Raw genomic sequence first — 115,343 nt, 5'->3', positions numbered from 1 at the left:
GAAAGTCCTATTTGATTCATTTGTTTTTTGTATCTACATGAATTTTCATGAGTGGTATCATAAGGATGTTTTCCTGTTTGTACTGCATATTGTTCTGCAGGAAGTCCAAAAGAATCGAACCCTATAGGATTTAAAACATTATATCCTTCTCCTCGTTTATATCTAGCATAAATATCTGATGCTATATAACCTAAACAATGCCCTACATGAAGCCCTGTTCCAGAAGGATAAGGAAACATATTCAAAATATAGTACTTCCTTTTTTTATTTTCTTTTGTGTGAAAAATATTATGTTCTTTCCAGTATATTTGCCAACGTTTTTCTATTTCACCAAAATTATATTCCATTTTTTTTTCTTTATAATTATGCATATAAAAATTACAATGATTTTATTACGTAATTTTAATTTATTTCTGCAGAACAATATAGAAATTGTTTTTATTTCCTGCGAAAATGAATCCAATCATATAATAAAAATTCAAGAAAAAAGTTCCTACAAAAAAAGAAAAAAATGTTTAATGAGGATCAAGATTATTTAAATAACGGTAAATTTCTAAATAATCAAACAGTAAGTAGATTAATAAAAATCATTCATCATAACCCTAATGATGTTATAAAAATATTTAGTTTATTAAAACTATGTAAAGCCATCTCTATTTTTAGAGTATTAGATTTGCCTATAAAAAAAAAAATTATAAAAGGGTTACCTTCTATTAAAAAAATGGAGTTGCTAAATAATTTATCGGTAGATGATCGTGTTTCTTTTTTCAAAAAGATTCCCAAAAGGATTTTAAAAGATTTAATTAAATATTTAAATTCAGAAGAAAAATGTAAAACTTTAGTTTCTCTAGGATATCCTGAAAATAGTGTAGGTCGTTTAATCATTCCATATTATCTTGCAGTTCAAAAAACTTGGAGTGTACAAGAAGTTTTGGATTATATCCGTAAAGAAGTAAAAAATAGTGATGTTATAGAAATTATCTATATAGTAGACCAAAAAGGAAAATTAATAGATGATATAAAAATACGAGAGTTTTTATTAGTAGACCCAAATACAAAAGTGTATGATTTAATAAATAGTGATAAAAAAAATACTGCCACTTTAAATATTACAAATACAGAAGAAGAAGCTTCTAAAATATTTTCTCTAAGTAATAGAGTTTCACTTCCAGTTATAGACGATAAAAATTTTTTATTGGGAATAGTAACTGTAGATGATATTTTATGGGTTTTAAATGAAAATTATAGAGAGGATTTTCAAAAGATAGGAGGAATGGAAGTTCTAGATCAATCCTATTTAAATGTTCCTTTATATAAACTTATTAAAAAAAGAGCTGGATGGCTTATTTTATTATTTATAGGAGAAATGTTAACAACTACAGTTATGCAAGAATTTTCAAGTGTGATAGAAAAAGCCGTGGTTCTTGCTTTGTTTATTCCTTTAGTTGTTTCAAGTGGGGGAAACAGTGGTTCTCAAGCAGCCAGTTTAATTATACAAGCCATGGCATTAGGAGAAGTTAAGATCAAAGATTGGTGGATTGTTATGCGAAGAGAAATTATTTGTGGTTTTTTTTTAGGTAGCATATTGGGATTAACAGGTTTTATACGTGTAGTAGCTTGGCATAAAATCAATTTATTTAATTATGGAACTCATTGGATATTAGTAGGATTTACAGTTTTTTTATCCTTAATCGGAGTGGTTTTATGGGGAACATTAAGTGGGTCAATGTTACCTTTTATAATTAAAAAATTAAGAGGAGATCCTGCTAGTTCTTCTGCTCCTTTTGTAGCTACACTAGTAGATGTTGTTGGATTAATTATATATTTTTCTATGTCTTACCTTCTTTTGCATGGAACTTTACTATAATTATAAAAACATTTTTTTACATTTTTGTAAAACGATTTTAAAATCTTCAGGAATTGGACAATAAAAATAACATTTCCCATTTTTTGGATGTATAAAAGAAAGAGATATAGCATGTAAAGCTTGTCTTGGTAATATTTTTAAACAAGTTTTCAAAAATTCTATATTTTGATTGGAACATTTTTTTTTCATAAAAATTCTGTTTCCACCATAAATAGAATCATGAAACAATGGATGTCCCAAGTATTTGAAATGAGCTCTTATTTGATGTGTTTTTCCTGTTTTGATATTGCAAGAAATATATGTTAAATATTTGAATCTTTCTAATACTTCGTAACATGTAACAGAATACTTCCCTTTATAAGATTCATTATTTCTAAATATAGTCATTCTTTTTCTATTTTTAGGATCCCTACCAATAAAACCAGTTATAATCCCTTTTTCTTCAAGTAAATCTCCCCATATTAAAGCCCTATATTCTCTTTTAATTGTTCTGGAGTAAAATTGTTGAAATAAATATTTTTGAGAATATTCATTTTTAGCTAAAACTAATAAACCTGATGTATCCTTATCTAATCTATGGACTAATCCACTTCTATATAAATTAAAATTATTTAAATTTGAGTTTTGAAAATGATATTTAATTCCATGAATCAACGTTCCTTTATCATTTCCAAATCCAGGATGAACAACCATTCCTGCTGGTTTATTAACTACAATAACATCTTCATCTTCATGGATAATATCTATATTTATTTTTTCTGCAATAATATTATTGTACTCTAAATGATCCAATATAGAAGGAATATTAGAGATTTCTATATCTATAAAATCTAAAGGTTTTATTTTATAATTTTTTTTTACAATACGTTGATTGACTATAACTTTTCCTGAAATAGTTAATTTTTGAATTTGATTTCTACTAATGTTTTGGATATTACTTTTTAAAAATTTATCAAGACGAACTTCTTTTTGATTTTCATTCGCAATAATTTGAATTTTTTTCATTTAATTCAATTCTATTTTTTCTTCTTTTTTTTCCATATGTTTATTAGAATCTTCTTTTTCTATTTCTATTTGAATTTTTTCTGTTTGTTTGCTTGATTTTTTTTCATCTATTTGAATTAAATGATCCAATAATTCTTTTGAACTTAACCAAAGTTCAACCGATTTATTTTTATCATGAATACTTCCAGGTGTAGGTTTTTGACGGTATACTTTTGCATTTTTATTCGGATTGATTATTGTATGATCATAGTAAAAATTAATTACATGAAATAATTGGTTGTTTAAAGTATGAGTAGCAGCATGTAATGACATTCCGATAACATTAGGAACTACCAAATTATTTTTTTCATATCCTTTTCCAATAATTAAAGTGATACCATCTTGATTAGTAGGAAATCTATATCCAGATTGAATAGATTTTTTTTTATATAAAATTTTTAAAACGGTATCTCTACTCATGTCATGAATATATTTAATTTCTTTGACAGGTATATGATTATCATGAAGCAATTTTATTGCTATTCGTTTATTTTTATTTATAATATTAGGTAAAATAGATTGTGAGGATTTAGAATTAACTTGTATGTATATATGTCTTCCTTCTTTTACATGACCTCCAGCTTCTGGAGAAAAGGAAATAATTTGATTAACTTTAAAATTAGGATCGTAACGCGATGTATCTATATCGTATTTTAGCCCTAATTTTTTTAAAATAGATATAGATTTAGGTAAAGTAAAACCTTTCAAATCAGGAACTACAACATAAGATCCATGTTTTGTATATACATCTACCCATTTCAGTGCCAATTGAGTTATTTTATATAAGATCAATATGGAAATTAAAAAATTTATTATGAATATTACAAAATATTTTGAATAATTCATGAAAAAAGTAAATATTTAAATAAATATATTTTTATACAAAAAAACTAATAAAATTAAAAATAAATAATGAAAAAAATAGCTATTCTCATGGGAGGATTTTCAAAAGAATCCACTATTTCACTAAAAAGCGGAAAAGTTGTTTATGAAAATCTATGCAGAAAAGAATTTAATCCTTATCGGATTTATCTTTTTAAAGATAGATGGTTTATGAAAGATGAAAATGATAAAGAATATTCCATAAATAAGCAAGATTTTACTGTTTATGGTGTGAAGGATCTAAAGTTTGATTGTGTATTTAATGCCATACATGGAACTCCAGGAGAAGACGGTATATTACAAGCTTATTTTGAATTATTAAAAATTCCTTACACAGGATGTAATTTTCATCATGCTAATTTAACTTTTAATAAAAAATATTGTTTAACTTTTTTAAAACATTTTGGAATTAATACAGCTGAATCTTTTTTTTTGAATAAAAATCAAATTTTTTGTAAAAAAAAAATTTTAAATAAAGTAGGACTTCCTTGTTTTATAAAACCTAACAGATCTGGATCTAGTATAGGAATCAGTAAAGTTTATGAAGAAAAAAATTTGTTTGATGCAGTACAAAAAGCCTTTTTAGTGGATGAAGAAATCATTATCGAATCTTTTCTTGAAGGAAAAGAGGTATCAGTGGGTGTTTTTTCATTTAAAAATGAAATTATTGTTTTACCAATAACAGAAATAATTAGTCAAAATGATTTTTTTGATTTTGAGTCTAAATATTCTGGTAAATCTAAAGAAATCACCCCCGCAAAATTATTGCCAAATATTGAAAAAAAAATACAAGAAATAGCAAAAAAAGTGTATGAATATCTTAATTTATCAGGAATATCTAGGTCTGAATATATTATTGTAAATGAAAAACCTTTTTTTTTAGAAATCAATACAATTCCAGGTCTTTCAAAAGAAAGTATTTTTCCAAAACAATTGGAAACAATTGGAATCTCTTTATCCGATGTATTTAAAAACACCATATATTCTTCCATTGAAAGAATGAATACATAAAAATTTTACAGTTTACAACTGCATTTTTTTTTGCAAGAATTTCCTTTGTACAAAAAAAAATTTTGTATTTTTCTGAATAAACAAAAAATTGAATATAAAAAAAACAATCCTATCACAATATATTGCCACATTTTCTTTCCTTTTTTTTATTATTTTTTTAATATTTGGTATGTTAATAACGAAATTGTATAAGCTAATAAAGTCATAAAAAAAAATTGTACAATGGGCCATTTCCAAGATTTTGTTTCTTTCTTTATTATAGATAAGGTACTCATGCATTGCATAGAAAATGCATAAAAAAATAATAAAGAAATTCCTGTTGATAAATTATAAATAGGTTTTTTGGTTTTAGGGGATATTTCTTTTTTCATTTTTTCCTTTAAAAAATTTTCTTTTTCTTCTATACTGTATATAGAAGCCATCGTACTAACAAAAACTTCTCTTGCTACAAGAGAAGATAGTAATCCTATTCCAATTTTCCAATCATATCCTAATGGATGAATTACAGGTTCCATTTTTTTTCCTAATAGTCCCAAATAAGAATGAGGTAATTCTTTTTTCTGTATACTTATGTATGAATTTTCTGAAGGACCAAAAGTTCCTAAAACCCAAATCAATATATTAATCAGGAAAATCATTTTTCCTGCATTTGTAATAAATGATTTTAGATTAATCCATAGAGTAATTAATACATTTTTTAATATAGGTATTTTATAAGTAGGAATTTCTATTATAAGATGACTTTTATAATTTTTTTTCAAAAATTTATGTAAAATCATTGATATACTCAAAGCAGATATAATTCCTAAAATATACATAGCCATGAGTATTATTCCTCTTAGTTGAATAAAATACCATCTTTTATCTGGTATAATTAGAGATATAATTAAAGTATAAACAGGTAATCTTGCAGAACAGGTCATAAAAGGAGTAGCTAAAATAGTAATTAAACGATCTCTTGGATTTTCTATATGTCTAGCTGACATAATTGCGGGAATAGCGCAAGCTATACTAGAAATAAGCGGAACAACACTTTTACCATTTAATCCAAAAGGTCGCATGATTCTATCCATTAAGAATATAACTCTACTTATGTAACCACTTTCTTCCATAATAAGAATGAAAAATAGTAAAATAGAAATTTGGGGAATAAAAGAGACAATAGTACTAATTGCAGGAAATATTCCTTGAAAAAAAAAATTATTTAAAGGACCAGGATGAACATTATCTAGTTTTTTTTGTACAAAAGAAAAAAAAAATTCTATAAATTTTTTGGGTATTTCCGTCCAGAAAAAAATACATTGAAAAATAAAAAATAAAAAAAATATAAAAATGAAATAACCCCAAAAAGGATGTAAAATTAAATAATTATCTATTTTTTTCGAAAATTCTAAATAAGTTTTTTCTTTATCCGAAATTAATTCAGAAACTGTTTTTGAAAATATTTTTCCTATTTCTTCATATCTATCTAATGTTTCCTTTATCTGTAGTCTTTTAGGAATAATATTATATTTTTTTTTTATTTTGTTTAATAAATAGTCTTCTTTTAAAAATTTTTTATTGTGAGCTAAATAATACCAAGCTTGATAAGAGTTTACTTTATAACTATTTTTGACATCATTAATAGCAAGAGAATAACGTAATCCTGGATTGAAAAAATAAGTTTTTTTTATTTTTTTATTTAAATTTTTTATTTTCAACTTGATTTTATCTAACCCTATCCCTCTTCTTGCGTTGATCAATACAATTTCTGTTATGAGAATTTTTTTTAGTTTTTCTATATTAATGGATATCCCTTTCTTTTTCGCTTCATCAAGCATATTTAATACAAAAAGAACAGGAAACCCTAAATCTTGTACTTGTCTAAATAAAAGAAGACTTTTTTTTATGTTTGATGAATCTGCTACTACTATGATTTTATCTGGATAATCTAAATCATTGCTATTGCTTAGTAGTCTACTAACTACTTCTTCATCTTCTGATGAAGAATAAATACTATAAGTTCCAGGAAGATCTATAATTTGATAGTATATATTTTCATGACAAAAATATCCTATTTTTTTTTCAACTGTTACTCCTATATAATTTCCAACTTTTTGATTAAGTCCAGTTAATTTGTTAAACAAAGAAGTTTTTCCTACATTTGGATTCCCAACAAGTGCTAATTTAATTCTTGACATTATCTGAAATAATAGGTTCTATTATGATATTTTCAGCTTCTTCTTTTCGTAAAGCTAAACAAGATTGATCATAACTTATACATAATGGATCGTAAAAAACAGAAACAAAAAGTATCTCAAATTTTACACCAGGCAAAACACCTAATTCTAATAATTTTATAGAAAAATTATCATTTTTATATCCTTTAATTATTCCTTTTTCTCCTTTTTTAAGATTAGATAAATTCAAAATATGTTTTTATTTTGGAATAAAGGTTTAAATTTATCTTTTTTATTTTTTAAATTTTAGAAATGTCATCGATTTTAATTAAATCTATACAATTGCTACTTAGCATTTCTATATTAGTTATTGTTCATGAATTAGGTCATTTTATTCTAGCTCAAATATTTAAAGTAAGAGTTGAGAGATTTTTTTTATTTTTTGATCCTTGGTTCTCTATTTTAAAAAAAAAGATAGGACATACTATTTATGGAATAGGTTGGTTACCTTTAGGAGGATATGTTAAAATATCTGGAATGATAATCGATGATAAAAATGTAGTGTCAGAAAATAAAAATTGGGAATTTTGTTCTAAATCAGCATGGAAAAGACTATTGATAATCTCTGGAGGAATTATTTTCAATATATTGTTATCTATTTCAATTTTTTCTCTTTTATTATTTAAATATGGAGAAACTTATCTTCCTACAAAAAATGTTAAATACGGAATAGAAGTTGATTCTTTAGGAGAAAAAATAGGATTAAAAAATGGAGATAAAATCTTATTCGTTAACGGGAAGTATATCCCTTATTTTAATGATATTCCTAAAGAAATTATTTTTGGACATTCTATGACAGTGGATCGTATGGGAAATATTATAAAATTATCATTGAATGATGATAAGAAAAAATTTCTTTTTGATAGGAAAGAATTTAATTTTTTTATTAAACCTCGTGTCCCTCCTATAATCAATTATGTGGTCAAAAATTCTGAAGCAGAAAAGTATGGATTAAGAAATAATGATGAAATATTAGCTATTAATTCTGAATTTGTTCTTTTTTCTGATCAATTAAAAGATTTATTATTAAAATATAAAAATAGAAATATATTAATATCTATTAACAGAAATGGAAAACTTATTCAAAAAGAAATTTTTTTAGATTCAAAAGGAATTTTAGGGATTTTTTTAAAAAATTTTATGGATTTAGATCAAATTTTTTTATTTGAAAAAAAGAATTATTCTATTTTTCATAGCATTTTGCATGGTACAAAAAAAGCTTGGGATGTTTTAAAAAATCAAATATTTTTTTTTAAAAATGTTTTTCATATAGAAACTAAAGCTTATAAACAAATAGGAAGCTTTTTTTCCATAGCTAAAGAATTTCCGTCTAAATGGAATTGGGATATTTTTTGGACTTTGACAGCTACTTTATCTATTTGGTTGGCTTTTTTAAATTTATTTCCTATTCCATCATTAGATGGTGGTTATATATTATTTATCATGATAGAAATGATAACAAGAAAAAAAGTCAATGAAAATATTATTGAACGTTGTACTATTTACGGATTTGTAATAATTAGTTTAATTATGATGTTGATTATTATTTGGGATATTTTCAAAGTTTTTATTAACTGAATTTTTTAAAGAAAAAAATATGATTAGGAGTAATACCTATATCTATTAATAAGTCTTTTTTATGTATATTTTCAATTCTTTTTATAGGATAAAAAAAACTTAAACCTATTTTAATAGTATTTTCTTTACATAAAGGAATGAATCTATCATAAAAACCTTTTCCGTAACCGATCCTATAACCTTTTAAATCAAATGCTAATAGCGGAATAAATATTACTTCAATAAGAGAGATTGAAATCCTATGTTTATGCATAGGTTCTAAAATTCCATATTTCTTTTTTATTAATATAGTATTCTCATGAAATAAACAATTGTCTATGGATAACTTATAAAAGTTAGTACAGGGTACTGTAACACATTTTTCTATTTTTAGTAAAAAATTGATAATGATAAATGTGTTTACTTCTTTATATTTACGTATAGGTAAAAATATGTGATAATATGTTTTATTCCATATAAATAATATTTTTTTTAATTGAAAAAAAATTTCATAACTCATTTTTATAATCTCATTTTGAGAAATCGACTTTCTCATAGAGAAATATTTTTTCCGCAATTTTTTTTTATTCATTAATATTTTCTATTTCAACAGAAAAATCTATAAAATTTTCTAATATTTTTATTATTTTTTTAGGTTTTTCTATATGACCCATATGACCTGTGGGGATTGCTACAAAATAAGTTTGATTTCCATTTTTAGTTTCTTCATAAATTTTTTGTACATCAAGAATTGAGTCATATAAACCAGATATATATAATTTTGGAAATTTAGTTGTCTGTAACAAAAATTTTCTATTTTTTCGAATTGACATTCCTTTTAAAAAAGCAATAATACTATTAATAGAAGTAGATAAGGCTATTTTTTTCATGAAAAATATTTCTTTTTGTAAAGAAGACAATTTTTCATGATGAAATAATTTATTTATACTTGTGGATATAAATAATGGATAATTATTTATTACCAATGAAATTGATTGAATCCGATTTTTCTTTTTTTCAAGTGTGTCTGATTCTGTTGTTGAATGAAGTAAACAGATCCCTAAAAACATTTCTGGATATTTTTCTGCCATTGCTAAGGCAACATATCCCCCCATAGAATGGCCTATAAAAATAGCTTTTTGGATATTTTTTTTTTCTACAATTTTTTTTACAATTTCTGCAGCTTCTTCCATTGTAAAAATTGTATCATATCCTGATATGAAAGGACTTTTTCCATGACCAGGAAAATCAATTGAAAGAACTCTATATTTACTAGAAATACTATGATATATATAATTCCATATTTCTAAACTTTCCATGAATCCATGCAACAGAACTATAGGAATTCCTTTTCCTTTTATTTTAAAATTTATTTTACAAATATTATTCATATGATATACATTCATACTATGAAATCAAAAATATACTTTTATGAAATTAGATGAATATATATGAAATTGCAAAAAAACAATTATTTGTTTCAAAATACATTTTGAACATTCAAAAATTAGGATAATCATGTTGTTAACAATAAACATCGGAAATTCTAGTCTTCGTTTTGGACTATTTGATAATAATTCTAATTTAGAATGTAATTGTTCGTGGATCATTAATACTAACCCACACAGATCGCTAGATGAATATGTTTTATTGTTTAAAAATATATACCAACAATATGGCATTCTTCATAAATTTATACAAAATATTGTTATTGGATCAGTCGTGCCTTCTCTTACAAATATTGTGGAACAATCATTATACGAAATACATAAAATAAAACCTATTATAGTTGATAGAAATTCGGCTTCTCCTATCAAGCATTATTCTCATCAATTAGGTACAGATTTGTATGCTAACGCTATAGCTGCGTATACATTATACAACAATAGAAATACAACTTTAGTCGTAGATTTTGGAACTGCATTAAGTTTAACTTGTATAGATAAACATGGCAATCTTCAAGGTATTATTATTGCTCCTGGAGTTAATAGTTCTTTATCTGCATTGATTGGAAACACAGCTCAATTATATCAAATTGAATTAAAAAAGCCTACTAGTATATTAGGGCTGTATACAGAAACATGTATTCAAAGTGGAATTATATATGGATATTTGAGTATGGTTGAAGGGTTGATAAATAGAGTCAATCAAGAGTTGAAAACAAATTGTTTTGTTATTGCTACTGGGGGCCTTTCTCATATATATACTCCTTTAACAAAAAAGATTCATATAAAAGATAAATTACATACAATAAAAGGATTAAAAATTTTATTTCATTGGAATCATTAAAAGTTAGAATCTTCGTTTCTATATCTTTATAGATTTCTTTATTTTTTTTGACAAAATTTGAAAATTTTTTGTAGATAAAACCATTCTTTTTTTGGAAAAATTTCCGTCATTTTCTTGATCCATAGGAATTAAATGAATATGAACATGAGGAATTTCGAATCCCATAACAAATATACCTACACGATTGCAAGGAATGATTTTTTCTATACCTATAGCTACTTTTCTAGTAAAAGACATAATAGAGATAAATTCTTTTTCCGATAGAGAAAATATTTTATCTCTATTACTTTTTTTCGGGATTACCAAAGTATGTCCTATTTTAATAGGATAAATGTCCAAAAAAGCTAAATGATCAGAATTTTCTGCTACTTTATAAGCTAAAATTTCATCATTAATTATTTTATGAAATATATTATTTTTATTCACTAAACGCTATTTCTAAAATTTCATAATCAAGTATCATTTTATTAGGTAACTTAATATGTGCTATTTGTCCCACTTGTTTTCCAAGTAATCCTGCTGATATGGGAGTATTAATGGATATTTTACCTGATTTTAAGTCTGCTTCTCCCTCTGGTACTAAAGTATATATTTGTTCTCCTCCATAGGTTAAATTTCTTACTTTTACTGTGGAAAGAATGGAAACTCTAGTCCTATTAATTTGTGATCCATCTATAATACGTGCATTGGATAGTTTTTTTTTTAATTTAGCTATATTCATTTCTAAAAAACCTTGAGCCTCTTTTATTGCGTCATATTCTGCATTTTCTGATAAATCCCCTTTATCTCTAGCTTCCGCTATTTGCATGGATATTTTCGGACGTTCTATATTTTCTAGTCTTTCTATTTCTTTTTGTAATTTTTCTAATCCTTCTTTAGTTATATATTCAAATTTTGCCATAATTTTTCATTATTATTTTTTTCTGATCTTTTTCATTCAATTTATCTATTTAGATGATATGTAAAATTATATGATTGTTGAAATAACATAGATGTTTCATGCAATACAAAAAAATATCATTTTTTTTGTTTTAAAAACATTCAATAAAAGATATATTATATTTTTATCAAATTAAAATTACAAATTTTTGTTTTTTTTCATTTAAAAAAAAATTAATAAATTTTTTGCATAAAAGAATCGTGATTAAAAAAAGTTACAATAAACATTTGATCATTTTATTCTTAAAATATCTGCTCCTAAAATACGTAATCTTTTATCTATATTTTCGTATCCTCTATCTATTTGCTCTATATTTTTAATAATACTCGTTCCTTTAGCAGAAAGAGCTGCTATAAGAAGAGATATTCCTGCTCTTATATCTGGAGAATTTAATATAGCTCCTCTTAAATAAGATTGATGATTAAGTCCTATAACAGTAGCTCTATGAGGATCACATAATATAATTTGTGCCCCCATTTCAATAAGTTTATCTACGAAAAATAATCTACTTTCAAACATTTTTTGATGAATTAAAACACTTCCTTTAGCTTGAGTAGCTACTACAGTTAAAATGCTCAATAAATCTGGAGTTAATCCAGGCCATGGAGCATCCGATATTGTCAATATTGCATTATTTAATAATTTTTTAATTTTATAAGATTTTTGAGATGGAATATAAATGTTATCTTTATTCTTTTCTAATTGAATTCCCATTTTATGAAATGTACTAGGAATAATTCCCAAGTTTTCCCAATTAACATTTTTAATTGTAATTTCAGAACAAGTCATAGCAGCTAGTCCTATCCAACTACCTATCTCTATCATATCAGGTAATATGGTATGGATACATCCTCCTAATTCTTTGACTCCAATTATATGAATTAAATTAGATCCTATTCCTTTAATTTTTGCTCCCATTTTATTTAATAACTTGCATAATTGTTGTATATAGGGTTCACAAGCGGCATTGTAGATAGTAGTTTTCCCTTTAGCTAAAGTTGCAGCCATAATTACATTAGCTGTTCCTGTAATAGAAGCTTCTTCCATTAAAATATATTCACCAATTAAACACTCTTTTTTTGTTCGTAAATCAAAATATTTAAATTCATTATGATAATATATATTGCTTCCCAATAGTTTTAATCCTGTTAGATGAGCATCTAAACGTCTTCTACCTATCCTATCTCCTCCAGGAATTGGAATACAAACTTTTCCAAATCTGGAAAGTAAAGGACCTGCAATCATAATTGATCCTCTAATAGATTTTCCATCTTCACGAAATTTTTTCGTATTTAAGTATTCAATATTTATATTTTTTGCTTGAAAAGTATAATCTCCAATTCCATTTTTTTTTACTGAAACTCCTAAATCTTTAAGAATTTGCATTAAACATTTAACATCTCCTATTTCTGGAACATTTTTAATCCTCAATTGTTCTGAAGTTAATAACACGGCACATAACACCTGCAAAGACTCATTTTTAGCCCCTTGTGGTTTAACTTTACCTTTTAAAGGGAATCCTCCTTTTATTTTGAAAACACCCATTATAATGATTTATAACTTTTTTTTTAGGAATATTTTTCTTTTTTTTTAAATCTTAATATATAAGAGCATTGTAATAATGAATCTGTATTTTTCATTAGACATATTTTTCCTTTTGAAAGTTCTTTTAAATCTTTAAATATAACGTCATCTTCCACCATATTTTTATTCCATCTTAAATAGTTTTTTTTCATTGTATTAGCAATAGCATAAAATAATCCTTCTTTTTTTTGCGTATCTTTGCAACGTATTGCTGCATGAATCATATTTCTTATTATTTTCCCATAATATCTAAAATTAGTTAAATATTCAGGATACACTACTTTCTTATTATAAAAGTTTATTTTTTGGGTTTCTTTGGGATTTGGTTTAGGAAAAGGAGTATCAATATCTAATTGATATTTAGACATAATAAATAGTTGATTCCATAATTTATGTTGAAAATAAGGAATTGACTTTTGAAATTTTTGAAATTTAGGATGAATAGAATACGTCATTAATTTGATAATTCCCCATGCACAACGATTTCTTTTTTTTCTATTTTTTATTTGAATAGCATAATCTATCATTTTATGAATATTTCTCCCATATTCTGGGATCACCAATTTGAAACGATTAGTGTTGTATTCCATAATATCTATTTAAAATTTAGTATTATTTTTGTTATAATAAGATGTTTTATCTAAAGTCAAAAGAATTTTTTTTTGAAAGAGATTTTTTCTTTCTTTACAAGAATGGTTAAAACAAAATGGACAATGATTATTAGAGCAAGCCTCAACGTGCACAGAAAGTTCTACTTTAGATCCAAATTCATTTTTAGTTAATTGAGTTAGTTTTTTTACTTCTTGATTAGCTTCTTTTATATTAAAGTACCATGGAACAGTTAGATGACAATCTATATGCAATGCACTCCCATATTTAATAATTTTTAAATGATGAAGATCTATCCAGTGAATATCTCTTTTTTTGTTGAGATAAAAAGATAGTTTTTTCAAAAGTTTTTTATCCGATTCATCCATAATTCCAGCTGCAGCATTCCTCAACAATTTGAATCCTGTATACAAAATTACAGATGAAAAAATAATAGAAATAATAGGATCTATCCATATACATTTAGTGATATTCAACAAAATTAATCCTGAAACTATGCCAAAAGTAGAATAGGTATCTATTTGAAGATGTTTTCCACTTGCTACTAATGTTAAAGCTCCATTTTTGTGTCCTATTTTACAGGCTAAAAATCCTAAAAAATAATTAATAATTCCAGTAAAGGACATCAAAATAACACCATAATCTAATCTGGATAAAAGAATTCTATGCATATTATATTTAATACGTATAAAAGTATTTATAAAAATAGTAATTCCTACTATAGAAATTAAAACACCTTCAATGGCAGTTGATATAAATTCTATTTTACCATGTCCATATGGATGATTTTGATCTTTAGGTAAAGATGAAATATAAAGGCTACATAATCCAATAAAACCACTAATAATATTTATTAAACTTTCCATAGCATCACTGAATATAGAAAGTGAAGAAGTAATATGCCAAGTAATTAATTTTATGAAAAATAAAATAACTGCTACAAAACAAATTATTTTTTGCAAATAAAAATTTAATTTAATTTTTTTTGAATCATCCATAAATTATTGTTATGAATAAATAACAAGTTTATCAAATTTGAGTAAAATTCTTTTTTCTCCCGATTGTTTAAATTTTATCAAAGCTATTTGATTTTTATTTTGCAATTCTATAACAGTTCCTAACCCAAAATTTTTGTGAAAAACTTTTACTCCTTTTTTAATATATTTAGAACATTCATATTTTTGATTAAAATAATTATGAATCTCATTTTTTTCTGATACATATTTATAATTTTCTATATCAATAAAATTATTATTAAGTTCATTAATGAAACGACTAGGTCTATTTTCTTTTTTTTCACCCCATATAAATCTATATTTTGCATAAGTCAGTACAGCTTTTTTTTGAGCTCTAGTTAAAGCAACATAAAATAAACGACGTTCTTCCTCTATTTTTATCTGGTTTTCAAAACTAGATTTTGATGGAAATAAATTCTCTTCTAATCCCACTATAAAAACAATAGAAAATTCTAATCCTTTAGATAAATGAACTGTCATTAATGAAACTTTGTTATTTTCATTTTCTTCATTACTTGTATTTTCATTTTTTTCCAAATAAAAAAATTGTAGAAAACCAAATAAACTTGTATTTCCACCTTTTTTTAATTTTTTTTGTTCTTTAACGTATTGAAATATATTATCAAGCATATATTTAAAATCTTCATGATTATAATTTTTAGAGTTTTCTTTCAATAAAAAATTGACTACATTTTTTGCTGTTATATATGCGTTATCTTGTTTTGCGTTAATACGTAACTTTTCTATTATAAGAATTAGATATATAAATCTATCTTTTGTTTTATTATTTATTTTTAGTATGCATTGATAATTTTTAATATTTTTTATTATGTTATAAATTATAGTTTCTTTTTTTATAGATAAACTTAAAATGTTTTTTACTACTTTTTTGTTTACTATTTTTATAATACGCAATAAAGATTCTTCATCATTTGGATTTACAATGATTCTAAGAAAAGCTAAAAAATCTCGAATTTCTTTCCGTTTTTCGAACGATATGGATCCATATATATGATATGGTATATTTTTTTTCTTTAGTGAATATTCTATAATATGCGATTGGATATTCGCTCTGTAAAGAATAGCAAAACTTTTATATTTTAAATTGGTTTCCTTTTTTATTGAAAGAATAGAAGAAGCAATATATTGTGCTTCTTCTATTTCAGAAGAAGCACAATATATCTTTATTTTTTCTCCTTTTTCATTATTTGTCCATATTTTTTTTGAAATTTGATTCTTATTAAAAGAAATAATATTGTTAGAGGCTTGCACAATATGGTTGGTAGAACGATAATTTTGTTCAAGACGAAAAATTTTAGCATTATTATAATCAAGATGAAAATTTAAAATATTTGAAATATCAGCTCCACGAAAAGCATAAATACTTTGAGCATCATCTCCTACTACAAAAAGATTTTTATGTTGAGAAACCAATTTCTTTATAAGAATGTATTGAGAAAAATTGGTATCTTGATATTCGTCAATTAATATATATTTAAATTTTTTTTGATACTTTTTAAGTATATTTGAAAAATAAAAAAATAAATGGTTAGTATAAAGTAATATATCATCGAAATCTAACGCATTTGCTTTAAAACAACGTTTTGTATAAATTTCATAAATTTTAGTAAAAAATTCTGATTTTTTATCTTCTGATTTTTTTTTATTGTATAAATAGTACAAATTATTTTTCCGTTCGGATATTTTTTTTCTTATTTCTTTAGGAGTTAGAAATGTATCTATGTTTATATCATTTAATATTTTTTTTATGACATTTTCTGAATCCTTATGATCATAAATAGTATAATTTGACTTAAATCCTAACCAATGAGATTCTTTTCTTAAAATATTGGAAAATATAGAATGAAAAGTTCCTATTGTTATTTGATCAAAATTGTTTTGATTTATCATCATGTTAGAAATACGATTTTTCATTTCTTCAGCAGCTTTTTTGGTAAAAGTCAAGGCCAATATATTATAAGGAGATATTCCTATATTTTGAATCATATGAACTATACGATGTGTAATAACACGTGTTTTTCCTGATCCTGCTCCAGCAATAACTAGTATAGGGCCATTAATAGTTTCTATAATTTTACGTTGATAGCAATTTAAGGAATCCATGATATGATATGGTGTTACTCATTTATTTATAAATATTCCATTTGTTTTTATAGTATTCATAAAAAATATTTTTTGTATCATTTAAAAAATTCGGATTTTTTTTCAAAAAAATTTTAGCAATTGGAAAGACATCTTTTATTAATTTATAATCTTTAATCAGATTTACAATACGAAAATAACTTTTTCCACTTTGTTTAGTTCCTATCAAATCTCCACCCCCACGTAACTTAAGATCTTCTTTGGCTATTTCCAATCCTTCATTTGTTTCACACATTTTTTTTATTCTAAAAGAACCTTCTACACTAATTTTATTATCAGTAACAAGGATACAATAACTTTGATGAATCCCTCTTCCTACTCTTCCTCTTAACTGATGTAATTGAGATAGACCAAAAAAATCTGCATTTTCTATTAAGATGACTGATGCGTTAGGAACATTTACACCTACTTCTATAACTGTAGTTGCTACTAAAATTTTGGTTTTTCCACGTAAAAATCGATTAATCTGTATTTCTTTTTCCTTAAAATTCATCTCTCCATGTAAAATTCCAATTTTATCTTCTATATTTTGAAATCTTTCTTTTATTTCCTGATATCCTTTTATTAAATTTTTATATTTTAAAGAAGTATTTATCGTAGGATATATAATGTAAATTTGCCTACCTATTGAAATTTGATCTTTCACTATTTTAAAAGCTTGATCTCTATTTCTATTACAATAATGAATAGTTTTAACAGGTTTTCTTCCTAAAGGCAATTTTTTTATGATAGAAATATTTAAATCATGGTAAATAATTTTTGCTAAAGTTCTAGGAATAGGTGTTGCTGTCATGATTAAAATATGAGGAGGATTATCATCTTTTTTCCAAATTTTATCTCTTTGTTCTACTCCAAAACGCTGTTCTTCATCTATAATTGCCAATCCAAGATTTTGAAACCTAACTTTTTCTTGAATTAAAGAATGTGTTCCTATTACAATAGATATTTTTCCTGTTAATATTTCATGATAAAGAGATTTTCGTATGGAATCAGAAGTAGAACTTGTTAACAATGTTATTTTAATTCCAATTTTTGAAAACATTTTTTTTATAGAATAATAATGTTGTATCGCTAAAATTTCAGTAGGTGCCATCAAACAGGATTGAAATCCGTTATCTAAAGCTACAAGCATAGATAACATAGCTATAATCGTTTTTCCACATCCCACTTCTCCTTGCAATAATCTATTCATTTGAGTGGGTTTTTTCAAATCATACCATATTTCTTTAAATACTTTTTTTTGTTCTCCTGTTAAAGTAAAAGGTAGAAAATATTTGTAAAAATTATGAAAGTTCTTACCTAATTTTGTAAAAGGATGACTATGTATAACTTTTTTTTTAGATAAAAAAAACAATTTTAATAAAAATAATTCTTCAAACTTTAAAGAATATTGAGCTTGTAATAAAGAATCTAAAGATTCTGGAAAATGAATTTGAATTAAAGCTTTTTTTCTTGACATTAATTTTTTGTTAATAAAATCTTGAAAAAAAAATTCATTTATATCATTTTTTAATTCTTTCATAAGATTTTGTAATAAATTGATCATGAAAAAATTATTTATTCCTTTTTTTTGAAAATTTTTAGGGATAGGATATACAGGAAATATTGAATGTTTTTTTACGGAAGAATGAAATTCTTTAATATTTGGGTGAATGATTTGAACTTTTTTTTGAAAATATTTAATTTTTCCATAAACTATTACTGTAATATTTTTTTTTATATTTTTTATAAAATCATTTTTTCTAAACCAAACTAATTCAATTGATCCCGTTTCATTTTCTAGATGTGCTATTAACATTTTTCCTTTTTTATTTTTATAGTTTATTTCTTCAATTTTAGTTATTTTACCCAATATTTGTATAAAACCATTGTTATTATTGCTATTTGATAATTCTGATATATTATTTATAGTATATAGATGTATATATCCTTTAGGATAAAAAAAAAGTAAGTCTTCATATGTATAAAGGTTTAATTCTGTATTAAATAAAATAGCTTGTCTTAAACTTAATCCTTTTAAATGTTTTATAGACTTTTTTAGAATATTACAGGACATAAAAAATAAATTATAATCCGTTTATATATCCAAAAAATATATAATTTTGTTGATTTTAAAAGGACATTTAGCTCAGTAGGTTTAGAGCGCTACTTTGACAGAGTAGAGGTCATCGGTTCAAATCCGATAGTGTCCACCAAGAATTATTTATTAAGTTTTATGATCTTAATTACTACTGTTAGAGAAGGAGAATCAATTGAAAAAGCTTTAAAAAAATGTAAAAAAAAATTTGATAAAACTCGTATTTTAAAAGAATTTAGAGAAAAACAACAATATATAAAACCTTCTGAAGGAAGAAGAAATGAAATATTGAAAGCAAAATATAGAGAACGGATGAAATTAAAAAAAGAAGAATAGATTTTTATTCAGAAATTCATATTTTTTTGTTTTTATTTATGATACATGAAGATACTTTATGGATTGATAGGAAAAGATATTAAATATTCTTTTTCTAGAAAATTTTTTTTAGAAAAATTTAAAAAGGAATCTATTATCAATACAGATTATAAGATTTTTGATATTCCAAAAATAGAAAATATATGGTTTATCTTTAAAAATACTTGTTTAAAAGGATGTAATGTAACCATCCCTTATAAAACAAGTATTATTCCTTTTTTAACTAAAGTTATGCCTGAAGTAAAATCAATAGGTTCTGTGAATGTAGTAAAAATTAATGATCAACATAGAACAGGATTTAACACAGATATTTTGGGTTTTGAATATTCTTTTAAAAAAGATTTGAATCAATTTATAAATAGAAAAAATTTAAAAGCATTAATTTTAGGAACAGGAGGTGTATCTAAAGCGATTTCTTTTGTTTTAAAACAATTACAAATTCCGTATCAATATGTTTCTAGAAAAAAAAATATGGATTTTTTGGTTTATGAAGATATAAACCAAAATTTATTAAAAGAATACAAAATCATCATTAATTGTACTCCTTTAGGGACATATCCTAATGTTCATGCATGCCCATCTTTACCTTATCAATATGTTTCTAACAAACATTATTTTTATGATTTAGTTTACAATCCTAATAAAACCTTGTTTTTAAAAAAGGCAGAAGAAAAAGGAGCTTTAATCAAAAATGGATTGGAAATGTTACATATCCAAGCTGATGAATCTTGGAAAATATGGCAAAATCATGAAATATAAAGAAATCTTTATGAGAAGAGCTTTACAATTAGCTAAAAATGGATTAGGGATGACATCTCCTAATCCTATGGTGGGATGTGTTATAGAGAGAAATGGAGTAATTTTGTCAGAAGGATGGCATTATAAAAAGAGAATGCTTCATGCTGAAGCATTGACAATTAATAATATAAAAAATAAATACTTATTTTTTGATTGTACTCTATATGTTACATTGGAACCATGTGTTCATTTTGGAGAAACTCCTCCTTGTGTGGATTTAATAATTAGAAATAATATACCAAGAGTAGTAGTGGGAATACAAGATCCTTGTGATAAAGTAAAAGGATTAGGAATACAAAAATTAAGGAAATATGGAATTGAAGTTATAGAAAATGTTTTAATAAATGAATGTCGTTTTTTAAATAAACGTTTTTTTACTTTCTATGAAAAAAAACGTCCTTATATTATATTGAAATGGGCACAAAGTGATGATGGTTTTATATATTCATATTCAGAAAATAAAAAAGATAATTGGATTAGTGGCATACATGCTAGACAACTAAATCATAAATGGAGATCTGAAGAAGACAGTGTTTTGGTAGGGAGAAAAACTGTATTAAATGATAATCCAAAACTAAATGTTAGAAAGTGGTTTGGAATAAATCCTATTAGAATTTTTATTGATAAAAAATTAAGTATATCTAACTCTCATTTTATCTTGGATGGATCACAACATACCATTGTTTTTACAGAAAAATACAAAAAAAACACAGAAAATATAGAATATATTCAAATTTCTTTCGAAAAAAAAATAATAAATCAAATATTGAATTTTTTGTATAAAAAAAAGATACTATCTTTAATAGTAGAAGGAGGAAAAAAAACACTAGAAAGTTTCATAAAAGAAAATGTTTGGGATGAATCTCGTGTTTTTATATGTGATGTTCTATTAAAAAGTGGATTAAAAGCACCCGAAATAGATGGAATTTTTTATAAAAAAATAAATATTGATAAAGATCAACTTAAAGTTTTTAATTTAAGATAAGAATTGAATGGTATCAATTTTATCTGCATAATCTTCCAATTTTGGATATTGTGTTTCTCCAAAAAGAACTTCTTCTTTTAAAAAATTTCTAGAAACTATACATTGTATATGATTTTTTTTTGCCATAATTGTTTTTTTTAATTGATTTAAATTCTTATAAAATTCATAATAAACTACAGATATTGGACTATGGTAATTTTTTTCTTCTTTTAAAAGAAGGAAATGATTTTTTTGAAAAGAAACTTTATTCATTGTGTAAATGGCCAAATAATATCTATAGTTATCTATATACTTATAATTTTTTGTAATATATTCGGATATAAATGATTTTTTTAAAATTAAGTAAACATTATAATTATAAGGTATAAATATTTTTCCTACATTCCTACATCCCCTTCCTGAATAAGTTAATATGTCTTTGTTTAAAGAAATTAAATCTTCTTCTGTTTCAGTTCCTTGCAAGACGGCTACAGAGGTTCTACTTTTTCTTAGTAAAAGAGGATATTTCCTGAAATAATATTCAAAGTAACGAGCTGTATTATGATTTCCAGTAGCTATTACATAATCAAATTTTTCATGAAACATGTTATTTGTAAATTTTATTTTATTTTTTAGTGTGGGTTTTTCATGTATTATTATTTTACATAAAAATGGAAGTAATAAATTATCTTCTTGAGATAATTTAATTATAATCTTATGTCCTGATAAAAGAACACATAATAAATCATGAAACCCTACCATTGGTACATTTCCAGGCATAATAACAAGAATTGTTTTATATTTTTTTTTTTTCTTTTTTATAAAAGAATATTTGTTAATCCAACATTCTAATTTTTCTTTTCTAAGAGTTTCTCCCCATTGGTTAAATGTTATTAATAAATCTTCTATTCTAAACCAGTTATTTGCAATAGTTATTTCCTTCATTATTTTTTGAAAAGAGGGAAAATATATTTTAGAATATTTAGAAAAACATTTTTTATTATATGCATAAAATTTTTTAACTTCTCTAAAGAATAGTCCTAAATTATCAAAAGTTCTAATCATTATTTTTAATCTATAAAATTCAATGTCCATAAAAATTACAGAAAAATGTATAAATTGTGGGGCTTGCGAACCCGAATGTCCTAATCAAGCAATTTATGAGGGAGGAAAAAAATGGAGAATGTCAGATGGTACTTCTTTGAAAAAGAATAAAATGTTGGATCCAACAATATTTCAGAAACCAAAAGATAACAATATATATTTTATTATTCCTGAAAAATGTACAGAGTGCGTAGGTTTTTATGATGAACCACAATGTGTTATAATTTGTCCGGTTAAATGTTGTATTCCAGATCAAAATAATTATGAAACTAAAGAAAAACTTTTTCAAAAAAAAATTTTTTTACATGGAACTCTTCATTCAAGAAATTAAGAGTTAACTAATAAAATGATGCTAAAAAATCAATCAAACATAAATTTTCATTGGAATACCTTTTTAAAGGATGAATATCATAAATCTTATTTTATAAAATTATTAAAATTTCTTAAAGTTGAGTATAATCACTTCATGTGCTTTCCCAAAAAAGAAAATATATTTTCTTGTTTAAGATATTGTTCTTTTCAAAAATTAAAAGTAGTTATTCTAGGACAAGATCCTTATCATGAAAAAAATCAAGCTGATGGTCTTTGTTTTTCTGTTCCTGATGGAATTCCTTTTCCTCCTTCATTAAAGAATATCTTTACAGAAGTTAATAATAGTTTTAATTTTAACAAAAAAAAAATATATATCCTACTAGTGGATCGTTAATTTATTGGGCAAAACAAGGAGTATTATTACTAAATTCAATATTAACAGTTAGAAAAGGTTTTCCTTTGTCTCATAAAAATATAGGATGGGAATTTTTTACGGATCAAATCATACGAACGATTTCTGATCGAAAAAAAAATATTGTTTTTCTTTTGTGGGGAAAATATGCGCAAAAAAAAATATCTTTAATTAACACTTTTCATAATCATTACGTTTTAAAAACTTCACATCCATCTCCATTTTCTGCTCATATGGGTTTTTTTGGATCTAAACATTTTGTAAAAACTAATGATTTTTTAAAAAAAATAGGAAAACAAACTATTTCTTGGTATTATTGGTATTAAAGGTTTTTACATGTGTATAGATCGATTTTCAAAATTCAGTAGGGCTACTTCTTTAAATGCCTCACTAAAAGTAGGATGTGGATGACATATTCTATATATATCCTCTGAAGAGGATTTAAATTCCATAGCGACAGATGCTTCCATAATCATATCTGAAGCATGATCTCCAATTATATGAACTCCTAGTATTTCATCTGTTTTTTTGTGTGAAATCATTTTTAAAAATCCCTCTGTACAGCCACTGGTACGAGCTCTTCCTAAAATTTTCATAGGAAAAATTCCTACATTATATTCTATTTTATTTTTCTTAATTTCATTTTCTGATAGTCCAATACTAGCTACTTCAGGATAAGTATAAATTACAGATGGTACTAAATCATAATTTAATTTATTAGGTTTTTGTCCCACTATATGTTCTACTGCATATAATCCCTCTTCTTCAGCTTTATGTGCTAACATTTTTCCACCTATAACATCTCCAATGGCATATATATTATGAATAGAAGTTTGTAAATCATCATTAACAAGTATAAATCCTTTTTTATCTATTTTTATTTCTACATTTTCTAATCCTAAATTTTTTGTATATGGAGTTCTTCCTATTGATAAAAGACAGTAATTACCTGTAAATTTAACTTTTTTTCCATTAGAATATTTTGCAATAACAGATATTTCTTTATGATTTTCTTGAAATATATTAGACACAGATAAAGAGGTTTCTATTTGAAAGGAAGATTTTTCTAATATTTTTCGCATTTCTTTACTTAAAGAATCATCCATATTTGATATAATTTTATCCATAGTTTCTATTATGATAATTTGACTTCCTAATCTATTAAAAATAGAACCTAATTCTAATCCAATTATTCCTCCTCCAATTATAATTAATTTTTTTGGAATTTCTTCTAAATTAATAGCTTCTGTAGAAGATATAATTCTACTTTTTATATCAAAATTTAAGTTAGATAAACATAAAGGTTTAGATCCTGTGGATATTATGCAATATTTAAATTGTATTTTTTCTTTTTCTTGCAAGGATATTCTATCTATTATAGATAGAATATTTTTATTTTTAAATGACCCTATTCCTTGATATAAATCAACTTTGTTTTTCCTCATTAGATATTTTATTCCATGATTTATATTTTTTACTATTTCATTTTTTCTATCCATCATTTTTATAAAATCAAAGAATAATTTTTCAAAAAAAATTCCATGTGAAGAATAATTATTTTTAGCTAATGAAAAATATTTAGAAGAATCTAAAAGAGATTTAGATGGAATGCATCCTACATTTAAACATGTACCACCTAATTCTTGATATTTTTCTATAATAGCTGTGCGGAGTCCTAATTGACTTGCTCTAATAGCAGATATATATCCTCCTGGACCAGAACCTATAATTACAAGATCATATAAATTATTCATTACAAAAATATTTTATATTTCATAAAGTTACACACATAATTATAATTACATATTTAATACGTATGCAAAAATGAGCGGAGCAACTATAGTAGCATCTGATTCTATGACAAATTTTGGAGTATCCTTATCAAGTTTTCCCCAAGTAATTTTTTCGTTAGGAATAGCCCCAGAATAAGATCCATAACTGGTCGTTGAATCAGAAATTTGACAAAAATAAGACCAAAATGGAGTGGGATGAAATCCTATATCTTGAGATAACATAGGGACCACACAAATAGGAAAATCTCCGGATATTCCACCCCCAATTTGAAAAAAACCTATTTTATGTTTAATGGATTCTTTTTGATACCATTTTGCTAAATACATCATATATTCAATTCCATTCTTTACAAGAAAAGGTTGAAACTGTTTTTTCATACAATATGAAGCAAAAATATTTCCTATTGTACTATCTTCCCATCCTGGAACTATTAGGGGGATATTTTTTTTTGCTGCAGCTAATACCCAACTCTCTTCTGAAGAGATATTATAATAGGGTTCTAAAATATTTTCTAATAACAATTGATAAATGTATTCATGTGGGAAATAACGTTCTGATTTTTCTTGAGCTCTTTTCCACATATTTAAGATATGTTTTTGTAATTCTTTAAAAGCTTGTTCTTCTGGAATACAAGTATCTGTTACTCTGTAATAACCTTTTTCTAAGAAATCCTTTTCCTCATCAGGAGTTAAATCTCTATAATTAGGAATTTTTTTGTAATGAGAATGAGCTATTAAATTTAATATATCTTCTTCTAGATTAGCTCCTGTACAAGAAATAATATGAACTTGATCTTTTCGTATCATTTCAGATAATATTTTTCCTAATTCCGCAGTACTCATTGCTCCTGCTAATGTAATCATCATTTTTCCATCATTTTGAATATGATATCTATATGCTTTAGCAGCTTCTGATAAAGTTAAAGCATTAAAATGAAGAAAATATTTGTTAATAAAAGAAGTCATAGGAGAGTCTTTCATAATTTTTATTATTTTATCTAGCTATTTGTACAGCTCGAGTTTCTCTAATCACTGTCACTTTGATTTGACCAGGATAAGTCATTTCGTTTTTTATCTTTTCTGTAATATCACAAGATAATTGAAAAGCTTTTTTATCATCAATTTTATCACTTTCAACTAATACACGTAATTCTCTTCCTGCTTGTATGGCGAAAGCTTTATTAACTCCATCAAAACTAAATGCTATATCTTCCAAATTTTTTAATCTTTTTGAATAAGATTCGAAAGAGTTTCTTCTTACTCCAGGACGAGCTCCACTAATAGAATCTGAAATTTGTACTATGGGAGATATTAACCCCTTCATCTCTATTTCATCATGATGTGAACCTATAGCATTACAAACTTCCATATTTTCTCCATATTTTTCTGCCCATTGCATCCCTAAAATGGCATGAGGAAGTTCTGATTCATTTTCAGGGACTTTTCCTATATCATGTAATAATCCGGCACGTTTTGCCAATTTAGCATTCAATCCTAATTCAGAAGCTAATATTCCTGATAAATGAGCAACTTCACGAGAATGTTGCAAAAGATTTTGTCCATAAGAAGAACGATATTTCATTCTTCCTACCATTCGGATTAATTCAGTATGTATTCCATGAATACCTAAATCTATAATATTTTTTTTCCCTATTTCTATTATTTCTTCTTCAATTTGTTTTTCTGTTTTTGCTACTATTTCTTCAATTCTAGCTGGATGTATACGTCCATCTATAACTAATTTATGAAGAGCTAATCGAGCTATTTCTCTTCGTATGGGGTTAAAACAAGATAAAAGAATTGCTTCCGGAGTATCATCTACAATAATTTCTACTCCCGTAGCTTTTTCTAAAGCTCTTATATTTCTTCCTTCTCGTCCAATAATACGACCTTTTACATCATCTGATTCTATGCTAAAAACGGATACCGCATTTTCAACTGCTTGTTCTGTTCCAATTCTTTGAATAGCTTGAATAATTATTTTTTTTGCCTCCATTTTTGCGGTTAATTCTGATTCTTCTATAATATTTAGTATATGAGTTTGTGCTTTGGCTTTCGCTTCTCCTTTAAGAATTTCAATTAATTCGTTTTTAGCTTCTTCAGAAGAATAATTAGATATTTTTTCAAGTAATTCCACTTGTTGAATATGTATATTATCAAATTCCTCTTGTTTTTTCTTAAGGATTTTATATTTTTTTTCGTTATCATGTATTTGTGTTTCTAAACGATTATTTCTTTTAAAATAGATTTCTATCTCTTTAGATAATCTATTTTCTTCTTCTCGTATTTTATTTTCTATATCAATTATTTTTTTTTCTCTTAAATGAACATCTGTTTCATGTTTAGATTTAAGTTCTATAAATTTTTCTTTTGCTTGAAGCATTTTCTTTCTTTTTATGGATTCTCCTTCTTTTTCTGCATTTTTTATGATTTTTTTTGCTTGAAAATTAGCTCTTTCTAATAATTGAATATATTTTTTTAATATGGTTTTTTTTCCAAAAAAATAACATGTAATAATTCCAATCACAAACCCCATTAGTACCGAAAATCCAACATTTATTTTCATATTCACTCAATTTAAATAAAAATAAAATAGACATTTTAATAACATTTTTTTAGTAAAAGTTGTAAAGTTTTTTTTAATGAAAACTTTAAAATATTTTAATTGAATCCAATATTAAGTATGTAAGTATGATAAATATACAAAATTAAAGATGAGATTTTTTATTAAAATATATTTTTAACAAACGGAATTTGAATACATTATATATTTGTATTATCTATATAAAAATTTTCATATAAATGAAACGAGCATATTTGGATAACGCTGCTTCCACTCCCATAAGAAACGAAGTTATGCAAGTAATGATAAATACATTAAAATATTCATTAGGAAATCCTTCTTCTATACAACATAGTTATGGAAGAGAAGCTCGTTCGATTCTAGAGGAATCTAGAATTTGTATAGCTAAAAATGTTAAAGTATCTCCTAATGAGATTATTTTTACTTCAGGAGGAACCGAAGCAAATAATCTGATATTAAGATCTTCAGTATTAGATTTAAATATCAGACATATTTTAACATCAAAATTAGAGCATCCTTCTGTATTGCATACTATTTCAGATTTATCTATTAGATACAAAATATCTGTAAATTTTATTTTAAATGATGAAAAAGGAATATTAGATTTTAATAATATGGAAGAAATTTTGAAAAAAAACATATCTAAAAAAACACTGGTAAGTTTAATGTACGTTAATAATGAAATTGGTAATTTATTAGAGGTAGATAAAGTCATTTTTTTATGTAAAAAATATAATGCTTATTTTCATTCAGATACTATACAGGCTATAGGAAACATCCCTATTGATATGGAAAAATTATCTTTTGATTTTGCTACTGCAAGTGCACATAAATTTTATGGACCAAAAGGAATAGGTTTAGCTATTATAAGAAGTCATATTTTAAAAAAAATAAAACCTTTTATTACTGGTGGAGTTCAAGAATATGGAATTCGTTCAGGAACCGAAAATATACATGGAATAGCAGGATTATCAGAAGCTATACGATTATCTTATTGTAACTTTCCAAGTTATATAAAAAAAATACAAAATTTAAAATCTTATTGTATTTCAGAATTAAAAAAAATAATTTCCAATATTATTTTTAATGGATTATCACATCATTCAGAAAAAAGTATTCCTTCTATCCTAAATTTTTTATATCCCACAAAAAAAGATCATTTATTATATTTTCATTTGGATCTTATGGGAGTTGCTGTTTCAAAAGGGAGTTCTTGCAATAGTAGTATCAAAAAAATATCTCATGTTATTCAATCTATAACGGATAAATCTTTACTTAATAAAACTATGCCTATTAGAATCTCTTTCGGAATTTTTAATGAAAAAGAAGATATTGATTCACTTATAAATGCTCTGCAAAAAATTAGAAAATAAGGAAATTTTTTGTAAAATATTTCAAATATCTTATTTATATTTACTTAAAACATGTAAATTAAATTACTATTAGTGAATCATTATAATTTTTTTCAATCCTCTGTTGGAAAGAAAGTGCTCATGGCTACTACGGGAGTTTTTTTAATGATTTTTTTGCTGTTACATTTGAGTGTTAATTTATTTCTTTTTTCAGGAGAAAAAGCTTTTAACGAAGCTGTTTATTTTATGAGAAAAAATATATTTATTCGAACAATGGAATATGTTCTTGCCATAGGTTTTTTAATTCATATTTTATTCGGAATAAAATTACATTTAGTAAATAAAAAAATAAAAGGAGAAGTTGATTATGCTATGAACTATTACTTATCTACTTCATTTAGTAGTCGTACAATGGTGTATACAGGAATTTTAATTTTCTGTTTTTTAGTTTTACATCTTATTAATTTCATGATTCCCATGAAATATTCAAATCATATAACTTCTGATTATAATATAGTAGTTTCTTTATTCAAAAATCCTTTTTATACATTTGTATATATATTTTCATTTTTAATTTTAGGTATTCATTTAAATCATGGATTTAAATCTTCTTTTCAATCTTTAGGACTATCTAACAAAAAAAGATTGATTTGGATACAAAGATTGGCTTCTTTATATCTGTGGTTCATTTGTTCTGGATTTTCTATCATTGCTATTTGGTTTTTTTTTAATAATAATTAAATATTTTTTTTTCGATGAAAAATACCTTTAAGTTCAATTCGAAAATTCCAGCTAGTTCTTTAATTCATAAATGGAAAGATCATAAATCTACTTTAAAATTAGTGTCTCCTAATAACAGATCCAATATAGAAATTATTGTTGTTGGAACAGGGCTTTCCGGAGGTTCAGCTGCTGCTTCTTTATCAGAATTAGGATATCAAGTTAAAGCTTTTTGTTACCAAGATTCTCCAAGAAGAGCTCATTCTGTAGCTGCACAAGGTGGAATTAACGCTTCTAAAAATTATAAAGGAGATAATGATTCGATTTATCAACTTTTTTATGATACAATTAAAGGTGGAGATTATAGATCTAGAGAAGCAAATGTATATCGTTTAGCAGAGATCTCTTCAAACATTATAGATCAATGTGTCGCTCAAGGTGTTCCATTTGCTCGTGATTATGCTGGATATTTGGAAACTAGATCTTTCGGTGGGACAAAAGTTTCTAGAACTTTTTATGCTAAGGGTCAGACAGGACAACAACTTTTATTGGCATGTTATTCTTCTATGTCTAGACAAATAGGAACAGGAAGAATTAAGATGTATAATCGTCATGAAATGTTAGATTTAGTAATTGTGGATGGAGTAGCTAAAGGAATTATTGCGAGAAATCTCATTTCTGGAGAAATAGAAAGACATGCAGCTCATGCTGTGGTAATTGCTTCAGGAGGTTATGGAAATATATTTTTTTTGTCTACCAATGCAATGGGTTCTAACACAAGTGCTATATGGAAAGTTCATAAAAGAGGAGGGTTATTTGCTAATCCTTGTTACACTCAAATACATCCCACTTGTATTCCAGTACATGGAAATTATCAATCTAAATTAACACTTATGTCTGAATCATTGAGAAATGATGGAAGAATATGGGTACCTAAAAAATTAGAAGATGCTATTTCTATACGAAACGGAACTAAAAAACCTGAAAACATAAGTGAAGAAGATAGAGATTACTATCTTGAAAGACGTTATCCTTCATTTGGAAATCTTGTACCAAGAGATGTAGCTTCTAGAGCTGCGAAAGAACGTTGTGATAAAGGATTTGGAATAGAAAATAATGAAACTAAAGAAGGGGTATTTTTAGATTTCAATTTCTCTATAGAGAAATATGGAAAAGAAAAAGCAAATGAACTTGGAATGAAACAACGTAACTCATTGCAAGAATTAGGAAAAGAAATAATGGAATCTAAATATGGAAACTTATTTCATATGTATGAAAAAATAACCAATAATAATCCATATCAAACTCCTATGAAGATTTATCCAGCAGTACATTATACTATGGGAGGATTATGGGTGGATTATAATTTAATGTCATCTATACCAGGCTGTTATGTTATAGGAGAAGCTAATTTTTCTGATCATGGAGCAAATAGACTAGGAGCTTCTGCATTAATGCAGGGATTAGCTGATGGATATTTTATTTTACCATATACCATAGCTGATTATTTATCTTCATGTATCACAGAAAAAATATCTACAAAACATATAGCTTTTCAAGCTTCGGAAAAAAATGTCAAAAATAGAATTAAAAAACTTATTCAAAATAATGGAAATATACCAGTAGATTTTTTTCATAAAAAACTTGGAAATATTATGTGGGAATATGTAGGAATGAGTAGAAATCATTTAGGCTTATCTCAAGCTATAAAAAATATACAAGAACTTCGCGATGAATTTTGGAAAAATGTTTTTATTCCCGGAAATATTGATAATGGATTAAACTCTGAATTAGAAAAAGCCGGACGTGTAGCCGATTTTTTAGAATTAGGAGAATTAATGGCTATGGATGCTTTAAATAGAAAAGAATCTTGTGGAAGTCATTTTCGTGAAGAATTTCAAACAAAAGAAGGAGAAGCTCTTCGTGATGATGTTCATTATAAATATGTTTCTATATGGGAATATAAGGATAATTCTACCATAAGTGATGAGATTATGCATAAAGAAAATTTAAATTTTACTTTTGTAAAAATACAGTCACGTTCTTATAAATAAAAATAATAAAAGATTGTATGATCATGAAAGAACTTATGAATTTTAAGTTAAAAATATGGAGACAAAAAAGTTTTGAAGAAAAAGGTTATTTTAAAACTTATCAAATACATAATATATCTCCTAACAGTTCATTTTTAGAAATGTTAGATCTTTTGAACAACCAGATTATATGTGAAAATCAAGATTCCTCTCCTGTATCATTTGATCATGATTGTCGTGAAGGAATTTGTGGAATGTGTTCTTTATATATTAATGGAAGAGCGCATGGCCCAGATAATTTGGTTACTACTTGTCAACTTCATATGCGTCGTTTCCGTAATGGAGAAACTATATATGTAGAACCTTGGAGAGCGAAACCTTTTCCTATAATTAAAGATCTTATTGTAGATAGATCTTCTTTCGATAGAATCATTATATCAGGTGGTTTTATTTCTGTAAATACATTTGGAAAAACAATAGATGGAAATTTAATTCCAATTCCAAAAGATCAAGCAGATAAAGCTTTTGATGCCGCAACTTGTATTGGTTGTGGTGCATGTGTAGCTGCATGTAAAAATAGATCAGCAATGCTATTTGTTTCAGCAAAAGTTTCTCAGTTTGCTTTATTACCTCAAGGAAAAATAGAGAGAAAAAAAAGAGTGGTGAATATGATAAAAAAAATGGATGAAGAAGGATTTGGAAGCTGTACGAATACCAGAGCATGTGAAGTAGAATGTCCAAAAGGAATATCCACAGAATATATTTCTTTTATGAATCGTGAGTATATTCAATCATTTACTAACTAATTCTAATTCTCTTCTTATTTGAATATGGAATATTTAGATTTTGAAAAACCCATACAAGAAATACAGGATCAATATGTAAACTGTGTACTTATAGAAAAAAAAAGTGGGGTAAATATGAAAGAAGTTTGCACACAATTGCAAATCAAATTGGATAAAACCATTAAAAAATTACACAGTAATCTTACCCCTTGGCAAAGAGTACAATTATCCAGACATCCAAACAGACCCTATACTTTAGATTATATACATTCCATAACAAAAAAAGATTCTTTCATTGAATTACATGGAGATCGTCTTTTTGGTGATGATAAAGCAATGGTAGGAGGTTTTGGAAAAATAGAGGATTATACTTTCATGTTAATTGGAACTCAAAAAGGAAAAAATACCAAGGATAGACAATACAGAAGATTTGGAATGCCTAATCCAGAAGGATATAGAAAAGCCTTACGTCTGATGAAACTAGCAGAAAAATTCGAAAAACCTATTGTAACTTTCATTGATACACCAGGTGCTTTTCCTGGAATTGAAGCGGAAACAAGAGGTCAAGGAGAAGCAATAGGAAAAAATATTTATGAAATGATGTGTTTAAAAGTACCCATTATTGTTTTAATTATAGGAGAGGGAGCTAGTGGAGGAGCTTTAGGTATTGGAATAGGAGATAAGATTTCAATGATGGAAAATTCCTGGTTTTCTGTGATTTCTCCTGAAAGTTGTTCTACAATACTTTGGGGAAATCGTGATAATAAAGAAAAATCAGCAGAAGCATTGAAGCTAACAGCAGAAAATATGCATAAATTAAATTTTATAGATGAAGTAATCAAAGAACCCTTAGGAGGAGCCCATTTTTGTCCTAAAAAAGCTTATAAACTTATAAAAAAACAAATTATTAAACATTATAAACAATTATCTGAAATTAATATAGAATCTCTTATTAAAAACAGAAAAAATAAGTACATTTCTATTGGTTTTTTTGAAAAATAAATTTTAATTATTAACACATTCTATTCTACCTAATAGATCTTCTATTTATGTATTTTATTTAATATGATTTTATGAGTAACATTAAAAAACAGGAAAAAACGAATCCATTTGATTCCATAACAAAAAAAGGAAGAATTCCTCCTCAAGCATTAGATTTAGAAGAAGCAATCATAGGAGCTATTATGATTGATAAAAAAGGTTTAGATGAAGTTATTGATATACTTTTTCCTGAAGTTTTTTATAAAAAAGAACACCAAGAAATATTTTTTACAATACAAAAATTGTATCATAATTCTAATCCTATAGATTTATACACAGTTTTAAATGAACTTCGTAAGATCGGAAAATTGGAATCAATGGGAGGAGAGTTATATTTAATTGGACTAACACAAAAAGTTATTTCTTCTGCACATATAGAGTATCATAGTCGTATAGTATTACAAAAATTTATATTAAGAAAATTAATCAGCATATCTTCCAATATCATACAAAAATGTTATGAGGTCAGCACGGATGTTTTTGATCTTTTAGATCACGCTGAATCAAAACTTTTTGAGATTAATCAAAAATATTTGATAGCCAAAAAATATGAGACTACTCAATGTCTTATCCAAAAAGCTATTGAAAAAATTAAAAAAACAGAAAAAGAAGGATTAAGTGGAATTTCTTCTGGATTTCATAAATTGGATCATATTACTTCTGGATGGCAGAATTCTGATTTAATTATATTGGCTTCTAGACCTGGAATGGGAAAAACAACTTTTATGTTATCCATGGTTAAAAATATAGTTGTATATCAAAAAATACCAACTATAATTTTTTCATTAGAAATGTCTTCTATTCAACTAATTACAAAACTTATTTCATCAGAAACCGGGATTTCTTCAGAAAAAATTAAAAGAGCTAACTTAGATAAGTTAGATTGGGAACGTTTGTTACATAAAACAAAAAATTTAAAAAATGTTCCTTTATTTATAGATGATACCCCTTCTTTATCTATATTTAATTTACGTGCAAAATGTCGTCGTTTAATATCTCAACATGGTATTAAATTGATATTTATAGATTATATGCAATTAATGGGCATTAACGATCATAGTTTAAAATTGCAAAATAGAGAACAAGAAATATCAGTTATTTCTAGAAGTTTAAAATCTATAGCTAAAGAACTTGATATTCCAATCATAGCTTTATCTCAACTATCTAGAGCAGTAGAAACAAGAGGAGGAAGTAAGAGACCCGTATTGTCTGATTTACGAGAATCAGGAGCTATTGAGCAAGATGCAGATATAGTTTTATTTATTTACAGACCTGAGTATTATGGATTTAAAATATGGGATTCAGATGAAGATAATGACTCTTGTACAGGTCAAGCAGAAATTATAATTGCCAAACATAGAAACGGAGGACTAGATAAATTTCGTTTAAAATTTATAAGTGATCAAGCTCAATTTGTAAACTTAGAAGAAAAAAAACATGTTTCATTAGTTTGGGAAGAAGATTATAAAAAAAATGTTCTTAATAAAGAAAAATTTTTTATGTCTCCTCCTTATGAAGATTTTGAAAAAAATACATCATTAGAATCTAGTAATGAAAATGAAATGGATTTCAATAATGAAAATGAAATGGACTTCAATAATGAAAATTATTTAGATGAAAATATTTAATAGAATCAGTAAAATTGAATAATTGAATTTTGAATGGTTTTTTTCCAAAAAAACAGTTTGGGAAGATTGTAGAAAAAATAAAACTCTTCGAACAATAGTTATAATAACACAAATAACAATAATTTTTGGTTTAATTATAGCTTTTTTAACTTTTTCTATAGGATTTGGATTCAAAGAAATTATAAAGGATAAACTATTAAATATTAGAGGTCAAATTATTGTGTATAAAAATCATTCCACAAGTTATCCAAATTTTTCTGTAAAAAAAAAGAAATTTTTCAAATCTAATTTGGTTAAACAAATTCATGGAATTACTGAAAATAATGTACTTATTGCTACAAATAAAAGAATAGATAGATATATATTTAAAGGATTATATGAGGATTATAATCCTATTTTTTTTCAATATTTTTTAATTACGAAAGATTTTTTTAAAACAAAACTTTTATCTAATCACAATGTTATTTTATCTAAAAAAACATCCTTATTACTAGGATTAAATGTTGGATCAAATATTAAAATAGATTTTCTTTCTTTTGATAAAAAAGGTGATCCTACTATTATTTCTAATCAATTTAGAATTTCTGGTTTATATGAAACTGGAATCCCAGAATTTGATGATGTATACATTCTCGGAAATATAAGATCCATTCAAAAAATTAACGGGTGGGAAAAAGATTTAGTAGAAAAATTTGAAATTTTTGTTTCCTATGATAATATAAAGAAAAAAATTTTTGATAAAATGCCTAAAAATTTTTTTTTCAAAACTATTCAGAATAGTCATAATATTATTAAATGGATAAAAATTTTTGATATAAATATTATTGTGATTAGTTTTATTATTTTTGTATCTGTAACTATTAATATGATTGTGTTTATTTTAATACTTATCTTGGAAAGAATTAGAACTATAGGAATTTTGAAAACTTTAGGAGCTGAAAATAAAGTTATACATAAAATATTTTTGTTTTATATCATACAGATATTGATTCCTTCATTAATTATAGGTAATAGCATTGGAATCACTTTATTAATAGTGCAAAAAAAATTTCATTTTATATTATTAAATAAAATGCAATATTTTGTTGATTTTGTTCCTATCTATCTTAATATATATCATATTATCATTATCAATTTATCTATTATTTTCACTTGTTTTATAACAATATTTTTTCCTTCTTTATTTTTTATTAGTAAAACACCTACCATAAAAGTTCTAGAATTTGAATAAATCTCAGAATTTAATTTTGTATTTTTGTTTGTGATAAAAAAAATTTAATTAGTTTTTGACACTTATAAAATCTTCATCTGGAATAAGAGGAACATTGGGGGGAAAAGTTGGATATGGTTTATCTCCCATAGATATAATTCAATTTGCTGCAGGATATGTTTCCTGGATGAAAAGGAAATATAAAAATAAAAAAAAATTTGTTTTAATATTAGGTAGAGATGGAAGAATTTCTTCTGTTTTATTCCAACAATTTTTAATAATAACTTTTCAAAGTCTTGGAGTAGATGTAGTAAACATTGGTTTATCTACAACCCCTACAGTTGGAATTGCTGTGATATGTGAGAAAGCGGATGGGGGTGTAATGTTAACAGCAAGTCATAATCCTAAGAATTGGAATGGATTAAAAATGTTTAATTCTCATGGAGAATTTTTATATGAGGAAGATTTTAAAAAATTGTTTTCTATAGTAGAGAAAAAATATTTTAATTTCTCTTCATACAAAAAATTAGGTAATCTTTTTTATAAAAAGAATTATATTCATCAACATATAGAAAAAATTCTTTCATTACCTATCATAGACAAAAATATAATTCAAAAAGCTAAATTAAGAATAGTAATAGATGGAATTAATTCTACAGGAGGTATCGCAGTTCCTATTTTATTAAAATATTTGGGAGTTCATGTTATTAAAATGTATTGTGATCCTCATGGAAATTTTGTTCATAATCCTGAGCCTATTGAAAAAAACTTAAGAGAAATATGTAAAAAGGTGCCGGATATAAAAGCCGATTTAGGAATTTCCGTTGATCCTGATGTAGATCGAGTGGTATTTATATGCGAAAACGGAGATTTTTTTGGGGAAGAATATACTTTAGTATCCATAGCAGATTATATATTGGAAAATAAATTAGGACCTATTGTTTCTACATTATCTTCTTCTCATGCATTAAAAGATCTTTCTATAGAAAAAGGAGTTCCTTACTATTCAACTCCTGTTGGAGAAATACATGTTGTAAAAAAAATGAAAGAAGTACACGCTGTTGTTGGTGGAGAAGGAAATGGAGGTGTTATTTATCCTGATTTACGTTATGGAAGAGATGCTTTGATTGGAATTGCTTTATTTTTAATGAGAATAGCTAAACTAGCTAATATTCCATTATCTGAATTAAAAAAAAAATATTCCAATTATTTTATGTCGAAAAAAAAAATTCGATTTTCTTCTCATGATAAAATCAGAACATTATTAAAAAAAATAAAAAAAAAATATAAAGGAAAAAAAATGGATTTTAGTGATGGAATCAAAATTTATATTAAATATAATGAATGGATACATATAAGGAAATCAAATACTGAAAATATTATTAGAATATATACAGAAAGTTCTTCAAAGAAAAGAGCAGATTTTTTATCAAAAAAAATTATATACGATATAAAAGAATTATAATATAATTATGTTTCAAAATATTATAAAATATACAGAAGATAAATTTTTATCTAAAAATCATTTTCCATTGTTTCATTCAGGAGATACAATCACTGTTTTTTTTGAAATTAAAGAGGGAGAAAAAAAAAGAATTCAATCTTTTAAAGGAGTGGTTATAAAAAAACAAGGAAAAGGGTTAACTAAAACATTTACTATTCGTAAAATAAGTGCAGGAATAGGTATAGAACGTATATTTATTTTCAATCAACCTAACATACAAAAAATAGAGGTTAATAAGAAAGGAAAAGTACGAAGATCAAAAATTTATTATTTTAGAACTCTAAAAGGAAAAAAAGCAAGAGTAAAAAGCTAAAAAGCGAAAAAAAGAGAATCTATTACTCTTTTTTCGCTTTTACTTTATTTATTATTTTTATCGTTCTCCTCAGTTGTCACTTTTTCTTTTTCAGATGTATTGTTTTCCTCATTCCCATTATTGTTTTTTGAGGAATCCTCACTAGTTGCAGGAGGTGTAGTTGAGTTAGTGGAATCAGTTTGATTTTCATTATTATTAGCTGTCTTTTCCTCTTCTGTTGTAGTAGAGTTGCTTTCATTTTTATTTTTGTTGTTGCAACTGATAGTAAACAAAAATATTGCTAACAAGATCGTAGTGACTGTAATTCTTAATTTTTTCATCATAATCGATAGTATTTCAGTTATTACATATTCTGGGCAAATTTATATAAAAATTTGGAATGAAAAAATATATCATGATTTGTATTTTTTTTTAATAAAATATAAGTTGATTTTATTTTTTCTCTTTAGTTTGAAAATAAGAATATTATGTTTTTATGAACTTATGAACTATTGAAAAAAAATTATATATTTTTAAAATAAAAAATATGTCTTTAAATAAAAAGATTTTAAAAGAAGCTCTTACTTTTGATGATGTTTTACTTGTTCCTTCTTATTCTTCAATTCTTCCATCAGAAGTTTCTCTTAAAACTTCTCTTACTCTTGATATTATTATGAATATACCTATACTAAGTGCTGCTATGGATACAGTAACGGAATCTTCTTTAGCTATCTCTATTGCTAGAGAAGGAGGGATTGGTATCATTCATAAAAATATGAATATAAAAAATCAATCAGAAGAGGTTTATAGAGTTAAAAGAAGTGAAAGTGGAATGATAGATGATCCTATTACTCTTTCCAGAAATTCAACATTAAGATATGCTCAATATCTTATGAAAAAATATAAGATTTCCGGATTACCTGTAATAGAAAAAAATCATTCGTTAGTAGGGATTATTACCAGAAGAGATATAAAATATCGTGTGGATTTGGATACTTTAGTAGAAGAAGTAATGACTAAAGAAAAATTAATTACATCTAGAAAAAATATAACATTAGAAAAAGCTAAAAATATTTTATTGAAAGAAAGAATAGAAAAATTACCTATTGTGGATGATTATAATAAATTAGTAGGATTAATTACTATTAGAGATATTGATAATTTAATTGAGTATCCTAATGCTTGCAAAGATTCTAGAGGACGTTTACGTGTAGGTGCAGCAGTTGGTATAGACAAAAAAACTTTAGAAAGAGTAGAATCTTTAGTAAAAGTAGGAGTAGATATTATAGCTATAGATTCTGCACATGGACATTCTTTTAGAGTATTAGAAACAATAAAATTAATCAGAAATTCTTTTCCGGAAATAACATTGTTAACAGGAAATGTAGTGACTATGGAGGGAGCTAAAGATTTGATAGATGCCGGTTCAACTGTTTTAAAAGTAGGAATTGGATCTGGTTCTATTTGTACAACAAGAGTCATATCTGGAGTAGGTATGCCCCAAATAACAGCTATTAATGATGTATATGAATATGCTAAAAAAAGAAATGTAAACGTTATTTCTGATGGAGGGATCAGATATTCAGGAGATGTAGTAAAAGCTATTGCTGCTGGAGCTAGTTCTGTTATGATTGGAAGTTTATTTGCTGGAACAGATGAAGCCCCAGGAGAGGAAGTTATTTTTCAAGGAAGAAAGTTTAAAACTTATGTAGGAATGGGTTCTTTAATAGCTATGAAAAGAGGAAGTAGAGATCGTTATTTTCAATTTAACGAAAAATCTGTTCCAGAAGGAATAGAAGCTATAGTTCCTTATAAAGGTAAAATGAAAGATGTAATTTATCAAATTTGTGGAGGTCTACGTTCCGGAATGGGATATTGTGGTGTTTCCACTATCAAAGAACTGATAAAATCAGGTAAATTTGTAAGAATAACTAATTCCGGGTTAAAAGAAAATCATCCACATAGTGTAAATATTACTAAAGAATCTCCTAATTATTTTAATTATAGTAAATAAAAAATACCCGGAACGGGATTTGAACCCGTACGATCACAATGATCACAGGATTTTAAGTCCTGTGTGTCTACCAATTCCACCATCCGGGCACATTTAAAAAGCGAGAAACGGGATTTGAACCCGCGACCCCGATCTTGGCAAGATCGTACTCTACCAACTGAGCTATTCTCGCACCCATTTATATATAATGACTAATTTAAATACACTTTTATATATATAGCAAATTTTAATCATCTAATATATTTTTGATTTCGTGAATTTTTATAGTAGCATCTTGTAGAGATAAAGAATCAATATTTTTTATTGTTTTTAAAGAAAAAATTATTTTTTTCAATAAAAAAAAAACTTTTTTTGTATTAATTTCTTTTTTATTTTTTTCTAATGCATTTAATATTTTTTTTGCTCTTTCAATGATTTCTGTTGGCATTCCCGATATTTTTGCTACATAAATTCCGAAACTATGTTCACTTCCTCCAGCTATTAATTTTCGCATAAAAATAATATTATCATTTATTTTTTTTATAGAAATATGATAATTTTTTATTCTTTTAAAAAAAAAACTCATTTCATTTAATTCATGATAATGTGTAGCAAATAAAGTTAGAGGACGTGAATTTTTTTCATGTAAAAATTCTATAATAGATTTGGCTATTGAAATTCCATCATAAGTACTTGTACCTCTTCCTATTTCATCTAAAATGATAAAACTTCTTTCAGAAATATTATTTAATATATTTGCAGTTTCATTCATTTCTACCATAAAAGTAGATTCTCCTAAAGAAATGTTATCAGATGCACCTACTCTACTGAATATTTTATCTATTAATCCTATTTCTGCATATTTAGCAGGAACGAAACTTCCAATATGAGCCATCAATATAATAATAGCAGTTTGACGTAAAATAGCTGATTTTCCTGACATATTAGGACCTGTGATAATTAATATTTGTTGATTTGATTTATTTAAAATCATATCATTAGGAATGTAAGAAGTTTTGGCTATAAATTGTCTTTCAATAACTGGATGTCGTCCTTTTATTATAGATATTTTTAAAGAGTCATTTACTTTTGGTTTTACATAATTATTTTCTAATGCTAAACTAGAAAAAGAATATAATACGTCTAATTTAGCAATTAGTTTTGCATTTTGTTGTAAAGGTTTTATATTTTCTAATATTTTATTGATGAGATTGTTAAATATTTTTTTTTCCAAGTAAAATATTTTTTGTTCTGCATTTAAGATTTTTAACTCGTAATTTTTTAATTCTTCAGTAATATATCGAATAGAATTCGTCAATGTCTGTTTTTGCACCCAGTGAGAAGGGACTTTTCCTTTTTTAGAAATTCTAACTTCAAAAAAATATCCAAATATATTGTTATATCCAATTTTTAAATTATTAATTCCTGTTTTGGATTGTTCTATTGAACAAAGTTTTTCTAAATATTCTTTTTGATAAAAATACATCATGCGAATTTCATCTAGTTCTTTAGAAAATCCTTTAATTATAACATTTCCTTTTCCCTTTTCAATTTGATGTGGAGGATTTTCTTGTATTGTATTAGCAATTTTTTCACATATAAAATTGCAATCTTGAAAAGAATCTCCAATATTTTTAAAAATTTTGGATTTTTGAAATAAAAATTTTTTTTGTATTTCAGTTATATAAATCAAAGATTTATATAACGTATACATTTCACGTGGAGAAATTTTTCCAATGGCTAGTTTAGAAATTATTCTTTCTATATCATAAACATTTTTAAGTTTTGTTTTTATAAAAGCGCGTATAATATTATCAATGTATAATTCTTGCACTATTTGATGACGTTTTTTTATATGAAATAAATTTTTTAAAGGAAAAAGAATCCAATTTTTCAATAACCTACCTCCCATAGGAGTAATTGTATGATCTAGTATATTTATTAAAGAAACACCTTCTTTGTTCAAAGGATGGAATATTTCTAAATTTCGAAAAGTAAAATCATCAATACACATGTGTTCTTCTTTTTTTATTCTTCGTATTTTAGAAATATGTTTTATATTGAAATGTAAAGTGTTATGTAAATAAGATAAAACTACTCCACAAGAAATAATCCCTAATTTTAAATCATTAATACCAAACCCTTTTAAAGAATTGATTTTAAAGTGTGATATTAATTTTTCATATGCAAGTGAATAATTAAATATCCAATCTTCCATTAAAAAAGTATAGTATTTTCCTTTTAATAATTGATCAAAAAATTTTTTTTCTTTTTTTTGAAAAAGTATTTCACTAGGATGAAAATGTTTTAGATATTGCAAAATATTATTTTTTGTATCTTCTGTTACAAAAAATTCTCCAGTAGAAACATCTAAAAAACTTAATCCGAAATTTTTATTTTTTTCTACATGAATTGATGCTAAAAAATTATTTGATTTAGGGGATATAATATTTTCATCAATAGCTATTCCTGGTGTTACAAGTTCTGTTACACCTCTTTTAACAATATTTTTTCCTTTTTTTGGTTCTTCTAACTGATCACAAATAGCTACACGAAATCCTGAACGTATCAATTTTGGTAAATAGGTACTCAAAGAATGATAAGGAAAACCCGCTAAATGTAAATGAGATCGTTTAGTTAAAACAATATTTAACGTTTGAGAACATTTAATGGCATCCTCTCCAAAAGTTTCATAAAAATCTCCAACTTGAAATAATAAAATTGTATCTGGATATTTAGTTTTTATATCGTTATATTGCTTGATTAATGGAGTTTCTTCTTTTTTTTTGCAATAAAGAGTTTCGTTTTTATTCATATCAAAATATAATTTATTAAAATAGAGGATAGTTAATTTATTATTATGTCAAGAATATTTAAAGAATATAAAAAATTGAATCTTAGTCAGATAACCATAGAAATATCTCAATATTGGAAAAAAAATAATATTTTTCAAAGTAATTCTAATTTTTATAATATAAAAAAAGACCTTTGTTATATTTTATATGAAGGCCCTCCATCTTTAAATGGAAATCCTGGAATTCATCATATTTTAACTAGAACCGTAAAGGACATTTTTTGTAGATATCATACCCTGAAAGGTAAAAAAGTATTTAGAAAAGCTGGTTGGGATGCGCATGGTTTACCTGTAGAATTAAATGTAGAAAAAGACATGGGTATTACTAAAAATGATATAGGAAAAAAAATTAGTGTAAATAAATATAATGATTTTTGTAAAAATTTTGTGAATAAATCATTGAAAAAATGGAAATCATTTACAGATAAAATAGGATATTCTATAGATTTAGATCATTCGTTTATTACCTATAATGCCAAGTATATTGAAAGTGTATGGTGGTTAATCAAAAAATTGTATAATAAAAATCTTATTTATCAAGGTTTTACAATACAACCTTATTCTCCTGCAGCAGGAACAGGTTTAAGTTATCATGAATTGAATATGCCGGGAACTTATAAAAAAGTGAAGCAATTATCTCCATTTTTGAAATTTAAGGCAATTAAAAATACTTTACCTGAAAAATTTCAAAAAATTTCAGGTGAAATATATTTTATATCATGGACGACAGCTCCTTGGACAATTCCTTCAAATACAGCATTAGCTATAGGATTCGATATAGATTATGTATTAGTTAGAACCTATAACCAGCATACTTTTTTAAAAGAAAATATTGTTTTTTCTGAAAAATTAATTCATAGAATATTATTATCAAATCAGTTTTATTCTGTTTCAAATTATATTGAATTAGATATTTACGATGATTATAATAACAAGAAGACAAAAAATTATAAAATTCCTTATCTAATAATAGAAAAATTTAAAGGAAAAGAATTAATATTTAGTAAATATGAACAATTATTGCCTTGGTTTAAACCTTATTGTAACGAAAAAAATGCATTTCAAATTATAGTAGGAGATTTTGTTAATGTAAATGAGGGAACAGGAATTGTTCATATTTCACCCACATTTGGAGTAGATGATTTTATAGTAGCTAAAAAATATAATATTCCTCCAATGTTGGTTTTAAATGAAAAAAATATCCCTGTTCCTTTAGTTGATTTTCAAGGAAAATTTATAAAAAATTTTCCTCATGGATTTGCTAATAAATATGTTAAAAACGAATTTAATACAAATGATAAAAAATTTTTTTCAGTAGATCAAGAAATAATTCTTTTTCTGGAAAAAGAACAAAAAATATTTAGAACAGAAAAGTATATCCATTTTTATCCACATTGTTGGAGAACAGAAAAACCAATACTTTATTATCTATTAAATTCATGGTTTATAAAAACAACCGAAATAAAAAATAAAATAATTAGTTTCAATAAAAAAATACGATGGTATCCTGATTCTACAGGAAGAAAACGTTTTGATTCTTGGCTAAAAAATATAAAAGATTGGAATTTTTCACGTTCTAGATATTGGGGGACCCCTCTTCCTATTTGGAAAACGGAAAAAGGAGATGAGGAAATAGTCGTAGGGTCAGTTAAAGAGTTATTTTTAGAGATTCAAAAATCGGTTAAACATGGGTTTATGTCGCATAATGTGTTTGAAAATTTTATCCTAGATGATATGAGTAATGATAATTATGATAAAATAGATTTACACAAACATGTTTTGGATGAAATTATATTGGTTTCTTCTAAAGGAAAACCTATGATAAGAGAATTTGATTTAATTGATGTATGGTTCGATTCTGGAGCTATGCCATATGCTCAGTTTCATTATCCATTTGAAAATAAAGAATACATAGATAAAAATCTCTTATTTCCTGCTGATTTTATTTCAGAAGGAATAGATCAAACAAGAGGATGGTTTTTTACTTTACATACTATTAGTAGTTTGTTATTTGATTCTATAGCATATAAAAATGTTATATCAACAGGACTAATTTTAGATCAGTATGGACGTAAAATGTCAAAAAGTAAAGGAAATACTATAAATCCTTTTGATTTAATAAATAATTATGGACCTGATGCTATACGTTGGTATATTATATTCAATTCTGAACCTTGGGATAATTTGAAATTTAATATAAAAGAAGTTAATACCGTTATAAACAAATTTTTTGGAACACTATATAATATCTATTCTTTTTTTGCTTTATACGCAAATATTGATAATTTTTATTATAAAGAAAAAGAATATTTTAATAATTATACAGAATTAGATTTTTGGATTCTTTCTGAATTGAATTCTCTTATTCAAAAAACAGATATTTATTATACTAACTATAATCCAACTAAAGTCGCACGTTTAATTTCGTCTTTTGTTTTGGATAAATTAAGCAATTGGTATGTAAGATTATGTAGAAGAAGATTCTGGAAAGATAAATATACAAAAAATAAGATATCAGCATATCAAATTCTTTACAAATGTTTAATTGTTGTGTCTAAGTTAATTTCTCCCATTGTTCCATTTTTTTCTGAAAGGTTATATAGGGATTTAAATTCTATTACTAAACAAGAAGATTTTAAAAGTGTTCATTTGACAAATTTTCCTAGTTGTGATTCTAATTTGATTAATAAAGAATTAGAAAATAGGATGCTTTTAGTTCAGAAAATAATTACTATGGTTTTTTCTATAAGAAAAAATAATAAAATAAAAATTCGTCAACCTTTGCAAAAATTACTGATTATTGTTCCTGATAAAAAAATTCGTATTCAATTAGAACAATTTTCTGAAATAATATTTAAAGAAGCTAATGTCAAAGAAATAAAATTTCCTTCCTCTTATAAAAATCTTGAATCTATAAAACATATTAAACCTAATTATAAATCTTTAGGTCCAAAATTTGGAAAAAAAACTCATAAAATATCCGAATTCATAAAAAAATTTAGTCAAGAAAAAATAAAAAATATAGAAAAGAATAAAAAATGCTTTTTTTTTCTGGAAAAAGAAAAAATTTTTATCTCTTTAGAAGATGTAAAAATTAGTACGGAATATATTAAAAATTGGTCCGTTTTTTTTGATACTAAATTTACAATAGCATTAGATTTGCGTATTACAGATTCTCTTTGGGAAGAAGGATTTGTTAGAGAATTAATTAGATATATACAAAAAATAAGGAAAGATCGTAAATATAATGTAATTGAAAAAATACTTGTATATATAAGAGTAAATGAAAATGAAAGTTTTAAGAAAAAACTACAAATTATTTTACAAAAGAATAAAGATTTTCTTTGTAAAGAAACTCTTTCTGTAGATATTTTATTACAAGAAAATGTAATGAAATATGAGTCTGAGGAAGAAAAAATCTCTTTTGAAGAGAAATTCATATTATATGTGCAGATACGAAAAGTGGAAAATATAAAAAAATGATAGGAAACGTAAAACAAAGATATTCTATGGAAGAACGAAAAGAATTTCGTAAACTTATACTTGAAAAATTGAGAAAAGCAAAAAAGAATTTATCAATTTTTAAGAAATCTTTTTCCAATAATAAAAGTAATGGAACGGATGATACTTACCCCACTTTTAAAGCATTTGAGGAAGGATCAGAAACATTGAGTAAAGAACAAAATGCTAAAATTGTAGCACATTTACAAAAATTTATAAATAGTTTAAATGCTGCTTTAATAAGAGTAGAAAATAAAGATTATGGAATATGTCGTATAACCAAAAAATTAATCCCTAAAGAACGTCTAATGGCTGTACCTCACACTACTTTAAGTATTGAAGGAAAAAGATTAATGGAAAAAAATAAATAAATTTCATTTGAAAAAATTTTTTTTAATTATTTTTTTAATTTTATCAATAGATCAAATTTTAAAAATTTATATTAAAACTCATTTTGAATTAGGAGGTGGAATTACTATACTTCCTTTTTTTAGGATTTTTTTTGTAGAAAATCCAGGAATGGCTTATGGTATTAATTTTGGATTAGGATATTATGGAAAAATATTATTGAGTGTTTTACGTTTGCTTTTAGTTTTTTTCATTTTTATTTTTCTTTACAAAAATATAAAAAAAAAGTCTTCTAAATATTTAACTATTCCTATTTCTATGATTTTTTCTGGAGCTATGGGAAATTTTTTGGATAGTGCTTTATATGGTTTGTTATTTGATACAGGAACAATATATAATCAAAAATATCAAAAATGGATTCCTTATTCTGGAATATCAAAAATAAATTTTGATATTATTGAAAAAAATTATGTTGGTGGATACGCTTCTTTAATGGAAGGATGTGTGGTAGATATGTTTTATTTTCCTATAATAGATACTTGTTTCCCTTTCTGGATTCCATTTTTTGGAGGTTATAATTTTCAATTTTTTAAACCGATTTTTAATTTTTCTGATGTTGTTATATTTATTGGAGTGTTTTCACTATTCATATTTAAGCGTAAAATTAAAAATGTAAAAATTTTGTAACGTTTATTATTTTTTTGAGAATTATAAAAATCTCCATAGATTTGTATCGTCCTGATTTTCATCATTACGAATAAAATTTGAATAGCCGGTGTAGCTCAGTTGGTCAGAGCACGTGATTTGTAATCTCGGGGTCGTGGGTTCGAATCCCTCCATCGGCTTTTGGGGAGATACTCAAGTCTGGTTAACGAGGACAGACTGTAAATCTGTTGGCATAGCCTTCGCAGGTTCGAATCCTGCTCTCCCCATATTAAAATAAAGCGGAAGTAGCTCAGTTGGTAGAGCATCAGCCTTCCAAGTTGAATGTCGCGGGTTCGAATCCCGTCTTCCGCTCCATGAGAATAATATTTACATGGCCAATGTAGCTCAGTGGTAGAGCACTTCCTTGGTAAGGAAGAGGTCACGGGTTCAATTCCCGCCGTTGGCTTTTTTTAAACTCATTATATTATAATAATTTTATCATGGCAAAAGAAAAATTTAAACGAAACAAACCGCATGTAAACATAGGAACCACAGGTCATGTAGATCATGGTAAAACGACTCTAACTGCTGCAATAACAAAAGTATTATCAAAAATTGGATTAGCAGAAGAAAAGAGTTTTGATGCAATAGATAATGCTCCTGAAGAAAAAGCTAGAGGAATTACTATTAATACATCTCATGTAGAATATGAAACAGAAAAAAGGCATTATGCACATGTTGATTGTCCTGGACATGCAGATTATGTTAAAAATATGATAACAGGGGCAGCTCAAATGGATGGAGCGATTCTGGTTGTAGCCGCTACAGATGGGCCCATGCCTCAAACTAGAGAACATATATTATTATCTCGTCAGGTAGGTGTTCCAAAAATTGTGGTATTTATGAATAAAGTAGATCAAGTAGATGATCCAGAATTATTAGAATTAGTAGAGATGGAAATTAGAGAGTTACTTTCCAAGTACGAATATGATGGAGAAAATATTCCTATTATACAAGGATCAGCTTTAGGTGCTTTAAATGGAGAAGAAAAATGGATAGAAAAAATAAAAGACTTGATGAAAGTGTTGGATGATTATATTCCCGAACCAGTTCGAGAAATAGATAAACCATTTTTGATGCCTGTAGAAGATGTTTTTACTATAACAGGAAGAGGAACAGTAGCTACAGGACGTATTGAAAGTGGCATTATTAATACAGGGGATTTGGTTGATATTATTGGAATGGGAGAAAATAAATTATCATCCACAGTAACAGGAGTTGAAATGTTTAGAAAGATATTAGATAAAGGTCAAGCAGGAGATAATGTGGGTTTATTATTACGTGGAATAGAAAAAAAAGATATTAGAAGAGGAATGGTAGTCGGAAAACCAGGATCTGTAAAACCTCATAAGAAATTTAAAGCAGAAGTATATATTCTGACAAAAGAAGAGGGAGGAAGACATACTCCTTTTCACAATAAATATCGTCCTCAATTTTATTTGAGAACAACAGATGTAACAGGGGAAATTCATCTACCAAATGGAGTAGAAATGGTAATGCCTGGAGATAATATTTCTATGGAGGTTGAATTGCATCAACCTATAGCATTAAGTGAAAATTTACGTTTTGCTATTCGTGAAGGAGGAAAAACGGTGGGTGCAGGACAAGTTATTCAAATAATAGATTGACTTTATAATTCAAATATAATTTAAAAATTTTAAAACGGATGTAGCTTAGCAGGTAGAGCATCGGTCTCCAAAACCGAAGGTCGTAAGTTCGATCCTTACCATCCGTGCTATGAAAAAGAATAATTTTTTTTTAGAAATTTATAACGAATTTTTTCATTGTATAACATGGCCTAAATGGGAGAATTTACAAATAACAACAATGATTGTATCTTTTTTTTCTATATTTCTATCCATATTTTTATATGGAGTGGATGGTTTTTTTATTTTTTTGATTAAAAAATTGTTTTCTTTATAAAATTATAGAAATGAGTGATTTGGAAAGAAAATGGTATGTAATAAAAACCATGAGTGGACAAGAAAACAAAGTCAAATTATATATAGAAAATGAAATTAGAGATAATGGATTTCAAGAACATATAGGAAAGGTATTAGTCCCTATTGAAAAAGTTATACAAATGAGAAAAGGGAAAAAAATTCATAGAGAAAAAGTTCATTATCCTGGATATGTCATGGTAGAAGCAAATTTGGAAGGAGAAGCTGCTCATGCGATAAAAAATGTTCCAGGTGTTATAAATTTTTTAAGTGAAGGGAAAGGTTCTTCCGCTATCCCTATTCCTATGAGAAAAGAAGAAGTTAATAAAATGTTAGGAAAAATTGATCAACTTTCTGAGAAGTATGAAAATATTAATATCCCTTTTATAGTAGGAGAAACAATTAAAGTTATAGATGGACCTTTTACAGGATTTAATGGAACAATTGAAAAAATAAATGAAGAAAAAAGAAAATTAGAATTAGCTGTTTTAATTTTTGGAAGAAAAACTCCTTTGGAATTGAATTTTACACAGATAGAAAAAATTTAATCATGGTTAAAACAAGAAAAAAAACGATAAAAAAAATTAAAATACATAAAATCAATGGAGGAAAAGCAAGTCCAGCCCCCCCCATTGGGCCTATTTTGGGGAGTGCTGGAGTTAACATAATGGAGTTTTGTAAACAATATAATTTACTTACTCAAAATAAAATAGGAGAGATATGTCCTGTAGTAATAACTGTATATGAAGATAAATCATTTTCTTTTTTAATCAAAAAACCTCCGGTTTCTATTCAGTTATTGAATGCGGTAAAAAAAGAAAAAGGATCTAAAGAATCTAATCGTTCTAAAATAGGAAAAATAGGCTTAAATGAAGTTAAAATGATTGCAAAGAATAAGATAGAAGATTTAAATTGTTTTTCGATTGAGTCTGCTATGTCCATGGTTTCTGGAACAGCTAGATCTATGGGTATAGAAATTGATAGATAGAAAACTTCATTATAGTATGTCAAAAAAATTAACCAAAAATAAAAAGAAAATTATAGAAAAAATTTCTAGTAAAAAGTATTCTTTAGAAGAAGCTTTATTTCTTGTTAAAGAAATTAGTTTTGTTAAATTTGATGCATCTATTGATATTTCTGTACATCTAGGAATAGATATTCGTTTACCTAATCAAATGGTAAAAGGAACGGTTACATTACCTTATGGCACAGGAAAAAATGTTTGTATTTTAGCCTTAGTTCCTAAGGATAAAGAATCGGAAGCTAAAAAAGCAGGAGCTGATTATGTTGGGTTGAGTTATATTGATAAAATTAAATCTGGATGGACAGATATTGATATTATTATAGCAACACCTTCTGTTATGAATCAATTAGGAACTATAGGAAAAATATTAGGGCCTAAAGGATTAATGCCCAATCCTAAAATGGAAACTGTTTCTATAAATCCAGAAAAATCTATAAAAGAAATTAAATCTGGAAAAATAACTTTCAAAGCAGATCGTTATGGAATTGTTCACGCTTCAGTAGGAAGAGTTTCTTTTTCACATCAATATTTATTAGATAATATAAAGGAATTTATGAGAACAATAATCAGAAATAAACCTTCTGCATCTAAAGGATCTTATATAAAAAGTATTTACTTATCTAGTACAATGAGTTATGGTTTACCGTTAGATTTAAAAAGTTTTGTTAAAAAATGAATAAAGAGAATAAAAAAAAAGAATTATCGGAATTAGTTTCTATATTATCCAATAATGAAATGATATATTTAGTTGATGTGTCCTATTTAAATTCTAATCAAATATCTATTCTTAGAAAAAGTTTTTATGAGCATAATATTAAAATGAAAGTGGCTAAAAACACTTTATTAAAAAAAGCTATAAATAAAATAAAGAATAAAAAATTTGATTCATTTTTTTCTATTTTATATGGAAATACTACTATATTATTTTCAAATTTAAATGTTGCAAATATCACTTCAAAAATTATAAAAAATTTTCATGTTCAAGATAAAACGGATAAACCTTATTTAAAAGGAGTTTATGCTCAAGAATCTTTTTATTTTGGTGGAAATGAAGATTTAAATGTATTGCTTAATCTAAAATCTAAGGAAGATCTTATAAGTGAAATTTTAAATATTCTTCAATTTTCAATACAAGACATTATATCATCTATTTTAAATTCAACAAATTACAAAATATCTAAACTTTTAGAAGTTTTATCTTCTGTAAAAGAAAAATGAAAATTTGGATATTTTATTGTTTACTTACTTTACTAAGCTAATACTAATATTAAAAAAAAAATAAATAAAAAACATGATAGAAAAGATAGCAGAACAATTAGTTAATTTAACAGTGAAACAAGTTAATGAATTAGCTACTCTTTTAAAAAAAGAATATGGAATAGAAGCGCCCACTTCAACGAAAGTGGAAAATGTTTTACCTCAAAAAGAAAAAGCTAGTGAAAAAGAGGAAAAAAGTATTTTTAACATAATTTTGAAATCATCTGGAAATTCTAAATTATCTGTTGTGAAATTAGTTAAAGAAATTACTGGAAAAGGTCTTAAAGAATCTAAAGATTTAGTAGATAATGTCCCCAGTGTTCTTAAAGAATCTGTGAATAAAAAAGAAGCAGAAGACTTTAAAAACAAATTTGAAGAAATAGGAGCTGAAGTGGAATTAAAATAAAAATTTTTACATTTCTTTTAAATTAAAATTGGTGAATACAGAAAAAGAAAGAATTACTTTTGCTTCAGTAGCAAAACCAGTAGAATATCCGGATTTTTTGGATATTCAAATTAAATCATTTAAAGAATTTTTTCAATTAGATGCAAAATCAAAAGATAGAAAGAATGAAGGATTATTTAAAGCTTTTACAGAAAATTTTCCTATTTCTGATGCTAGAAATTCTTTTGTTTTAGAATTTAAAGGTTATTCTATAGATTCTCCTAGATATTCAATAGAAGAGTGTATAGAAAGAGGTTTAACTTACAGTGTTCCTTTAAAAGCTAAATTAAAATTGTATTGTACAGATCCTGAACATGAAGATTTTGAAACAGTGTATCAAGATGTTTATTTAGGAACATGTCCTTATATGACTCCATCTGGTTCCTTTATTTTTAATGGATCGGAAAGAGTTATTGTATCTCAGTTACATAGATCCCCCGGAGTTTTCTTTGGTCAATCTCATCATGCTAATGGAACTAAACTCTATTCCGCTAGAATTATTCCATTTAAAGGTTCATGGATAGAGTTTGCTACGGATATTAATAATGTTATGTATGCATATATTGATAGAAAGAAAAAATTACCTATGACAACTTTGTTACGTGCAATAGGATATGAAAGAGATAAAGATATACTAGAAATATTTGATTTAGCTGAAGAAATTAAAGTAAAAAGTAATGAAAAAAATATTTTAAATAGAACTTTAGCAGCTAGAGTATTAAAAATTTGGCATGAAGATTTTGTGGATGAAGATACAGGAGAAGTTTTATCTATAGAAAAAAATGAGATTCTTATAGATAGAAACGTTTTTTTAACAGAAGAACATATTGATCTGATGATTCATCATGAAATAAAAACTATTTTATTGCATAAAGAAGGAGAAAGAAAAAAAGATTATTCTATTATTTACAATACTTTACATAAGGATCCAACTAATTCTGAAAAAGAAGCTGTAGAATATATTTACAGACAACTTAGAAATACTGAACCTCCAGATGAAGAAACTGCTAGAGGGGTTATAGATAAACTTTTTTTTTCTGATGCTAGATACAGTTTAGGGCCTGTGGGAAGATATCGTTTGAATAAACGTCTTGGTTTAAATATAGAACCTAATTATTTAGTTTTAACTAAAAAAGATATTATTGCAATAGTAGAACATTTAAATGCATTGTTTAACTCTAAAAGAGAAGTAGATGATATTGATCATTTATCTAATAGGCGAGTAAGGACTGTAGGAGAACAACTTTATACTCAATTTAGTATTGGATTGGCTAGAATGGCTAGAACTATAAGAGAAAGAATGAATGTTCGCGATAATGAAGTTTTTATGCCGGTAGATCTTATTAATGCTAAAACTTTATCCTCCGTAATAAATACTTTTTTTGGAACAAATCAATTGTCTCAATTTATGGATCAAACAAATCCTTTATCTGAAATCACTCATAAAAGAAGACTTTCAGCATTAGGTCCTGGTGGATTATCCAGAGAAAGGGCAGGGTTTGAAGTTAGAGATGTAAATTATTCTCATTATGGAAGATTATGCCCTATAGAAACTCCAGAAGGACCTAATATAGGATTGATATCTTCTCTTTCTGTATTTGCAAAAATAAATAACATGGGATTTGTTGAAACTCCTTATCGAATTGTTTCTAATAAGAAAATCAATTTAAAATCTGAAGTAAAATATTTAAGTGCGGAAGAAGAAGAAAGAAAAATTATAGCACAAGCTAATGCTATAGATAAATATGGACATTTTTTATCTAATAGAATTATAGCTCGTGAAGATGGAGATTTTCCTATAGTAAAACCTGATCAAATAGACTATATAGATGTGGCTCCGAATCAAATAGCTTCTATTTCCGCTTCTCTAATTCCTTTTTTAGAACATGATGATGCAAATAGAGCTTTAATGGGATCAAATATGATGCGTCAAGCGGTTCCATTGTTAAAACCAGAAGCACCTATTGTGGGAACTGGATTAGAGCAGCAAGTTGCAAGAGATTCTCGTATATTAATTAATGCGGAAAAAAATGGATTTGTAGAATATGTTGACGCAACGAAAATAATTATCCGTTATGATACTACATATAAAGAAGATTTAGTAAGTTTCGATCCTAAAATTAAGGTTTATGATTTAATAAAATTTAGAAAAACAAATCAAAATACATGTATAAATTTAAAACCCATTGTAAAAAAAAGAATGAAAGTTGTTAAAGGACAAATTTTATGTGAAGGTTATGCTACAGAAAATGGAGAATTAGCTTTAGGAAGAAACTTAAAAGTGGCTTTTATTCCATGTAATGGTTATAATTTTGAAGATGCTGTTTTAATTTCCGAAAAAGTGGTAAGTGAAGATTGGTTTACTTCTATACATATAGATGAATATTCTTTAGATGTTCGTGATACAAAATTAGGAATGGAAGAATTAACCAATGATATTCCTAATGTAAGCGAAGAGGCTACTAAAGATTTAGATGAAAATGGAATTATAAGAGTTGGAGCAGAAGTAAAACCTGGTGATATTCTCATTGGAAAAATAACTCCAAAAGGAGAATCTGATCCTACCCCAGAGGAAAAATTATTAAGAGCTATTTTTGGAGATAAAGCAGGAAATGTAAAAGATGCTTCTTTAAGAGCTGAACCTTCATTATTTGGAGTTGTTATAGACACTAAATTATTTACAAGAAGTATAAAAGATAAAACATCTAGAGCTCAGGATAAAGTTAAAATAGGACGTTTAGAAAAAGAATATGAAAAAAAGTTTTCAGATCTTAGAATTTTTTTAATTAAAAAGTTAGAATCTATTTTAGAAGGGAAATTATGTCACAATTCTGTTTTTGATGAAAAAAAACAGGAGATTATAAAAAAAGGGATCAAATTTACTGTAAAAATACTTAATAGTATACAAAATTATATAGAAATTTGTTCTAGTGATTGGACTAATGATATTGAAATTAATAATTTGGTATTAGAAATTTTACATAATTATAAAATAGCGGTAAATGATTTGAATAGTATTTTCAAACATAAAAAATTTTCTATTACTGTTGGGGATGAATTACCTTCAGGAATTGTTAAAATGGCGAAAGTATATATTGCTAAAAAAAGAAAATTAAAAGTAGGAGATAAAATGGCAGGGAGACATGGAAATAAAGGGGTAGTAGCTAGAATATTAAGACAAGAAGACATGCCTTTTTTAGAAGATGGAAGACCTGTAGATATTGTCCTAAATCCTTTAGGAGTTCCTTCTAGAATGAATATAGGTCAAATATATGAAACGGTATTGGGATGGGCTGGATATAAATTAAACATTAAATTTTCCACACCTATATTTGATGGTGCAACTATAGAAGAAATTTGTAAGTATACAGATAAAGCAGAAATTCCTCGTTTTGGAACTACATATTTATTTGATGGAGGAACGGGAGAAAGATTCGATCAACCTGCAACTGTAGGAGTCATATATATGTTAAAATTGGGTCATATGGTAGATGATAAAATGCATGCACGTTCAATAGGGCCTTATTCTTTAATAACTCAACAACCTTTAGGAGGAAAAGCTCAATTTGGTGGTCAACGCTTTGGAGAAATGGAAGTTTGGGCTTTGGAAGCTTTTGGCGCTTCCAATATTTTACGTGAAATTTTAACTGTTAAATCAGATGATGTAGCTGGAAGAGCTAGAACTTATGAATCCATAGTAAAAGGAGATCCAATCCCTGAACCTAATAATCCAGAATCTTTTAATGTGCTTTGTTATGAATTAAAGGGATTAGGATTAGATATTCGTTTAGAAGAGTGAATTTTTTATTATTCCATTGTTTTTATAACATAAAAAATGAATAGAAAAAAAAGTAGTAAATTCAATAAAATAACTATTCGATTAGCTTCTCCAGAGATTATATTAAAGGAATCTCATGGAGAGGTATTAAAACCAGAAACAATTAATTATCGTACTCATAAACCAGAAAGAGATGGGCTTTTTTGTGAACGAATTTTCGGACCAGTAAAAGATTATGAATGTGCATGTGGAAAATATAAAAGAATTCGTTATAAAGGTATAGTTTGTGACAGATGTGGAGTTGAAGTTACTGAAAAAAAAGTTAGAAGAGAACGTATGGGACATATAAGCCTTGTAGTTCCTATTGTTCATATTTGGTGTTTTAGATCTTCTCCTAATAAAATTGGATATTTATTAGGATTATCTTCTAAAAAACTTGAAATGATTATTTATTATGAACGGTATGTTGTTATTCAAGGAGGAATGGGTTTATATTCAGATGGATCATCTTTTCAAAAAGGGGATTTTCTTACTGAAGAAGAATATTTGCAAGTTTTAAATAAACTTCCGAAAGGAAATCAGCAATTAGAAGATTCTGATCCAAATAAATTTATTGCTAAAATGGGTGCAGAATGTGTAGAAAATCTTTTAAATAGAGTAGATTTAGATCTTTTATCTATGGAACTAAGAAACCAAGCACGTGATGAAACTTCTAAGCAAAGACGTGCTGAAGCTTTGAAACGTTTACAAGTTGTTGAATCTTTTAGAGAAGGTAAAAAAAATGGAGGAAATCCATCTTGTATGGTTATTCATGTACTAGCAGTTATACCTCCTGAATTACGACCTTTAGTTCCTTTGGATGGAGGACGTTATGCTGCTTCTGATATGACCGATTTATATAGACGTGTACTTATAAGAAATAATCGTTTAAAAAGACTTATAGAAATTAAAGCTCCTGAAGTAATTTTACGAAATGAAAAAAGAATGCTTCAAGAAGCAGTGGATTCTCTTTTTGATAATTCAAGAAAAATTTCTGCTGTAAAATCAGAAGCTAATCGTCCTTTAAAATCTTTATCTGATGCATTAAAGGGGAAACAAGGTCGTTTTAGACAGAATCTTCTTGGAAAAAGAGTAGATTATTCAGCACGATCTGTTATTGTAGTAGGTCCCTATTTGAAATTGCATGAATGTGGTTTACCTAAAGATATGGCTGCAGAACTTTATAAACCTTTTATTATTCGAAAATTGATTGAAAGAGGAATAGTAAAAACAGTAAAATCTTCAAAAAAAATTATTGATAAAAGAGATCCCATGATATGGGATATTTTAGAAAATGTTTTAAGAGGGCATCCTATATTGTTAAATAGAGCTCCTACGTTACATAGATTGGGAATTCAAGCTTTTCAACCTAAATTAATAGAGGGAAAAGCAATTCAACTACATCCTTTAGTTTGTGCTGCTTTTAATGCAGATTTCGATGGAGATCAAATGGCGGTTCATTTACCATTATCTCATGGAGCTATATTAGAAGCTCAAATTTTGATGTTAGCTTCTCAAAATATATTGAATCCTGCTAATGGATCTCCTATTACGGTTCCTTCTCAAGATATGGTGTTAGGATTATATTATATGACCAAACCTTTATTATCAAATTCAAAAGTAAAAGTAAAAGGAGAAGGTTTTATTTTCTATTCCCCAGAAGAAGTTGAAATAGCATATAATCAAGGTATAGTAAACTTGCACGCTTTGATTAAAGTTAAAGTAAATCTTCGTGAAAAAGAAAGATTTGTTAGTAAAATAATAGAAACTACTGTGGGTAGAGTATTATTTAATCAAGTAGTTCCCAAAAAAGTAGGATTTATTAATGAATCTCTTACAAAAAAATCTCTTAGAGAGATTATAGGAAAAATATTGCATCTTACAGATGTACCTACTACAGCTAATTTTTTAGATGATATTAAAGAATTAGGCTTTTATAACGCGTTTAAAGGAGGTTTATCTTTTGGATTGGGAGATATTATTATTCCTGATAACAAAAAAAATATGGTTAATTATGCAATTAAACAAGTAGATAATGTAAAAATGAATTACAATATGGGATTGATAACAAATAATGAACGTTACAATCAAGTAATTGACATATGGACAAACACTAATGCTATGCTTACAGAAAAAGTAATGAAATATATGCGTGAAGATAGACAAGGATTTAATTCCGTATATATGATGTTAGATTCTGGAGCAAGAGGTTCTAAAGAGCAAATCCGTCAACTTTCAGGAATGCGTGGATTAATGGCCAAACCTCAAAAAACAGGATCTTCTGGAGGTGAGATTATTGAAAATCCTATTTTATCTAATTTTAGAGAAGGTCTATCCATTTTAGAATATTTCATATCTACTCATGGTGCTCGAAAAGGATTAGCAGATACTGCATTAAAAACTGCAGATGCTGGATATCTTACAAGACGTTTAGTAGATGCCGCACAAGATGTAATTATAAAAATAGAAGATTGTAAGACATTACGTGGATTAGAAATTTCTGCTTTAAAAAAAAATGAAGAAATAGTAGAAACTTTATTTGATAGAATTTTAGGACGTATATCTTTGAACGATATTTATAAAGACAATCAATTAATAATTTCTTCAGGAAAAATGATTGATGAAAAAATGGCAGAAATTATTGATAATTCTGGAATTGAAATAGTAGAAGTTAGATCTCCTTTGACTTGTGAAGCAAAAATGGGTATTTGTTCTAAATGTTACGGTCGTAATTTATCTACAGGAGAAATAGTTCAAAAAGGCGAAGCTGTTGGAGTAATTGCAGCGCAATCTATTGGAGAGCCAGGAACTCAGTTGACATTACGGACCTTTCATGTTGGAGGAACAGCAGGAAATATTACAGAATCCTCACAAATAAAAGCAAAATATGATGGAATTGTGGAATTTGAAGATTTAAAATTTGTGACAACAAGTCAAGATTCGAATCAAATAGGAATAGTAGTTTCACGATCTACAGAAATGAAACTTTTCAATATAGAAAAATCATCTGTTTTAATGGTTAATAATATTCCTTATGGAGCTTCTTTATATGTAAAACATGGAGATCGATTGAAAACAGGAGATTTAATCTGCAAATGGGATCTATATAATGCAGTTATTGTTGCAGAATTTTCTGGTATAATATCTTATCAACATTTGGAACAAGGTCTTACTTTTCAAATAGAAATAGATGAACAAACTGGTTTTCAAGAAAAAGTAATAACGGAAGTTAGAAACAAAAATTTAATACCAACATTAAAAATTATTAATGAAAAAAATGAAGAATTAAAAGTATATAATCTACCGGTAGGAGCTCATTTAATGGTAGAAGATGAAGAAAAAATAGATATAGGAAGAATATTAGTTAAAGTTCCAAGAAGAACTGCTAAATCAGGAGATATCACAGGTGGATTACCTCGTTTATCTGAATTGTTTGAAGCTCGTAATCCCTCTAATCCAGCTGTAGTTTCGGAAATAGATGGAATAGTTAGTCATGGAAAAATAAAAAGAGGAAATAGAGAAATTATTGTAGAATCTAAGACAGGAGAAATTAGAAAATATCTAGTAAAACTATCCAATCAAATACTTGTGCAGGAGAATGATTACGTAAAAGCAGGAATGCCTTTATCAGATGGGGCAATTACTCCTAATGATATTTTAAATATAAGAGGACCTAGAGCTGTTCAAGAGTATTTAATAAAAGAAATACAAGAGGTATACCGTTTGCAAGGTGTAAAGATTAATGATAAACATTTCGAAGTAATAGTTTTACAAATGATGAGAAAGGTAGAAGTTATAGATGTAGGAGATACAAAATTTTTGGAGGGGAATATAGAATATAAAGATGATTTTATAGAAGAAAATGATAGAATATCTCAAATGAAAGTGGTTGAAGATTCTGGAAACTCTGAAATATTTAAAAATGGAGATATTATTAGTTATAGGGATTTGAGAAATGAAAATGCAGTTTTGAAATATAAAAATAAAAAATTAATAAAAATAAGAAATGCAATTTTTGCTACAGCAAGACCTATTCTACAAGGAATAACAAGAGCGGCTCTACAAACTAAATCCTTTATATCTGCTGCTTCGTTTCAGGAAACAACAAAAGTTTTAAGTGAAGCAGCTATAAGTAGTAAAACTGATTATTTACACGGGTTAAAGGAAAATGTAATCGTGGGACATAAAATACCAGCAGGAACAGGATTAAGAGAATATGAAAATATATCTCCAGATATTGTATAATCAATTTAAGATTGATATCTATTTTTTATTGATACCGTATTATTAAAAATGACTTGATCATTATTTGTGATTTTACTATCCACATAAAAATAACCAATTCTTTGAAATTGGAAATGATCTCCTTTTTTTGCTTTTTTTAAATAAGGTTCTGCATAACCTATAATTTTATCTTTTGATTTAGGATTGATATGAAAATCTATATCCGGATTTTTTTTTAAAAAAAGAGGATTATATAAACTAATTTCTATAGGAAAAGAATGTTTTATAGACACCCAGTGTAAGGTACTTTTTACTCTTCCTTTTTCTTCAATTTTATTTTTTTTTCCAGATTTACTTTCTGGATCATAAGTACAATGTATTTCCTTTATTTTTCCTTTAGAATTTTTTATTACATAATTTGCTTTTATGATATAAGCATTTTTAAGTCTTACTTCTTTTCCAATACAAAGACGAAAAAAATTTTTTTCTTTTTTTTCCAAAAAATCATTTTTTTCAATATAGATAAATTTAGAAAAAGGAATTTTTCTATTTCCAAAATTAAAATCTTCGGGATTATTTTCTGCTTCCACCCATTCAGTAATATTTGAATAATTATCAATAATTAATTTAATTGGATGTAATACTACCATAACTCTAGTAGCTATTTTATTTAAATGTTTTCTAATCCAAAATTCCAAAAAAGATATATCTATTATATTATTTCTTTTTGTAACTCCTATTTTGTGAACAAAATTTTTTAACGCAACAGAAGTGTATCCTTTACGACGTAATCCAGATATTGTAAAAAGACGTGGATCATCCCAAGATTGAATTACTTTTTTTTCAATTAAATATTGAATTTTTCTTTTACTAGTTATAGTATTACTTAAATTTAATCTTGAAAATTCTATTTGTTTAGGCCTAATATAATCTTCATTATTAATACAAATTTGATCTAAATACCAATTATATAACGGACGTCTATTTTCAAACTCCAAAGAACATAAAGAATGAGATATTTGTTCTATATAATCGCATAAACCATGTGTCCAGTCGTAAGTAGGATAAATACACCATTTATATCCAGTTCTATGATGTTTTTTTTGTAAAATTCTATACATAATTGGATCTCGCATATTCATATTTGAAGAACTCATATTAATTTTAGCTCTTAAAACACAAGATCCTTCTTTAAAAAATCCATCTTTCATTTTCTTAAAAAGAAATAGATTTTCATCTGTAGATCTATTTCTATAATCACTGTCAATACCAATTTCAAAAGGAGTTTTCCTTTGATATTGAATTATATTTTGAGATTGATCATCTACATAAGCTTTATTTTCTTTAATTAATTTTATAGCCCATTCATAAAGTTTAGAAAAATAATCTGAAGCATAACTTTCATTATCCCAATGAAACCCTAAAAAAAGGATGTCCTGTTTTATAGAATCTATAAAATTCTTATTTTCTCCTACAGGATTAGTATCATCAAATCTTAAATTGATTGGAGATTTATATTTATTACTTAATTCAAAGTTTAAACATATCGCTTTAACATGTCCAATATGAAGATAACCATTAGGTTCAGGAGGAAAACGGAATCTAATTTTTTTTATAGGAAATCCATTATTTATATCTTCCTCTATAATTTTTTCAACAAAATGTAGATGTGATTTTATATCAAAAAAAATTAGAAATCAATTCTAGGACGAATATAATCAATTTTTTGGAAAAAAATATATTTTTGTTGTTATGTTATTTTTAATAATTGAGACTTGAATTACGTAGAGACAATTCAATGGATTTTTAAACGTCTTCCTATGTATCAAAAAGTAGGATTAAAATCATATAAACCAGGATTGAATAGAATACAAAATTTTTGTTCTTATTTAGGAAATCCACAAAATTTTTTTAAAAGTATACACGTAGGTGGAACAAATGGAAAAGGATCCACAGTACACATGTTATCTTCTATTTTACAAGAAGAAAAATATAAAATAGGATTATTCACTTCTCCTCATCTAATCGATTTTAGAGAAAGAATAACTTGTAATGGTGTTTTAATAGAAAAAGATTTTATCGTAGATTTTATAAAAAAAAATAAAAAATTTATAGAAAAAGAAAAAATTTCATTTTTTGAAATGAATACAGCTTTAGCTTTTCAATATTTTAAAGATAAAAAGGTAAATATAGCAATTATTGAAGTAGGAATGGGAGGTAGATTAGATTCTACCAATTTGATAATTCCAGAAATATCTGTAATTACAAATATAAGCATAGATCATACAGAAACTCTGGGAAATAAAAAATCCGAAATTGCTTTGGAAAAAGCAGGAATTATAAAAAAAAATGTATCCGTAATAATAGGAAGAAAAATATCTAGAAATATTCAATTTCTTTTTCTTAAAGAAGCTATAAAAAAAAATGCTCCAATTTATTTTTCTGTAAAATCTCAAAAAGATTTTCAATATAAAATGCCATTTAAAGCAGATTATCAAAATTTGAATCGAAGTGTAGTATTAAAAGTTATAAATATTTTACGTTATAGAAAAAATATAATTGTATCCAATAAATCAATAGAAAAAGGATTAAAAAACATTATAAATAATACTAATTTCAAAGGTCGTTGGCATATTTTACAACAAAAAAATCCAAAAATTATTTGTGATATAGCTCATAATGAAGAAGGAGTTCATGTAATTAATAAGCAGTTGAAAAAGGAATCATATGAAGAATTACATTTAGTTTTGGGTTTTGTAAAAGAAAAAAAAGTAGATCAATTATTAAAACATTTTCCTATTGAATCTTTTTATTATTTTTGTCAACCTAATATAGATAGAAAATATTCAATTCATGATTTAACAATATTAATTAATAAAATATTTAAAAATCATGAAAAAATAAATTTTTTCTCTTCTGTAAAGAAGGCTTTCTTATCTGCTAAAAGTAAAGCCAACAAAAACGACTTAATTTTGATAAGTGGAAGTACGTTTGTTGTATCTGAAATTTTGTTATATTATAAGGATTTTTTCTTACATTTGAGTAAATAAGTAAATAGGGCAATTAGCTCAGTTTGGTTTAGAGCATCTGTTTTACAAGCAGGAGGTCACTGGTTCAAATCCAGTATTGCCCACTATTTCTAAAATAAAATTGAAAATTTTATTTTTTTCTTTGATATCAAACCATATAATAGATTTATCTTTTTTATACCAGGTTAATTGTCTTTTTGCATATCTCCTAGTATTTTTTTTTATTTTTTCTATACTTTCATTCAAATTTTTTGTTCCTTTAGAAAAAAATTCAAATATTTCTTGATATCCTATAGTTTGTAAACTATTTAAATTTCTATAATGATAATAGAGTTTAGCTTCATCTAATAGACCTATTTTAATCATATGATCTACTCTATTATTTATTCTAGAATAGATTTCATGTCTAGGCATTTTCAATCCTATTTTTAAAATTAAAAAATTTCTTTTTTTTTTTTATAAAAAAAAGAAGGACTTTTTCCTGTAGATTGAACTATTTCTAAATATCGAATTAAACGTCTAGGATTAAAAATGTCAATTGATTCTCCTGGTTTTTTTAAATTAAAAAATTTTTCTTGCAAAAAAGAAATTCCTTTTTTTTTAAAATGATAAATCAAATTATTTCTAATATCTGAATTGATTTTAGGAAATTCAGATAATCCTTCTGTTATTGCTTTTTCATATAAACTAGATCCTCCTACCATAATTAATAAAGAATATTTAGTAAATAATTTTGAAATTTTTTTTAAGGTATCTATTTCAAATAGTTTTGCATTATAATTTTGATGAATACTTAAATGTCCGATAAAATGATGAGGAATACGAGTTCTTTCTTCCAAAGTTGGCATAGAAGTTCCTATTTTTAATTCTCTGTAAAATTGTCTAGAATCACAAGATAAAATTTCAGTTTTGAATTTTTCAGCTAAAAATAAAGAAAGATGAGTTTTTCCCACACAGGTAGGACCTAGAATAAAAATTATAAATTTTTGATTCAATTTTTTATTGAAGAATATTTAGATAATTTATTATACATCCAATAATCCGCTAAAACTAAAGCTGTCATAGATTCAACAATAGGAACCGCACGAGGTAAAACACAAGGATCATGTCTACCTTTTCCTTCTATTAAGGTAAAATTCCCATGTTTATCTATAGTTTTTTGTTTTTGCATTATTGTAGCTACAGGTTTAAACGCTATTCTAAAATAAATATCCATTCCATTTGAAATACCTCCTTGTATTCCTCCGGATAAATTTGTTTTGGTAGTTCCATCTTTTTGAAATAAATCATTATGTTGAGAACCTGTTAACTGAGTTCCATGAAATCCACTTCCATATTCAAATCCTTTTACAGCGTTAATTGAAAGCATAGCTTTTCCTAGCTCTGCATGTAGTTTTTCAAAAATAGGTTCTCCAATTCCTATTGGAAGATTTTTAATAACACAAGTGATAATCCCACCTATTGTATCCCCTTTATTTTTTATTTCTTTAATTTTATATATCATTTTTTCCGCAGTATATGGGTCAGGACATCTTATAGGATTTTTTTCTATTGATTCTCTAGATAAATCTAGTTCTTGATAAGATTTATTTATAGATATATCTCCTACAGAAGAAACATAAGATGTAATTGTAATATCTTTTATTAATTGTTTAGCAATAGCTCCAGCCACTACTCTACATATTGTTTCTCTTGCAGAAGAACGTCCTCCACCTCTATAATCTCTTATTCCATATTTTTTTTCATATGTTAAATCTGAATGTGATGGACGATAAACTTCTCTAATATGATTATAATCGTCAGATTTATGATCTTTGTTATAAATGACAAAACCTATGGGAGTTCCTGTAGTCTTATTATTAAAAATTCCAGATAAAAAATTAATTTTATCAGGCTCATTTCTTTGGGTTACTATAGATGATTGTCCTGGTTTTCTTCTATTTAATTCATATTGAATTTCTTTAAAATTTAATTCTATTCCTGATGGACATCCATCAATGACACCTCCTAATGCCATTCCATGACTTTCTCCAAAAGTACTAATTCTAAATAAATTACCAAAAGTATTCCCTGCCATAATGAAAGAAGTTTTAGTTTTTAATTTCTATTGAAATAGGTCTTCCAAAATGATTTATTCTGCTCATTCCTATTAATATTTTATTTCTATAACGTTTTTCTACTTCAAATAATGAAAAATTTGATAAAATTTCTATATGTCCAATATTAATATGTGAATTATTAACTACTTGATTGATTAAATTAATTAACCCTAATTTTGTTAAATTATCTTTGGATCCTATATTCATAAAAAGTTTTGAAAAAGATTCTCTTTTTAATTTTTTTGTTTTTAAAAACAGTTTTTTTTTATTAGAATTATAGGTTTTTTTATAAAAAATAGGATTTAAATCTTTAGAATTTTTGTAAAAATTTATAAAATGATTAAATTCAATCCAAGAAAAACGTTTTATTAACTCTTTTTTATCAAAAAATTCTAAATTTTTTTGTATTTCAGGAAGAAATTTTTTCATTAATTTTTCGTCTACAACTACTTTTTTTACCTTTTCTATAAAATAGAATAGTTGTTTTTCACATATTTCTTCTCCAGAGGGAACCATAATACGTTTAAAATTTATTCCAATTTTTTTTTCAAATTCTCTTAAATTTCTGATTTCTTTTGTTTGAATAATACAAACAGAAATCCCTGTATTTCCAGCTCTTCCTGTACGTCCACTTCTATGGACATAAATTTCACTTTCTTTTGGAAGATTATAATTAATAACATGAGTAATATTGTTAACATCTAATCCACGAGCGGCTACATCTGTAGCTACAAGAAATTGTAAATTTCTATTTCTAAATCTATTCATAACAGACTCACGTTGTGATTGTGAAAGATCACCATACAAAGCATCAGCATTATAACCGTCTTTGATTAAATATTCGGCTATTTCTTTAGTCTCTTTTTTAGTACTACAAAATATAATTCCATAAATATTAGGATTAATATCCACAATTCTTTTCAAAGTTAAATATTTTTTATTCAAATTTTCTATTATGTAATAAACATGTTTAACATCATCGGACCCTATATTTTTTTTTCCTGTAACAATTTCTACAGGATCTATTAAATATTTATGTGCTATGACATTCATATATTTAGACATTGTAGCTGAAAATAATAAACTTTGTCTTTTCTTCGGTAATTTTTCTATGATATAATCTAATTCATCTTTAAATCCCATATTGAGCATTTCATCTGCTTCATCAAGTACTAAATATTGAATTTCATTAAAATATAATTTTTTTCTTTTTATTAAATCAATAATCCTTCCTGGAGTTCCTACTATAATATGAGTTTTATTTTTTAAGGATTTTATTTGAGAATTGATATTAGCTCCTCCATATAAAGAAATAATTTTTACAAACATTGTAAATTTTGAAAAACGACAAAGATCACGAGTTATTTGTATACATAATTCTCTTGTAGGACATAAAATTAAAGCTTGAGGATCATTGGATTGTAAATTCATTTTCTGAATAATTGGAAGTCCAAAAGCCGCTGTTTTTCCTGTCCCAGTTTGAGCTAATGCTATAATATCTTTCTTTGAAGATAACAAAAAAGGAATAACTTTTTCTTGGATTGGTGTTGGATACTTAAATCCAATAGCTTCTATAGCTTGAATTATATTATCGTTAAAAAAATCGTATTCTTGAAATGTTTTCATAAAAGAATGGTAAAAATTCTATTAAAATTCTAATCTCATATCAAATATAGATATTTAATATGAACTGTAATATTATATAATTATTTACTTGAATATTAAACGTTTATTACTTTTTTTCTTATAAGTTTTTTAATTATAGTTTCATATCTTATAAAAAGTAACATAGCGGATATAGTTAATCCTAACCCTAATCCAATCCACACACCTATTCCTCCCATATTAATAGATAAAAACCATGCTGTAGGAAGAGCTATAATCCAATAAGAAAAAAAACTAATACACATTGGAATACGAACATCTTGTAATCCTCTTAAAGCTCCGAGAATGATTCCTTGTAATCCATCAGATAATTGAAAAATACTGGCTATGACAATCATTTTTTCTGCAATTTGAATAACTTCATAATCGTTTTTTATATATAAATAAGGAATATAGCTTCTAAAGAAAAAAAAGAAAAAACTACAAATTAACATAAAAATAATGCCCATAAAAAAAATAGATTTTCCTATTCTTCTTAATTCTAAATAATTTTTTAAAGCTAGTTGATTTCCTATTCTTATTGTAGCTGCTACAGAAAAACCTGTACTGAGAAGAAAAGTAGAAGATACTAAGTTAATAACTATTTGATGAGCAGCTAATACTTTGATTCCACATTTTCCTGATATAAAAGAAGAAATAGCAAAAGCACTTATTTCAAATAACATATGTAATCCAGAAGGAATTCCTATCTTTAATATTTTTTTTATATATTTCTTATATAAAAAAAAATATCTTAATTGTTTGTAGTAATTCTGTACTTTTTTGTGTTTATACAATAAAATAAAAATACCTATTAGCATTATTATGCGAGATATTAAAGTAGCATAAGCCACTCCAATAATTCCTAATTTAGGAAAACCATAGATCCCATTAAGAAATATATAATTTAATATAATGTTTATAAAAGCTGATATCCAAGTGACAATAAGACTAGGAAATACTAAAGATAAACCTTCTGAAAATTTTCGAAATACTTCAAATATCATCCAAGGAATAAAAGAAATAGATATTATTTTTAAAAAAGAAATAGTTTCATTTAATATTTCTTTAGGTTGTCCTAAATAAGGAAAAATATAATAAAATATATGTATTAATCCATACATAAATACGGATAAAAAAAAATTTAAAATTAATCCATGATGAAAAATAATAGCTCCTTTTTTATATTCTTGTTTTGCATCTATAGATGCGATTAAAGAAGAAATGGCTGTGGATACCCCTAATCCAAAAATGATCATGATAAAAAAAACAGCATTAGCTAATGAAACTGAAGCTAGAGCTTTTTTTCCTAGAAATCCAACCATTATATTATCAGATAAACCAACACATATTAGGCCTAATTGAGTAAAAAATACGGGAATAGCTAAAAAAAAATTTTTTTTAATATGTTGTAAATATATTATGCTTTTTTTATTGATAAGATTGTGATTTTATTATTATAAGACAAACGAAGATTCAACATTTAATTTTTTATCCTGATAAAAGGTAATTTTACCATTTTATTGTGATTTTATTATTATAAGACAAACGAAGATTCAACATTTAATTTTTTATCCTGATAAAAGGTAATTTTACCATTTTAATGAGTACTTTCTTATTTCTTATCAAAAGAAATACATAATTTGTTTTTTGTTGATTTGTTAAATATCCTATTCCAATACCTTTTTTTAAAACTGGGGAGTATACTCCAGAAGTTACATAACCAATAGGTTTTTCATTTTCATCTACTAATATGTATCCTTGTCTAGGAATATTATTTTTTTCTTCAATAATAAAGGATATAAACCTTTTGTATTTTCCTTCTTTTTTTTGTTTTTGCAATATTTTTTTTGCTATAAATTTTTTTTCGAATTTAATAATCCAAACTAAATTCGCTTCAATAGGTGTTATCTCTTCAGAAAGATCTTGTCCATATAAACGGTACCCCATTTCTAGTCTCAATGAATTTCTACTTGCTATTCCACAAGGAATTATTTTATGATTTTCTATTTCTAGTTCTAGAATATCATTCCATATTTTTTCTGTATTTTCATTAGAAACATAAATTTCTATGCCTTTGGACCCTGTATATCCTGTACGAGAAATTAATACATTTCTTATCCCTGAAAATTTTCCTATTTTAAAGTGATAAAAAGGAATTTCATTTAATGGAATATCTGTTAATTTTTGAACATGAAATAAAGATAATGGACCTTGAATTGCTATAAGCGAATATTTTAAAGAAGTATCTATTAATTTTATATCGCTATATTTATATTTTTTAATATTATCATTTATCCATTTTTTATTTTTATTAATATTAGCAGCATTAACTATAAGTAAAAAATTTTCTTCCGAAATTTTATAAACTACTAAATCATCAATAATCCCTCCTTTATCATTAATGAAACAAGTATATTGAGCTTGTCCAATTTTTATTTTATATAAATCATTTGTGCTTAGATATTGAATTAAATCTATAGAATGTTTTCCTTTCAAAATAAATTTTCCCATATGACTTACATCAAAAATACCAGCATAATTTCTTACAGACATATGTTCTGTTAAGGAAGAGGTATATTGAAGTGGCATATAAAATCCGGAATAATTCACCATTTTAGCTCCTAAATGAATGTGATGATTATATAAAATTGTTTTTTTAATAAAATTTTTATTATTTTCCGTCATATTCAACAAAATTATTTTTCGTTTCGTACAAAGTTATTTTTAAATCCAAGTTGGAAGATATTTTTTTATTTATTTGATTCCACATGAAAACAACAATATTTTCTATAGTGGGATTGATGGATGAAAATTCTTTAATATCTAAGTTAATATTTTTATGATCAAAAAGTTTTTCTATTTCATTATAAAGAATATATTTTAATTTATCTAAATTGAAAACAAATCCTGTTTCCGAATCTATCTCTCCTGTAACACTTACAATATATTCATAATTGTGTCCATGATAATTTAAATGTGCACATTTTCCAAATATTTCGATATTTTTTTGATAATCCCAATGATTATTGTAAAGTCTATGTGCAGCACTAAAATATCCTTTTCGACTTATAGTAGCTATCATATTTTAATAGATTTTAACTGATTTAAATAATTTTTAACAATAATTTTTAACCAAATAGTATAAGAATTTGGATGTATATGAATACTTTTAATTAATTCATTTAATGAAATCCATTTCCAATTGTCTACTTCTTTGAAATTTATAATAGGTGATTTTTCATAAAATCCAACAAAAACATGATCCAATTCATTTTCTATTAAACCATTATTTAAAAATTCATGATAAGTAAAACTAAATTTTTGTTCTAGAAAACAATCAAAACCCATTTCTTCTATTAAACAACGATGTGCAGCTTTTAAAACAGATTCGTTTTTTCTAGGATGACTACAACAAGTGTTAGTCCAAAGCAAAGAAGAATGATATTTTTTTGAAGATCTTTTTTGCAACATTAAATCATTTTCTAAATTAAAAATAAAAACAGAAACTGCACTATGTAGTAATCCCTCTGTATGAATTTTTTCTTTTTTTTCGAATCCTACAATTTGATTTTTTATTCCTATTAAAGGAATAAGATTTTCATGATCTTGTTTTTTCTTTTTAACATTCATATTCACTAATTTTTTGATTTAATATCCTTGAAAAAATAGATAAAATAATATAATGTAAATTGATTATATAATAAATTTTATATTGTTTTGTTTTTTATTTATGGAAAAAAAAACTAAAAAGCTATTAAATGAATTGAATAATTTAAAAAAAAATACATTGATAAACATGATGCAAATTCAATTTATTTTTTTATCTATTCAATTAGATATATTGATAGCAAAAATGCCTGTAAATCATAAAATATTTCAACCTTTTGGTTATATACATGGAGGTGCTACTATAATTTTAGCTGAAAGCGTTGGAAGTTCTATTTCTTTTATAAATATTAAAAATGAAAATAAAGAAGATCTAAATGTTTTTAGTATTGAAATTTCTGCAAATCATATTCGATCTATAAAAAAAAAAGGAATTTTATTTGCTAAAGCTAAAATTTTTCATAAAGGAAATACTTTACATTTTATTCAAGTTAATGTTTACGATGAAAAAAAAAATATTATTAGTTTTTGTAAACTAACTAATATCATAATTCCAAAAAAATAAATATGTCAAAAAAAATTAGTGTTTTCTCTTTATATAAGAAAATTTTAGAAGATTATTCCAACCACAATAATTTTGTTCTTTTTAAAAAACCTTACGATAAAAAAATATTTTTTTATTCTGATTACAATTATATAGGTGAAAAATTTTTTTTAATTAAAAATTTTAATAATGATCATACCATAAAAATATATCCAAAAGAAATTTATTATATAGATATACAAGAATTATATAAATATAAAAAAGAAAACATTTTATTTTCTCTTTGTGAAAAAAATTCTTCTTTTTTAATAGACTCTTGTAAATATAAAAACTTAATAAAAAAAGCTATTGAAAATATAAAAAAAGGTTTTTTTAAAAAAGTAGTTTTATCCAGATCTATAAAAATTCCTTTTCGGAATTTTTACTTTAAAAGTACTTTTATAAAATTAATTTATACTTATCCTAATGCTTTAATTAGTCTTTGGTATGATTTTTATCATGGATTTTGGATAGGATGCACTCCAGAATTGTTAATGAAATGTTATAATAAAAAATTGAAAACTTCAGCATTAGCAGGTACTATTTGGGGATCCAATAAATGGACAAAAAAGGAAGTTGAAGAACATAAAATTGTTATAAAATATATAATTCATTTATTAAAGTCTTATAAAGGAACCATTCATATAAAGAAAACTAAAACTACAAAAATAGGTCATTTAAAACACTTAGAAACTCTAATTTTTTTTTATTTTCTTGATAAACCTGATTATTATGAAATTTTAAATCGTTTACATCCAACTCCTTCTATATGTGGTTTTCCAAAAAATAAATCATTAAATTTTATTCGTAAAAATGAAGAATATGAAAGAAATTTTTACACGGGATATATTGGAACAGTTCATAAAGATCAAATGGAATTATATCTTAATTTAAGATGTGTCAATATAAAAGAAAATAAAAGAGAAATGATTTTATATGCTGGAAGTGGAATTACTATAGATAGCAATATTCATCAAGAATATATAGAAACAGAGAATAAAATAAAAAATATTCTTTCTCAACTTATTTTCAAATGATTTTTTTTTCTATAAAATGGTCTTATAATTAAACGTACACTTTTGTTATAATGAAAATATTGAATAACCCAATTTGTTAAAGCTATTGCTCTATTTCTAAAACCTACTAAACTAACTAAATGAACAAACATCCAAACAATCCATGCTAAAAATCCCTTTAATTTTAAATAAGGAAAATCACATACGGCTTTGTTTCTTCCGATCGTAGCCATAGATCCTAAATTTTTGTAAATAAAAGGTTTCATGTTCGAATTATTTGAAAAAAAACAATTTAAGTTTTTAGCTAAATAATTTCCTTGTTGTATTGCAGGTTGAGCCGTCATGGGATAACCGTTGGGATAATGTTTATTTTCATTTATGTAAGCTACATCTCCAATAGCGAAAATATTTTTGTACCTTACAGCTTTAAGGAAATTATCGACTAGAATTCTATTTCCTTCCATGTCTTCTTTTAAAAAACCTTTTATAATAGCACCTTTTACTCCTGCAGCCCATATTACATTAGAAGATTCTATTTTTTTATTTTTTTCCATAAAAACTATTTCTCCATCATAATCTTTAACTAAACAATTCAACCAAATAATAACACCTAATTCCTTTAAATTTTTGTAAGCTTCTTGAGCCGATTGTTTAGACATTCCATCTAATAATCTAGAAGTAGCTTGTAATAAATGAATATTCATATATTGAATATCTAAATCGGGATAATCATGTGGTAGGACATATTTTTTCATTTCAGCTAAAGCTCCAGCTAATTCCACTCCAGTAGGTCCTCCTCCTACAATAACAAAAGTCATAAGTCTTTTTTTTTCTTTATCATTTTTTGTTAATAAAGCAGATTCAAAATCTTGTAAAATAAGACTTCTTAAATTTAAAGCTTCTGGAATAGATTTCATAGGGAAAGCAAAAGATTCTATATTTTTATTTCCAAAATAATTGGTAACAGATCCTGTTGCCACAATTAAATAATCATAAGGTAAATTCCCTACATTTGTATATATTTTTTGTTCTTTTGTATTGATATAATGAACAAAAGCTAATCTAAAAAAAAAGTTTTTTGTTTTTTTAATGATATTTCTAATAGAATGCGCTATAGAATCTGGTTCTAGACCTGCCGTAGCTACTTGATACAATAAAGGTTGAAAAGTATGATAATTATTTTTATCTATAAGTACCACTTGAAACTTATCTCTTCTTAATTTTTTTGCTACTTGTAATCCTGCAAATCCAGCACCAATAATAACGACTCTTTTTAAGTTGTTTACTTTTGGTATATTCATCGTCAAAAGTTTGACATATAAGCTAATTTATATATATTTTCATTTTAATTGATAAATTAATAATTTTGTTAAAAATAAATAGATTTTTATGACTTACTATTTAATTGTGGGGACTACTTTTTTGGTCAGTATTATTGTCAATACAATATTAAAAAACAAGTTCAGAAATTATTCTAAACTCTACTTACATTCACATATGAGCGGAAAAGAAATAGCAGAAAAAATGTTAACAGATCATGGTATACATGATGTTCATGTTCTTTCTGTAGAAGGGGAATTAACTGATCATTATAATCCAATTAATAAAACAATTAATTTGAGTGAAAAAGTTTACAACGATAGAACCGCTGCTTCAGTTGCAGTAGCAGCACATGAATGTGGGCATGCTTTACAGCATAGATTAGGTTATAATTTATTAAAGTTACGAAATCATTTAGTTCCTATTCTTAATTTTAGTTCTAAATTTATAAATATAGCAATTATGTCTGGACTAACTATTTTTTATAGTTCAGGAGGAAAAGATTCTTTGATCCTTAAACTAGGAATAGGATTATTTTTTTTAGTTGTGATTTTTTCTTTTATTACATTACCTATAGAATTTGATGCAAGTAATAGAGCTTTGACTTGGCTAAGAAATAAAAATGTGGTAAATCAACAAGAATATCACAAAGCTAAAGAATCACTAAATTGGGCCGCTATGACTTATGTAGTTTCTGCTTTGGGTAGTTTAGCTCAATTGATATATTTTTTATCTATTTTTACCGGTAAAAAAGATGAAAATTTTTAATTCTTAATTGTTTTTTTCTTTTTTCTAGCATTTCTCTTCTTTGGACGAAGATTTCCATAAGTTTTGTTTATTATTTTTCCTCTTCTTGTTTTTTTGTCTCCTTTACCCATATTAATGCATAATTAGTTTTTTTATCAATTTATGTATTCTATCTGCTTCTTTTTGTAAGTGATGTGTTGATAAACAATTTTTAATTATAATATTAGATTTTTTTTCTCTTTTTTTATTAGATATTTGATTTTTTAAACGATCTATAATTTCATTTTCATTTAAATTATCTCTTTTCATTATTCTTTTTATCATATTTTCTTTGGATGAAGTTATAGAAATAATCAAATCACATTCCTTATAACTACCACTTTCAAATAATATAGCTGATTCCTTTATTACATATATAGTTTTTTGTTGTATTGACGATCTCCATTGTTTAAAATCAAATGATATCCATGGATGAACAATAGAACATAACAATTTCAATGCTACAGGATTTTTGAACACAATTTTAGATAAATAAAATTTATTTATTTTTTCTTTTTCATAAGAATTTTTACCAAAATATTTGGTTATATTTTGTTTTATAATCCTTATTTTATTCATTAATATTTTTCCTCTTTGATCTGAATAATAAATAGGTATTCCTTTTTTTTTTAAAAAGGAAGAAAATAAACTTTTTCCAGAACCCATTTTACCTGTTATACCTACTAACATTTTTTTATTTTCATTTCTTATTTTCTTTATCATAATCTATAATGTTGTTATTATTATAACGTAATTGGGTTAATTCTTTAGAGATTATATTTCTTTCAAGTTTTATTTTTCCTGTAATAGTTTCTAGTATACAAAAATGATCAGTAATATCTATTATTCTCCCATGTATTCCTGAATTTGTTACTATATGGTTTCCTTTTTTTAAATTTTCCTGAAATTTTTTTTCAATTTTTTGCTTTTTTATTTGAGGACGTATCATAAAGAAATAAAATATAATAAAAATCAATAGAAACATCCAAATTGTGTTTGTAATAGAATTTTGTTGTAATGAAAAAAACATAAAATATAATATTATAATTTTGAATAGACTTACATGAGTCCTTTTCCTATTTTGAATATTTTATTTTTTTTATATAAAAATCTAAATATTTGATCTAATATACCATTAACAAAAGTTTTGCTTTTTTCCATACAAAATATTTTTGTAATTTCTATATATTCATTCATAGTTGCTTTAGGAGGTATATTTGGAAAATATAAAAATTCACAAATAGCCATTTGCAATATAATCAAATCTATAATTGCTATTCTTTTTATATCCCAATTACTTGATATATTATTGATTAAATTATTAAATTCTTCTTTATGAAAAATTGTATTTCGATATAAATCGATAATAAATTTTTTATTTTCATCATTTTTATAAACATTATATAATTTAAAATTTTGAGGAGTAGAATGATTAATAAATTGTAAGGTTTTACATACCATTGTATGAGCTATATACAAGTTTTCTTCTCCATTAATATAATATAGGTCTTCTATATATTCTATTAATTGCTTATTTGGAATGACAAAATTTTTATAATATTTTATTATAAATCTTTTTTCTTCTTCAAAAGAAGAAGGATAAGATTTTACAAAATCTTTTTTGCAAAAATTTGATTTTTGCATTTCTTGCAATAAGATAAAAATATATTCATCTTGTTGATTCCATAAAATTTTTCTAGAATTTTTTGTAGAACGGTATTCTTCTATTAAATATTTATTTTTAGATAGGATTTGGATCACTGAATTGTATACAAATTTATGTATAAAATCTGTTTTATTTTTATTATGTAAATTTTTTTCTAGAGCATTTTCTCTAATTTTTAATATTAAATATAGAAGATAAATATATAGATCATGTAATGTTTCAATACTTTGAAGCATGTTTTCTTCAACTTTATTTGAATCCATTTTAGATAAATGTTGAGCATATAAAAATTGTAAACTTCTTATTCTAAAGTGTCGTCTTATTGACATTTTTTATTATAATAATGTTGATTTTTTATGCACGACAAAATTATTCGTACAATTATATAAATAAAAAATCAAAACTTAAAAAGTTCGTATTTTTGTATTTTATATGAGTGGTTTATTTGCTTTTAGCAAAAGATATTGTCAAAAATATAAATTACGTTTGTGTATAGGATTTCTATTAATTTTAGCATCAAACATTTTAACTTTACTTCCTATTCCTTATATAGGGAAATCTGTTAATACTATAAAAAATCTATTCACAAACTTTTCAAATACATCAAATTCTATATCTTTAAAAAAAGATATTTTCATTTATACTAGCATTATATTGATTGTTCCAATTATAGGTGGATTTGTGAAATATCATATGCGTCAATGTATAATTACTACGTCTAGAATGATAGAATTTGATATAAAAAACGAAATTTTTTCACATTATCAAAAATTAAGTTTATCCTTTTATAAAAATAATTCTACAGGTGACTTAATGAATCGTCTTACAGAGGACGTTTCTTTTATAAGGCAATATATAGGTCCTGGAATAATGTATTTCTTGAATCTTGTAGTTCTTTTTTTTATGGTTTTTATGCAAATGTTGCGAATCGATAAAATATTAACTTTTTACGTTATTTTACCTATTCCCATTCTTTTTATTTCTATTTATTATATTAGTGTTTATATTACTAATAAAAGTGAAGAAGTTCAAAGATTTCAATCTATTATATGTTCTTTTATACAAGAAACTTTTTCTGGAGTTCATATTATTAAATCATTTGTATCAGAATCTTTTTTTCAAGAAAAATATAGAAAAATTATATTGAAATATCATAAAAAAAATATAGAATTAGCTAAAATTGATACTATATTATCTTCTGTTATTATATTTCTTATAGGAATTTGTCATTTATTAATTCTTTTCTTTGGTGGAAAAAAATATTTTAAAGGAGAAATAAAAGAAATTGGAACCATTGCTGAATTTTTAACATATATAAATGTTTTAATTTTTCCTTTTATTATATTAGGATGGGTGGTTTCTATTGTAGAAAGAGCTAAAGTATCGCAAATTCGTATTAGTGAATTTTTGAAAGAAAAACCTGATATATTAAATAATAATCTTATAAAAACAAAAATATTTGGAAAAGTTCAGTTTAAAAATGTTAGTTTTTTCTATTATCACAATAATAGTTATAAAAAAAATATTAAACAAGAGATTCAAAATCATACAATTAGTAGAATATCATTCACCTTAATGAAAGGAAATACTTTGGTTTTAACGGGAGAAACAGGATCTGGAAAAACAACTATAGGTAGATTAATATCTCGTTTGTATGATCCATATCAAGGAGAAATATTAGTAGATAATTTATCTTTGAAAGATCATAATTTATATGATTTTAGAGAAAATATAGGTTATGTTCCTCAAGAGTCTTTTCTTTTTTCTGATTCTATTTATAATAATATAGCTTTAGGATGTGTGAATAAAGTAACTCCATGTGAAGTATACAAAGCTGCTAAAATAGCTATGATAGAAAATGACATTTTAAATTTCAAAAATGGATATGAAACTATTATAGGAGAAAGAGGGATTACTTTATCTGGAGGGCAAAAACAAAGAATATGTATAGCTAGAGCAATAATAAGAAATCCAAAAATTCTTATATTTGATGATAGTTTTTCTGCTATAGATCAAAAGACTAGAAAATTAATCATTCATTCTATTAAAATTAAAAAAGAGTTAAAATATAGTACTATTATTATTATAACTCATGATACTTCTTATATTTCTGATTTTGATTTATTTATTGTTTTGAAAAACGGAAAAATATCAAAAATAGAAACCCATAATATTTTTTTATAAAAATTTAATTTCGAATAATTATAATAAAAATGGGATGTCCCATTTTTTTTGTTTAGATTTGCTTAATTAGGATTATAATATTTTTTGAAATGGACGAAAAAGAAAATATAAAAGAAAGAAATGAAATTTGTTCACGAACTCTAAAAACTGGTAGTCGTACTTATTTCTTTGATGCGAGAGAAACAAGAGCCGGTGATTATTATTTAACTATAACTGAAAGTAAAAAAAATTTTTCCGAAAAAGGAGAAATAACTTATAAAAAACATAAAATTTATTTGTATAAAGAAGATTTTTCAAAATTCCAAAGTATACTTGATGATATGATTCGATTTATTATAAATGAAAAAGGAAGAGAAGTTATTTCGGAACGTCATCAAAAAGATTTTAAGAATCATACTACATACAATCAAGAAATTAAAGATGTACAAAAAAAGACTTCAGAGATAAAAAACTTCACTAATATTAATTTTGAAGATATTTAAATATTAGTATTTAGTATGTTTTTTAATTTCTAGTTTTTTTAAAACTAGTGTTTTTTTTCATAAAAAAAACAATGGTTAGTTATTTTATTATGTTTAATGGAATATATGGAAAATTATATAAGTATAATGAATAATATTAATACTTTCATATTTGATGTAGATGGAGTATTGACAGATTCTACTTTAAATTTATTACCAGATGGTAATTTGGTTAGACAAATGTTCGCTAAAGATGGATATGCAATGCAATTAGCAAAAAAAAAAGGATATAATTTATGTATCATAACAAGAGGATCCGATTTGATGGTTTTTAGACGTTTGAGAGGTTTGAATATTCGTTATATTTATCAAGGAGTAGATAATAAAAAAAAGTATTTAGATGAATATTGCAACATATTGAATATTAAGAAAAAAAAAATTTTATATATGGGTGATGATATTCCTGATATTGAAATTATGAAATCTGTAGCTTTACCTTGTTCTCCAATAGATGCGGTTCAAGAAGTTAAAGATATATCAAAATATATTTCTCCAAAAAAAGGAGGAAGAGGATGTGTAAGAGATGTTATTGAACAAACTTTAAAAATTCAAAAAAACTGGTTCTAGTTAAAAACATCTCTTAATTAAAGATTAAAAATTAAAAAAAAAAATAGTGTCCCTAAATAAGACACTATTTTTTTTTTTAATTTTTACATCATTCCACCCATTCCTCCTCCTCCAGCTCCCGGCATTGGAGGTCCTACATTTGGTTCATCTTTTTTTATTTCTGATACAACACATTCAGTGGTTAGTAACATTCCTGACACAGATGCAGCATTTTCTAACGCCACTCTAGCCACTTTGGTTGGATCTATAATTCCTTCTACTATCATGTTTTTAAATTCTCCAATTTTAGCATCATATCCAAAATCTCCTTTTCCTTCTGCTACTTTAGCTACAACTACAGAGCCTTCTCCCCCTGCATTCGCTACAATCTGACGTAAAGGTTCTTCAAGAGATCTTCTAACTATTTGTATACCAGTATCTTGATCTGAATTATCTCCTTTTGTATTATCTAATGATTTAATAGCACGAACTAAAGCAACACCACCACCTGCTACTATTCCTTCCTCTACCGCAGCTCTAGTAGCATTCAAAGCATCATCTACACGATCTTTTTTTTCTTTCATTTCAACTTCAGAAGCAGCTCCAACATAAAGCACAGCTACACCGCCAGCTAATTTTGCAAGACGTTCTTGTAATTTCTCTTTATCATAATCTGATGTAGTAGATTCTATTTGAGCTTTAATTTGATCCACACGTGCTCTAATATCTTTTTTATTTCCTCCTCCATTTACTATAGTAGTATTATCTTTATCTATAATAACTCTTTCTGCTTTTCCTAACATATGTAATTTTACATCCTCTAATTTACTTCCTGTTTCCTCTGAAATTACAGCTCCTCCAGTTAAAATAGCAATATCTTCTAACATAGCTTTTCTTCTATCTCCGAATCCAGGAGCTTTGATAGCAGCTACTTTTAAAGTCCCTCTAATTTTATTGACTACTAATGTAGCTAATGCTTCACCTTCCACTTCTTCAGAAATAATTAATAAAGGTTTTCCGGATTGAGCTACAGGTTCTAATATAGGCAACAAATCTTTCATTGCTGCTATTTTTTTATCAGATAATAAAATTTGAGGTTGATCAAATTCTGTTATCATTTTTTCAGTATTTGTTACAAAATAAGGTGATTGATAACCTCTATCAAACTGCATTCCTTCAACTATATCTACAGATGTATCTGTACCTTTTGCTTCTTCAACTGTAATAACACCTTCTTTTCCTACTTTTTCAAAAGCATCAGCTATCAACGCTCCAGTTTTTTCATCATTATTTGCGGAAATGGAAGCAACTTGTTTTATTTTTTCTGTATTACCTCCCACTTCTCTAGACTGTCTTCTTAAATCTAAGATAACTACTTCTAAAGCTTTATCTATCCCCCTTTTTAAATCCATTGGATTTGCTCCAGCTGCTACGTTTTTTAATCCTTCTCTAACAATAGCTTGAGCTAATACTGTAGCGGTTGTAGTTCCATCTCCAGCCACATCGTTAGTTTTAGAAGCTACTTCTTTGACCATTTGAGCTCCAAGGTTTTCTATAGGATCTTCTAACTCAATTTCTTTAGCAACTGTTACCCCATCTTTAGTAACTTGAGGTCCTCCAAAAGATTTTTGTAACACAACGTTACGACCTTTTGGTCCTAAAGTAACTTTCACAGCATTTGCTAATGCATCTACTCCTTTTTTTAATTTATCTCTAGCTTCAATATCAAATTTAATATCTTTTGCCATAATCTTTTAAATTTTAATGAATTTACCTTATTAATAAGTTAATATGAATCATATGATAGCTATAATATCGGATTCACGCATAATGAGATATTCTTCTCCTTCCCATTTTAATTCTGTACCGGAATATTTACCATACAAAACTCTATCACCTTCTTTTAAAATCATAGGTTCATCTTTTTTTCCTTTACCTACTGCTATTATAGTCCCTTTCTGTGGTTTTTCTTTCGCTGTATCAGGAATAATAATACCTGAAGATGTTTTTGTTTCAGCAGGATCAGGTTGGACAAGAACACGATCTGCTAAAGGTTTAATCTTTACTTCCACCATATTATAAATAATTTTTAAGGTTAACGATTCTAATCGTTCAAAGCCAAAAACATGCCAAATGAAAAAGAATTGATTTTTTATTCATTTAATAAAAGTTAAATGTCATTATGACATATTTATTCAATGTTTTGATTTCAGTAAAAAATTGAAAAATAGAGTTAAAAAAAATATAATAATAGATAAAAACCAGGTAACATTTTCTAAAAATGTATTTGTCCTTTTAACTCCAAAAAATCTAAAATTTTTTTCCATAAAAGATTGATGAATACTTTCTTTTTTTGGATTTTGTATTAATATTATCAATGTAAGCATTAGACATGTTACAATAATAAAAAAACTGAATATGATTATGGATATATTTTCCATTTATTTTATTTACCAATTATTATTAGGATCATGAAATATTTTTTGATATACTTGAATTGTTAATTTTTCTATAATTTTATCAATAATTTCTTTTGAAAAAAGATTTTTTTTATTGTAAAACTCTTCTGAGACAACAAAATATTCTTCCCAATTTTTTTTTGGTTCAAAATTATCTTTATAAGATATTTTCACAGTAACCTTAATTTTTTTCAATGGATAATTTTCCAATGGAATAATAGCATAATTTAAAAATACACTTTTCAAAACAGCATCTCCATTTTTTAGTACCAAATTGGAAGGATTATGCTTCATTATATAATCTTCAATATTTTTTTTAAAGTCAAAGGAAAAAGATCTCCTAGGTATATTAACTACTTCTGAAAATTCTCCTATCTCTATTGTTTTTTTTATATCAAAAAAGGATGAAATAGAAGGATGATAACAACTAATCATAAAAAAAATGAAAATAAAAACAAAAAAAAACTTTTTATAAACCATATTGTTTAATTTTTCTATATAATGTTCTTTCTGAAATCCCTAATTCTCTTGCAGTTTTTCTCCTTTTTCCATTATTTTTTTTCAAAGCTTTTTGAATAAATTCAATTTCTTTTTTTTGCAATGAAAAAGAAGACAATTCATTTTTAGATAAATCCTCTTCTACTTCTTCATAATCTAAATCATCCTCAGATTTAGAGGAATCTTCTAATTGAAAAATAGAATCGTCTCTATTATAAATCATTTTTCCAAAAACTTTTTCCATAAGTTCTTGATTTTCTTCAATAAATCTAGTATTTGAATTATTTTTAATTAATTGAAAAGTAATATTTTTCAAATCATTAAAATTTTTTTTCATATCAAATAATATTTTATAAAAAAAATCTCTTTCTCTATCATGAAAAGATCTTTCTATATGTACATTTGGATTAGAAAAAGATATTGATGGTATATTTTCTGGTATATATTCTTTTAATTTTTCTATAGAAATTTCACGTTTAGTTTCCACTACAGAAATTTGTTCTGTGAGATTTTTTAATTGTCTGATATTACCAGGCCAAGAATAATCTTCTAAATATTTTAAAGCGTCTTCAGTAAATGTTACTGGAGGCATACGATATTTTTCTGCAAAATCATTCGAAAATTTTTTGAATAAAAATTTAATATCATTTTTACGAAAACGTAAAGGAGGAACATTAATCTGTACTGTATTTAGACGATAGTATAAATCTTCTCTAAATTTTCCATGTTGTATGGATTCTATCATATTTAAATTAGTAGCAGCAACAATACGTATATTAGTTTTTTGAATTTTTGAAGATCCGACTTTAATAAATTCTCCAGACTCCAATATTCTAAGAAGACGTACTTGTGTAGTTAAAGGAAGTTCTCCTACTTCATCTAAAAAAATAGTTCCTCCATTAGAACCTTCAAAATATCCTTTCCGCATGCTTGTGGCTCCTGTAAAAGACCCCTTTTCGTGTCCAAAAAGTTCACTATCAATTGTTCCTTCTGGAATAGCTCCACAATTTACGGCAATATAAGCATGATGTTTTCTAGAAGAATATTGATGAATAATTTTTGGTATAAATTCTTTTCCTACTCCGCTTTCTCCAAGAACTAGCACAGAAATATCAGTAGGAGCAACTTGTATAGCCTTTTCTAAGGCTCTATGCAAAGCATAATCATATCCAATGATCCCAAACTTTTGTTTTATATTTTGGATAGAAACGGATTCCATGTTTTTTTACATTATTTACAAATTCTTCCTATTAAAGTTGCAGATGTGGTATCTATTATTTCTACATTAGCTAAATCTCCTATATTTAGGCTTTTTTTAGGAAAAACTACAATTAGATTTTGTGTATTTCTTCCGTACCAATATTGTTTATTTTTTTTTGATTCACCCTCAATTAATACTTCTTCTACATTTCCCAAATGCTCTTGCATTCTATAAAATGAATGTTTGATTTGTAAATCAATAATTTCTTTTAATCGTCTTTTTTTTATATGTTTAGGAACATTATCTTCTAATTTTCTATATGCATAAGTTCCAGGTCTAGGTGAATAAGAAAACATATATCCATAATTATATTTAATTTCATTCATTAAACTTATAGTTTCTTGATGATCTTTTTCATTTTCATTACAAAATCCAGTCATAATATCATGAGATATAGAACAATTAGGTATAATATTTCTAATTTTTCTAATCAGAAAAAGATATTTTTCTCGTGTATATTTTCTGTTCATTAATTTTAATATTTTGTTGCTACCAGATTGAACAGGTAAATGTATGTGTTTACATATATTTTCATGTTTAGAAATAACTTCTAATACCTTACTGGACATATCATGAGGATTAGATGTAGAAAATCTAATTCTCATCAGGGGAATTTCTTGAGCTAAGAGATCTAAAAGTTTGGAAAAATCTACAATATTTTCTCTATTTTGTATCATACTTTCTTTTTCTTCTTTCCATAGATAAGAATCTACATTTTGTCCTAATAGAGTTATTTCTTTATATCCATTCTGATATAAATGTTTAGATTCCTTAATTATGGAATATGGATCACTACTTCTTTCTCTTCCTCTAGTAAAAGGAACGATACAAAATGTACACATATTATTGCAACCTCTTGTTATGCTTAAAAAAGTTGTTATTTTATTATTATTTTGTTTTGTTTTTGCAAAACTAATATCCGAATAAGTTTCATTTTTGTTAGGAGTATGATAATACTGTTTTCCCTTTATAGAATAATAAATAAAATTAGGTATTTCTCTATAAGAATCAGGATTTACAAAAAAATCTACCATTTTTTCTTGTAAAAAGAAATTTTTGATTATTGTTGAAAAACATCCTATAATTCCAATCAAAATTTTTTTATTTTTTTTTAAAAATTTTAATTGTTCCAATTTTTTTTTTAAAGTTAATTCTGCTTTTTCTCGAATAGAACAAGAATTTAATAAAATTATGTTTGCTTGATCTAAGTTTTCAGATAAAATAAAACCATTATTTAATAAAATAGAAGTAATAAGATCACTATCTGATATGTTCATTTGACAACCATAATTTTCAATATAAAAAATTTTTTTTTTCATATTTGTATTTTTTACATATACATATATATACAATAAAAATATAAAATGTCATTATGTCATGAATAAAATTATCTTTTATATGTGAAGGATTTTTTTTGCTAAAAGAATCATATTTTTTTTTCCAGTAGATTTTTCTTTAACATTAGAAAGTTTTACCACTGATATCCATTTTTTTTTGGGAAAGGCTTTTACCATTTTTATAACTATGTTCATAGAAGGAAAACCTACATCATTAGTGAAATTAGTTCCGATTCCGAAACAAGCATTTATTTTATTTTTACAAAAAGAAGAAATATAAGCGACTTTATATGGATCAAGATTATCAGAAAATATAATTTTTTTTCTTATAGGATTTATTTTAAATTTTTTATAATGTTTTATAGCCTCTTTAGCAAAAAAAATAGGATCTCCACTATCATGTCTTATACCTTTAAAAATATTTGAAAGTTTTTTATTAAAATTTTTTAAAAAGATGGGTGTAGTATATGTATCAGATAAAGCTATTTCTAAATTACCTCGATAAATATTAAGCCAGTTTTCCATAGCTATACGATCTGCTATGTTAAATCCATATTTTGCAGCATGAAACATTATCCATTCATGTCCTTGAGTTCCTATTGGTTTTATAGAAAATATATGAGAAAGATGAACATTACTGCTTCCTATAAAAAAAGGCTCTCCTTCTTCTTTTAATGTTTTTAATACCAGTTTGTGTACTTTATAAGAAAATCTTCTTCTTGTTCCATATTCTCCAATCTTAACATGTAATTTTTTATATTCTTTTAATTTTTCTTTTGTTATACTTGTTATTTTTTTTTCTGATATTTTTTTCGCTCCTGTTAATTTATAATATAATTCGGATATAATAGCCATGAGAGGTACTTCCCATAATATAGTACTACTCCATAATCCTTCTATCTGCATTTGTATATTTTCTCCTTTTTGAAAAATGTTTACTTCTTTTGGATTATATTGGTATTTTTTTAGAAAATCTAAATAAGAAGAATCTAAATAAGGACAATTTTTTTCTAAATAAATTCTTTCTGCACTTGATAGTTTTAAATAAGCCATTTTATTTAAGTTTTCTTTCAAAATGTGAGCAAAGTTTTTAGGAAAAGTGTGTTTACCTCTATTTATAAATTCATATTTAGCTTTTGCTAATGGAAATAATTTAATAATGGCATTTTGCATTGTAAATTTATAAAAATCATTATCCAATAATGATGATATAATAGAAAAATTATTCATTAAAGGTGTTCTTTATGAGAATTAAAAAAATTTTGTAATTTAATACAAAAAATTGGAAAATTTTTCCAAGTTTTTTTTAACTTGTTTACAATAATAAAAGAATTCATTATTTATTTAAACTGCTTTTAGTTTAAGTAATATGTTTTTCTTTTTTAGAAGAAATATTTCTCTAAATTTGCTTTTAAAACAATTTATTTTTAATATGGACAATACGAAACTATACGTAGGTAATTTATCTTATGATATGACAGAACAAGAATTAAGAAAATATTTTGAGTCTATAGGAGAGGTTACTCATGTCAAGATAATTTTTGACGAAACTACATCAAGTAAAAGAAGTAAAGGATTTGGATTCATAGAGATGTCTAATGAAGAAAATGCTAAACAAGCTATAGAAAAATTAAATGGAACAGAGTTCATGGGAAGAAACATTATTGTATCTGCAGCTAGACCAAGAGCAAGAAAAGATTATTAATTATAAATAATTCCGAATTTATGTGCGCTTACATCTGTTTTTTTTTTTGCAAAAATGATGAAATATATATAAACATGAAAAAAAATAATATTTATCATATATAAAATGTAGTAAACGAATTTATGAAAAAATTATATGGAACAGGTGTAGCGTTGGTTACTCCTTTTAAAAGAAATGGATATATTGATTTTAATGGACTTGAAAAACTTGTAAAATATGTTACGGATAATAATGTTGATTATCTAGTTGCATTGGGGACAACAGCGGAAACAGCAACCTTAAAAGAGGAAGAGAAACATGATGTCGTAAAATGCATTCAGAGTGCTAACTATAAACAACTTCCTTTAATATTAGGAATAGGAGGAAATAATACGAAAGATATTGTAAAAAAAATAAATAGCATAAAAAACTTATCGGATTTTTATGCTATTCTTTCAGTATCCCCTTATTATAATAGACCTTCTCAAGAAGGAATATATCAACATTTTAAATCAATTGTAAATTGTACAGAAGCAGATATAATCCTTTATAATGTTCCCAAAAGAACAGGATCTAATATTATGCCGGATACTGTTTTACGTTTAGCTTTTGATTTCAAAAATATAATAGGAATAAAAGAGGCTTCTGGAAATGTTTTACAATCTTATAAAATATTGCAACATAAACCAGAATATTTTAACCTGATATCAGGGGATGATTTTATTACTTTACCCGTTGTATTAGGAGGAGGAGAAGGTGTAATTTCTGTAATAGCTCAAGGTTTTCCTAATCAGATTTCTGATATGATATCCTTAGCAAGAAAAAATAATATAAAAAAAGCTTTTTCTATTTTTTATAATATTATTGAAATAATAGATCTTATTTATGAGGAAGGAAATCCTACAGGAATCAAAACATTTTTAAGTATAATAGGAATATGTGATCCATATGTAAGGTTACCTTTATTAATTGGAACTCCATCTTTAAGAGAAAAGATGTTACATTCACTAAATAAAATTAAATAATCATAATAAAAATATGCTCAGTGAAAAAATACAAACAGAGTTAGTAAAACAGTTAAATAGAGAATCAGAATCTTCTCAATTATATTTATCTATGGCATCTTGGGTTGAAAAAAAAGGTTATGAGGGTATATGTGAGTTTTTATATGATCATTCTAATGAAGAAAGAATACATATGTTAAAGTTAATTAGGTACATTAATAAAAGAGGTGGGAATGTTATTTTAAACAAAATATCAATTCATAATATAACATATATTTCTCTTAAAGAACTATTTAAAAACCTATTTGAACATGAAAAAGAAATCTCTAAGGAGATAAATTTTTTAGTAGAAATCTCTTTGCAAGAGAAAGATTATTTTACATATAATTTTTTGCAGTGGTATATTAAAGAACAAATAGAAGAAGAAGCTTTAAGTAAAATGATTTTAGACAAAATAGATTTAATAGGAGAAGATAAAGGAGGATTGTATTTATTTGATAAAGATATCAAAACTTTTCATAAAAAAAATAAAAATTGTAATTGTGGTTAGGTTACTTTTTATAATAACCGTATTATTTACTAGTTTTCTTTTTGAAGGATGTTTTATATTACCAGAAAAACAATCCGTTTTCTCAGAAGAAGAGGCTTTATTTTATAAGGGAAAACGTCATTCCCTTTCATCTCTAAACTTTGATTTAGATCAAACAAAAACTGACATTGCAATTAATAATTTAAATCAGTTTATTGAAAAATATCCTGATAGTTCAAAAATTAAAGAAGCTTATAGATTGCTTAATAATTTATTGGAAAAAATAGAAAAAAAGAATTATTACATAGCCAATTCATATTTTTTGATGCGTAGATTTCAAGCTTCTTTGATTTACTTTCAAGATCTTATTACTGACTTTCCAGAAAGCCGTTTTAAAGAGAAAATTATGTATAAAATTTGTGTATCTCAATATCAACTTTCTAGAAAAAAAGATTTTGTAAAATCATATAATGAATACATGAAAAATTTTTCGTATTCTTCTAATGCAAAAAAATTAAAAGTTTTATATAAAAAATTATAACTTTTTATGAATTTTTTTAAAAATATAAACGCTCCAATAAACACGGAAACTATAGATCGAGTTCAGTTAGAAAAAAAATCAGGTAAAAATATATATGAAACTATATGCATATTAGAAAAAATATGTAAAAAAATTAACGATAAAATTAAAGAAGATTTAGATGTGAAATTAGAAGAATTTAATATTATAAACAAAAATAATTTGGAAGAAATTTTTGAAAATAAAGAACAAATCGAATTATCAAAATTTTATGAAAAATTGCCAAAATCTACATCTATTTCTATTCAATATTTATTAAACGAAAAAATAAAAATATAATTATTTAATTTTCTTATTAAAATCTTTTATAAATTTTTCTAATCCTATATCAGTTAATGGATGATTTAATAAAGAATAAATAACATTTATAGGAGAAGTGACAGCATACACACCAATTTTAGAACATTCTATGATATGTAAAGAATGTCGTATAGAAGCAGCTAATATTTTCGTCTTAATATCATAATTTTCATATACATTTTTTATTTCTCGTATTAAATTTAATCCATTATAAGATACATCATCTAATCTTCCAATAAATGGAGAAACGTAACTAGCTCCAGCTTTAGCCGCTAAAAGAGCTTGTCCTGTAGAAAAAATAAGGGTGCAATTAGTTTTAATTTTTTTGTTATAAAAATATTTAATAGCTTTGATTCCGTCTTTTATCATAGGGATTTTTACTACAATTTTGGGATGAAGAAAAGCAAGTTCTTCCCCCTCTTGAATCATGTCAGTATAATTAGTACTGATAACTTCAGCACTCACATTTTCATTATTTTTTAACCGTTTGCATATGGATATATAATGTTGATGAATTTCTTTTTTATTAGAAACTGATTCTTTTGATATTAAAGATGGATTTGTTGTTACACCATCCAACACACCTAATGATCTAGCCTCATCAATTTCTTTTAAATTAGCTGTGTCTATAAAAAATTTCATAATTGTTTTTATTATATAAACAAATTTATAATATTTGTACAATAAATAAAAAGAACTTTTGTTTGTTTTTTTCTTTTATAATTAGTATAGAAAAATCTGTAAATTTAAATCTTTTATTTATATTACACTTATGCATTTCGATGTTATTATTTTAGGAAGTGGACCTGGAGGTTATGTGGCTTCCATACGTGCAGCACAACTTGGTATGAAAACAGCTGTAATAGAAAAAGAGTCTATTGGAGGGATATGCTTAAATTGGGGCTGTATTCCTACAAAATCACTTTTAAATAGTGCAAAAATCTTACAGTCTATAAAAAAAAATGGGGAATTATTCGGAATAAAAAATGAAGACATTGAAATAAATTATCCTAAAATTCTTTCTAAAAGTAGAAAAATTGTAGATCAAATAAAAAAAGGAGTTTCATTTTTAATGAAAAAAAATGGAATCCATGTTTTTTATGGAAATGCACAATTAAAAAAAAGAAAAAAAATAGAAATTTTTAAGAATGAAAAAAGCGTAGGAGAATATTCAGCTTCACATATTATTATTGCCACTGGAGCAATTCCTAAAATTGATCCAAAATTTGGACATGATAAAAAAAAAATTATAACATATAAGGAAGCTTTATCATTGTCTTCATTACCGAAAAAAATGGTAATTATAGGCTCTGGTTCTATAGGATTAGAATTTGCTTATTTTTATCATTCTATGGGAATAGAAGTAATCATTATAGAGATATGTTCTAAGTTATTTCCTAGTGGAGATGATGATATATCCGATTATTTAAAATATACTTTTGATAAAATAGGAATTAAAAATTATATATCTTCTAGCATAAATAAAATTACTCGTAATAATGAAAGTAATGAATTTATTGTTGATATTAAAACGCCATTGGAAAATGTTGTATTGAAAGCAGATACTATATTATATGCTATGGGTATTGTTCCCAATACCAAATATATTGGATTAGATGAGATTGGGATTCAAACTGAAAAAGGATTTATAGTTGTAGATGAAAATTATCGTACGAATATAGATGGATATTATGCTATCGGAGACGTAATTAATACACCTTCTTTAGCTCATGTTGCGTCATATGAGGCAATAAATTGCGTTGAAAACATAAAAGGTTTAAATTGCCAAAAAATAGACTACAATAATGTTCCAAAATGTGTTTATTCTCTTCCTGAAATAGCTTCAGTAGGTTATACAGAAAAAGAATCCAAAGAAAAAGGGTTTCAAATAAAAGTTTCCAAATTTCCTTTTAGTGCTCTAGGTCGTGCTATATCTGATGAAAATACTGATGGTTTTGTAAAAGTAATTTTTGATGATAAATATGATGAATGGTTAGGATGTCATATGATAGGAAATCATGTTACAGATTTAATTTCAGAAGTAGTAGTTGCTAGAAAATTAGAAGCAACTAGTTATGAGATTTTAGGGAGTATCCATCCACATCCTTCATTAAGCGAATCTATTATAGAATCTATAGCTAATGCTTATAGTAAAGCAATTCATTTGTAACTTTATATAAGTTAAGAAACATACATCTTCTATATTTCCACACATATATTGTTTTGTGTAATCAGTATGATAAAAACTTCTTTTTTTATATTCTTTTTGCATGAAATTCATAATTTTTATTGTTTAATGATACATATTATATTGTTTGGACCACCGGGTTGTGGAAAAGGAACTCAAGCTAAAATCATATCAAATAAATTTGGCTTCATACACCTATCTACTGGAGTGATATTTAGAGATCATATGAAAAGAAAAACTAATTTAGGAAAATTAGCAAGTTGTTATATTAATAAAGGAATATTAGTTCCTGATTTCATTACTACAAATATGTTAAATACAGAAATTCAAAAACATTTTAAAGCTAGAGGAATTATTTATGATGGATATCCAAGAACTATAAATCAAATTTATTCTTTAGAGGAAGTATTAACAAAATTTTGCTTAGGAAAAATAAACATAATTTTCTATTTTTTTATTCAAAAAAATTTGATAATAAATAGATTGCTAAAAAGAGGAAGAACTAGTCACCGTGATGATGATACGGATATAATTACGGTTCAAAGGAGGATAAAAGAATACGATGAAGAAACTTCTATGATATGGAATAATCATAAATATAAAGATAATATAATAAGATTAAACGCCTCTTTATCTGTAGATAAAATTTCTATTTTTATAGAAAAGAATATTATAAATCTATTATATTAAAATAACATATCATATTAAGTTTATGGAAAACTGTTTTGTTGACTTTATAAAAATTTTTTGTAAAAGTGGAGATGGAGGAACTGGATATATTCATTTTTATAGAGATAGACATATAATTAGAGGAAGACCTGATGGAGGAACAGGAGGAAAGGGTGGAGATATTATTGTTATGGGTAATTCCCATATTCATACTTTTTTACATTTAAGATATCATAAACATTGGATAGCTCAGGCCGGTTTTTCAGGAAAAAAAAATAATCTAACTGGAGCAAATGGAAAAGATTTATTAATAGAGGTCCCCATAGGAACTGTAGTAAAAGATGAAAAAAAAAATATAATAATGGAAATAACCAAAAATCTTGAGAAAAAAATTTTATTTAAAGGAGGGAAAGGAGGGAAAGGAAATGCTTTTTTTAAAAATTCGGTTTATCAATCTCCTAATTATGCACAACCAGGAATTAAAACAAAAGGGATCTGGATTTTTCTAGAATTAAAAATTCTAGCAGATATAGGATTTATAGGTTTTCCTAATACCGGAAAATCTACTTTACTTTCTGTAATTACAAAAGCCAGACCTAAAATAGGAAATTTTGCTTTCACAACTAAAACTCCACATATAGGAGTAGTAAAAATAGAAGATTACAATTCTTTTTTAGTAGCTGATATTCCTGGAATCATAGAAAAAGCATCTGAAGGAAAAGGTTTAGGACATTTTTTTTTAAGACATGTAGAACGAAATTCTGTTTTATTATTTTTAATTTCTTCAGATACGAAAAATAAAAAAAAAGAATATTTCATTCTCTTAAATGAATTGAAAAAATTTAATCCAAATCTTTTAAATAAAAAACGTTTATTAGCGGTTTCTAAATCGGATTTAATAAATAGTGAAAATAAAAAGAAAATAAAAGAACTTTTTTTTAAATTAAAAGAAAATATTATTTTTATTTCTTCTTTTACAAAAGAAGGATTATCAGAATTAATAAAAAAATTGTGGAAACTAATTAAAGAATAATTAAGAATAAAAAAGTTTTTGTTTCACAATATTTTGATCTATATTTAATATGGGTTGAATATTTTCTATATCAAATATGTAATCTAGAAATATTTTTTCACAAAACATTCGTAACCCTCTTGCTCCTAGACCTAATTCAAAGGTTTTATCTACTATAACATCTAACGCTTCATCTGTGATATTTAAAGATATATTATCCATATCAAATAGTTTTTTATATTGTTTTATTAAAGCATTTTTTGGTTCTACTAAAATTTTTTTTAGCATATTTTTATTTAATGGATTTAAATAAGTAATGATAGGAAATCTTCCTATGATTTCAGGAATCAATCCAAATTTTTTTAAATCTTTAGCAAGAAGATTTTTCATATAATCTTTTTCATAATTTTTTTTATTTTTAGTAATAAAACCTATAGACATTTGTTCTATTCTATCGGAAATGATTTTTTCTATACCATCAAAAGTCCCTCCAGCTATAAATAATATATTTTCAGTATTGATTTGTATCATTTTTTGATCTGGATGTTTTCTTCCTCCTTGTGGAGGAACATTAATAACGGATCCTTCTAATATTTTAAGTAATGCTTGTTGTACACCTTCACCAGATACATCTCTGGTAATAGAAGGATTATTGCTTTTTCTAGAAATTTTATCTATTTCATCCAGAAATACAATTCCTTTTTCAGCAGATTCTATATCATAATTTACAGATTGTAACAATTTTGTTAAAATAGATTCTACATCTTCACCCACATATCCTGCTTCAGTTAGAGTAGTTGCATCAGCTATAGTGAAGGGAACTTTTAAAAAGTTGGATATACTTTTTGCTAATAAAGTTTTTCCTGTTCCAGTCTCTCCAATTAATAATACATTGGATTTTTCTATTTCTATATTTTCATTTTTATGTTTATGTTGCTCTTGAATACGTTTGTAATGATTATAAACAGCTACGGATATAATTTTTTTTGCTTCATTTTGTCCTACAACATATTTATCTAAAAAAAATTTTATTTCTTTAGGTTTTTGAATTTTTATAAATTTATTATTGTTTTTTTTGATCAAAAATTTTTTTTGAACTATAGAATAAATTTTTTCTATACAATAATTACAAATGTGTCCGTTGATTCCCGATATGAGAAAAGTAATTTCATTTTTGTTTTTTCCACAGAAATTACATTTTAACAAATCTTCCATAAAATCCCGTTCTTTTTATTTTTTCTATTATATTTAATATAATATAAAAGGAGCAAGCTTGACTACATCACATCGCTACTACCTAATTTCCTTTGCTGTGTTCCCACCCTGGAGGATTTATAGGGAGCTGATTGTGTAGGACTTGCTCCAAGTTTGGTAAATATATAAAAAAAAATTATAAATTTTTATTTTTTATCATTAATTTTTTTTTAAAAAGATTAGAACCTGTTTAATTTTTTCGTTTTATTTTTATTTTAATGGAAACAAAATATATTTTTGTTACAGGAGGAGTTACCTCTTCTTTGGGAAAAGGAATTGTATCTGCTTCATTAGGGATGTTGTTAAAAGCAAGAGGATATAAGATTTCAATATTAAAATTGGATCCTTATTTTAATATAGATCCAGGAACTTTAAATCCTTATGAACATGGAGAATGTTTTGTTACTAAAGATGGAGCTGAGACTGATTTAGATTTAGGACATTATGAACGATTTTTAAATCAACCTACAACCAAAAAAAATAACGTAACATCAGGTTTAATATATAAAACTGTGATAGATAATGAAAGAAAAGGAAACTATTTAGGAAAAACAGTCCAAGTTATTCCTCATATTACTAATGAGATTAAAAGACGAATAAAAGTACTTGGAGAATCCAATAATTATGATATTATCATTACTGAAATAGGAGGAACTGTAGGAGATATAGAAAGTTTACCTTATGTTGAATCAGTCCGTCAGCTAAAATGGGAATTAGGAAAGTTTAATGGATTGGTTATTCATTTGACATTACTTCCACATATTACAGTTACTGGAGAAATTAAAACAAAACCAACACAGCATTCCGTTAGAAATCTAATGGAAAATGGAATACAAGCAGATATTATAGTCTGCAGGACAGAAAAACATATATCCGATAGTATTAGAAAAAAATTAGCCTTGTTTTGTAATGTGAAACAAAAACATGTTATTGAATCAATAGATACTAAAATTATATATGAAATACCTTATTTATTATATTTGCAAAATTTTGATGAAGTGGTCTTAAATCATTTGAATTTATCTACTCTTATTACTCCAGATTTAAAAAAATGGAAAATTTTTATTAAAAAATATAAAAATCCAAAACATGAAACGAAAATAGCGTTAGTTGGAAAATATGTTTCTTTACATGATTCTTACAAATCAATTACAGAGGCTTTAATTCATGCAGGAACAGAAAATGAAACTTATGTTAATATAAAATGGATTTATTCAGAAATGATAAAAGAAAAAAATATAAAAGAATATTTTAAAGGAATTTCAGGAATTTTAGTTGCTCCAGGATTTGGAAATAGAGGGATAGAAGGAAAAATATTAGCAGCAAAATATGCAAGAGAAAATAAAATTCCATATTTTGGAATATGTCTGGGAATGCAAATTGCTGTCATAGAATTTGCTAGAAATGTATTAGGATTAAAAAAGGCAGAAAGCTGTGAAACGAATCCTAATACATCTCATCCAGTAATAAGTTTAATGGAGAAACAAAAAAAATTAACTCACACAGGAGGAACAATGCGTTTAGGAAATTGGAAATGTACTCTTGTAGAAGGATCTAAAATATTTTCTATTTATGGAGGAAAAAAAGAAATTTTTGAAAGACACCGTCATCGATATGAATTTAACAATAATTATTTAGAATATTTTTCCGAAGCTGGTATGAAAATAGTTGGAACCAATCCAGATACAGGTTTAGTAGAAGCATTAGAGTTAGAAGATCATATTTTTTTCCTAGGTGTTCAATATCATCCAGAGTATCAGAGTACAGTAACTAATCCTCATCCTTTATTTACTACTTTTGTACAAGTATCTACAGATTCTCATAATTCTTATGAAGGATAAAAGTTTAGATTACAGCTATATAATAGGATTAATTCTTATATTATTTGTTTTAACAATTTTTACTTATTTTAATAATAATAATGAAAATTCCAAAAAATTAAATTTTAACCATCAAAAATTTATCCTAAAAAAGAATACTTTTTTTACAGAAAAAAGAAAAAAAAATGATTTTTTTTTATTAGAAAATAATGTTTTAAGACTTAAGATATCTAGTTTAGGAGGGGAAATTCATGAAGTTCTTTTAAAGAAATACAAAGCCTATGATTCTTTATCATCATATCATGCTAAAAGTCTTTATTTAATAAAAGATTCTAGTTTTCGATATAAATTATCTTTTTTTAACCAGAAAGGATTAAATATTGATACAAATACTTTACATTTTAAACCTTTTTTATTAGATAAAAATAAAAAATTAGGAATTAATACTCTTATTATGAGAGCTAAAAATCCTTATGGAAAAGGATTTTTAGACTATATATATACAATAGGAGAAAAAAATCAGTATGATGTTGGTTTTTCTATTCAAACTAAAAATTTTTTTCCTTTTCTGAAAGGAACTTATCTAAATTTAGAACATCAAATTTTGTCTTTGGAAAAGGATAGAGATTGGGAAAATTCTTATACTCAAGTGTATTATTCTATTCCTAATGACAATAGAAATAAATCCTTTTATGTAAAATATTTATCTGAGAAAAAAACAGAAGATAAAAATATTTTTGAAACAAATTGGATAGCTCATAAACAACAATTTTTTTCTTTTATATTTATTCCAGAAAAAATATTAAAAAATGTTATCATTAGATCTGAAAATTTTTCTACAGGATCTTCTTTGAAAAGAATTCAATTACAAACATTTATAAATACGGTTCAAAATGAGGAATTTCATTTTTCTTTTCGTTTTTATTTTGGTCCTTTAGACTTAAATTTATTAAAAAAATATAAAAATGGATTTGAAAATATTATTCCATTTGGATGGGGTTTTCTTAAATGGATCAACAAATATTTTTTCTTAATAATTTTTCAATTTTTGGAGAAAACAAATTTAAATTATGGAGTTATTATTATTTTAATGACTGTAGTTGTAAAACTTATATTATCACCAATTACTTACAAACAATATAAATTAAGCGCCATGATGAAATTGATTCGTCCGGAAATAGATAAGTTAAATCAAAAATATAGAGAAAATGTTTTCAAAAAACAAAGAGCTATAATGGAGTTATATCATAATGCGGGGATTAATCCAATGTCTGGATGTATCTCTACATTATTTCAGATTCCTATTTTTTATTCTTTATTTAAATTTTTTCCTACTATAATCAATTTGAGAGGAAAATCTTTTTTATGGGTAGAAGATCTTACCTCATATGATTCAATTTTGAAATTACCTTTTTTTATTCCTTTTTATGGAAATCATGTTAGTTTACTTACTTTATTGTATTCTTTAGCATTGTTAATTTATACAAAATTGAGCAGTAACGGAAGAAAAGATTTTTCTCAAAATGATAGTAGTTCTTCTATTCCCGATATGAACTTTTTATTATATTTAATGCCTATTGTGATGCTTTTATTTATAAATAGTTATGCATCTGCTTTATCGCTATATTATTTTATATCTAATATAATTAATATTGGATTTTTCTTTTTTATCAAAGAATTGATGTTGGATGAAAAAAAAATTTTTATAAAAATTCAAGAAAAAAAAGTTATAAAACGTAATTATTGGAAAAGTATGATAAAAAAAATCACAAATAAAAAGAATAACAATATTATATAATAAGAAATTTTATTTCTTTATTAAAAAGAATAACAATATTATATAATAAGAAATTTTATTTCTTTATGATAAAAAAAATGTAATCTATTATTAAATTCAATTACCAAAAATCCTTGATCTGTTATAGATCGTATTATTCCAACAATATAATTTTTTGTTTTATAAATATAAAAAAGAGAGATTATATCTTTTAAATATAAATGATCTATATAATATTCTCGTATGAATTTTTCTCCATTTTTTGTAAAAATGAGATACTCTTTTTGTATGAAATATATAATATTATGAAGAAGGTAATCTAAATCAAAGTTTATATTAAAAATCTTTTCTAAAGAAGAAGCATTCCATCCTTCTTTTAATTGTTTTTGATAAACATTTAAACCTATACCAACAATAATAGTATGAACTTTTTTTAAAAAAAAACTATTTTCTATTAAAATTCCACTTACTTTTTTATTATTTATGATTATATCATTAGGCCATTTAATCCAAATTTGTTCTTTATTTTTTTTATTATAATATTCAGACAAAAATTTATGCATAGCATTGCTTATAATAATATTTATGATATATATTTTTTTTATATATAAAGTATTAATAGGTCTAAAAACAATACTAAAAGTCAAATCCCTTTTTTTTTCTGTATACCATGAATTTTTATTCATCCCTATTCCTTTAGTTTGATTCATTGTCCAAATGACTATCCAATTATATTTATTGTAATGAATATATTTTTTAGCATACAGATTGGTAGAATCAATTTCATTTAATATAATTAGATTTATAGGCCAAATAAATTTTTTCAAAATGTTTTATAAATATTTTATATTGGAAAATTTAACTTCTTTAAAACGAAAACCTTATTTTTGTTTTTTGAAATAAATTTAATAAAAGAAATATTTACTTATTTTATTAATAAATAATTTTTGTTTTGTTATTAGATCAAATCATAGAAGGGATTCAAATGGTTAAAGGGAAGGATATATCTGTTATAAATTTTAAAAATAGAAAAAACTTTATTTGTGATTATTTTGTTATTTGTAATGGATCTTCTCATAATCAAGTGTATGCTATTTTTCAATCTATAGAAAGAATTACAATTGAAAAATTACAGAAAAAACCTTGGCATGTAGAAGGATTGAAAAATAGAGAATGGATTTTAGTTGATTATATTTCTATTGTTGTTCATATTTTTCAAAAAAAGCTAAGATTATATTATGATATAGAAGATCTTTGGAATTCAAATTTATAAAAATATAATTCAGGTTTTTATTTAATGGATAAACCTATATGATAGATAAAAAAATAAAAAGTAAAAATAACTTTTTTTGGGTATATGCAGTCATATTTGCTATACTTTTAGGAATATTTTTTTTTAAATCTTCTTTTTCTAATCCAAGAAAAATAGATCAGGATACTTTTTTTGATATTTTATCGAGAGGAAAAGTTCAGAAAATTATAGTAAAACATAAAGAAATAGTATATGTTTATCTTAAAAAAGAATTTCTTAATGATGATAATCCTACTCAAAATAGTATTAAAAATAATGAAAATGAAAAAAGGTTTATCTCTCAACCATTGCAATATGAATTTGAAATAGGAGATTTGCAATTTTTTCAAAAAAAATTTGAAGAGTATAAAAAAAAATACGATTTAAATACTATTATTGATTTTAAAAATCAACAAGAATATACCATTACCAAATTTTTCTTTGACTATGGTATATTTTTTATATTATTAATCATTTTTTGGATCTTTTTATTTAGAAGAATAGGATCTACTAGTGGAGGACCTGGAAGTCAAATATTTAATATAGGAAAATCTAGGGCAAAATTATTTGACGAAAACGATAATGTAAAAATAACATTTAAAGATGTGGCTGGTTTAGAAGGTGCTAAAGAAGAAGTTCAAGAAATCGTGGAATTTTTAAAAAGTCCTCAAAAATATACTAAACTTGGAGGAAAAATCCCTAAAGGAGCTTTATTGATAGGGCCACCAGGGACAGGAAAAACTTTACTAGCAAAAGCTGTAGCTGGAGAGGCAAAAGTTCCATTTTTTTCTTTATCAGGATCTGATTTTGTAGAAATGTTTGTAGGTGTGGGGGCATCTAGGGTAAGAGATTTATTTGAAAAAGCTAAAGAAAAATCTCCGTGTATAATATTTATTGATGAAATAGATGCTATAGGAAGAGCTCGTGGAAAAAGTAGTATAGCTGGAGCAAATGATGAAAGAGAAAATACTTTAAATCAACTTTTAACAGAAATGGATGGATTTGGAACTCACACTAATGTAATTGTATTAGCCGCTACCAATAGATCTGATATTTTAGATAAAGCTTTACTTCGTCCTGGACGTTTCGATCGTACTATATTAGTGGATCCACCTGAATTAAATGAAAGAAAAGAGATATTTCGTGTTCATCTCAAAAAATTAATATTATCTAATAATGTAGATATAGATTTTTTATCTAGACAAACTCCAGGATTTAGTGGAGCAGATATCGCCAATGTTTGTAATGAATCTGCACTTATTGCTGCAAGAAAAGATAGATCTCAAATAGAAAATCAAGATTTTCTTGATGCAATAGATCGTATTATTGGAGGTTTAGAAAAAAAGAACAAAATTATAAAACCAAATGAAAAAAAACGAATTGCTTATCATGAAGCTGGACATGCTACAATTAGTTGGTTATTAGAACATGCAGCTCCTTTAGTCAAAGTAACTATAGTTCCAAGAGGAAGATCTTTGGGATCCGCATGGTATTTACCAGAGGAAAGACAATTAACGACACCAGAACAAATGAAAGATGAAATATGTGCATTGTTAGCGGGAAGGTCTGCTGAAGAAATAATTTTTAGTAGTATTTCTACTGGAGCATTGAATGATTTAGAAAGAGTAACTAAACAAGCTCAATCAATGGTAGCTATTTTTGGATTGAATGAAAAAATTGGAAATGTTTCTTATTATGATTCTACAGGACAAAACGAATTTTCTTTTTCCAAACCTTATAGTGAAAAAACAGCTCAAATTATAGATGAAGAAATATCTAAAATTATAACAGAGCAATATCAAAGAGCTAAAAAAATATTAAAAAATAATGAAAAAAAATTATCCATATTAGCCAATGAATTATTAGAAAAAGAGGTTATCTTTAGAGAAGATTTGAAAAAAATTTTTGGAGAAAGACCTTATCCTGATGAAATTGGTGATATGTTAAGTTCTGTTGGAAACATATCTTCTCCTTGAGATTTATTATTTTTATTTATTTCATGTAATGAAAAAAAAGAAAGATTTAGACTTTCTAATAAGATTTTTTACTGGTTTAATTTATGTTATTTCAATCATTTTTTCTATTGAAAAAGGGGAAAAAACTTTTAGAATAGTAATGATGATATTATCTTTTTTTTGTTTATTCGAATTTTTATTAATATTAAAAACAAATACAATTTTAATTAAAATTACTTCTTTATTTTTTTTATTTTCTATTCTTATGGACCTTTTTATAGAAAAAGAAAAAGGATTAATTCCATATATAATTTGTTTTATTCCTTATTCTATAATTTTTCTTGTTATTCAATTATTTTCTAAAAAACATTCTAGAAAAGAAAAAATAGAACAAATTAGTAATCTCATTTTTGGATTAATGTATATTACTCTTCCATTTTATTTAGCATCTTATATATACAGGTATAATGGAAAACAATTAATTTTAGGTGTATTTATCTTAATATGGACAAATGATTCTTTATCCTATTTAATAGGAAAAAAATGGGGAAAAAGAAAAATAGCTACATCTATTTCTCCTAAAAAATCAATAGAAGGAGTTGTTGGAGGTTTATTTTTTTGCTTAATGTTAGGGTTCTTATTGTACAAAATATGGGGAAAAAAATATTGGTTTATTTTATCTCTTACTGTTCCTATTTTTTCTACTATTGGAGATCTTGTAGAATCTAGTATTAAAAGATCTTATAGTGTAAAAAATTCAGGAATTTGGCTTCCTGGACATGGTGGATTTTTAGATAGATTAGATAGTTTTATTTTTGTTATTCCTATTATAGCTACTATAGTTACTAGTCTTATTTTATTTAGAAAATAAAATCATAAAAAATATTCATGATTTATTTATAAAATTTTATAATCATGATTCATAAAGAAGGAATTCCATTTTTAGGGTACTCATTGATAATAATACTATTATTGATAATTATTTTTTTCTTTTTATTATCTAGATTAATTTGTATTTTTTTATCAGTTTGTTTTATTATATTTTATCTTTTTTTAGTTTTCTTTTTTAGAAATCCAAAAAGAAATTTTTATGAAATTTATGAAAACAATTACAATAATAATAAAGAAATAGTCATTTCTCCTGCTGATGGGAAAATTTTAGATATAAAAAAAATTTTTGAAAACGAATTTTTAAATAGAAATTGCATATGTATTTCCATTTTTATGTCTCCTTTTAATGTCCATGTTAATAGATTCCCTGTTTCTGGAAAAATTATTTATGTAAAATATCATACTGGAAAATATATCATAGCTTTTCTTCCTAAATCATCATTACAAAATGAGCATACTACAACAGTAGTAGAAACAAATAAAGGAAAAAAAATATTATTTCGACAAATAGCTGGTTTTTTAGCTAGACGTATTATTATTTATGCAAAAAAAAATTCCATAGTAAAAAAAGGAGATGAATTTGGATTTATTAAATTTGGATCTAGAGTAGATGTATTCTTACCACTAAACTCTATAATTTTAGTGAAAAAGGGAGAAAAAGTTACTGGAGGAGAAACTAAAATTTCTATTATTCCATTATAATAGACTCCCTTTCTCAACTTTTTTATTTTACTTCTTCATAATCTACATCTTGTACATTTTCATTTCCTTTACTACTTTTTTCTTCATTTTCTTTATTATTTGATGGGTTATTTTTGTTTGTATCCCCTGTATAAATTTCTTGAGAAGCATTAGTCCAAGCTTCTTCCAATTTTTTCATATAATTATCAATAGAAGTGAAGTCTTTGTTAGAATGAGCTTTTTTTAATTTATCTAAAGAATCTTCTATATTTTTTTTATTATTTTCAGACAATTTATTTCCGTAATCTTTCAATTGCTTTTCAGATTGGAAAATCTGATTATCTGCAGCATTTAATTTTTCAATTTCTTTTTTTATTTTATCATCTTTTTGAGCATTTTCTTTTGCTTCTTTTTTCATTTTTTCTATTTCTTCTTGATTTAAACCTGAAGAGGTTTCAATACGTATAGATTGTTCTTTTCCTGTTCCTTTATCTTTTGCAGAAACATGAAGAATTCCATTAGCATCTATATCAAAAGTTACTTCTATTTGTGGGATACCTCTAGGTGCTGGAGGTATATCTACTAAATCAAACCTCCCTATTTCTTTATTATCATTGAACATCGGCCTTTCCCCTTGTCCTACACGTATAGTTACAGCCGATTGATTATCAGATGCTGTAGAAAAAGTTTCTGATTTTTTAGTAGGAATTGTTGTATTAGATTCAATAAGTTTGGTAAAAACTCCTCCTAAAGTTTCAATTCCTAAAGATAAAGGAGTAACATCTAATAACAATACATTTTGTACATCTCCTGTTAATACTCCGCCTTGTATCGCTGCTCCAATAGCTACGACTTCATCTGGATTAACTCCTTTAGATGGTTTTTTTCCAAAAAATTTTTCCACTTCTTCTTGCACTTTTGGTATACGAGTAGAGCCTCCTACTAAAATTACCTCATCTATATCTTTAGTTGTTAAATTTGCATCTTCCAATGCTTTAGAACAAGGGTTAATAGAACGTTGTATCAACTTTTCTGACAATTGTTCAAATTTTGACCGAATTAGAGTTAAAACTAAATGTTTTGGACCTGATTCTGTTGCTGTAATATAAGGAAGATTTATTTCTGTTTGATTTGAGGAAGATAGTTCTATTTTAGCTTTTTCAGACGCTTCTTTCAAACGTTGTAAAGCCATAGGATCCTTTCTTAAATCTAATCCTTCTTTGAATTTAAATTCATCTGCTAAATAATTAATAATAACTTGATCAAAATCATCCCCTCCTAAATGGGTATCACCATTAGTGGATAGAACCTCAAAAACACCATCTCCTAATTCCAGGATAGAAACATCAAAAGTTCCTCCTCCCAAATCATACACAACTATTTTTTTGTTTTGATTACTTTTATCTAAACCATAAGCTAAAGCAGCCGCGGTAGGTTCATTTATAATTCTCTCTACTTTCAATCCAGCTATTTCTCCAGCTTCTTTAGTTGCTTGTCTTTGTGCATCATTAAAATAAGCAGGAACTGTAATTACAGCTCTAGTCACTTCTTCTCCCAGATAATCTTCAGCTGTTTTTTTCATTTTTTGTAAAATCATTGCAGATATTTCTTGGGGAGCGTATAATCTTTTTTCTATATCAACACGAGGAGTATTATTCCCTCCTTTTATAACTTTATAAGGAACATGTTTCAATTCTTCAGTTACTTCTGAATACATTCTTCCCATAAATCGTTTGATAGAAAAAATAGTTTTTTGCGGATTAGTTACTGCTTGTCTTTTAGCAGGATCTCCTATTTTTCTTTCTCCTCCTTCTACAAAAGCTACTATAGACGGAGTTGTTCTTTTTCCTTCTGAATTAGGAATAACAACAGGATCATTTATTTCCATAACGGCAACACAAGAATTTGTTGTTCCTAAATCAATACCTATAATTTTACTCATTTTTATTACGTTTTTTCATATATTAATTTCACTCAATAGCACTCCAATCATTATGCCATAATGGAAATAAAACCTTTATAAATAAAGGGAATAGGAAGTATGACAATAAAAAGCTTTTATAAAAAATTTTTTTTATGACAAAAAGTCATTCATTAAAAATTTTAAAATTTCTTATATTGATTCCAAAATCAAATAATATGGACTCTTTGAGTTTAAAAACTATTTCAGCTAAAAAAGATTACGTAGTAAAATCAAAATCATGGATAATAATAGATGCAACTAATCAAATTTTGGGTAGATTATCTACTAAAATTGCTTGTATTATAATGGGAAAACATAAACCTTTTTTTTCTTCACATATAAATTGCGGAGATCATGTCATCGTTATTAATTCTAATAAAATTAAACTTACTGGAAAAAAATGTAATGATAAAAAATATATCCATTATACCGGTTATCCAGGTGGTCAGAAAATAATTTCTATTAAAAATTTATTCAATAAAGATTCAAGAAATATAATATATAAATCAGTCAAAGGAATGCTACCTAAAAATCGTTTGGGGCGTTCAATATTTAAAAATTTACATGTGTATCCAGAATCTGAACACAAACATAAAGCTCAGAACCCTAGTTTATTAAAACTAAACAAATTATGATACATACCATAGGAAGAAGAAAAAGATCTTTAGCTCGGATATATTTAAAATTAGGAAATGGATCAATAACTATTAATTCTAAAAAATTAAATCAATATTTTCCAAAATATATTCATCATAAAATATTGTATCCTATTGATATAATAGAAAAGTTAGATGAATTTGATATCAATATAAAAGTTTTTGGAGGTGGATTTAACGGTCAAGCTGAAGCAATTCGTCTCGCTATATCTCGTGCGCTTTGTAAATATGATATAAAAAACAGAAAAAAGTTAAAAGCTGAAGGATTATTAACTCGTGATTCTAGAGAAGTGGAAAGAAAAAAATTTGGTCAAAAAAAAGCTAGAAAAAAGTATCAATTTTCAAAACGTTAGAAAAATTAAATTAGGAAAATATAATGAAAATCAATACTCAAGATTTATTGAAAGCTGGGGTTCATTTTGGACATATTGCAAGAAAATGGAACCCAAATATGCGTCCTTTTATTTTTATGAAAAAAGGAGGAATTCATATTATAGATTTAGCAAAAACAATTTCAAAATTGGAAGAAGCCTGTAATGAATTAAAAAAAATTGCAATAACTGGAAAAAAAATTCTATTAGTAGGAACAAAGGCTCAAGCTAGAGAAAAAGTTTATCATTATGCAAAAAGTGTAAATATGCCTTGCATAACAGAAAGATGGTTAGGAGGATTACTCACGAATTTTACAACAATTCGTAAGTCCGTAAAAAAAATGAATAATATAGAAAAAATGAAAAAAAATGGGACTTTCGATACTTTATCTAAAAAAGAAAGATTACTAATTGATAGACTATATGCAAAATTATATAAAAATTTAGGAAGTATTTCAAATATGAATCACATACCAAGCGGTATTTTTTTGGTGGATCCAAATAAGGAAAAAATAGCTTTAACTGAAGCTAAAAAACTAAAAATACCTACCTTTGCTATGGTAGATACAAATACAAATCCTAATGATATTCAATATCCTATACCTTCTAATGATGATTCTTCTAAATCCATAGATATTATTTTGAAATTTGTGACAGAAGCAATTCAACATGGAACTTCTATTAATAGAAATGAACGTGAAGATAAAAATAAATAAAAATTTATGAAAATCCCTCTACATAAAATTAATAAACTTAGAAAAATGACAGGAATTGGAATTATGGATTGTAAAGAAGCATTGATGCATTCCAATGGAAATATTGATCAAGCTATTCATATTTTGAGAAAAAAAGGAGAAAAAATAGCAATTAATCGTTCTCATTTTAAAATGAAAGATGGAGCTCTTATTGCTTCTGTTAATTTCAACTATTCTTGTGGAACTATTATAGGAATTAGTTGTGAAACGGATTTTTTATCCAAAGGATCTGAGTTTTTAGGTTTTTTATCTATACTTTCGAAGCAATCTTTACTTTTTAATAATAAAATCGATTTTTTATCTAGTTCATATAATGAATATGATAGTATACAAGAAATGATTGTAAATAAAATGGGAGTTGTAGGAGAAAAATTGGAATTAAAAATTTTTGAAAAAATCAATTCTCCATTTGTAATAAATTATACTCATAATACTAATAAGATTGCAACATTAGTTGGTTTTTCTACTAAAATAAATATGTCTATAGCTAAGGATATAGCAATGCATGTAGCTGCTATGAATCCTATAGCTATTGATGAAAAAGAAATTCCCAGTCTATTAATAAACGAAGAAATTGAAATTATTAAAGATCAAGTTAAAAAGGAAAATAAGCCTGATTCTGTCATAAAAAAAATAATTCAAGGAAAAATTAAAAAGTTTATTTCAGAAAATACTCTTCTTAATCAAAAGTTTATAAAAAATACTAATATAACTATTCAAGAATATTTAGATAAATATGACAAAAATTTGAAAATAAATATTTTTAAAAGAGTAAGTATTTAATTTTTGAAATTAAATGAAAAGATTAATGTTAATAATTTTGGACGGTTGGGGCCTTACTACTTCACAAAATTATTATTTTTCTGCAATAGAACAAGCTAATACTCCATTTATTAATTTTTGCTATAAAAATTATCCTTCTAGTAAATTAGAAGCATCAGGATATCATGTTGGATTACCTAAAGGACAAATGGGAAACTCGGAAGTAGGTCATATTAATTTAGGATCTGGACGTAAAGTACCTCAAAGTTTAGAGAAAATTAATATTTCCATAAAAAATAATTCATTTAGAGAAAAAGTAGATGTTCTTTTTAATGAAGTTTTTATTTCTAAAAAAAGAATTCATTTTATTGGATTATTATCTGATGGTGGAGTTCATTCACATATGAATCATCTTTTTTATTTGCTTAAAATAGCTTATAAAAAAAAAATAAAAGATGTTTTTATACATGTTTTTACAGATGGAAGAGATTCTTCTCCAAAAAGAAGTATTTTTTATATAAAAGAACTTTTAAATGTAACTAAACAATATGTTGGAACATTATGCTCTGTTATTGGAAGATATTATTCTATGGATCGTGATCAAAAATGGGAAAGAACTAAAAAAGCATATGATGTAATGGTTAATTCAAAAGGAATTTATACTAAAAACATAATTTCGTCTATAGAAGAATTTTATAATAAAGGAGTAACAGATGAATTTTTATCTCCTTTAGTAATTGTTGATGAAAATGAAGTTCCTATTTCAAAAATTAAAAATGGAGATGTTGTTTTTTGTTTTAACTTTCGTCCTGATCGTTCGAGGCAGATTACAGAGCTTTTAATAGGATACAATACCCCTTTTTCAGAAATGAAAAAATTAGACTTATCTTATTATATAACTATGACTTGTTTTAATCCTAAATATAAGGGAGTTCATGTTCTTTTTAAAAAAGAATATTTATCAGATACTTTAGGTGAAATTTTAGAAAAAGAAGGAAAACAACAAATACGTATAGCTGAAACAGAAAAATATCCACATGTAACTTTTTTTTTCTCGGGGGGAAGAGAGACACCTTTTAATCGAGAAATAAGAATTTTATGTAAATCTCCTAAAGTTCCTACTTATGATTTAAAACCTGAAATGAGCGCAGAAAATATTGTAAAAAAAATTATTCCTGAACTAAAAAGAAAACAATCAGATTTTATTTGTCTAAATTTTGCAAATCCAGACATGGTTGGACATACTGGTAAAATGAAAGAAACAATAAAAGCATGTGAATTTGTTGATAAATGTGCGAAATATTGTTCTGAAGAAGCTATAAAAAATTCATATACAGTTATTATTGTAGGGGATCATGGAAATGCCGATTGTATGATCAATATAGACGGAACTCCTCATACTGCTCATACTACATCTTTAGTTCCTTTTATTATTTTAAATAGAGATATAAAAAAACAAGATATTTTTTTGAAAAATAAGGGAGTTTTGTCAGATGTAGCTCCCACTATTTTACAATTAATGGGATTACCTATTCCTAAAATTATGAATGGAACTTCTATTATAATAAACAAAAAATAATTGCATTTTGATACAATTGAAGACTATAGAAGAAATAATTTTAATCAAAAAAAGTGCTTTTTTAGCTTCTAAAACATTAGGAATGTTAGCTAAAGAAATAAAACCAGGAATTAATACACTTTATTTAGATAAACTTGCAGAATCTTTTATTCGTGATCATGGAGGTAAACCTGCCTTTTTAGGATTATATGATTTTCCAAATACTTTGTGTGTTTCTCCAAATCACCAAGTTGTACATGGAATTCCTAATCTAGATCCTTTATCTGATGGAGATATATTATCTATAGATTGTGGAGTTTATATGAATGGATTTTATGGAGAACATGCATATACTTTTGAAGTTGGAAGTGTTTCTTATCAAACAAAAGAATTTTTAAATTGTTCTAAAAAATCTCTTTATATTGGAATATCCAATTGTAAATATGGAAATAAGATTGGAGATATCGGATATTCAATTCAATCTTTTATTGAAAAAAATGGTTATAATGTAGTAAAAGACCTTGTGGGTCATGGGCTGGGAAAAAATATGCATGAGGATCCTCAAATACCAAATTTTGGAAAAAAAGGAAAAGGTCTTAAATTAAAAGAAGGGTTGGTTCTTTCTATAGAACCAATGGTAAATATTGGTTCATCTCAAATTTGTTTCCATAAAGATGGATGGACGGTAACCACCCTAGATAAAAAAAATTCAGCTCATTATGAACATAATGTAGCTATTGTAGACGGTTTTCCTTGTTTACTTTCAACTTTTCGTTATATTTATAAAGAACTTAATATTAAATCATTAGAAGAAAATTCTTTTCAAAATAAAAAAATACACCTTGATAATTTTTAATATTGATTAGTTTTTTTTAATTATTAAGTTTTGTAATTTATTATTAAATAGCATAATTTGCATTTTAAATATAGGATATGCCTACTATACAGCAGTTAATTAGAAAAGGTCGTACTTCTGTTTCTAAAAAACGGAAATCTATAGCATTAGAATTTTGTCCTCAAAAAAGAGGAGTATGTACTAGAGTTTATACTACCACACCAAAAAAACCTAATTCCGCTATGCGAAAAGTAGCTCGTGTTCGTTTTACAAACGGAAGAGAAGTAATTAGTTATATTACGGGAGAAGGCCATAATCTTCAAGAACATTCAATAGTATTAGTCAAAGGAGGTAGAGTCAAAGATTTACCAGGTGTGAAATATAAAGTAGTACGAGGAGCTAGAGATACGGCTGGAGTCAATGGAAGAAAAAAAAGTAGAAGTAAGTATGGAGCTAAAATAGTCAAAAAAGATTAAACTATTAATGAGAAAAATTAAAAAGAAAGAAAAAGTATATTTTCCTGATCCTAAATTTCATGATCCTCTTGTCACACGTTTTGTTAATCATTTAATGAAAAATGGAAAGAAAAATATAGCTTATAATATTTTTTATAATGCTATGAAAAAAATTGATACGATCAAGGAAAAAGAAATAAAGTCTGCATTGGAAATATGGAAAGAAGGATTAAAAAACGTCATGCCTCATGTAGAGGTTAGAAGTCGCCGTATGGGTGGATCTAATATTCAAGTTCCTGTACCTATTTCTTCTAATAGTAAAATTACAAAAGCGATGAAATTATTAATTTCCTGTGCTTCTATTAGAAATGAAAAAACAATGGCAAACAAATTAGCATATGAAATTTGGGAAGCTTTTAAAGAACAAGGCGAAGCTGTGAAAAGGAAAGAAAATATTCATAAAATGGCAGAAGCTAATAAAGCATTTTCTCATTTTAGATTTTAGTTATTTTATTTATGGAAAAAGATTTAAAATATACAAGAAACATTGGAATAGCAGCACATATTGATGCAGGAAAAACTACCACTACAGAAAGAATTTTGTTTTATACAGGTATTAATCATAAAATCGGTGAAGTTCATGATGGAGCGGCTACTATGGATTGGATGCAACAAGAACAAGAGCGTGGAATAACTATTACTTCTGCAGCTACATGTTGCGAATGGATATATAATAAGAGTAAATATCAAATTAATATTATAGATACTCCAGGACATGTGGATTTTACTGTTGAAGTAGAAAGATCTATGAGGGTATTGGACGGTATGGTAGTTTTATTTAGTGCTGTAGATGGAGTGGAACCTCAATCTGAAACTGTATGGAGACAAGCAGATAAATATGGGATTCCTAGAATAGCTTTTGTAAATAAAATGGATCGACAAGGTTCAGATTTTTTTAACGTTTGTTCTCAAATACAAAAGATTTTAGGGGCTAATTCTGTTCCTCTGCAAATTCCTATTGGAATTGGGGATGATTTTAAAGGAGTCATAGATTTGATAGAAAATCAAGCGATTATATGGGATGAAAAAAATTATGGAATGACATATAAAAAAATTCCTATTCCAGAAAATATGAGAAATATGGTTTATGATTATAAAAATCAACTTCTTGAAACATTATCCGAATATGATGATATAATAATGGAAAAATTTTTATACGGAAATTATTCTTCTATATCACAAGAGGATATTATTTTTTCTTTACGAGAAAATACAATTAAAATGAAAGTTATTCCTATTTTGTGTGGTTCTTCTTTTAAAAATAAAGGAGTTCAAGCTATTTTAGATGCTATATGTAGATATTTACCTTCTCCTCTCGAGGTAAAGGATATAGTGGGAATTAATCCTATTAATCAAAAAAAAGAAAAAAGAAAACCTAGTGAAAATGAACCTTTTTCTGCACTGGCTTTTAAAATTTCCACTGATCCTTTTGTTGGTCGTTTAGCTTTTTTTAGAGTTTATTCTGGAAAAATAGAATCAGGATCCTATAGTTTTAATGCTAGATCAGGAAATAAAGAACGTATTTCTAGGATATATCAAATGCATGCAAATAAACAAAATCCTGTAAATAAGATTGGAGCTGGAGATATAGCAGCTGTAGTCGGTTTTAAAGATATTAAAACAGGTGATACTTTATGTGATGAAAAATATCCAATTTTATTAGAAAAAATATTATTTCCTGATCCAGTAATTGGTTTAGCTATAGAACCTAAATATAAATCAGATATAGATAAAATGAGTCTAGCTTTGGCAAAGCTAATGGAAGAAGATCCAACTTTTCAAGTTAGGACAGATACTTATACAGGTCAAACCATCATTTCCGGTATGGGAGAACTTCATTTAGAAATTATTGTAGATAGGATGAAACGTGAATTTAAAGTTGAAGTAAATCAAGGAAAACCTCAAGTAGAATATAAAGAAGCTTTAACTGATTTAGTGGAACACAGAGAAATTTACAAAAAACAAACAGGAGGAAGAGGAAAATATGCAGATATATTGTTCAGATTAGAACCCGGAAATATAGGTAAATCCGGTTTAGTTTTTATTAATAAAATAAAAGGTGGAAACATTCCGAAAGAATATATACCTTCTATAGAAAAAGGTTTTAGAGAAATGATGAAAAATGGACCTTTATCTGGATATGAAATAGATAGCGCTAAGGTTACCATTTTAGATGGATCTTATCATTCCGTTGATTCTGATCAACTTTCTTTTGAATTAGCTGGAAAATTAGGGTTCAGAGAAGCAGCAAAAAAAGCAAAACCTGTTTTATTAGAACCGATTATGAAATTGGAAATTTTAATTCCAGAAGAAAATATGGGAGATATAATAGGAGATTTAAATCGTAGAAGAGGAATAGTACAAAATATGAATAATAAAAATAATGTAAAAGTAGTTCAAGCTTTAGTTCCATTGTCAGAAATGTTTGGATATGTTACAGTATTACGAACTCTTTCTTCTGGAAGAGGGACTTCTGTTATGGAATTTTCTCATTATAACACTGTTCCTGAAAATGTAATAGATAATATAATTATGGGCAATCAAAATCGAAATAAAAAAATAAAGAAATAATAGTAGAAAAATTAATATACTATGGGTCATGATATAAAAATTAAATTAAAATCTTATGATTATAATTTATTAGATAAATCGGCCGAAAGAATTGTAAATTCGGTGCTTCCCACTGGAGTGGTATTGAACGGACCAGTTCCTTTGCCTACTGAAAAAAAAATATTTACAGTATTACGTTCTCCTCATGTAAATAAAAAATCAAGAGAACAGTTTTTTCTTCCTACTCATAAAAGACTTTTACAAATTCATAATGCTTCATCTAAAACAGTAGATGCGTTGATGAAATTGGAATTGCCTAGCGGAGTAGAAGCTGAGATAAAAGTATAAAATATGCCTGGATTAATAGGAAAAAATATAGGAATGACTAGTATTTTTCTAGAAAATGGAGAAAACATTCCGTGTACAATTATACAAGTTGGTCCTTGTTACATAGTTCAGATAAAAACAATAAAAAATGATGGTTATTCTTCTATTCAATTAGGTGTAGATGAGAAAAAAATAAAAAAAACTAACAAATCTTTATTCAACCATTTTAAAAAAGCAGGATTATCTCCGAAAAAAAAATTGTTTGAATTTAAAATGAATAAAGTTTCTGATTTAGTTTTAGGAGATTTAATTAAAATAGATCTTTTTAAAGAAGGAGAATTAGTCAATATAAAAGGAATTTCTAAAGGAAAAGGGTTTCAAGGTGTAATAAAAAGACATAATTTTTCAGGAGTAGGAGAAAGAACTCATGGACAACATAATCGTTTAAGAGCTCCAGGATCAATAGGAGCTGGATCTGATCCATCACGTGTATTTAAAGGAAAAAAAATGGCTGGAAAAATGGGAAAAAAAAATGTAACCATTAAAAATTTAAAAATATTGAAAATTGATTTTGATCAAAATCTAATAATCTTAAAAGGATCTGTTCCAGGAAATAAAAATTCATATTTAATGATTCAAAAAAAAGAATGGAATTAAAAATCATAGATATTAAAGGAAATTATACTGATAAAAAAATAGAATTTCATGATAAGACTTTTTACAAAAAATCTTATAATCATTCTGTATATTTAGAAATAAAAAGATATTTATCAGCTCAACGTCAAGGAACTCATAAAACTAAAGAAAGAGGAGAACTTTCTGGAAGTACTAGAAAATTACATAGACAAAAGGGAACAGGTGGTTCTAGAAAAGGCAATATAAAAAATCCTATTTTCAGAGGAGGAGGAAGAGTTTTTGGTCCTAAGCCAAAAAAATATTTTTTTAAATTAAATAAACGTATTAAAAATATAGTCAGAAAATTTCTTATCGAGCAAAAATTAATACAAAACAAAGTTCTAATTATAGAAGATATTAAATTAAATGTTCCAAAAACCAAATTTATTTTAAATTTATTAAAATCATTACAATTGTCGAATCAAAAATCGTTAATGATAACCGGAGAAAAAGATAAAAATTTATATTTATCTTCTAGAAATTTAAAAAAATTTAAACTATTAAGTATTAATGAATTAGATTCTTTTTCGTTAATGAATTTTACATATATTATTTTTTCTGAAAATTCCATAAATCAAATTTATAAATTTTTGTCCATATAATATGATTTTAATAAAACCTTTTATTACAGAAAAATTTTACAAAATAGAAAAATATAATTGTTACATTTTTTCTGTGAATATAAATTGTGATAAAATTCTTCTTAAAAAAAAAATTAAGGAGTTATTTGGTTTTTCTATAAAAAATATAAGAACCATAATTTGTCCTAGAAAAAATAAATCTAAATATACTAAAAAAGGATTTATTTATGGAAAAACTAATAAACTAAAAAAAGTTATTGTTCAATTTTACGAAAATCAAAAAATTGATTTTTTAAATAAAAAAGAAACTTAATGTCAATAAAAAGATTAAAACCCATAACACCTGGTCAACGTTTTAGAATTGTAAATTGTTTTGATCAACTTACAACTTATAACTCTGAAAAAACTTTGGTAAAAGGAAAGTGTAAATCTGGAGGAAGAAATAATGTAGGTCGTATGACCATGCGTTATTTTGGAGGTGGACATAAAAGAAGATATAGAATAATAGATTTTAAAAGAAGAAAATTTGGAATTCCTGCTATTATAAAATCTATAGAATATGATCCTAATCGATCATCTTTTATTTCTTTACTTCATTATAAGGATGGAGAAAAAAGATATATTGTAACAATGGAAGGATTTAAAATAGGACAAGAAGTAATTTCTGGAAAAAATATACCTTTTGATATAGGAAATTCTACTTTTTTAAGTGATATCCCTTTGGGAACCAATATTTCTTGTATAGAAATGAAACCAGGACAGGGGGCTAAAATAGCAAGAAGTGCAGGGTCTTTTGCTCAATTGTTTGCAAAAGATGAAAAATACGCTACGATTAAATTTCCTTCTGGAGAAATTAGAATGATAATCGTTACTTGTATGGCTACAATTGGAATTGTTTCTAATCCTGATCATCAATTAGAGACATATGGAAAAGCAGGAAAAAAAAGACATTTAGGAAGAAGACCTAGAACACGAGGAGTCGCTATGAATCCTGTAGATCACCCTATGGGAGGAGGAGAAGGAAAAGCTTCTGGTGGTATTCCTAGAGATAGAAAAGGAAAACCTTCTAAAGGATTTAGAACTCGTTCTAAAAAGCGACATTCTGATAAATATATTTTGCAAAGAAGAAAAAAGTAAAATTTTATAATCATGGCAAGATCTTTAAAAAAAGGACCATATGTTTCTCAAACATTATATAAAAAAGTATTAAATAATATTAAATCAGATAAAAAAATTGTAATTAAAACCTGGTCTAGACCTTCCACTATTTTACCTGATTTTGTAGGTCAAACTTTTGCTGTTCATAATGGAAAACAATTTATAAATGTA

109 protein-coding genes, 9 tRNA genes, 1 other RNA gene and 2 pseudogenes (2 of these 121 cut by a window edge) are annotated in these 115,343 nt (G+C 25.6%); 74 read left to right on the top strand and 47 right to left on the bottom strand.

The window, feature by feature from the left end; genetic code table 11:
• A protein-coding gene (gene leuS, locus H0H50_RS02550; protein WP_185867439.1) for a leucine--tRNA ligase crosses the window boundary here: on the bottom strand, positions 1-347 show its 5' portion. The gene continues 2,455 nt to the left of window position 1, outside the view; 347 of the gene's 2,802 nt are visible here — the first part of the coding sequence; it begins with the start codon at positions 345-347; the stop codon falls past the left edge of the window.
• A gap of 164 nt (positions 348-511) precedes the next feature.
• Here leuS and mgtE point away from each other — a divergent pair, with 164 nt between their 5' ends.
• Entirely contained in the window at positions 512-1,867 is a 1,356-nt protein-coding gene (gene mgtE, locus H0H50_RS02545) for a magnesium transporter (protein WP_185867058.1), read from the top strand.
• On the opposite strand, the gene H0H50_RS02540 is transcribed toward mgtE, so the two are convergent.
• Both H0H50_RS02540 and H0H50_RS02535 read right to left on the bottom strand, forming a co-directional pair.
• On the bottom strand, positions 1,868-2,872 hold the full coding sequence (locus H0H50_RS02540; RefSeq protein ID WP_185867057.1) for an RluA family pseudouridine synthase: 1,005 nt from the start codon (positions 2,870-2,872) through the stop codon (positions 1,868-1,870). It abuts the gene before it with no gap.
• A complete protein-coding gene (locus H0H50_RS02535) occupies positions 2,873-3,757 on the bottom strand; it encodes a PASTA domain-containing protein (protein ID WP_185867056.1) in 885 nt (294 codons plus the stop codon). It lies immediately after the preceding gene.
• A 66-nt stretch (positions 3,758-3,823) separates the two neighbouring features.
• On the opposite strand from H0H50_RS02535, the gene H0H50_RS02530 reads away from it, so the two are divergent.
• Positions 3,824-4,804 (top strand): D-alanine--D-alanine ligase, encoded by a 981-nt coding sequence (locus H0H50_RS02530; RefSeq protein ID WP_185867055.1) that lies wholly within the window; start codon positions 3,824-3,826, stop codon positions 4,802-4,804.
• Between the two features lie 149 nt (positions 4,805-4,953).
• On the opposite strand, the gene feoB is transcribed toward H0H50_RS02530, so the two are convergent.
• Both feoB and H0H50_RS02520 read right to left on the bottom strand, forming a co-directional pair.
• Positions 4,954-6,984 (bottom strand): ferrous iron transport protein B, encoded by a 2,031-nt coding sequence (gene feoB, locus H0H50_RS02525; RefSeq protein WP_185867054.1) that lies wholly within the window; start codon positions 6,982-6,984, stop codon positions 4,954-4,956.
• Complete coding sequence (locus H0H50_RS02520; RefSeq protein WP_185867053.1) at positions 6,971-7,213, bottom strand: FeoA family protein; 243 nt, start codon at positions 7,211-7,213, stop codon at positions 6,971-6,973. Before H0H50_RS02520 ends, feoB begins: the two co-directional genes overlap by 14 nt.
• A gap of 62 nt (positions 7,214-7,275) precedes the next feature.
• Here H0H50_RS02520 and rseP point away from each other — a divergent pair, with 62 nt between their 5' ends.
• Entirely contained in the window at positions 7,276-8,601 is a 1,326-nt protein-coding gene (rseP, locus tag H0H50_RS02515; RefSeq protein ID WP_185867052.1) for an RIP metalloprotease RseP, read from the top strand.
• On the opposite strand, the gene H0H50_RS02510 is transcribed toward rseP, so the two are convergent.
• Both H0H50_RS02510 and H0H50_RS02505 read right to left on the bottom strand, forming a co-directional pair.
• Positions 8,594-9,172: a 5-formyltetrahydrofolate cyclo-ligase gene (locus H0H50_RS02510; protein WP_185867051.1), complete on the bottom strand. Its 579-nt coding sequence runs from the start codon at positions 9,170-9,172 to the stop codon at positions 8,594-8,596. The two genes, rseP and H0H50_RS02510, sit on opposite strands and share 8 nt — an antisense overlap.
• Positions 9,165-9,986, bottom strand: a complete 822-nt coding sequence (locus H0H50_RS02505) for an alpha/beta fold hydrolase (protein ID WP_238784191.1) — start codon at positions 9,984-9,986, stop codon at positions 9,165-9,167. Before H0H50_RS02505 ends, H0H50_RS02510 begins: the two co-directional genes overlap by 8 nt.
• A 112-nt stretch (positions 9,987-10,098) precedes the next feature.
• Here H0H50_RS02505 and H0H50_RS02500 point away from each other — a divergent pair, with 112 nt between their 5' ends.
• Entirely contained in the window at positions 10,099-10,869 is a 771-nt protein-coding gene (locus tag H0H50_RS02500) for a type III pantothenate kinase (RefSeq protein ID WP_185867050.1), read from the top strand.
• A gap of 18 nt (positions 10,870-10,887) precedes the next feature.
• Here H0H50_RS02500 and H0H50_RS02495 read toward each other — a convergent pair whose 3' ends face one another.
• The 7 genes from H0H50_RS02495 to recG all read right to left on the bottom strand — a co-directional run bounded on the left by H0H50_RS02495 (position 10,888) and on the right by recG (position 19,237).
• Positions 10,888-11,295 (bottom strand): HIT family protein, encoded by a 408-nt coding sequence (locus H0H50_RS02495; protein WP_185867049.1) that lies wholly within the window; start codon positions 11,293-11,295, stop codon positions 10,888-10,890.
• Positions 11,288-11,770, bottom strand: a complete 483-nt coding sequence (greA, locus tag H0H50_RS02490; protein WP_185867048.1) for a transcription elongation factor GreA — start codon at positions 11,768-11,770, stop codon at positions 11,288-11,290. Before greA ends, H0H50_RS02495 begins: the two co-directional genes overlap by 8 nt.
• A 270-nt stretch (positions 11,771-12,040) precedes the next feature.
• Positions 12,041-13,354 carry a UDP-N-acetylglucosamine 1-carboxyvinyltransferase gene (gene murA / locus H0H50_RS02485; RefSeq protein ID WP_185867047.1) on the bottom strand — a complete coding sequence of 438 codons (1,314 nt, stop codon included), beginning with the start codon at positions 13,352-13,354 and terminating at the stop codon, positions 12,041-12,043.
• Between the two features lie 23 nt (positions 13,355-13,377).
• Positions 13,378-13,983 carry a DUF4290 domain-containing protein gene (locus tag H0H50_RS02480; RefSeq protein WP_185867046.1) on the bottom strand — a complete coding sequence of 202 codons (606 nt, stop codon included), beginning with the start codon at positions 13,981-13,983 and terminating at the stop codon, positions 13,378-13,380.
• Positions 13,984-13,992: 9 nt separating this feature from the next.
• On the bottom strand, positions 13,993-15,000 hold the full coding sequence (locus H0H50_RS02475; RefSeq protein ID WP_185867045.1) for a cation diffusion facilitator family transporter: 1,008 nt from the start codon (positions 14,998-15,000) through the stop codon (positions 13,993-13,995).
• Between the two features lie 9 nt (positions 15,001-15,009).
• The gene (locus tag H0H50_RS02470; RefSeq protein WP_185867044.1) at positions 15,010-17,142 is read right to left on the bottom strand and encodes an ATP-dependent helicase; all 2,133 of its coding nucleotides are present in this window, start codon (positions 17,140-17,142) and stop codon (positions 15,010-15,012) included.
• Positions 17,143-17,164: 22 nt separating this feature from the next.
• The gene (recG, locus tag H0H50_RS02465; RefSeq protein WP_185867043.1) at positions 17,165-19,237 is read right to left on the bottom strand and encodes an ATP-dependent DNA helicase RecG; all 2,073 of its coding nucleotides are present in this window, start codon (positions 19,235-19,237) and stop codon (positions 17,165-17,167) included.
• Positions 19,238-19,298: 61 nt separating this feature from the next.
• Between recG and H0H50_RS02460 the strand changes: the two genes are divergently transcribed.
• The 4 genes from H0H50_RS02460 (at position 19,299) to ribD (ending at position 21,416) form a co-directional block, all read left to right on the top strand.
• Positions 19,299-19,376 (top strand) — tRNA-Val (locus H0H50_RS02460).
• Between the two features lie 20 nt (positions 19,377-19,396).
• Complete coding sequence (gene rpsU / locus H0H50_RS02455; protein ID WP_185867042.1) at positions 19,397-19,594, top strand: 30S ribosomal protein S21; 198 nt, start codon at positions 19,397-19,399, stop codon at positions 19,592-19,594.
• A gap of 45 nt (positions 19,595-19,639) precedes the next feature.
• On the top strand, positions 19,640-20,392 hold the full coding sequence (locus H0H50_RS02450) for a shikimate dehydrogenase family protein (protein WP_185867041.1): 753 nt from the start codon (positions 19,640-19,642) through the stop codon (positions 20,390-20,392).
• Positions 20,382-21,416, top strand: coding sequence for a bifunctional diaminohydroxyphosphoribosylaminopyrimidine deaminase/5-amino-6-(5-phosphoribosylamino)uracil reductase RibD (gene ribD / locus H0H50_RS02445; RefSeq protein WP_185867040.1), 1,035 nt, complete (start codon positions 20,382-20,384; stop codon positions 21,414-21,416). The genes H0H50_RS02450 and ribD overlap by 11 nt, the downstream gene beginning before the upstream one ends.
• On the opposite strand, the gene H0H50_RS02440 is transcribed toward ribD, so the two are convergent.
• The gene (locus tag H0H50_RS02440; RefSeq protein WP_185867039.1) at positions 21,408-22,460 is read right to left on the bottom strand and encodes an acyl-CoA reductase; all 1,053 of its coding nucleotides are present in this window, start codon (positions 22,458-22,460) and stop codon (positions 21,408-21,410) included. The two genes, ribD and H0H50_RS02440, sit on opposite strands and share 9 nt — an antisense overlap.
• A 22-nt stretch (positions 22,461-22,482) precedes the next feature.
• Here H0H50_RS02440 and H0H50_RS02435 point away from each other — a divergent pair, with 22 nt between their 5' ends.
• A complete protein-coding gene (locus tag H0H50_RS02435; protein WP_185867038.1) occupies positions 22,483-22,830 on the top strand; it encodes a 4Fe-4S binding protein in 348 nt (115 codons plus the stop codon).
• A gap of 18 nt (positions 22,831-22,848) precedes the next feature.
• Positions 22,849-23,549: pseudogene (locus tag H0H50_RS02430) on the top strand (uracil-DNA glycosylase).
• A gap of 6 nt (positions 23,550-23,555) precedes the next feature.
• Here the strand turns inward: H0H50_RS02430 and lpdA (H0H50_RS02425) are convergent.
• Genes lpdA (H0H50_RS02425) through rny form a run of 3 tightly spaced genes read right to left on the bottom strand, consistent with a single transcriptional unit; the run spans position 23,556 to position 27,582 of the window.
• Positions 23,556-24,977, bottom strand: coding sequence for a dihydrolipoyl dehydrogenase (lpdA, locus tag H0H50_RS02425; RefSeq protein ID WP_185867037.1), 1,422 nt, complete (start codon positions 24,975-24,977; stop codon positions 23,556-23,558).
• Positions 24,978-25,022: 45 nt separating this feature from the next.
• Positions 25,023-25,997 (bottom strand): deoxyhypusine synthase family protein, encoded by a 975-nt coding sequence (locus H0H50_RS02420; RefSeq protein WP_185867036.1) that lies wholly within the window; start codon positions 25,995-25,997, stop codon positions 25,023-25,025.
• A gap of 13 nt (positions 25,998-26,010) precedes the next feature.
• Complete coding sequence (gene rny, locus H0H50_RS02415) at positions 26,011-27,582, bottom strand: ribonuclease Y (protein WP_185867035.1); 1,572 nt, start codon at positions 27,580-27,582, stop codon at positions 26,011-26,013.
• Between the two features lie 236 nt (positions 27,583-27,818).
• Between rny and H0H50_RS02410 the strand changes: the two genes are divergently transcribed.
• The 9 genes from H0H50_RS02410 to rplS all read left to right on the top strand — a co-directional run bounded on the left by H0H50_RS02410 (position 27,819) and on the right by rplS (position 38,186).
• Complete coding sequence (locus tag H0H50_RS02410) at positions 27,819-28,973, top strand: cysteine desulfurase family protein (protein ID WP_185867034.1); 1,155 nt, start codon at positions 27,819-27,821, stop codon at positions 28,971-28,973.
• 72 nt (positions 28,974-29,045) lie between these two features.
• Complete coding sequence (locus tag H0H50_RS02405; protein ID WP_185867033.1) at positions 29,046-29,693, top strand: succinate dehydrogenase cytochrome b subunit; 648 nt, start codon at positions 29,046-29,048, stop codon at positions 29,691-29,693.
• A 14-nt stretch (positions 29,694-29,707) separates the two neighbouring features.
• Positions 29,708-31,726 (top strand): fumarate reductase/succinate dehydrogenase flavoprotein subunit, encoded by a 2,019-nt coding sequence (locus tag H0H50_RS02400; protein ID WP_185867032.1) that lies wholly within the window; start codon positions 29,708-29,710, stop codon positions 31,724-31,726.
• 23 nt (positions 31,727-31,749) lie between these two features.
• Complete coding sequence (locus H0H50_RS02395) at positions 31,750-32,511, top strand: succinate dehydrogenase/fumarate reductase iron-sulfur subunit (protein ID WP_185867031.1); 762 nt, start codon at positions 31,750-31,752, stop codon at positions 32,509-32,511.
• A 24-nt stretch (positions 32,512-32,535) separates the two neighbouring features.
• Positions 32,536-33,492 carry an acetyl-CoA carboxylase carboxyltransferase subunit alpha gene (locus tag H0H50_RS02390; protein WP_185867030.1) on the top strand — a complete coding sequence of 319 codons (957 nt, stop codon included), beginning with the start codon at positions 32,536-32,538 and terminating at the stop codon, positions 33,490-33,492.
• A 71-nt stretch (positions 33,493-33,563) separates the two neighbouring features.
• Complete coding sequence (dnaB, locus tag H0H50_RS02385; protein WP_185867029.1) at positions 33,564-35,159, top strand: replicative DNA helicase; 1,596 nt, start codon at positions 33,564-33,566, stop codon at positions 35,157-35,159.
• Between the two features lie 22 nt (positions 35,160-35,181).
• A complete protein-coding gene (locus H0H50_RS02380) occupies positions 35,182-36,390 on the top strand; it encodes an ABC transporter permease (RefSeq protein WP_185867028.1) in 1,209 nt (402 codons plus the stop codon).
• Positions 36,391-36,445: 55 nt separating this feature from the next.
• Positions 36,446-37,834, top strand: coding sequence for a phosphoglucosamine mutase (glmM, locus tag H0H50_RS02375; RefSeq protein WP_185867027.1), 1,389 nt, complete (start codon positions 36,446-36,448; stop codon positions 37,832-37,834).
• A gap of 7 nt (positions 37,835-37,841) precedes the next feature.
• The gene (gene rplS / locus H0H50_RS02370; RefSeq protein WP_185867026.1) at positions 37,842-38,186 is read left to right on the top strand and encodes a 50S ribosomal protein L19; all 345 of its coding nucleotides are present in this window, start codon (positions 37,842-37,844) and stop codon (positions 38,184-38,186) included.
• Between the two features lie 44 nt (positions 38,187-38,230).
• Here rplS and H0H50_RS02365 read toward each other — a convergent pair whose 3' ends face one another.
• Complete coding sequence (locus H0H50_RS02365; RefSeq protein WP_185867025.1) at positions 38,231-38,509, bottom strand: hypothetical protein; 279 nt, start codon at positions 38,507-38,509, stop codon at positions 38,231-38,233.
• A gap of 203 nt (positions 38,510-38,712) precedes the next feature.
• On the opposite strand from H0H50_RS02365, the gene guaB reads away from it, so the two are divergent.
• Complete coding sequence (gene guaB / locus H0H50_RS02360) at positions 38,713-40,179, top strand: IMP dehydrogenase (protein ID WP_185867024.1); 1,467 nt, start codon at positions 38,713-38,715, stop codon at positions 40,177-40,179.
• A 4-nt stretch (positions 40,180-40,183) separates the two neighbouring features.
• Here guaB and H0H50_RS02355 read toward each other — a convergent pair.
• From H0H50_RS02355 to mutS, 3 genes are all read right to left on the bottom strand, one after another.
• Positions 40,184-40,268 (bottom strand) — tRNA-Leu (locus H0H50_RS02355).
• Between the two features lie 10 nt (positions 40,269-40,278).
• Positions 40,279-40,351, bottom strand: a tRNA-Gly gene (locus tag H0H50_RS02350).
• A 54-nt stretch (positions 40,352-40,405) separates the two neighbouring features.
• Positions 40,406-42,973: a DNA mismatch repair protein MutS gene (mutS, locus tag H0H50_RS02345; protein WP_185867023.1), complete on the bottom strand. Its 2,568-nt coding sequence runs from the start codon at positions 42,971-42,973 to the stop codon at positions 40,406-40,408.
• Between the two features lie 45 nt (positions 42,974-43,018).
• Between mutS and ileS the strand changes: the two genes are divergently transcribed.
• The 17 genes from ileS to rpoC all read left to right on the top strand — a co-directional run bounded on the left by ileS (position 43,019) and on the right by rpoC (position 60,294).
• The gene (gene ileS / locus H0H50_RS02340; RefSeq protein WP_185867022.1) at positions 43,019-46,495 is read left to right on the top strand and encodes an isoleucine--tRNA ligase; all 3,477 of its coding nucleotides are present in this window, start codon (positions 43,019-43,021) and stop codon (positions 46,493-46,495) included.
• On the top strand, positions 46,492-46,884 hold the full coding sequence (locus tag H0H50_RS02335) for a TraR/DksA family transcriptional regulator (protein WP_185867021.1): 393 nt from the start codon (positions 46,492-46,494) through the stop codon (positions 46,882-46,884). Before ileS ends, H0H50_RS02335 begins: the two co-directional genes overlap by 4 nt.
• Before the next feature lie 7 nt (positions 46,885-46,891).
• Positions 46,892-47,548 (top strand): lipoprotein signal peptidase, encoded by a 657-nt coding sequence (locus H0H50_RS02330; protein WP_185867020.1) that lies wholly within the window; start codon positions 46,892-46,894, stop codon positions 47,546-47,548.
• A gap of 84 nt (positions 47,549-47,632) precedes the next feature.
• A tRNA-Thr gene (locus tag H0H50_RS02325) sits at positions 47,633-47,706 on the top strand.
• A gap of 3 nt (positions 47,707-47,709) precedes the next feature.
• A tRNA-Tyr gene (locus tag H0H50_RS02320) sits at positions 47,710-47,793 on the top strand.
• A gap of 12 nt (positions 47,794-47,805) precedes the next feature.
• A tRNA-Gly gene (locus H0H50_RS02315) sits at positions 47,806-47,881 on the top strand.
• 19 nt (positions 47,882-47,900) lie between these two features.
• Positions 47,901-47,972: transfer RNA gene (locus tag H0H50_RS02310), tRNA-Thr, on the top strand.
• Positions 47,973-48,006: 34 nt separating this feature from the next.
• Positions 48,007-49,194 (top strand): elongation factor Tu, encoded by a 1,188-nt coding sequence (gene tuf / locus H0H50_RS02305; RefSeq protein ID WP_185867019.1) that lies wholly within the window; start codon positions 48,007-48,009, stop codon positions 49,192-49,194.
• 34 nt (positions 49,195-49,228) lie between these two features.
• Positions 49,229-49,301 (top strand) — tRNA-Trp (locus H0H50_RS02300).
• A 2-nt stretch (positions 49,302-49,303) separates the two neighbouring features.
• Positions 49,304-49,489, top strand: a complete 186-nt coding sequence (gene secE, locus H0H50_RS02295) for a preprotein translocase subunit SecE (protein WP_185867018.1) — start codon at positions 49,304-49,306, stop codon at positions 49,487-49,489.
• A gap of 10 nt (positions 49,490-49,499) precedes the next feature.
• Positions 49,500-50,054 (top strand): transcription termination/antitermination protein NusG, encoded by a 555-nt coding sequence (gene nusG / locus H0H50_RS02290; protein ID WP_185867017.1) that lies wholly within the window; start codon positions 49,500-49,502, stop codon positions 50,052-50,054.
• Positions 50,055-50,056: 2 nt separating this feature from the next.
• The gene (rplK, locus tag H0H50_RS02285; RefSeq protein ID WP_185867016.1) at positions 50,057-50,494 is read left to right on the top strand and encodes a 50S ribosomal protein L11; all 438 of its coding nucleotides are present in this window, start codon (positions 50,057-50,059) and stop codon (positions 50,492-50,494) included.
• A gap of 16 nt (positions 50,495-50,510) precedes the next feature.
• Positions 50,511-51,206, top strand: coding sequence for a 50S ribosomal protein L1 (rplA, locus tag H0H50_RS02280; protein ID WP_185867015.1), 696 nt, complete (start codon positions 50,511-50,513; stop codon positions 51,204-51,206).
• The gene (gene rplJ, locus H0H50_RS02275; RefSeq protein WP_185867014.1) at positions 51,203-51,748 is read left to right on the top strand and encodes a 50S ribosomal protein L10; all 546 of its coding nucleotides are present in this window, start codon (positions 51,203-51,205) and stop codon (positions 51,746-51,748) included. Before rplA ends, rplJ begins: the two co-directional genes overlap by 4 nt.
• 73 nt (positions 51,749-51,821) lie before the next feature.
• A complete protein-coding gene (gene rplL / locus H0H50_RS02270; RefSeq protein ID WP_185867013.1) occupies positions 51,822-52,193 on the top strand; it encodes a 50S ribosomal protein L7/L12 in 372 nt (123 codons plus the stop codon).
• 31 nt (positions 52,194-52,224) lie between these two features.
• On the top strand, positions 52,225-56,031 hold the full coding sequence (rpoB, locus tag H0H50_RS02265; protein WP_394798970.1) for a DNA-directed RNA polymerase subunit beta: 3,807 nt from the start codon (positions 52,225-52,227) through the stop codon (positions 56,029-56,031).
• Positions 56,032-56,067: 36 nt separating this feature from the next.
• Positions 56,068-60,294, top strand: coding sequence for a DNA-directed RNA polymerase subunit beta' (gene rpoC, locus H0H50_RS02260; RefSeq protein WP_185867011.1), 4,227 nt, complete (start codon positions 56,068-56,070; stop codon positions 60,292-60,294).
• A gap of 5 nt (positions 60,295-60,299) precedes the next feature.
• On the opposite strand, the gene glnS is transcribed toward rpoC, so the two are convergent.
• Complete coding sequence (gene glnS / locus H0H50_RS02255; RefSeq protein WP_394798969.1) at positions 60,300-61,964, bottom strand: glutamine--tRNA ligase; 1,665 nt, start codon at positions 61,962-61,964, stop codon at positions 60,300-60,302.
• A gap of 84 nt (positions 61,965-62,048) precedes the next feature.
• On the opposite strand from glnS, the gene H0H50_RS02250 reads away from it, so the two are divergent.
• Complete coding sequence (locus tag H0H50_RS02250; RefSeq protein WP_185867010.1) at positions 62,049-63,323, top strand: bifunctional folylpolyglutamate synthase/dihydrofolate synthase; 1,275 nt, start codon at positions 62,049-62,051, stop codon at positions 63,321-63,323.
• A gap of 7 nt (positions 63,324-63,330) precedes the next feature.
• Positions 63,331-63,406, top strand: a tRNA-Val gene (locus H0H50_RS02245).
• Here H0H50_RS02245 and miaA read toward each other — a convergent pair.
• The 7 genes and pseudogenes from miaA to idi all read right to left on the bottom strand — a co-directional run bounded on the left by miaA (position 63,366) and on the right by idi (position 70,678).
• Positions 63,366-64,255 (bottom strand): annotated as a pseudogene (gene miaA, locus H0H50_RS03110) (tRNA (adenosine(37)-N6)-dimethylallyltransferase MiaA). The gene H0H50_RS02245 and the pseudogene miaA sit on opposite strands and share 41 nt — an antisense overlap.
• Positions 64,256-64,293: 38 nt before the next feature.
• On the bottom strand, positions 64,294-65,379 hold the full coding sequence (aroC, locus tag H0H50_RS02235) for a chorismate synthase (protein ID WP_185867009.1): 1,086 nt from the start codon (positions 65,377-65,379) through the stop codon (positions 64,294-64,296).
• Positions 65,380-65,392: 13 nt separating this feature from the next.
• The gene (locus H0H50_RS02230; protein WP_185867008.1) at positions 65,393-67,027 is read right to left on the bottom strand and encodes a DEAD/DEAH box helicase; all 1,635 of its coding nucleotides are present in this window, start codon (positions 67,025-67,027) and stop codon (positions 65,393-65,395) included.
• A gap of 95 nt (positions 67,028-67,122) precedes the next feature.
• The gene (locus H0H50_RS02225) at positions 67,123-68,370 is read right to left on the bottom strand and encodes an MATE family efflux transporter (protein WP_238784190.1); all 1,248 of its coding nucleotides are present in this window, start codon (positions 68,368-68,370) and stop codon (positions 67,123-67,125) included.
• Positions 68,371-68,608: 238 nt separating this feature from the next.
• Positions 68,609-69,733: a glycine cleavage system aminomethyltransferase GcvT gene (gene gcvT, locus H0H50_RS02220; RefSeq protein ID WP_185867007.1), complete on the bottom strand. Its 1,125-nt coding sequence runs from the start codon at positions 69,731-69,733 to the stop codon at positions 68,609-68,611.
• On the bottom strand, positions 69,720-70,130 hold the full coding sequence (locus tag H0H50_RS02215) for a 6-pyruvoyl trahydropterin synthase family protein (protein WP_185867006.1): 411 nt from the start codon (positions 70,128-70,130) through the stop codon (positions 69,720-69,722). Before H0H50_RS02215 ends, gcvT begins: the two co-directional genes overlap by 14 nt.
• Positions 70,127-70,678, bottom strand: coding sequence for an isopentenyl-diphosphate Delta-isomerase (idi, locus tag H0H50_RS02210; RefSeq protein ID WP_185867005.1), 552 nt, complete (start codon positions 70,676-70,678; stop codon positions 70,127-70,129). The genes H0H50_RS02215 and idi overlap by 4 nt, the downstream gene beginning before the upstream one ends.
• A gap of 100 nt (positions 70,679-70,778) precedes the next feature.
• Here idi and H0H50_RS02205 point away from each other — a divergent pair, with 100 nt between their 5' ends.
• Together H0H50_RS02205 and H0H50_RS02200 are read left to right on the top strand one after the other, a co-directional pair.
• Entirely contained in the window at positions 70,779-71,219 is a 441-nt protein-coding gene (locus H0H50_RS02205) for a hotdog fold thioesterase (protein ID WP_185867004.1), read from the top strand.
• Between the two features lie 2 nt (positions 71,220-71,221).
• On the top strand, positions 71,222-72,274 hold the full coding sequence (locus H0H50_RS02200; RefSeq protein WP_185867003.1) for a chorismate-binding protein: 1,053 nt from the start codon (positions 71,222-71,224) through the stop codon (positions 72,272-72,274).
• Here the strand turns inward: H0H50_RS02200 and H0H50_RS02195 are convergent.
• Positions 72,256-73,554: an NAD(P)/FAD-dependent oxidoreductase gene (locus H0H50_RS02195; RefSeq protein WP_185867002.1), complete on the bottom strand. Its 1,299-nt coding sequence runs from the start codon at positions 73,552-73,554 to the stop codon at positions 72,256-72,258. The two genes, H0H50_RS02200 and H0H50_RS02195, sit on opposite strands and share 19 nt — an antisense overlap.
• An 88-nt stretch (positions 73,555-73,642) precedes the next feature.
• On the opposite strand from H0H50_RS02195, the gene H0H50_RS02190 reads away from it, so the two are divergent.
• Positions 73,643-74,341, top strand: a complete 699-nt coding sequence (locus H0H50_RS02190) for a zinc metallopeptidase (RefSeq protein ID WP_185867001.1) — start codon at positions 73,643-73,645, stop codon at positions 74,339-74,341.
• Here H0H50_RS02190 and H0H50_RS02185 read toward each other — a convergent pair.
• The 4 genes from H0H50_RS02185 to nusB form a co-directional block, all read right to left on the bottom strand.
• Entirely contained in the window at positions 74,338-74,451 is a 114-nt protein-coding gene (locus H0H50_RS02185; RefSeq protein WP_185867000.1) for a 30S ribosomal protein THX, read from the bottom strand. The two genes, H0H50_RS02190 and H0H50_RS02185, sit on opposite strands and share 4 nt — an antisense overlap.
• Position 74,452: 1 nt before the next feature.
• Positions 74,453-75,082, bottom strand: a complete 630-nt coding sequence (gene coaE / locus H0H50_RS02180; RefSeq protein ID WP_185866999.1) for a dephospho-CoA kinase — start codon at positions 75,080-75,082, stop codon at positions 74,453-74,455.
• Positions 75,060-75,308, bottom strand: a complete 249-nt coding sequence (yajC, locus tag H0H50_RS02175; RefSeq protein WP_394798958.1) for a preprotein translocase subunit YajC — start codon at positions 75,306-75,308, stop codon at positions 75,060-75,062. Before yajC ends, coaE begins: the two co-directional genes overlap by 23 nt.
• Before the next feature lie 110 nt (positions 75,309-75,418).
• Positions 75,419-76,354: a transcription antitermination factor NusB gene (gene nusB / locus H0H50_RS02170; RefSeq protein WP_185866997.1), complete on the bottom strand. Its 936-nt coding sequence runs from the start codon at positions 76,352-76,354 to the stop codon at positions 75,419-75,421.
• A gap of 103 nt (positions 76,355-76,457) precedes the next feature.
• Here nusB and H0H50_RS02165 point away from each other — a divergent pair, with 103 nt between their 5' ends.
• From H0H50_RS02165 to H0H50_RS02155, 3 genes are all read left to right on the top strand, one after another.
• Positions 76,458-78,209 carry an ABC transporter ATP-binding protein gene (locus H0H50_RS02165; RefSeq protein ID WP_185866996.1) on the top strand — a complete coding sequence of 584 codons (1,752 nt, stop codon included), beginning with the start codon at positions 76,458-76,460 and terminating at the stop codon, positions 78,207-78,209.
• 89 nt (positions 78,210-78,298) lie between these two features.
• Positions 78,299-78,691, top strand: coding sequence for a DUF3276 family protein (locus H0H50_RS02160; RefSeq protein ID WP_185866995.1), 393 nt, complete (start codon positions 78,299-78,301; stop codon positions 78,689-78,691).
• Positions 78,692-78,817: 126 nt separating this feature from the next.
• Positions 78,818-79,297: a KdsC family phosphatase gene (locus H0H50_RS02155; protein ID WP_394798957.1), complete on the top strand. Its 480-nt coding sequence runs from the start codon at positions 78,818-78,820 to the stop codon at positions 79,295-79,297.
• 83 nt (positions 79,298-79,380) lie between these two features.
• Here H0H50_RS02155 and groL read toward each other — a convergent pair whose 3' ends face one another.
• The 7 genes from groL to pncB form a co-directional block, all read right to left on the bottom strand.
• A complete protein-coding gene (groL, locus tag H0H50_RS02150; RefSeq protein WP_185866993.1) occupies positions 79,381-81,024 on the bottom strand; it encodes a chaperonin GroEL in 1,644 nt (547 codons plus the stop codon).
• Positions 81,025-81,072: 48 nt separating this feature from the next.
• Positions 81,073-81,351 carry a co-chaperone GroES gene (locus H0H50_RS02145; RefSeq protein WP_185866992.1) on the bottom strand — a complete coding sequence of 93 codons (279 nt, stop codon included), beginning with the start codon at positions 81,349-81,351 and terminating at the stop codon, positions 81,073-81,075.
• A gap of 120 nt (positions 81,352-81,471) precedes the next feature.
• The gene (secG, locus tag H0H50_RS02140) at positions 81,472-81,663 is read right to left on the bottom strand and encodes a preprotein translocase subunit SecG (RefSeq protein WP_238784216.1); all 192 of its coding nucleotides are present in this window, start codon (positions 81,661-81,663) and stop codon (positions 81,472-81,474) included.
• A gap of 63 nt (positions 81,664-81,726) precedes the next feature.
• Positions 81,727-82,215 (bottom strand): hypothetical protein, encoded by a 489-nt coding sequence (locus H0H50_RS02135; RefSeq protein WP_185866990.1) that lies wholly within the window; start codon positions 82,213-82,215, stop codon positions 81,727-81,729.
• Positions 82,205-83,452, bottom strand: a complete 1,248-nt coding sequence (locus tag H0H50_RS02130; RefSeq protein ID WP_185866989.1) for a sigma-54 interaction domain-containing protein — start codon at positions 83,450-83,452, stop codon at positions 82,205-82,207. Before H0H50_RS02130 ends, H0H50_RS02135 begins: the two co-directional genes overlap by 11 nt.
• A gap of 11 nt (positions 83,453-83,463) precedes the next feature.
• A complete protein-coding gene (gene miaB / locus H0H50_RS02125; protein WP_185866988.1) occupies positions 83,464-84,813 on the bottom strand; it encodes a tRNA (N6-isopentenyl adenosine(37)-C2)-methylthiotransferase MiaB in 1,350 nt (449 codons plus the stop codon).
• A 75-nt stretch (positions 84,814-84,888) separates the two neighbouring features.
• On the bottom strand, positions 84,889-86,061 hold the full coding sequence (gene pncB, locus H0H50_RS02120; protein WP_185866987.1) for a nicotinate phosphoribosyltransferase: 1,173 nt from the start codon (positions 86,059-86,061) through the stop codon (positions 84,889-84,891).
• Between the two features lie 202 nt (positions 86,062-86,263).
• On the opposite strand from pncB, the gene H0H50_RS02115 reads away from it, so the two are divergent.
• From H0H50_RS02115 to H0H50_RS02095, 5 genes are all read left to right on the top strand, one after another.
• The gene (locus H0H50_RS02115) at positions 86,264-86,536 is read left to right on the top strand and encodes an RNA recognition motif domain-containing protein (RefSeq protein WP_185866986.1); all 273 of its coding nucleotides are present in this window, start codon (positions 86,264-86,266) and stop codon (positions 86,534-86,536) included.
• Between the two features lie 122 nt (positions 86,537-86,658).
• Positions 86,659-87,540, top strand: coding sequence for a 4-hydroxy-tetrahydrodipicolinate synthase (dapA, locus tag H0H50_RS02110; RefSeq protein ID WP_185866985.1), 882 nt, complete (start codon positions 86,659-86,661; stop codon positions 87,538-87,540).
• Between the two features lie 13 nt (positions 87,541-87,553).
• Positions 87,554-88,069 (top strand): ferritin, encoded by a 516-nt coding sequence (locus H0H50_RS02105; RefSeq protein ID WP_185866984.1) that lies wholly within the window; start codon positions 87,554-87,556, stop codon positions 88,067-88,069.
• Complete coding sequence (locus H0H50_RS02100) at positions 88,062-88,589, top strand: outer membrane protein assembly factor BamD (protein ID WP_185866983.1); 528 nt, start codon at positions 88,062-88,064, stop codon at positions 88,587-88,589. The genes H0H50_RS02105 and H0H50_RS02100 overlap by 8 nt, the downstream gene beginning before the upstream one ends.
• 6 nt (positions 88,590-88,595) lie before the next feature.
• A complete protein-coding gene (locus H0H50_RS02095) occupies positions 88,596-88,907 on the top strand; it encodes a hypothetical protein (RefSeq protein ID WP_185866982.1) in 312 nt (103 codons plus the stop codon).
• Here the strand turns inward: H0H50_RS02095 and fsa are convergent, their stop codons facing one another.
• Positions 88,908-89,570 carry a fructose-6-phosphate aldolase gene (fsa, locus tag H0H50_RS02090; RefSeq protein WP_185866981.1) on the bottom strand — a complete coding sequence of 221 codons (663 nt, stop codon included), beginning with the start codon at positions 89,568-89,570 and terminating at the stop codon, positions 88,908-88,910.
• A 130-nt stretch (positions 89,571-89,700) separates the two neighbouring features.
• Between fsa and lpdA (H0H50_RS02085) the strand changes: the two genes are divergently transcribed.
• The 3 genes from lpdA (H0H50_RS02085) (at position 89,701) to obgE (ending at position 92,818) form a co-directional block, all read left to right on the top strand.
• The gene (gene lpdA, locus H0H50_RS02085) at positions 89,701-91,098 is read left to right on the top strand and encodes a dihydrolipoyl dehydrogenase (protein ID WP_185866980.1); all 1,398 of its coding nucleotides are present in this window, start codon (positions 89,701-89,703) and stop codon (positions 91,096-91,098) included.
• A 66-nt stretch (positions 91,099-91,164) separates the two neighbouring features.
• On the top strand, positions 91,165-91,806 hold the full coding sequence (locus tag H0H50_RS02080) for an adenylate kinase family protein (RefSeq protein ID WP_317168414.1): 642 nt from the start codon (positions 91,165-91,167) through the stop codon (positions 91,804-91,806).
• Positions 91,807-91,828: 22 nt separating this feature from the next.
• Positions 91,829-92,818 carry a GTPase ObgE gene (gene obgE / locus H0H50_RS02075; protein ID WP_185866979.1) on the top strand — a complete coding sequence of 330 codons (990 nt, stop codon included), beginning with the start codon at positions 91,829-91,831 and terminating at the stop codon, positions 92,816-92,818.
• Here obgE and clpX read toward each other — a convergent pair whose 3' ends face one another.
• Both clpX and ffs read right to left on the bottom strand, forming a co-directional pair.
• A complete protein-coding gene (clpX, locus tag H0H50_RS02070; RefSeq protein ID WP_185866978.1) occupies positions 92,819-94,012 on the bottom strand; it encodes an ATP-dependent Clp protease ATP-binding subunit ClpX in 1,194 nt (397 codons plus the stop codon).
• Positions 94,013-94,059: 47 nt separating this feature from the next.
• Positions 94,060-94,160: signal recognition particle sRNA small type (gene ffs / locus H0H50_RS03135), an RNA gene on the bottom strand.
• A 109-nt stretch (positions 94,161-94,269) separates the two neighbouring features.
• Here ffs and H0H50_RS02065 point away from each other — a divergent pair.
• A complete protein-coding gene (locus H0H50_RS02065; RefSeq protein ID WP_185866977.1) occupies positions 94,270-95,892 on the top strand; it encodes a CTP synthase in 1,623 nt (540 codons plus the stop codon).
• Positions 95,882-97,669, top strand: coding sequence for a YidC/Oxa1 family insertase periplasmic-domain containing protein (locus H0H50_RS02060; protein WP_185866976.1), 1,788 nt, complete (start codon positions 95,882-95,884; stop codon positions 97,667-97,669). The genes H0H50_RS02065 and H0H50_RS02060 overlap by 11 nt, the downstream gene beginning before the upstream one ends.
• Before the next feature lie 38 nt (positions 97,670-97,707).
• Here the strand turns inward: H0H50_RS02060 and H0H50_RS02055 are convergent, their stop codons facing one another.
• Complete coding sequence (locus tag H0H50_RS02055) at positions 97,708-98,475, bottom strand: biotin--[acetyl-CoA-carboxylase] ligase (RefSeq protein ID WP_185866975.1); 768 nt, start codon at positions 98,473-98,475, stop codon at positions 97,708-97,710.
• Between the two features lie 125 nt (positions 98,476-98,600).
• On the opposite strand from H0H50_RS02055, the gene rsfS reads away from it, so the two are divergent.
• Genes rsfS through H0H50_RS02035 form a run of 4 tightly spaced genes read left to right on the top strand, consistent with a single transcriptional unit; the run spans position 98,601 to position 102,487 of the window.
• Positions 98,601-98,921 carry a ribosome silencing factor gene (gene rsfS / locus H0H50_RS02050; RefSeq protein ID WP_185866974.1) on the top strand — a complete coding sequence of 107 codons (321 nt, stop codon included), beginning with the start codon at positions 98,601-98,603 and terminating at the stop codon, positions 98,919-98,921.
• A 38-nt stretch (positions 98,922-98,959) separates the two neighbouring features.
• Positions 98,960-100,915: an ATP-dependent zinc metalloprotease FtsH gene (gene ftsH, locus H0H50_RS02045; RefSeq protein WP_185866973.1), complete on the top strand. Its 1,956-nt coding sequence runs from the start codon at positions 98,960-98,962 to the stop codon at positions 100,913-100,915.
• Between the two features lie 28 nt (positions 100,916-100,943).
• Positions 100,944-101,765 (top strand): phosphatidate cytidylyltransferase, encoded by an 822-nt coding sequence (locus tag H0H50_RS02040; RefSeq protein WP_185866972.1) that lies wholly within the window; start codon positions 100,944-100,946, stop codon positions 101,763-101,765.
• Between the two features lie 44 nt (positions 101,766-101,809).
• Positions 101,810-102,487, top strand: a complete 678-nt coding sequence (locus H0H50_RS02035; protein WP_185866971.1) for a phosphatidylserine decarboxylase family protein — start codon at positions 101,810-101,812, stop codon at positions 102,485-102,487.
• 22 nt (positions 102,488-102,509) lie between these two features.
• On the opposite strand, the gene dnaK is transcribed toward H0H50_RS02035, so the two are convergent.
• Positions 102,510-104,408 (bottom strand): molecular chaperone DnaK, encoded by a 1,899-nt coding sequence (gene dnaK, locus H0H50_RS02030; protein WP_185866970.1) that lies wholly within the window; start codon positions 104,406-104,408, stop codon positions 102,510-102,512.
• A 197-nt stretch (positions 104,409-104,605) separates the two neighbouring features.
• On the opposite strand from dnaK, the gene rplM reads away from it, so the two are divergent.
• The 15 genes from rplM to rpsS all read left to right on the top strand — a co-directional run.
• Complete coding sequence (rplM, locus tag H0H50_RS02025; RefSeq protein ID WP_185867434.1) at positions 104,606-105,064, top strand: 50S ribosomal protein L13; 459 nt, start codon at positions 104,606-104,608, stop codon at positions 105,062-105,064.
• The gene (rpsI, locus tag H0H50_RS02020; protein ID WP_185866969.1) at positions 105,061-105,438 is read left to right on the top strand and encodes a 30S ribosomal protein S9; all 378 of its coding nucleotides are present in this window, start codon (positions 105,061-105,063) and stop codon (positions 105,436-105,438) included. Before rplM ends, rpsI begins: the two co-directional genes overlap by 4 nt.
• A gap of 23 nt (positions 105,439-105,461) precedes the next feature.
• The gene (rpsB, locus tag H0H50_RS02015) at positions 105,462-106,172 is read left to right on the top strand and encodes a 30S ribosomal protein S2 (RefSeq protein ID WP_185866968.1); all 711 of its coding nucleotides are present in this window, start codon (positions 105,462-105,464) and stop codon (positions 106,170-106,172) included.
• Positions 106,173-106,178: 6 nt separating this feature from the next.
• On the top strand, positions 106,179-106,994 hold the full coding sequence (tsf, locus tag H0H50_RS02010) for a translation elongation factor Ts (protein WP_185866967.1): 816 nt from the start codon (positions 106,179-106,181) through the stop codon (positions 106,992-106,994).
• A gap of 13 nt (positions 106,995-107,007) precedes the next feature.
• Positions 107,008-108,552 (top strand): 2,3-bisphosphoglycerate-independent phosphoglycerate mutase, encoded by a 1,545-nt coding sequence (gene gpmI, locus H0H50_RS02005; RefSeq protein WP_185866966.1) that lies wholly within the window; start codon positions 107,008-107,010, stop codon positions 108,550-108,552.
• A gap of 7 nt (positions 108,553-108,559) precedes the next feature.
• Positions 108,560-109,387 carry a type I methionyl aminopeptidase gene (map, locus tag H0H50_RS02000; protein ID WP_185866965.1) on the top strand — a complete coding sequence of 276 codons (828 nt, stop codon included), beginning with the start codon at positions 108,560-108,562 and terminating at the stop codon, positions 109,385-109,387.
• A gap of 77 nt (positions 109,388-109,464) precedes the next feature.
• Positions 109,465-109,842: a 30S ribosomal protein S12 gene (gene rpsL, locus H0H50_RS01995; protein ID WP_185866964.1), complete on the top strand. Its 378-nt coding sequence runs from the start codon at positions 109,465-109,467 to the stop codon at positions 109,840-109,842.
• A 7-nt stretch (positions 109,843-109,849) separates the two neighbouring features.
• Complete coding sequence (gene rpsG / locus H0H50_RS01990; RefSeq protein WP_185866963.1) at positions 109,850-110,326, top strand: 30S ribosomal protein S7; 477 nt, start codon at positions 109,850-109,852, stop codon at positions 110,324-110,326.
• 11 nt (positions 110,327-110,337) lie between these two features.
• Positions 110,338-112,452: an elongation factor G gene (fusA, locus tag H0H50_RS01985; RefSeq protein ID WP_185866962.1), complete on the top strand. Its 2,115-nt coding sequence runs from the start codon at positions 110,338-110,340 to the stop codon at positions 112,450-112,452.
• Positions 112,453-112,473: 21 nt separating this feature from the next.
• Entirely contained in the window at positions 112,474-112,779 is a 306-nt protein-coding gene (gene rpsJ / locus H0H50_RS01980) for a 30S ribosomal protein S10 (protein WP_012840772.1), read from the top strand.
• Positions 112,780-112,782: 3 nt separating this feature from the next.
• Complete coding sequence (gene rplC / locus H0H50_RS01975; protein ID WP_185866961.1) at positions 112,783-113,415, top strand: 50S ribosomal protein L3; 633 nt, start codon at positions 112,783-112,785, stop codon at positions 113,413-113,415.
• Positions 113,406-114,035, top strand: a complete 630-nt coding sequence (gene rplD, locus H0H50_RS01970; RefSeq protein WP_185866960.1) for a 50S ribosomal protein L4 — start codon at positions 113,406-113,408, stop codon at positions 114,033-114,035. The genes rplC and rplD overlap by 10 nt, the downstream gene beginning before the upstream one ends.
• 1 nt (position 114,036) lies before the next feature.
• Positions 114,037-114,327, top strand: coding sequence for a 50S ribosomal protein L23 (rplW, locus tag H0H50_RS01965; RefSeq protein ID WP_185866959.1), 291 nt, complete (start codon positions 114,037-114,039; stop codon positions 114,325-114,327).
• Positions 114,327-115,151: a 50S ribosomal protein L2 gene (rplB, locus tag H0H50_RS01960; protein WP_185866958.1), complete on the top strand. Its 825-nt coding sequence runs from the start codon at positions 114,327-114,329 to the stop codon at positions 115,149-115,151. Before rplW ends, rplB begins: the two co-directional genes overlap by 1 nt.
• Before the next feature lie 12 nt (positions 115,152-115,163).
• Positions 115,164-115,343: the 5' portion of a 30S ribosomal protein S19 gene (gene rpsS / locus H0H50_RS01955; protein ID WP_185866957.1), read on the top strand. Its footprint extends 105 nt past the window's final position; only the first 180 of its 285 coding nucleotides appear in the window; it begins with the start codon at positions 115,164-115,166; its stop codon lies beyond the right edge, outside the window.

This window comes from Blattabacterium cuenoti, assembly GCF_014252015.1.
Lineage (GTDB): Bacteria > Bacteroidota > Bacteroidia > Flavobacteriales > Blattabacteriaceae > Blattabacterium > Blattabacterium cuenoti_U.
The sequence above is the reverse complement of the archived record's forward strand: the minus strand, read 5'-3'. Positions and strand labels throughout refer to the sequence as shown.

Coding starts and splice junctions, on each gene's coding strand:
- H0H50_RS02155 (WP_394798957.1), top strand. CDS start 78,818: ATGAATAATATTAATACTTTCATATTTGATGTAGATGGAGTATTGACA.
- yajC (WP_394798958.1), bottom strand. CDS start 75,308: ATGATACGTCCTCAAATAAAAAAGCAAAAAATTGAAAAAAAATTTCAG.
- H0H50_RS02225 (WP_238784190.1), bottom strand. CDS start 68,370: ATGGTTGGATTTCTAGGAAAAAAAGCTCTAGCTTCAGTTTCATTAGCT.
- H0H50_RS02135 (WP_185866990.1), bottom strand. CDS start 82,215: ATGGTTTATAAAAAGTTTTTTTTTGTTTTTATTTTCATTTTTTTTATG.
- H0H50_RS02065 (WP_185866977.1), top strand. CDS start 94,270: ATGGAAACAAAATATATTTTTGTTACAGGAGGAGTTACCTCTTCTTTG.
- dnaB (WP_185867029.1), top strand. CDS start 33,564: ATGAGTAACATTAAAAAACAGGAAAAAACGAATCCATTTGATTCCATA.
- miaB (WP_185866988.1), bottom strand. CDS start 84,813: ATGAAAAAAAAAATTTTTTATATTGAAAATTATGGTTGTCAAATGAAC.
- H0H50_RS02145 (WP_185866992.1), bottom strand. CDS start 81,351: ATGGTGGAAGTAAAGATTAAACCTTTAGCAGATCGTGTTCTTGTCCAA.
- rplB (WP_185866958.1), top strand. CDS start 114,327: ATGTCAATAAAAAGATTAAAACCCATAACACCTGGTCAACGTTTTAGA.
- H0H50_RS02410 (WP_185867034.1), top strand. CDS start 27,819: ATGAAACGAGCATATTTGGATAACGCTGCTTCCACTCCCATAAGAAAC.
- rpsB (WP_185866968.1), top strand. CDS start 105,462: ATGAAAATCAATACTCAAGATTTATTGAAAGCTGGGGTTCATTTTGGA.
- mutS (WP_185867023.1), bottom strand. CDS start 42,973: ATGAATAAAAACGAAACTCTTTATTGCAAAAAAAAAGAAGAAACTCCA.
- H0H50_RS02035 (WP_185866971.1), top strand. CDS start 101,810: ATGATTCATAAAGAAGGAATTCCATTTTTAGGGTACTCATTGATAATA.
- ileS (WP_185867022.1), top strand. CDS start 43,019: ATGTCAAGAATATTTAAAGAATATAAAAAATTGAATCTTAGTCAGATA.
- H0H50_RS02190 (WP_185867001.1), top strand. CDS start 73,643: ATGACTTACTATTTAATTGTGGGGACTACTTTTTTGGTCAGTATTATT.
- H0H50_RS02185 (WP_185867000.1), bottom strand. CDS start 74,451: ATGGGTAAAGGAGACAAAAAAACAAGAAGAGGAAAAATAATAAACAAA.
- H0H50_RS02195 (WP_185867002.1), bottom strand. CDS start 73,554: ATGAATATACCAAAAGTAAACAACTTAAAAAGAGTCGTTATTATTGGT.
- obgE (WP_185866979.1), top strand. CDS start 91,829: ATGGAAAACTGTTTTGTTGACTTTATAAAAATTTTTTGTAAAAGTGGA.
- rpsU (WP_185867042.1), top strand. CDS start 19,397: ATGATCTTAATTACTACTGTTAGAGAAGGAGAATCAATTGAAAAAGCT.
- H0H50_RS02475 (WP_185867045.1), bottom strand. CDS start 15,000: ATGGATGATTCAAAAAAAATTAAATTAAATTTTTATTTGCAAAAAATA.
- guaB (WP_185867024.1), top strand. CDS start 38,713: ATGTCTTTAAATAAAAAGATTTTAAAAGAAGCTCTTACTTTTGATGAT.
- H0H50_RS02435 (WP_185867038.1), top strand. CDS start 22,483: ATGTCCATAAAAATTACAGAAAAATGTATAAATTGTGGGGCTTGCGAA.
- fusA (WP_185866962.1), top strand. CDS start 110,338: ATGGAAAAAGATTTAAAATATACAAGAAACATTGGAATAGCAGCACAT.
- lpdA (WP_185866980.1), top strand. CDS start 89,701: ATGCATTTCGATGTTATTATTTTAGGAAGTGGACCTGGAGGTTATGTG.
- dnaK (WP_185866970.1), bottom strand. CDS start 104,408: ATGAGTAAAATTATAGGTATTGATTTAGGAACAACAAATTCTTGTGTT.
- rpsL (WP_185866964.1), top strand. CDS start 109,465: ATGCCTACTATACAGCAGTTAATTAGAAAAGGTCGTACTTCTGTTTCT.
- rplD (WP_185866960.1), top strand. CDS start 113,406: ATGGAATTAAAAATCATAGATATTAAAGGAAATTATACTGATAAAAAA.
- rplS (WP_185867026.1), top strand. CDS start 37,842: ATGTTTCAAAATATTATAAAATATACAGAAGATAAATTTTTATCTAAA.
- H0H50_RS02060 (WP_185866976.1), top strand. CDS start 95,882: ATGAAGGATAAAAGTTTAGATTACAGCTATATAATAGGATTAATTCTT.
- H0H50_RS02510 (WP_185867051.1), bottom strand. CDS start 9,172: ATGAATAAAAAAAAATTGCGGAAAAAATATTTCTCTATGAGAAAGTCG.
- H0H50_RS02470 (WP_185867044.1), bottom strand. CDS start 17,142: ATGGATTCCTTAAATTGCTATCAACGTAAAATTATAGAAACTATTAAT.
- H0H50_RS02040 (WP_185866972.1), top strand. CDS start 100,944: ATGAAAAAAAAGAAAGATTTAGACTTTCTAATAAGATTTTTTACTGGT.
- H0H50_RS02115 (WP_185866986.1), top strand. CDS start 86,264: ATGGACAATACGAAACTATACGTAGGTAATTTATCTTATGATATGACA.
- H0H50_RS02395 (WP_185867031.1), top strand. CDS start 31,750: ATGAAAGAACTTATGAATTTTAAGTTAAAAATATGGAGACAAAAAAGT.
- tsf (WP_185866967.1), top strand. CDS start 106,179: ATGAAAATCCCTCTACATAAAATTAATAAACTTAGAAAAATGACAGGA.
- H0H50_RS02420 (WP_185867036.1), bottom strand. CDS start 25,997: ATGAAAGACTCTCCTATGACTTCTTTTATTAACAAATATTTTCTTCAT.
- rplL (WP_185867013.1), top strand. CDS start 51,822: ATGATAGAAAAGATAGCAGAACAATTAGTTAATTTAACAGTGAAACAA.
- dapA (WP_185866985.1), top strand. CDS start 86,659: ATGAAAAAATTATATGGAACAGGTGTAGCGTTGGTTACTCCTTTTAAA.
- fsa (WP_185866981.1), bottom strand. CDS start 89,570: ATGAAATTTTTTATAGACACAGCTAATTTAAAAGAAATTGATGAGGCT.
- tuf (WP_185867019.1), top strand. CDS start 48,007: ATGGCAAAAGAAAAATTTAAACGAAACAAACCGCATGTAAACATAGGA.
- H0H50_RS02215 (WP_185867006.1), bottom strand. CDS start 70,130: ATGATAGCTACTATAAGTCGAAAAGGATATTTTAGTGCTGCACATAGA.
- H0H50_RS02095 (WP_185866982.1), top strand. CDS start 88,596: ATGAATTTTTTTAAAAATATAAACGCTCCAATAAACACGGAAACTATA.
- gpmI (WP_185866966.1), top strand. CDS start 107,008: ATGAAAAGATTAATGTTAATAATTTTGGACGGTTGGGGCCTTACTACT.
- gcvT (WP_185867007.1), bottom strand. CDS start 69,733: ATGACGGAAAATAATAAAAATTTTATTAAAAAAACAATTTTATATAAT.
- ftsH (WP_185866973.1), top strand. CDS start 98,960: ATGATAGATAAAAAAATAAAAAGTAAAAATAACTTTTTTTGGGTATAT.
- H0H50_RS02165 (WP_185866996.1), top strand. CDS start 76,458: ATGAGTGGTTTATTTGCTTTTAGCAAAAGATATTGTCAAAAATATAAA.
- H0H50_RS02130 (WP_185866989.1), bottom strand. CDS start 83,452: ATGGAATCCGTTTCTATCCAAAATATAAAACAAAAGTTTGGGATCATT.
- rpsJ (WP_012840772.1), top strand. CDS start 112,474: ATGGGTCATGATATAAAAATTAAATTAAAATCTTATGATTATAATTTA.
- rplW (WP_185866959.1), top strand. CDS start 114,037: ATGATTTTAATAAAACCTTTTATTACAGAAAAATTTTACAAAATAGAA.
- rplM (WP_185867434.1), top strand. CDS start 104,606: ATGGACTCTTTGAGTTTAAAAACTATTTCAGCTAAAAAAGATTACGTA.
- rplJ (WP_185867014.1), top strand. CDS start 51,203: ATGAATAAAGAGAATAAAAAAAAAGAATTATCGGAATTAGTTTCTATA.
- H0H50_RS02440 (WP_185867039.1), bottom strand. CDS start 22,460: ATGATTAGAACTTTTGATAATTTAGGACTATTCTTTAGAGAAGTTAAA.
- idi (WP_185867005.1), bottom strand. CDS start 70,678: ATGAATGTTAAAAAGAAAAAACAAGATCATGAAAATCTTATTCCTTTA.
- recG (WP_185867043.1), bottom strand. CDS start 19,237: ATGTCCTGTAATATTCTAAAAAAGTCTATAAAACATTTAAAAGGATTA.
- feoB (WP_185867054.1), bottom strand. CDS start 6,984: ATGTCAAGAATTAAATTAGCACTTGTTGGGAATCCAAATGTAGGAAAA.
- H0H50_RS02200 (WP_185867003.1), top strand. CDS start 71,222: ATGTCAAAAAAAATTAGTGTTTTCTCTTTATATAAGAAAATTTTAGAA.
- coaE (WP_185866999.1), bottom strand. CDS start 75,082: ATGATAAAGAAAATAAGAAATGAAAATAAAAAAATGTTAGTAGGTATA.
- secE (WP_185867018.1), top strand. CDS start 49,304: ATGAAAAAGAATAATTTTTTTTTAGAAATTTATAACGAATTTTTTCAT.
- H0H50_RS02400 (WP_185867032.1), top strand. CDS start 29,708: ATGAAAAATACCTTTAAGTTCAATTCGAAAATTCCAGCTAGTTCTTTA.
- H0H50_RS02335 (WP_185867021.1), top strand. CDS start 46,492: ATGATAGGAAACGTAAAACAAAGATATTCTATGGAAGAACGAAAAGAA.
- rplC (WP_185866961.1), top strand. CDS start 112,783: ATGCCTGGATTAATAGGAAAAAATATAGGAATGACTAGTATTTTTCTA.
- greA (WP_185867048.1), bottom strand. CDS start 11,770: ATGGCAAAATTTGAATATATAACTAAAGAAGGATTAGAAAAATTACAA.
- rpoC (WP_185867011.1), top strand. CDS start 56,068: ATGAATAGAAAAAAAAGTAGTAAATTCAATAAAATAACTATTCGATTA.
- rny (WP_185867035.1), bottom strand. CDS start 27,582: ATGAAAATAAATGTTGGATTTTCGGTACTAATGGGGTTTGTGATTGGA.
- H0H50_RS02160 (WP_185866995.1), top strand. CDS start 78,299: ATGGACGAAAAAGAAAATATAAAAGAAAGAAATGAAATTTGTTCACGA.
- groL (WP_185866993.1), bottom strand. CDS start 81,024: ATGGCAAAAGATATTAAATTTGATATTGAAGCTAGAGATAAATTAAAA.
- H0H50_RS02450 (WP_185867041.1), top strand. CDS start 19,640: ATGAAGATACTTTATGGATTGATAGGAAAAGATATTAAATATTCTTTT.
- lpdA (WP_185867037.1), bottom strand. CDS start 24,977: ATGAATAATTTATATGATCTTGTAATTATAGGTTCTGGTCCAGGAGGA.
- H0H50_RS02230 (WP_185867008.1), bottom strand. CDS start 67,027: ATGAAAACATTTCAAGAATACGATTTTTTTAACGATAATATAATTCAA.
- H0H50_RS02105 (WP_185866984.1), top strand. CDS start 87,554: ATGCTCAGTGAAAAAATACAAACAGAGTTAGTAAAACAGTTAAATAGA.
- secG (WP_238784216.1), bottom strand. CDS start 81,663: ATGCTTACATTGATAATATTAATACAAAATCCAAAAAAAGAAAGTATT.
- H0H50_RS02080 (WP_317168414.1), top strand. CDS start 91,165: ATGATAAAAACTTCTTTTTTTATATTCTTTTTGCATGAAATTCATAAT.
- rseP (WP_185867052.1), top strand. CDS start 7,276: ATGTCATCGATTTTAATTAAATCTATACAATTGCTACTTAGCATTTCT.
- rplA (WP_185867015.1), top strand. CDS start 50,511: ATGTCAAAAAAATTAACCAAAAATAAAAAGAAAATTATAGAAAAAATT.
- H0H50_RS02205 (WP_185867004.1), top strand. CDS start 70,779: ATGGAAAAAAAAACTAAAAAGCTATTAAATGAATTGAATAATTTAAAA.
- pncB (WP_185866987.1), bottom strand. CDS start 86,061: ATGAATAATTTTTCTATTATATCATCATTATTGGATAATGATTTTTAT.
- nusB (WP_185866997.1), bottom strand. CDS start 76,354: ATGTCAATAAGACGACACTTTAGAATAAGAAGTTTACAATTTTTATAT.
- mgtE (WP_185867058.1), top strand. CDS start 512: ATGTTTAATGAGGATCAAGATTATTTAAATAACGGTAAATTTCTAAAT.
- H0H50_RS02540 (WP_185867057.1), bottom strand. CDS start 2,872: ATGAAAAAAATTCAAATTATTGCGAATGAAAATCAAAAAGAAGTTCGT.
- H0H50_RS02535 (WP_185867056.1), bottom strand. CDS start 3,757: ATGAATTATTCAAAATATTTTGTAATATTCATAATAAATTTTTTAATT.
- H0H50_RS02530 (WP_185867055.1), top strand. CDS start 3,824: ATGAAAAAAATAGCTATTCTCATGGGAGGATTTTCAAAAGAATCCACT.
- rpsI (WP_185866969.1), top strand. CDS start 105,061: ATGATACATACCATAGGAAGAAGAAAAAGATCTTTAGCTCGGATATAT.
- aroC (WP_185867009.1), bottom strand. CDS start 65,379: ATGGCAGGGAATACTTTTGGTAATTTATTTAGAATTAGTACTTTTGGA.
- clpX (WP_185866978.1), bottom strand. CDS start 94,012: ATGGAAGATTTGTTAAAATGTAATTTCTGTGGAAAAAACAAAAATGAA.
- H0H50_RS02480 (WP_185867046.1), bottom strand. CDS start 13,983: ATGGAATACAACACTAATCGTTTCAAATTGGTGATCCCAGAATATGGG.
- murA (WP_185867047.1), bottom strand. CDS start 13,354: ATGGGTGTTTTCAAAATAAAAGGAGGATTCCCTTTAAAAGGTAAAGTT.
- H0H50_RS02500 (WP_185867050.1), top strand. CDS start 10,099: ATGTTGTTAACAATAAACATCGGAAATTCTAGTCTTCGTTTTGGACTA.
- nusG (WP_185867017.1), top strand. CDS start 49,500: ATGAGTGATTTGGAAAGAAAATGGTATGTAATAAAAACCATGAGTGGA.
- H0H50_RS02505 (WP_238784191.1), bottom strand. CDS start 9,986: ATGAATGTATATCATATGAATAATATTTGTAAAATAAATTTTAAAATA.
- ribD (WP_185867040.1), top strand. CDS start 20,382: ATGAAATATAAAGAAATCTTTATGAGAAGAGCTTTACAATTAGCTAAA.
- H0H50_RS02365 (WP_185867025.1), bottom strand. CDS start 38,509: ATGATGAAAAAATTAAGAATTACAGTCACTACGATCTTGTTAGCAATA.
- rplK (WP_185867016.1), top strand. CDS start 50,057: ATGGTTAAAACAAGAAAAAAAACGATAAAAAAAATTAAAATACATAAA.
- rpsG (WP_185866963.1), top strand. CDS start 109,850: ATGAGAAAAATTAAAAAGAAAGAAAAAGTATATTTTCCTGATCCTAAA.
- H0H50_RS02390 (WP_185867030.1), top strand. CDS start 32,536: ATGGAATATTTAGATTTTGAAAAACCCATACAAGAAATACAGGATCAA.